The sequence below is a fragment of the Pseudomonas sp. Pseusp9 genome, assembly GCF_059491265.1.
Genome location: NZ_CP168500.1, coordinates 4032603 through 4146165, shown reverse-complemented (window position 1 = coordinate 4146165; position 113563 = coordinate 4032603). Strand labels below are relative to the sequence as shown.

At 61.1% G+C, this 113563-nt stretch carries 96 protein-coding genes and 1 pseudogene (1 of these 97 running past the window's edge); 46 read left to right on the top strand and 51 right to left on the bottom strand.

Going from position 1 to position 113563, the window contains the following annotated elements; translation table 11 throughout:
- The 4 genes from ACEN8E_RS18550 to ACEN8E_RS18535 all read right to left on the bottom strand — a co-directional run.
- Positions 1-1357: the 5' portion of a monovalent cation/H+ antiporter subunit D gene (locus ACEN8E_RS18550; protein WP_495589361.1), read on the bottom strand. The gene continues 329 nt to the left of window position 1, outside the view; only the first 1357 of its 1686 coding nucleotides appear in the window; its start codon is at positions 1355-1357; its stop codon lies off the left edge, out of view.
- The gene (locus tag ACEN8E_RS18545; protein ID WP_008020558.1) at positions 1354-1698 is read right to left on the bottom strand and encodes a Na+/H+ antiporter subunit C; all 345 of its coding nucleotides are present in this window, start codon (positions 1696-1698) and stop codon (positions 1354-1356) included. The genes ACEN8E_RS18550 and ACEN8E_RS18545 overlap by 4 nt, the downstream gene beginning before the upstream one ends.
- Entirely contained in the window at positions 1698-4616 is a 2919-nt protein-coding gene (locus ACEN8E_RS18540) for a monovalent cation/H+ antiporter subunit A (protein WP_495589360.1), read from the bottom strand. Before ACEN8E_RS18540 ends, ACEN8E_RS18545 begins: the two co-directional genes overlap by 1 nt.
- A 1065-nt stretch (positions 4617-5681) precedes the next feature.
- Positions 5682-6617, bottom strand: a complete 936-nt coding sequence (locus tag ACEN8E_RS18535; RefSeq protein WP_495589359.1) for a DMT family transporter — start codon at positions 6615-6617, stop codon at positions 5682-5684.
- A gap of 84 nt (positions 6618-6701) precedes the next feature.
- Here ACEN8E_RS18535 and ACEN8E_RS18530 point away from each other — a divergent pair, with 84 nt between their 5' ends.
- Positions 6702-7265, top strand: a complete 564-nt coding sequence (locus ACEN8E_RS18530; RefSeq protein ID WP_495589358.1) for a helix-turn-helix domain-containing protein — start codon at positions 6702-6704, stop codon at positions 7263-7265.
- Positions 7266-7279: 14 nt separating this feature from the next.
- Positions 7280-8686 (top strand): FAD/NAD(P)-binding protein, encoded by a 1407-nt coding sequence (locus tag ACEN8E_RS18525; RefSeq protein WP_495589357.1) that lies wholly within the window; start codon positions 7280-7282, stop codon positions 8684-8686.
- Positions 8687-9411: 725 nt separating this feature from the next.
- On the opposite strand, the gene ACEN8E_RS18520 is transcribed toward ACEN8E_RS18525, so the two are convergent.
- Together ACEN8E_RS18520 and ACEN8E_RS18515 are read right to left on the bottom strand one after the other, a co-directional pair.
- Positions 9412-11661 (bottom strand): Ig-like domain-containing protein, encoded by a 2250-nt coding sequence (locus tag ACEN8E_RS18520; protein WP_495589356.1) that lies wholly within the window; start codon positions 11659-11661, stop codon positions 9412-9414.
- Between the two features lie 35 nt (positions 11662-11696).
- A complete protein-coding gene (locus tag ACEN8E_RS18515; RefSeq protein WP_495589355.1) occupies positions 11697-13043 on the bottom strand; it encodes a hypothetical protein in 1347 nt (448 codons plus the stop codon).
- Between the two features lie 282 nt (positions 13044-13325).
- Here ACEN8E_RS18515 and ACEN8E_RS18510 point away from each other — a divergent pair, with 282 nt between their 5' ends.
- The 5 genes from ACEN8E_RS18510 to ACEN8E_RS18490 all read left to right on the top strand — a co-directional run bounded on the left by ACEN8E_RS18510 (position 13326) and on the right by ACEN8E_RS18490 (position 21877).
- Positions 13326-14771 (top strand): sensor histidine kinase, encoded by a 1446-nt coding sequence (locus ACEN8E_RS18510; RefSeq protein WP_495589354.1) that lies wholly within the window; start codon positions 13326-13328, stop codon positions 14769-14771.
- A 185-nt stretch (positions 14772-14956) separates the two neighbouring features.
- The gene (locus ACEN8E_RS18505; RefSeq protein WP_495589353.1) at positions 14957-17764 is read left to right on the top strand and encodes a multicopper oxidase domain-containing protein; all 2808 of its coding nucleotides are present in this window, start codon (positions 14957-14959) and stop codon (positions 17762-17764) included.
- Between the two features lie 17 nt (positions 17765-17781).
- On the top strand, positions 17782-18879 hold the full coding sequence (locus tag ACEN8E_RS18500; protein ID WP_495589352.1) for an SCO family protein: 1098 nt from the start codon (positions 17782-17784) through the stop codon (positions 18877-18879).
- 102 nt (positions 18880-18981) lie between these two features.
- Entirely contained in the window at positions 18982-20475 is a 1494-nt protein-coding gene (locus ACEN8E_RS18495; RefSeq protein WP_495589351.1) for a sensor histidine kinase, read from the top strand.
- A complete protein-coding gene (locus ACEN8E_RS18490; RefSeq protein ID WP_495589350.1) occupies positions 20444-21877 on the top strand; it encodes a sigma-54-dependent transcriptional regulator in 1434 nt (477 codons plus the stop codon). The genes ACEN8E_RS18495 and ACEN8E_RS18490 overlap by 32 nt, the downstream gene beginning before the upstream one ends.
- Before the next feature lie 59 nt (positions 21878-21936).
- Here ACEN8E_RS18490 and ACEN8E_RS18485 read toward each other — a convergent pair whose 3' ends face one another.
- Positions 21937-22317, bottom strand: a complete 381-nt coding sequence (locus ACEN8E_RS18485) for a hypothetical protein (protein ID WP_495589349.1) — start codon at positions 22315-22317, stop codon at positions 21937-21939.
- A gap of 171 nt (positions 22318-22488) precedes the next feature.
- Between ACEN8E_RS18485 and ACEN8E_RS18480 the strand changes: the two genes are divergently transcribed.
- Positions 22489-23295, top strand: a complete 807-nt coding sequence (locus ACEN8E_RS18480) for a class I SAM-dependent methyltransferase (RefSeq protein WP_495589348.1) — start codon at positions 22489-22491, stop codon at positions 23293-23295.
- A 639-nt stretch (positions 23296-23934) separates the two neighbouring features.
- Here ACEN8E_RS18480 and ACEN8E_RS18475 read toward each other — a convergent pair.
- Positions 23935-25908: an alkyl/aryl-sulfatase gene (locus ACEN8E_RS18475; RefSeq protein ID WP_495589347.1), complete on the bottom strand. Its 1974-nt coding sequence runs from the start codon at positions 25906-25908 to the stop codon at positions 23935-23937.
- Positions 25909-26044: 136 nt separating this feature from the next.
- Here ACEN8E_RS18475 and ACEN8E_RS18470 point away from each other — a divergent pair, with 136 nt between their 5' ends.
- The 4 genes from ACEN8E_RS18470 (at position 26045) to ACEN8E_RS18455 (ending at position 30963) form a co-directional block, all read left to right on the top strand.
- Positions 26045-26713, top strand: coding sequence for an ABC transporter ATP-binding protein (locus tag ACEN8E_RS18470; RefSeq protein WP_495589346.1), 669 nt, complete (start codon positions 26045-26047; stop codon positions 26711-26713).
- 1 nt (position 26714) lies between these two features.
- On the top strand, positions 26715-29186 hold the full coding sequence (locus ACEN8E_RS18465) for an ABC transporter permease (RefSeq protein WP_495589345.1): 2472 nt from the start codon (positions 26715-26717) through the stop codon (positions 29184-29186).
- Positions 29176-30249 carry a lipocalin-like domain-containing protein gene (locus ACEN8E_RS18460; protein WP_495589344.1) on the top strand — a complete coding sequence of 358 codons (1074 nt, stop codon included), beginning with the start codon at positions 29176-29178 and terminating at the stop codon, positions 30247-30249. Before ACEN8E_RS18465 ends, ACEN8E_RS18460 begins: the two co-directional genes overlap by 11 nt.
- A gap of 135 nt (positions 30250-30384) precedes the next feature.
- Positions 30385-30963 (top strand): hypothetical protein, encoded by a 579-nt coding sequence (locus ACEN8E_RS18455; protein WP_495589343.1) that lies wholly within the window; start codon positions 30385-30387, stop codon positions 30961-30963.
- A gap of 367 nt (positions 30964-31330) precedes the next feature.
- On the opposite strand, the gene hglS is transcribed toward ACEN8E_RS18455, so the two are convergent.
- The 3 genes from hglS to ACEN8E_RS18440 all read right to left on the bottom strand — a co-directional run bounded on the left by hglS (position 31331) and on the right by ACEN8E_RS18440 (position 35302).
- Positions 31331-32737, bottom strand: coding sequence for a 2-oxoadipate dioxygenase/decarboxylase HglS (gene hglS / locus ACEN8E_RS18450; RefSeq protein ID WP_495589342.1), 1407 nt, complete (start codon positions 32735-32737; stop codon positions 31331-31333).
- A 131-nt stretch (positions 32738-32868) separates the two neighbouring features.
- A complete protein-coding gene (locus ACEN8E_RS18445; RefSeq protein ID WP_495593352.1) occupies positions 32869-33825 on the bottom strand; it encodes an alpha/beta fold hydrolase in 957 nt (318 codons plus the stop codon).
- A 22-nt stretch (positions 33826-33847) separates the two neighbouring features.
- A complete protein-coding gene (locus ACEN8E_RS18440; RefSeq protein WP_495589341.1) occupies positions 33848-35302 on the bottom strand; it encodes a flavin-containing monooxygenase in 1455 nt (484 codons plus the stop codon).
- Between the two features lie 199 nt (positions 35303-35501).
- On the opposite strand from ACEN8E_RS18440, the gene ACEN8E_RS18435 reads away from it, so the two are divergent.
- Positions 35502-36575, top strand: coding sequence for a diguanylate cyclase (locus tag ACEN8E_RS18435; protein WP_495589340.1), 1074 nt, complete (start codon positions 35502-35504; stop codon positions 36573-36575).
- 177 nt (positions 36576-36752) lie between these two features.
- Here the strand turns inward: ACEN8E_RS18435 and ACEN8E_RS18430 are convergent, their stop codons facing one another.
- The 4 genes from ACEN8E_RS18430 to ACEN8E_RS18415 all read right to left on the bottom strand — a co-directional run bounded on the left by ACEN8E_RS18430 (position 36753) and on the right by ACEN8E_RS18415 (position 41090).
- Positions 36753-37715, bottom strand: coding sequence for an IS110 family transposase (locus ACEN8E_RS18430; RefSeq protein ID WP_495589339.1), 963 nt, complete (start codon positions 37713-37715; stop codon positions 36753-36755).
- Positions 37716-37971: 256 nt separating this feature from the next.
- Positions 37972-38841, bottom strand: a complete 870-nt coding sequence (locus tag ACEN8E_RS18425) for an isocitrate lyase/PEP mutase family protein (RefSeq protein ID WP_495589338.1) — start codon at positions 38839-38841, stop codon at positions 37972-37974.
- Between the two features lie 142 nt (positions 38842-38983).
- Positions 38984-40018: an arginine N-succinyltransferase gene (gene astA / locus ACEN8E_RS18420; RefSeq protein WP_495589337.1), complete on the bottom strand. Its 1035-nt coding sequence runs from the start codon at positions 40016-40018 to the stop codon at positions 38984-38986.
- A gap of 55 nt (positions 40019-40073) precedes the next feature.
- A complete protein-coding gene (locus ACEN8E_RS18415) occupies positions 40074-41090 on the bottom strand; it encodes an arginine N-succinyltransferase (RefSeq protein WP_495589336.1) in 1017 nt (338 codons plus the stop codon).
- A gap of 557 nt (positions 41091-41647) precedes the next feature.
- Here ACEN8E_RS18415 and ACEN8E_RS18410 point away from each other — a divergent pair.
- Positions 41648-42220: a histidine phosphatase family protein gene (locus ACEN8E_RS18410; RefSeq protein WP_495589335.1), complete on the top strand. Its 573-nt coding sequence runs from the start codon at positions 41648-41650 to the stop codon at positions 42218-42220.
- Complete coding sequence (cobF, locus tag ACEN8E_RS18405; RefSeq protein WP_495589334.1) at positions 42220-42975, top strand: precorrin-6A synthase (deacetylating); 756 nt, start codon at positions 42220-42222, stop codon at positions 42973-42975. Before ACEN8E_RS18410 ends, cobF begins: the two co-directional genes overlap by 1 nt.
- 108 nt (positions 42976-43083) lie before the next feature.
- On the opposite strand, the gene ftrA is transcribed toward cobF, so the two are convergent.
- Complete coding sequence (gene ftrA / locus ACEN8E_RS18400) at positions 43084-44058, bottom strand: transcriptional regulator FtrA (RefSeq protein WP_495589333.1); 975 nt, start codon at positions 44056-44058, stop codon at positions 43084-43086.
- Positions 44059-44159: 101 nt separating this feature from the next.
- Between ftrA and ACEN8E_RS18395 the strand changes: the two genes are divergently transcribed.
- On the top strand, positions 44160-44594 hold the full coding sequence (locus ACEN8E_RS18395; RefSeq protein WP_495589332.1) for a rhodanese-like domain-containing protein: 435 nt from the start codon (positions 44160-44162) through the stop codon (positions 44592-44594).
- 17 nt (positions 44595-44611) lie between these two features.
- Here the strand turns inward: ACEN8E_RS18395 and ACEN8E_RS18390 are convergent, their stop codons facing one another.
- Positions 44612-45253, bottom strand: a complete 642-nt coding sequence (locus ACEN8E_RS18390) for a type 1 glutamine amidotransferase (protein ID WP_495589331.1) — start codon at positions 45251-45253, stop codon at positions 44612-44614.
- 231 nt (positions 45254-45484) lie between these two features.
- On the opposite strand from ACEN8E_RS18390, the gene ACEN8E_RS18385 reads away from it, so the two are divergent.
- The 3 genes from ACEN8E_RS18385 (at position 45485) to ACEN8E_RS18375 (ending at position 48674) form a co-directional block, all read left to right on the top strand.
- Positions 45485-46264 carry an ABC transporter substrate-binding protein gene (locus ACEN8E_RS18385; RefSeq protein WP_495589330.1) on the top strand — a complete coding sequence of 260 codons (780 nt, stop codon included), beginning with the start codon at positions 45485-45487 and terminating at the stop codon, positions 46262-46264.
- 205 nt (positions 46265-46469) lie between these two features.
- Entirely contained in the window at positions 46470-47582 is a 1113-nt protein-coding gene (locus ACEN8E_RS18380) for a succinylglutamate desuccinylase/aspartoacylase family protein (protein ID WP_495589329.1), read from the top strand.
- A gap of 375 nt (positions 47583-47957) precedes the next feature.
- A complete protein-coding gene (locus tag ACEN8E_RS18375) occupies positions 47958-48674 on the top strand; it encodes an alpha/beta hydrolase (protein ID WP_495589328.1) in 717 nt (238 codons plus the stop codon).
- A gap of 3 nt (positions 48675-48677) precedes the next feature.
- Here ACEN8E_RS18375 and ACEN8E_RS18370 read toward each other — a convergent pair whose 3' ends face one another.
- From ACEN8E_RS18370 to ACEN8E_RS18360, 3 genes are all read right to left on the bottom strand, one after another.
- Positions 48678-49247: a DcrB/PsbP domain-containing protein gene (locus ACEN8E_RS18370; RefSeq protein WP_495589327.1), complete on the bottom strand. Its 570-nt coding sequence runs from the start codon at positions 49245-49247 to the stop codon at positions 48678-48680.
- 94 nt (positions 49248-49341) lie between these two features.
- A complete protein-coding gene (locus tag ACEN8E_RS18365; RefSeq protein WP_495589326.1) occupies positions 49342-50013 on the bottom strand; it encodes a glutathione S-transferase family protein in 672 nt (223 codons plus the stop codon).
- Positions 50014-50110: 97 nt separating this feature from the next.
- Positions 50111-50917, bottom strand: a complete 807-nt coding sequence (locus tag ACEN8E_RS18360; RefSeq protein WP_495593351.1) for a hypothetical protein — start codon at positions 50915-50917, stop codon at positions 50111-50113.
- Between the two features lie 168 nt (positions 50918-51085).
- Between ACEN8E_RS18360 and ACEN8E_RS18355 the strand changes: the two genes are divergently transcribed.
- Complete coding sequence (locus ACEN8E_RS18355; RefSeq protein WP_495589325.1) at positions 51086-51616, top strand: chalcone isomerase family protein; 531 nt, start codon at positions 51086-51088, stop codon at positions 51614-51616.
- Between the two features lie 249 nt (positions 51617-51865).
- Here ACEN8E_RS18355 and ACEN8E_RS18350 read toward each other — a convergent pair whose 3' ends face one another.
- The 3 genes from ACEN8E_RS18350 to ACEN8E_RS18340 are packed head-to-tail and all read right to left on the bottom strand — an operon-like array spanning position 51866 to position 54459.
- Positions 51866-53047 carry an acetyl-CoA C-acetyltransferase gene (locus tag ACEN8E_RS18350; protein ID WP_495589324.1) on the bottom strand — a complete coding sequence of 394 codons (1182 nt, stop codon included), beginning with the start codon at positions 53045-53047 and terminating at the stop codon, positions 51866-51868.
- Positions 53048-53058: 11 nt separating this feature from the next.
- Entirely contained in the window at positions 53059-53724 is a 666-nt protein-coding gene (locus ACEN8E_RS18345) for a CoA transferase subunit B (protein ID WP_034150337.1), read from the bottom strand.
- 36 nt (positions 53725-53760) lie between these two features.
- A complete protein-coding gene (locus tag ACEN8E_RS18340; protein WP_046816298.1) occupies positions 53761-54459 on the bottom strand; it encodes a CoA transferase subunit A in 699 nt (232 codons plus the stop codon).
- A gap of 177 nt (positions 54460-54636) precedes the next feature.
- Between ACEN8E_RS18340 and ACEN8E_RS18335 the strand changes: the two genes are divergently transcribed.
- Entirely contained in the window at positions 54637-55533 is an 897-nt protein-coding gene (locus ACEN8E_RS18335) for a LysR family transcriptional regulator (protein WP_495589323.1), read from the top strand.
- Positions 55534-55653: 120 nt separating this feature from the next.
- On the opposite strand, the gene ACEN8E_RS18330 is transcribed toward ACEN8E_RS18335, so the two are convergent.
- Together ACEN8E_RS18330 and ACEN8E_RS18325 are read right to left on the bottom strand one after the other, a co-directional pair.
- Positions 55654-56496, bottom strand: a complete 843-nt coding sequence (locus ACEN8E_RS18330; protein WP_495589322.1) for an NAD-dependent protein deacetylase — start codon at positions 56494-56496, stop codon at positions 55654-55656.
- A 122-nt stretch (positions 56497-56618) separates the two neighbouring features.
- Positions 56619-57665: a class I SAM-dependent methyltransferase gene (locus tag ACEN8E_RS18325; protein ID WP_495589321.1), complete on the bottom strand. Its 1047-nt coding sequence runs from the start codon at positions 57663-57665 to the stop codon at positions 56619-56621.
- 481 nt (positions 57666-58146) lie between these two features.
- Between ACEN8E_RS18325 and ACEN8E_RS18320 the strand changes: the two genes are divergently transcribed.
- The 3 genes from ACEN8E_RS18320 to ACEN8E_RS18310 all read left to right on the top strand — a co-directional run bounded on the left by ACEN8E_RS18320 (position 58147) and on the right by ACEN8E_RS18310 (position 61242).
- Positions 58147-59481: an acetamidase/formamidase family protein gene (locus ACEN8E_RS18320; protein WP_495589320.1), complete on the top strand. Its 1335-nt coding sequence runs from the start codon at positions 58147-58149 to the stop codon at positions 59479-59481.
- 170 nt (positions 59482-59651) lie between these two features.
- Positions 59652-60494 carry an HvfB family MNIO-type RiPP peptide maturase gene (locus tag ACEN8E_RS18315; RefSeq protein ID WP_495589319.1) on the top strand — a complete coding sequence of 281 codons (843 nt, stop codon included), beginning with the start codon at positions 59652-59654 and terminating at the stop codon, positions 60492-60494.
- Positions 60487-61242 (top strand): HvfC family RiPP maturation protein, encoded by a 756-nt coding sequence (locus ACEN8E_RS18310; protein WP_495589318.1) that lies wholly within the window; start codon positions 60487-60489, stop codon positions 61240-61242. The genes ACEN8E_RS18315 and ACEN8E_RS18310 overlap by 8 nt, the downstream gene beginning before the upstream one ends.
- A gap of 879 nt (positions 61243-62121) precedes the next feature.
- Here the strand turns inward: ACEN8E_RS18310 and ACEN8E_RS18305 are convergent.
- From ACEN8E_RS18305 to ACEN8E_RS18255, 11 genes are all read right to left on the bottom strand, one after another.
- The gene (locus ACEN8E_RS18305) at positions 62122-62685 is read right to left on the bottom strand and encodes an NUDIX hydrolase (protein ID WP_495589317.1); all 564 of its coding nucleotides are present in this window, start codon (positions 62683-62685) and stop codon (positions 62122-62124) included.
- A 1-nt stretch (position 62686) separates the two neighbouring features.
- Positions 62687-63439: a GntR family transcriptional regulator gene (locus tag ACEN8E_RS18300; protein ID WP_111288977.1), complete on the bottom strand. Its 753-nt coding sequence runs from the start codon at positions 63437-63439 to the stop codon at positions 62687-62689.
- Positions 63440-63528: 89 nt separating this feature from the next.
- Positions 63529-63918 (bottom strand): carboxymuconolactone decarboxylase family protein, encoded by a 390-nt coding sequence (locus tag ACEN8E_RS18295; protein ID WP_495589316.1) that lies wholly within the window; start codon positions 63916-63918, stop codon positions 63529-63531.
- Between the two features lie 19 nt (positions 63919-63937).
- Positions 63938-65389 carry an NAD-dependent succinate-semialdehyde dehydrogenase gene (locus ACEN8E_RS18290; protein WP_495589315.1) on the bottom strand — a complete coding sequence of 484 codons (1452 nt, stop codon included), beginning with the start codon at positions 65387-65389 and terminating at the stop codon, positions 63938-63940.
- Between the two features lie 141 nt (positions 65390-65530).
- Positions 65531-66016, bottom strand: coding sequence for a flavin reductase family protein (locus ACEN8E_RS18285; RefSeq protein WP_495589314.1), 486 nt, complete (start codon positions 66014-66016; stop codon positions 65531-65533).
- 12 nt (positions 66017-66028) lie between these two features.
- The gene (locus ACEN8E_RS18280) at positions 66029-67510 is read right to left on the bottom strand and encodes an aldehyde dehydrogenase (protein WP_495589313.1); all 1482 of its coding nucleotides are present in this window, start codon (positions 67508-67510) and stop codon (positions 66029-66031) included.
- A complete protein-coding gene (locus ACEN8E_RS18275; RefSeq protein WP_495589312.1) occupies positions 67507-68340 on the bottom strand; it encodes an alpha/beta fold hydrolase in 834 nt (277 codons plus the stop codon). The genes ACEN8E_RS18280 and ACEN8E_RS18275 overlap by 4 nt, the downstream gene beginning before the upstream one ends.
- Positions 68341-68384: 44 nt before the next feature.
- Positions 68385-68975, bottom strand: a complete 591-nt coding sequence (locus ACEN8E_RS18270; RefSeq protein WP_007978708.1) for an amino acid synthesis family protein — start codon at positions 68973-68975, stop codon at positions 68385-68387.
- 211 nt (positions 68976-69186) lie between these two features.
- A complete protein-coding gene (locus ACEN8E_RS18265; RefSeq protein WP_495589311.1) occupies positions 69187-69666 on the bottom strand; it encodes a phage infection protein in 480 nt (159 codons plus the stop codon).
- Between the two features lie 226 nt (positions 69667-69892).
- Positions 69893-70525 carry a response regulator gene (locus ACEN8E_RS18260; RefSeq protein WP_057396633.1) on the bottom strand — a complete coding sequence of 211 codons (633 nt, stop codon included), beginning with the start codon at positions 70523-70525 and terminating at the stop codon, positions 69893-69895.
- 39 nt (positions 70526-70564) lie between these two features.
- Entirely contained in the window at positions 70565-71923 is a 1359-nt protein-coding gene (locus ACEN8E_RS18255; protein WP_495589310.1) for a cache domain-containing protein, read from the bottom strand.
- A gap of 386 nt (positions 71924-72309) precedes the next feature.
- Here ACEN8E_RS18255 and ACEN8E_RS18250 point away from each other — a divergent pair, with 386 nt between their 5' ends.
- The 3 genes from ACEN8E_RS18250 to katG all read left to right on the top strand — a co-directional run bounded on the left by ACEN8E_RS18250 (position 72310) and on the right by katG (position 77139).
- Positions 72310-74367, top strand: a complete 2058-nt coding sequence (locus tag ACEN8E_RS18250; RefSeq protein WP_495589309.1) for a carbon starvation CstA family protein — start codon at positions 72310-72312, stop codon at positions 74365-74367.
- Between the two features lie 14 nt (positions 74368-74381).
- On the top strand, positions 74382-74579 hold the full coding sequence (locus tag ACEN8E_RS18245) for a YbdD/YjiX family protein (RefSeq protein WP_008051268.1): 198 nt from the start codon (positions 74382-74384) through the stop codon (positions 74577-74579).
- Between the two features lie 346 nt (positions 74580-74925).
- Positions 74926-77139, top strand: coding sequence for a catalase/peroxidase HPI (gene katG / locus ACEN8E_RS18240; protein WP_495589308.1), 2214 nt, complete (start codon positions 74926-74928; stop codon positions 77137-77139).
- A gap of 146 nt (positions 77140-77285) precedes the next feature.
- Here the strand turns inward: katG and ACEN8E_RS18235 are convergent, their stop codons facing one another.
- Both ACEN8E_RS18235 and ACEN8E_RS18230 read right to left on the bottom strand, forming a co-directional pair.
- The gene (locus ACEN8E_RS18235) at positions 77286-78368 is read right to left on the bottom strand and encodes a redoxin domain-containing protein (RefSeq protein ID WP_495589307.1); all 1083 of its coding nucleotides are present in this window, start codon (positions 78366-78368) and stop codon (positions 77286-77288) included.
- Positions 78369-78498: 130 nt separating this feature from the next.
- On the bottom strand, positions 78499-79062 hold the full coding sequence (locus ACEN8E_RS18230; protein WP_495589306.1) for a TetR/AcrR family transcriptional regulator: 564 nt from the start codon (positions 79060-79062) through the stop codon (positions 78499-78501).
- Positions 79063-79208: 146 nt separating this feature from the next.
- On the opposite strand from ACEN8E_RS18230, the gene ACEN8E_RS18225 reads away from it, so the two are divergent.
- The 4 genes from ACEN8E_RS18225 to ACEN8E_RS18210 all read left to right on the top strand — a co-directional run bounded on the left by ACEN8E_RS18225 (position 79209) and on the right by ACEN8E_RS18210 (position 85518).
- The gene (locus tag ACEN8E_RS18225; RefSeq protein ID WP_495589305.1) at positions 79209-79502 is read left to right on the top strand and encodes a LysR family transcriptional regulator; all 294 of its coding nucleotides are present in this window, start codon (positions 79209-79211) and stop codon (positions 79500-79502) included.
- Positions 79503-79654: 152 nt separating this feature from the next.
- A complete protein-coding gene (gene mexE / locus ACEN8E_RS18220) occupies positions 79655-80896 on the top strand; it encodes a multidrug efflux RND transporter periplasmic adaptor subunit MexE (RefSeq protein ID WP_495589304.1) in 1242 nt (413 codons plus the stop codon).
- Positions 80897-80908: 12 nt separating this feature from the next.
- Entirely contained in the window at positions 80909-84100 is a 3192-nt protein-coding gene (locus ACEN8E_RS18215) for an efflux RND transporter permease subunit (RefSeq protein ID WP_495589303.1), read from the top strand.
- Entirely contained in the window at positions 84100-85518 is a 1419-nt protein-coding gene (locus ACEN8E_RS18210; RefSeq protein ID WP_495589302.1) for an efflux transporter outer membrane subunit, read from the top strand. Before ACEN8E_RS18215 ends, ACEN8E_RS18210 begins: the two co-directional genes overlap by 1 nt.
- 144 nt (positions 85519-85662) lie before the next feature.
- On the opposite strand, the gene ACEN8E_RS18205 is transcribed toward ACEN8E_RS18210, so the two are convergent.
- Together ACEN8E_RS18205 and ACEN8E_RS18200 are read right to left on the bottom strand one after the other, a co-directional pair.
- A complete protein-coding gene (locus ACEN8E_RS18205) occupies positions 85663-87228 on the bottom strand; it encodes an aldehyde dehydrogenase (NADP(+)) (protein WP_495593350.1) in 1566 nt (521 codons plus the stop codon).
- A complete protein-coding gene (locus ACEN8E_RS18200) occupies positions 87228-87860 on the bottom strand; it encodes a cysteine hydrolase family protein (protein ID WP_495589301.1) in 633 nt (210 codons plus the stop codon). Before ACEN8E_RS18200 ends, ACEN8E_RS18205 begins: the two co-directional genes overlap by 1 nt.
- 98 nt (positions 87861-87958) lie before the next feature.
- On the opposite strand from ACEN8E_RS18200, the gene ACEN8E_RS18195 reads away from it, so the two are divergent.
- Together ACEN8E_RS18195 and ACEN8E_RS18190 are read left to right on the top strand one after the other, a co-directional pair.
- Positions 87959-88486 carry a winged helix-turn-helix transcriptional regulator gene (locus ACEN8E_RS18195; protein ID WP_495589300.1) on the top strand — a complete coding sequence of 176 codons (528 nt, stop codon included), beginning with the start codon at positions 87959-87961 and terminating at the stop codon, positions 88484-88486.
- A gap of 182 nt (positions 88487-88668) precedes the next feature.
- Positions 88669-89118, top strand: coding sequence for a cupin domain-containing protein (locus ACEN8E_RS18190; RefSeq protein ID WP_495589299.1), 450 nt, complete (start codon positions 88669-88671; stop codon positions 89116-89118).
- Positions 89119-89289: 171 nt separating this feature from the next.
- Here ACEN8E_RS18190 and ACEN8E_RS18185 read toward each other — a convergent pair whose 3' ends face one another.
- Positions 89290-89709 (bottom strand): organic hydroperoxide resistance protein, encoded by a 420-nt coding sequence (locus tag ACEN8E_RS18185; RefSeq protein WP_057396648.1) that lies wholly within the window; start codon positions 89707-89709, stop codon positions 89290-89292.
- Between the two features lie 212 nt (positions 89710-89921).
- Entirely contained in the window at positions 89922-90806 is an 885-nt protein-coding gene (locus ACEN8E_RS18180) for a LysR family transcriptional regulator (RefSeq protein ID WP_495589298.1), read from the bottom strand.
- Positions 90807-91022: 216 nt separating this feature from the next.
- Here ACEN8E_RS18180 and ACEN8E_RS18175 point away from each other — a divergent pair, with 216 nt between their 5' ends.
- The 6 genes from ACEN8E_RS18175 (at position 91023) to ACEN8E_RS18150 (ending at position 97971) form a co-directional block, all read left to right on the top strand.
- Positions 91023-92423 carry an MFS transporter gene (locus ACEN8E_RS18175; RefSeq protein WP_495589297.1) on the top strand — a complete coding sequence of 467 codons (1401 nt, stop codon included), beginning with the start codon at positions 91023-91025 and terminating at the stop codon, positions 92421-92423.
- 157 nt (positions 92424-92580) lie between these two features.
- Complete coding sequence (locus tag ACEN8E_RS18170) at positions 92581-94584, top strand: aminotransferase class I/II-fold pyridoxal phosphate-dependent enzyme (protein WP_495589296.1); 2004 nt, start codon at positions 92581-92583, stop codon at positions 94582-94584.
- Positions 94585-94611: 27 nt separating this feature from the next.
- On the top strand, positions 94612-95394 hold the full coding sequence (locus tag ACEN8E_RS18165; RefSeq protein WP_495589295.1) for a transporter substrate-binding domain-containing protein: 783 nt from the start codon (positions 94612-94614) through the stop codon (positions 95392-95394).
- Positions 95395-95536: 142 nt separating this feature from the next.
- Positions 95537-96250, top strand: coding sequence for an ABC transporter permease (locus ACEN8E_RS18160; protein WP_347911931.1), 714 nt, complete (start codon positions 95537-95539; stop codon positions 96248-96250).
- Positions 96251-96268: 18 nt separating this feature from the next.
- Positions 96269-96967, top strand: a complete 699-nt coding sequence (locus ACEN8E_RS18155) for an ABC transporter permease (RefSeq protein ID WP_413704511.1) — start codon at positions 96269-96271, stop codon at positions 96965-96967.
- The gene (locus ACEN8E_RS18150; RefSeq protein ID WP_495589294.1) at positions 96967-97971 is read left to right on the top strand and encodes a DMT family transporter; all 1005 of its coding nucleotides are present in this window, start codon (positions 96967-96969) and stop codon (positions 97969-97971) included. The genes ACEN8E_RS18155 and ACEN8E_RS18150 overlap by 1 nt, the downstream gene beginning before the upstream one ends.
- Here ACEN8E_RS18150 and ACEN8E_RS18145 read toward each other — a convergent pair.
- Positions 97927-98412, bottom strand: a pseudogene (locus ACEN8E_RS18145) (TetR family transcriptional regulator C-terminal domain-containing protein); the annotation flags it as partial. The gene ACEN8E_RS18150 and the pseudogene ACEN8E_RS18145 sit on opposite strands and share 45 nt — an antisense overlap.
- 171 nt (positions 98413-98583) lie before the next feature.
- Between ACEN8E_RS18145 and ACEN8E_RS18140 the strand changes: the two are divergent.
- Positions 98584-99600 (top strand): M14 family metallopeptidase, encoded by a 1017-nt coding sequence (locus ACEN8E_RS18140; protein ID WP_495589293.1) that lies wholly within the window; start codon positions 98584-98586, stop codon positions 99598-99600.
- Between the two features lie 132 nt (positions 99601-99732).
- Here the strand turns inward: ACEN8E_RS18140 and ACEN8E_RS18135 are convergent, their stop codons facing one another.
- The gene (locus ACEN8E_RS18135) at positions 99733-100086 is read right to left on the bottom strand and encodes a DUF6124 family protein (protein ID WP_495589292.1); all 354 of its coding nucleotides are present in this window, start codon (positions 100084-100086) and stop codon (positions 99733-99735) included.
- 584 nt (positions 100087-100670) lie between these two features.
- On the opposite strand from ACEN8E_RS18135, the gene ACEN8E_RS18130 reads away from it, so the two are divergent.
- From ACEN8E_RS18130 to ACEN8E_RS18120, 3 genes are all read left to right on the top strand, one after another.
- On the top strand, positions 100671-101132 hold the full coding sequence (locus ACEN8E_RS18130) for an HvfA family oxazolone/thioamide-modified RiPP metallophore (RefSeq protein WP_495589291.1): 462 nt from the start codon (positions 100671-100673) through the stop codon (positions 101130-101132).
- 268 nt (positions 101133-101400) lie between these two features.
- Positions 101401-101907 (top strand): peptide-methionine (S)-S-oxide reductase MsrA, encoded by a 507-nt coding sequence (gene msrA, locus ACEN8E_RS18125; RefSeq protein ID WP_108215682.1) that lies wholly within the window; start codon positions 101401-101403, stop codon positions 101905-101907.
- 382 nt (positions 101908-102289) lie between these two features.
- Positions 102290-103633 (top strand): TadE/TadG family type IV pilus assembly protein, encoded by a 1344-nt coding sequence (locus tag ACEN8E_RS18120; RefSeq protein ID WP_495589290.1) that lies wholly within the window; start codon positions 102290-102292, stop codon positions 103631-103633.
- 157 nt (positions 103634-103790) lie between these two features.
- On the opposite strand, the gene ACEN8E_RS18115 is transcribed toward ACEN8E_RS18120, so the two are convergent.
- From ACEN8E_RS18115 to ACEN8E_RS18105, 3 genes are all read right to left on the bottom strand, one after another.
- A complete protein-coding gene (locus ACEN8E_RS18115; RefSeq protein WP_495589289.1) occupies positions 103791-105143 on the bottom strand; it encodes an SLC13 family permease in 1353 nt (450 codons plus the stop codon).
- A 168-nt stretch (positions 105144-105311) separates the two neighbouring features.
- Complete coding sequence (gene scpB / locus ACEN8E_RS18110) at positions 105312-106106, bottom strand: methylmalonyl-CoA decarboxylase (protein WP_495589288.1); 795 nt, start codon at positions 106104-106106, stop codon at positions 105312-105314.
- Positions 106103-107332 carry a CaiB/BaiF CoA transferase family protein gene (locus ACEN8E_RS18105; protein WP_495589287.1) on the bottom strand — a complete coding sequence of 410 codons (1230 nt, stop codon included), beginning with the start codon at positions 107330-107332 and terminating at the stop codon, positions 106103-106105. The genes scpB and ACEN8E_RS18105 overlap by 4 nt, the downstream gene beginning before the upstream one ends.
- A gap of 181 nt (positions 107333-107513) precedes the next feature.
- Here ACEN8E_RS18105 and ACEN8E_RS18100 point away from each other — a divergent pair, with 181 nt between their 5' ends.
- Positions 107514-108458, top strand: coding sequence for a LysR substrate-binding domain-containing protein (locus ACEN8E_RS18100; protein WP_495589286.1), 945 nt, complete (start codon positions 107514-107516; stop codon positions 108456-108458).
- A gap of 227 nt (positions 108459-108685) precedes the next feature.
- Here ACEN8E_RS18100 and ACEN8E_RS18095 read toward each other — a convergent pair whose 3' ends face one another.
- Positions 108686-109621 carry a LysR substrate-binding domain-containing protein gene (locus tag ACEN8E_RS18095; protein WP_495589285.1) on the bottom strand — a complete coding sequence of 312 codons (936 nt, stop codon included), beginning with the start codon at positions 109619-109621 and terminating at the stop codon, positions 108686-108688.
- Between the two features lie 90 nt (positions 109622-109711).
- Between ACEN8E_RS18095 and ACEN8E_RS18090 the strand changes: the two genes are divergently transcribed.
- Together ACEN8E_RS18090 and ACEN8E_RS18085 are read left to right on the top strand one after the other, a co-directional pair.
- Complete coding sequence (locus ACEN8E_RS18090; protein WP_495589284.1) at positions 109712-110656, top strand: DMT family transporter; 945 nt, start codon at positions 109712-109714, stop codon at positions 110654-110656.
- 144 nt (positions 110657-110800) lie between these two features.
- A complete protein-coding gene (locus ACEN8E_RS18085; RefSeq protein ID WP_495589283.1) occupies positions 110801-111607 on the top strand; it encodes an NYN domain-containing protein in 807 nt (268 codons plus the stop codon).
- A gap of 323 nt (positions 111608-111930) precedes the next feature.
- Here the strand turns inward: ACEN8E_RS18085 and ACEN8E_RS18080 are convergent, their stop codons facing one another.
- From ACEN8E_RS18080 to ACEN8E_RS18070, 3 genes are all read right to left on the bottom strand, one after another.
- Complete coding sequence (locus tag ACEN8E_RS18080) at positions 111931-112329, bottom strand: hypothetical protein (RefSeq protein ID WP_495589282.1); 399 nt, start codon at positions 112327-112329, stop codon at positions 111931-111933.
- A gap of 115 nt (positions 112330-112444) precedes the next feature.
- Positions 112445-112891: a hypothetical protein gene (locus tag ACEN8E_RS18075; protein WP_495589281.1), complete on the bottom strand. Its 447-nt coding sequence runs from the start codon at positions 112889-112891 to the stop codon at positions 112445-112447.
- 237 nt (positions 112892-113128) lie between these two features.
- On the bottom strand, positions 113129-113320 hold the full coding sequence (locus ACEN8E_RS18070; protein ID WP_495589280.1) for a hypothetical protein: 192 nt from the start codon (positions 113318-113320) through the stop codon (positions 113129-113131).
- Positions 113321-113563: the final 243 nt, after the last annotated feature.

The window sequence follows — 113563 nt, the reverse complement described above, 5'->3', positions numbered from 1 at the left end:
GTGCGTCACCGCTGTTGCCCAGACCCAGCGGATTGAGCAGGGCACCGATCAACCCGAGCTTGCCGATAAACCCGGAGAGCGGCGGCATGCCGATGATCAGCAAGGCGCAGGCGATGAAGCTCAGGCCGAGAAACGCCATGGTCCAGGGAATCACCTGGCCGACCACAGCCTTCTGTTCGTCGTCGAGGTTGGTGCCCTTGGGCGGATGCAGGGATTCCAGTGGGCGGGGCAGCAGTTCGGTTTCATCCTCGAGCAGGACTTCGTTGGCCGAGCGCGAGCGCTCGATCAGTTCGGCCAGCAGGAACAGTGCGCTCAACGCCAGGGTCGAGCTGAACAGATAAAACAGCGCCGCGCCGATCAGGTTTGGCTGGGCGAAACCGATGGTCGACAACAGAATGCCTGCCGACACCAGAATGCTCAGGCTGGCCATGCGCTCCAGGCGTTGCGCGGCGAGGGTCGCGATGGCGGCGCAGACGATGGTCGCCATGCCGCCGTAGATCAGCCACTCACCACCAAAAAACGCCGATGCCCCGGCCTGGGCGGAGAACAGCAGTGTCCACAGGCGCAGCAAGGTGTAGACGCCGACCTTGGTCATGATTGCGAACATCGCCGCCACCGGCGCGCTGGCCGAGGAATAGGCCGGCACTAGCCAGAAGTTCAGTGGCCACATGCCGGCCTTGGCCAGGAACGCGATGGCCAGAATCCCCGCGCCAGCGTGAAGCAATCCGCGATCGGCCTCGGACACCAGCGGGATTTTTACCGCCAGGTCGGCCATGTTCAGCGTGCCGGTGACGCCATAGATCAGCGCCGCGCCAATCAGGAACAGCGACGAGGCCAACAGGTTGATCGAAATGTAATGCAGCCCCGACGACACCCGCGCCCGGCCCGAGCCGTGGAGCATCAAGCCGTAGGACGCGGCCAGCAGCACCTCGAAGAACACGAACAGGTTGAACAGGTCAGCGGTGAGGAACGCGCCGTACAGGCCCATCAACTGGATCTGGAACAGCGCGTGAAAGCTCGAACCGGCGCTGTCCCAGCGGGCCATGGCGAACAGCAGGGCACTGACGCCGATGATGCCGGTCAACACCAGCATCAGCGCCGACAGGCGATCGACCACCAGCACCAGGCCGAACGGCACTTGCCAGTTGCTTGGCAGGTACACGCCGATGGAGCCGGGCACGCCGGTGGTTTGCGTCCATTGCAACAGCGCTACGGCAATGCCCAGCCCGAGCAGGCTGGAGAACAGGTTGATCTTTGCCTTGAGCGGCCGGTGCTTCTCGCCAAGCATCAGCATGATCGCGGCGGTCAGCAGCGGCAGCAGTATGGGCGCGACGATCAGGTGGGTCATCGCCATCATTCCCTGGGCTCCCGGCCATCCACATGGTCGGTGCCGGTCAGGCCCCGGGAAGCCAGCAGCACCACCAGAAACAATGCGGTCATGGCGAAGCTGATGACGATCGCCGTCAGCACCAGTGCCTGCGGCAACGGGTCGGTGTAATGCAACAGATCCTGAGGTATGCCGTCCTTGATGATCGGCTCCTTGCCGATGAACAGGCTGCCCATGCTGAAAATGAACAGGTTGACCCCGTAGGACAGCAGGCACAGGCCCATGACCACCTGGAACGTCCGTGGGCGCAGGATCAGCCAGACGCCGGACGCGGCCAGTACGCCGATGGCGATTGCGATGACTTCTTCCATCAGACGGCTTCCTTGGCGGTAGCGGATTTGGGCTGGGCAGCGGTTTTGTGACCCCGCACCGATTGGTGGGCGAGGGCGGTGAGGATCAGCAGGGTCGAGCCGACCACCACGCCGTACACACCGATGTCGAAGAACAGCGCGCTGGCCAGGTGAATGTCCCCCAGCAGCGGCAACGAGAAATGCCAGGTGTGGGTGGTCAGGAACGGATAGCCGACCACCATGGCCCCCAGGCCGGTGGCCGTGGCGAACAGCAGCCCGGTGCCCATCCAGCGCAGCGGCCGCAGGCTCATTTGCGCCTCGACCCACTGCGTGCCGGCGACCATGTATTGCAGGATGAACGCCACCGACATCACCAGCCCGGCGACAAAGCCGCCGCCCGGTTGATTGTGCCCACGCATGAACAGGTAGAACGACACCACCAGCGCCACCGGCAACAGCAGGCGCACCAGCACCGCCGGCACCATCATGAAGCCGAGCGCGGTGTCGCTGGCGTGACGCGGGTTGACCAGATCGGTGACCACATCCGGTGCGAGCAGGCGTTGCTGGGCCGGCAGTTGCAGGCTTTCCTTCGGCGGGCGGAAGCGGCGCAGCAGGGCGTACACGGTCAGGGCCACGGCCGCCAGCACGGTGATTTCACCGAGGGTGTCGAAACCACGGAAGTCCACCAGCATCACGTTGACCACGTTGCTGCCACCGCCTTCCGGCAGGGCGCGACTCAGGTAGAAGGAGGAAATGTCGTTGGGGGTCTGGCGCGTCAGCATGGCGTAGGCCAGCAGCGCCATGCCGACACCAACCGAGGTCGACAGCAGCAAGTCGCGGATACGCCGCACCCGCGCCCGGCGCAGGCTGCCTGGCAGCGGCGAGACTTCTTCGATCCGTCGTGGCAGCCAGCGCAGGCCCAACAGGATCAGCACCGTGGTCACCACTTCGACCGCCAGTTGGGTCAGGGCCAGGTCCGGTGCCGAAAACCAGACGAAGGTGATACAGGTCATCAGGCCGCAGACGCTGACCATGGTCAGGGCCGCGAGCCGGTGATACTTGGCCTGGTAGGCCGCGCCAAGGGCGCAGGCAATGGCCAGCAACCACAGGGTGACGAAGACGATCGAGCCGGGGATTTTCGGCCGGTCGCCCCAGTGAAGGCTGCTGTGCAGCATGGGAATCAACCCGGCCAGCACGGCGGCGAGCACCACCAGAAACAACTGCATCTGCAGGCGCCGGGTACCGATCCAGGGCTCCAGGCGACGTGCCAGGCGCAGGATGGCGACCAGTGCATATTCAAACAGGTGCTTGCCGTCCAGGCGACCGATGACGGGCGGACGGTTGAAGCGTCCACGCTTGAATTGATTGCGCAGCAGCAGATAGAGCGCGGTGCCGCAGGACAACGCGATCAGGCTCATGATCATCGGCGCGTTCAGGCCGTGCCAGATGGCCAGGCTGTATTCGGGCAGCGTGCCACCAACCACCGGTTGCGCCGCGGCAGCAAGCAGCGGGCCGACCACCTGGGCCGGGAAGATCCCCACCAGCAGGCAGGTGAACACCAGCAGCTCGACCGGCGCGCGCATCCAGCGCGGTGGCTCGTGGGGCGTGTGCGGCAGGTCGGTCGCGGGCGGACCGTAGAACACATCCACGGTGAAACGCAGGGAGTAGGCCACGCTGAAAGTACCGGCAATCGTTGCCACGATCGGCAAGCTCAACTCGACCCAGCGCGTGGCATTGATGAACACGGTTTCGGCGAAGAACATTTCCTTGGACAGGAAACCGTTGAGCAGCGGTACCCCGGCCATCGAGGCGCTGGCGACCATGGCCAGGGTGGCGGTAAACGGCATCAGCTTGTACAGGCCGCTGAGCTTGCGGATGTCGCGGGTGCCGCTTTCGTGGTCGATGATCCCGGCGGCCATGAACAGCGAGGCCTTGAATGTCGCATGGTTGAGGATGTGGAACACCGCTGCCACGGCGGCCAGCGGGCTGTTCAAGCCGAGCAGGAGTGTGATCAGGCCGAGGTGGCTGATGGTCGAGTAGGCCAGCAGCCCTTTGAGGTCGTTCTGGAACATCGCGCAATAAGCCCCGAGTAACAGGGTGCAGGCACCGGCGCCGCTGACGATGTAGAACCATTCTTCACTGCCCGACAGCGAAGGCCATAGCCGCGCGAGCAGAAATACTCCGGCCTTGACCATCGTCGCCGAGTGCAGGTACGCGGACACGGGGGTCGGCGCGGCCATGGCGTGGGGCAGCCAGAAGTGAAAGGGGAATTGCGCACTTTTGCTCAGGGCGCCGATCAGGATCAGGGGCAACAGAATAGGGTAGAGGGCATGGGCGCGAATCAGGTCGCCTGCAGCCAGGACCTTGTCCAGGTCATAGCTGCCGACCACATGGCCAAGCAGCATGACCCCCGCCAGCAGGCACAAACCGCCCGCACCGGTCACCATCAGCGCCATGTAGGCGCCGCGCCGCGCATCGGCACGATGGTGCCAGTAGCCAATCAACAGGAACGAAAAGAGGCTGGTCAGTTCCCAGAAAAACACGATCTGGATCAGGTTGCCGGAGATCACCAGCCCGAGCATGGCGCCCATGAAGGCCAGGAAAAATGCGAAGAATCGCGGCACCGGATCGTTCGGCGACATGTAGTAGCGGGCGTACAGCGAAACCAGAGTGCCAATGCCCAGCACCAGCATGGAGAACAGCCAGGCGAAGCCGTCCATGCGCAGGACGAAGTTCAGGCCCAGGCTGGGCAGCCAGGTAAACTCTTCGCGTATGACGCCTCCGTGGGCGATCTGCGGGTACAGGAACGCGACCTGAAGGGTGCCGATCAGGGCGATCAGGCCAGCCAGCAGGGATTCGGCGTTACGTGCGTTGTGCGGCAACACGGCCGCCAAACAGCTGCCCATGAAAGGCAGAAGCAGTAGAACTATCAGGGACATAGGCTTCTAATCTGCGGAAGTTTGTGAAGCATCATACGTGCCAGCTCCCGGATCACCAAACGCCAAGCTGTCGCAGAATCCTACACGGTAGCCGGAAAAGCCCTGATTCACATTGTTTCGGCTGGGGGGCTGTTTATTTGTTTAGGGTGTACATATCCGTTGCTGCGGCAACGGCGGCTGGCGGTTTCGCCCTTACGGCGAGTTCCTTTTGTCAAACGACACAAAAGGAACCAAAAAGTCTCGCCCCTTACGTACGGCCCCTCGCCAGGGCTCGGGGTTCCTTCGCTCCGGCATTCATCCGGGGGCATTGCCCTCCGGTCGGCTGCGCGCGACCTACATGCAATGAGTTCGACTGCGTCGAACGGCGCTACGCGCCCATCCCCGGATGAACACCTCCACTCAGCCTGCCGAGGGGGCGGGTGGATCAAGATCAAGAGCGGCAGGCGAGCTAACGCTCGGCCTGTTGAGTGGTGAAAAGCGTGGGTGTACGTGGCCCAGCCTTTGCTCTGCTCTTCTGTAGGAGCGAGCCTGCTCGCGATGGTCGTCAACGATGACGCGGGCTGTCTGAATCCCCGCGGTGTCCCGGCGTTTTTCGCGAGCAGGCTCGCTCCTACAGAGGGGAACGCGTTCAATTGCGATCAGGTCGGCCAGTAGGCCGCCTTGCTTTGGCTTTGGCTTTGGCTTTGGCTTTGGCTTTGGCTTTGGCTTTGGCTTTGGCTTTGGCTTTGGCTTTGGCTTTGGCTTTTGATCTTCTTGCCCCCTCGAGAGGCCGAGCGCAGGTTCTGCGCAGTGGGCAACCCGGCATGGATGCCGGGTTAGCCGCGTACGGCCAGGGATGGCCGATCGCGGCGGGCCCACGGAGCAGGACCGGAGCGAGGGGATGCCGAGCCTTGGCGAGGCACCGAACGTCAGGGGCAAGAGCCCTTGGTTACTTGGGGCTTTTCCAAGTAACCCGCCGTAAGGGCGGAACCATAAGTGGCCGTTGCCGCAGCAATGGATATGTACACCCTCAAAAACCCACGCCGCTTGCTCGCGATAGCTATTCAACAAAGCAGAAGCTACGGCTTAACCCTGTGTTTCCTGTTCCAACTCTTCCTCGACCGCAGCCGCCTTACCCTTGGTCTTCAACTCACTGACAATCACCGCCGCCACAATCATCCCGGCACCGACCAGGGCAATCGCCGGCAAGCGTTCCCCGGCGATGCGCCCGACAATCCCGGCCCATACCGGCTCGCCGGCATAGATCAGCGTGGCGCGAGTCGGTGACACGCTTTTCTGTGCCCAGTTCATCGCCACCTGAATCGCCGCACTCATGGCCCCAAGGCCCAGCGCGCTGCACAGCAGCAACCAGGAGAAGTCCGGAATCGCCTCGTTGGTCGGTACCACCATCAGGAACGACAGCACCGAAGTGACTGCCAGTTGCACCGCCGTCACCCGGCGCACATCGACCTGGCCGGCATAGGTGCTGATCAGGATGATCTCGGCCGCAATGGCCACGGCGCTGATCAAGGTGGCGATTTCACCGGGGCTGAAGTTGAACGACGCACCGGACGGCCCGGATAACAGCATCAACCCGGTAAAGGCCAGCATGATGCCGATGCTGGGCATCAACCCCGGACGCCGTCCCAGCACCAGCCATTGCAGTAATGGCACAAACGGGACATACAGCGCGGTAATGAACGCCGATTGGCTGCTGGGAATGCTCTGCAACCCGACCGTCTGCAAGCCGTAGCCGAGCATGATCGCCACGCCAATGAACGACCCGGCCTTGAGTTCGAACAGGGTCAGGTCGCGCAGGTGGCGCCAGGAAAAGAGGGCGACGATGCTCGCGGCGGCGGCAAAGCGCAGGCCGACGAAAAACATCGGGCCGCTGACGGTCATCGCATGCTGTACCAGCAGGAAGGTACCGCCCCAGACCATCGTGATCAGCACCAGCACGCATTCGGCCTTGCTGAGCCTTGTAAAACGGGAGGAAGCCTTTGGGGAGTTCACCGACGTCATGACCTTGCACGCTACTGGAGGGGGACGCACAATGCGCCGAATGTTGCGCAGTATACTGCCCAACCCCACTCAGTGAGCAATATAGTGCACAAAGATTCCAGCCAACGGGCATCGGTCCTCCAGCACGTCAGTCAAAACGTCCGTCGCTTGCGTCATGCCGCCGACCTGAGCCAGACCGCACTGGCCGAAAAGTCCGGTGTCAGCCGTCGAATGCTGGTGGCGATCGAGGCGGGGGAAAAGAACGTCAGCCTGACCACTCTCGACCGGGTGGCCGAAGCCCTCGACGTTGCCTTCAGTGATCTGATCCAGGCTCCCGACGCTCGTGATCCGAGCCGTATCAATGAGCTGGCCTGGACCGGTACGATCCCCGGCAGTAAAGCGGTGTTGCTCTCCAAGGCCCAGGCCAGCCGCGAAGTCGAGCAGTGGGAGTGGTGCCTGCAACCGGGCGAGGTGTATCCGTCGGAGCCGGACGCCGATGGCTGGAGCGAGCAGATTTATGTCTTTGAAGGTTGCCTGACCGTTATGCTTGGCGACCAGCCACAGCATATCGCGACGGGTGAATTCTTCATGTTCGCCAGCAACCAGCCGCACTGTTATCGCAACGACGGAGCGGTGGCGGCGCGGTTTGTACGTAATGTGGTGATCTGAACAGGGAGAGCACGATGGACCAGACCTTGACCAATGACGCCGACATCCTGATTGTCGGCGGTGGCCTCAGTGGCGCGATGCTGGCGGCGCAGTTGATGCGCTTGCCGGGCCGGCGCCGGGTGCTGGTGATCGAGCCCCGGGCCGAGTTGGGGCGGGGCGAAGCCTACAGCGCGGTGGAACCGGGCCATACGCTCAACGGCAACGCGGCGCGGATGAGTGTCGACCCGGACAACGCCGACGACCTGACCCAATGGTTGACCGAGTACATCGAGGCGGGCGGCTGGCCGGAATCGGATCAGCAGCACGTGCCGGTCAGTGAGTTGTTTCCACCAAGGGGCGTTTTCGGCCTGTATGCCCGGCAGCGCCTGGCAGAAGCGCAGGCGCTGGGCGCCTTGAACGGTTCGACGGTCGGGCATGTGCAGGCCGAGGTGGTCGATCTGCAATCCGATGCCGACGCCGTGCGGTTGACCTTGAGCGATGGCCGATCCGTGCAGGGGGCTTTTGCAGTGCTGGCCACCGGGATGTTTCCCGCCGCGCGCACGCCACAAACCCAGTCCAGCGGCTTGAACGCAGCGGCCCTCGATCCGTGGGATGTGGCGGCCATGCAGCAACTCGATCCGCAATCGACGGTCATGATCATCGGCTCGGGCCTGACCATGGTCGACGCCGTGGTATCCCTGGAACAGGCCGGGCACCGTGGGCCGATCGAGGTGTTTTCCCGCCATGGACTGTTGCCCCATGTACGTCGCCAGCCACCGGCCTGGGTGGATTTTCTCGCTGAAGACCCGAGTATCCGCACACCCCGCCAGTTGATGCGCGAACTGCGTCGACACTGCCGGGACGCCATCGCCCAGGGCGTCGATTGGCAGGCGCCACTGGACACGGTGCGGGCACACATTGGCCGCTTGTGGCATCAGGCGACGGATGAGCAGCGTCGGCAGTTCGTGCGGCATGTGCGGCCGTGGTGGGAAAGCCATCATCATCGCTCGCCACCCTTGAGCGCCGACTTGGTGGAGCGCCTGTATAAAGAAGGGCGGTTACGTGTTCACGCAGCCTCATACAAGGGCCTTGAGCCTGCGATGAATGGCGGGGTAAGTATCCGCCTTCGGCGGCGCGGCGAGGCGCAGACCTGTGTGGTCAGCGGTGCCGCCCTGATCAATTCCAGCGGTATCGAATACGACTGGCGCCGGGTCGCGCGACCGTTGCCCCGGCAACTGCTCGCCCGTGGCCTGGTGCGGCCCGGGCCGTTGGCCCTGGGCATTGCGGCAGAGGTTGATGGTGCGGTCCTGAACGCCGAGGGGCAGCCTGCCCGCCGTTTGTTTGCCATGGGCCCGCCGTTGCGTGGCATGTGGTGGGAAAGTACCGCCGTGACCGATGTGGCGAGCCAGGCCAAGGCGTTGGCCGAGCGGTTGGTGCGCTGATCAGGTGCTGGGGCTGAGTGCATATCCGTTGCTGCGGTAACGGCGGCTGGCGGTTTCGCCCTTACGGCGACTCACTTTTTTTACAAGCGCCTTAAAAAAGCAAGCAAAAAAGCGCTCCGGCATTCATCCGGGGGCATTTCCCTCCGGTCGGCTGCGCGCGACCTGCATGCAATGGGTTCGACTGCGTCGAACGGCGCTGCGCGCCATTTCCCGGATGAACACCTCCGCTCAGCCTGCCGAGGGGGCGGTGGATCAAGATCAAGAGCTGCAGGCGAGCTAACGCTCGGCCTGTTGAATGGTGAAAAGCGTGGGTCTACGCAGACCCATTGTAGGAGCGAGCTTGCTCGCGATGGACGTCAATGATGACGCGGGCTGCCTGAATCCCCGCGGTGTCTCGGCGTTTTTCGCGAGCAGGCTCGCTCCTACAGGGGGAACGCGTTCAATAGTGGTCAGGTCGGCTGTCAGGCCGCCTCGCTTTGGCTTTTGATCTTCTTGCCCCATCGAGAGGCCGAACGTCAGGGGCAAGAGCCCTTGGTTACTTGGGGCCGGGCGGCGATCCGCTCTTCCAAGTAACCCGCCGTCAGGGCGGAACCATAAGCCGCCATTACCAAAGAACCGGATATGTACACCTTCAAAACATAAGCTGCCCCCCCCCACCCGAGGTCGCGGTTTTCCATAGGGTTGAAACCGGCCCCATCAGCCAACGTGGCTGATGGGGCGCGGGCTCAGTTGGGGATCACCTGCACCGTGCGCACGGAGCCTTGGGACGAGCTGACCGTGGCCGTCGGGCTCGCCGACGGAACGACCGCGGTGGTGTTGTTCACCGTCAACTTCCAGCGTCCATTCCCCGGTACGGCGGTGGTGCCCAGGGTGACCAGTCCGGTCGGAGTGGTGACCTTGATGGTGATGGTGTTGCCGGTGGTTACCGATGAGGTACCGGCAAAGTTCCAGGTGAAGCGGTTATTGCTACGGGCGCTCACCGTTGCGGTGGTCACTGCGAAGGTTTCCGCAACAGGCCGTGGCGAGACCTGCACCGTGACCGTGGCCGGCGACGTCGACTGGGCGCCGAGGCTGTCCCGGGCGATGTAGGTGAAGGTCGTGGTGAAGGCCGTAGTGAAGTTGGCCGGTGGGGTGTAGGTGAGCACCGTGCCGTTACCGCTGACGATGCCGCGACCGGTCGGTGGTTGAGTGAAGCTGGCGACCGCTAGCGGCAGGTTGCCTTCCGGATCGGTGTCGTTGGCCAGCACGTTGATTGGAATCGCTACGCCCAGTGAGGTGGCGGCATCGGCGACTGCCACCGGAGGCCGGTTAGGCGCCACGGTGATGGTCACGGTTGCCGCTGTCGTCGAGGCCAGGCCTTTGGCGTCCTGGGCCTTGTAAGTGAAGGTCGTGGTCAGCGGCGCGTTGACCACAGCGGGAGGGGTGTAGACCACCGCTGTAGTGCCGCTCAATGCCACGATGCCCTGACCGCCGGCCGGTTGGGTCAGCGCGGTAATGCTCAGCGGCGTATTGCCGTCCGGGTCCCTGTCGTTGGCCAGCAGGTTGAGGGTGATCGGCACACCGAGGCTGGTGCTGCCGGTATCGGCGACGGAGATCGGTGCCTGGTTCGCGCCGGTGTCCGGTGCAGTGCCGACGACTACGACCGGTTCGGTGTCACTGCCGCCGGCGGCGGATTTGACCGTAACGGTTGCAGGGGGCTGGCTCAGGTCAGCCACCGTCAGGCGTTGCAGAGTGCCGGTTTTCGACAGCCGTCCGTAACCTTGGGCGACCATGTCCGGTACCACCACTTCGTCTGTGGAGGTGGCCTCGATCAGCAGGCTGTGATTGCTCCAGTTGTATTGAGCGGTCTGGATTTTCACCACGTCCGAGAGCTTGCTCGACACTGCGGTCGGGCGTGTGGTCCCTGCCGGGTTGGTGGCGGTGACCACAACGACCGGGGGCACGGTTGCGTTGGTCAACAGATGCTGAGCGAAGAACACGCCATTGTTATCGCTCACCATGTTGGTCTGGCAAGGCGAAACAGGCGGGCCGGGCACCAGGGCGATGCTTTCGCGGAAGCACAGGGTCGAACCGTTGGCGGCTTTGGCAAACACTTCGACCTGGGTGTTGTTGCCGCCCGTGCCTGCTGTGCGGCGGTAGGTCGCGCGGCTCATGTCCACTGCGGTTTGTGCACGGTTGTCGAGCACCTTGCCGGACAGGGTGAAGAGGTTGGTCTGGATGGTCCCGGCCGGACCCTGGATGCGCACGAAGTTGGTGTTGTTCGGGCTGCCGGTCACCGCTTCGGTGAGGTTCGGGTCGCCAATGAAGGTTTCGATGGCGCCGGTGTCCGGATTCACCGCGGTATAGGGGGCGTTGACGCTGCGCAGGAACGGCCCGATGGCACCGTTGACGGCGCCGCTGAAATTACCCGGTGCACCGATGCCGACGTCCCTGGTGATGTTGATCGCACGACGGCCGGGGGTGGTGACATTGACCGTTTCCACGCCGTAGGGGTGGGTAATGGTATAGGTCCCGGCAACGGGAATGTTCACCCGCATGCGAATCCGCGCGAAGCTGATCTGGTCGCCGTCGAGCGGGTTGCCGCCAGCAAAGGCAGCCTCGATCCCGGCGACATAAGCGTCCATGCCATAGCCGGCGGTGTTATTGGGGATGCTGGTCTCGGCGAGGAACCAGAAGGCTTCGTCCGGCCAGTTATCCGGGAACACCATCGGCAGGGTGTCGTCGAAAATGCCAGGTGTCGGCAGCAGCGTGCACATATAGGCCGGTGGCACACTGGCTGGTACCCGTGTGCTGACGGCTCGGGACTGGCACAGTTCCATCGACAGCTGATTCTTGTCCTGATACCAGATCGGGAATTTCCCGGTGGCAAAGGTGTAAGGGCCGGGATCGACGGCGGCAAGTTGCGCGAAAGCACTGCCGGACAGCGATACAGTCAGTCCCAGGGCGTTGAGCGCCAGGCGTGGCCATTTGTTCATGATGCCTCCTGATGAGGATCTGGGCATGTGAGCGTTCATTGCACGATGACCACTTCTTCGGTATCGCTGCCGCCATTGGCTGACGTCACGCGAACCTGGGCTGGCGGAACCGGCGTGATGCCGGTGGTCAGGCTTTTCACGGCGCCGTCGCCACTCAGGGCGCCGATGGCGATCCCGGTGCCGGTGGTCGCGGTGAGTACCGGTGGCGATGTTTCATCGCTGGTCGAGGCCGTGATGGTGATTTGCCCGGTGCTCAGGCTGTATTCGGCGCTCGAGATCGTCACCAGGTCGGTCAGCGGCATGGGCAAGGTGGTCGGCGTGCTGCTGGCGATGGCCAGGTGGTTGTCGGCGGTCACCTGCAAGGTGCTCGGCAGCGTCGGATTGTTCGGCGACTGCGCATACCAGTGGCCGGTGGTGTTCGCTTCGGTGAAGTTCAGGACCGGGTTGTTGCTGGCCAGGGTCACGCTGGCCGGTGGCGGCGGGGCCAGCACGAACACATCCTGCTGGGCCACCGGCGCGCTGGCGCCGGCATGCCGCGAGTAGGTGCTGCGCTCGGCGATCACCGGAGTCGGCCGGACCACCGACGACAATTTGCCGGAAACGGCGAAGAGGTCGGTGCGCAAGTCCAGGCCATTGGGGCCTTCGATGCGCACGTAGTTGGTGTTGAACGGGCTGCCGGTGACGGCTTCGTTGAGGTTCGGGTCGCCGACGAACTGTTCGGCCTGGCCCGTGGCCGGGTTGGTCTCGGTATAGGGGCCCTTGACGCTGCGCAGAAACGGCCCGACGTCGCCCTTGAGCGCGCCATCGTAGGTTTTTGGCGCACCGATGCCGATGTCCCGGGTCATGTTGATCGCCCGCCGGCCGGGCGTGTCGACGTTGAACACTTCGACGCCGTAGGGGTGGGTGATGACATAAGTGCCAGCGGTGGGCACGTCGATGCGAATACGGATACGGGCGAAGCTGATCTGGTCGCCCTCCAGTGGATCACCGCCACTGAAAGCTGCTTCGAGCGCCGACACATAGGTCAGGTCGATGCCCCGGGCGGCATCGACGATGGTCGTTTCGCCCGTGGCCCAGAACGCTTCGTCGGGGAAATTGGTCGGGAAGACCAGTGGTTTTGTGTCATCGAAAATTCCGGGATTAGGGATCAACGAGCACATGTAAGTCGGGGCGCCCGGCGCACTGGCAACCCTGGAACTGACAGCCTTTGATAAGCACAGGTCAAGGGTTCGGCCGTGGCTGTCCTGATACCAGGCGGCGAAGTTGCCGTTGGCTGGCAGGTAGGGCCCGGGGTCTACGGCAAACAGCGCTGCCTGGGCGATGCCTTGGGCTAGAGCGGTCACGACCAGGGCGGTCGTGGTTTTGCGCAGTAAAGGGTGCATGAGTATTCCCTCTATCGAAGTACCTGCCCCTTGGGGATGGGTCAGTTGGCTGGGAGGTTGGCAACTTCCATACCAATCAGCGAAAACGCCCGTGAGAGGTCCGAATTACAGGCGTTGGCGCAGTCGCGGGTGACAGGCCGGAAAGCTCGAGATCGGGCGGTTTTCCCCAACATTGGGGGGGATTGGGCGGCGGGGTGAATGGGGAATCGCAGTCCCCAGGTTCGGGCAATCCGCCATGAGTGGGCTATAAACCTAGAGGGGGGTAAACCGGGAACCGTGTCCATGACCACTATCGCCAAAGTGCTTGCGACCGAAAGCGAAGTCCGCTTGAACACGCGAAAGCAGCCGTTTGACCTGCTGCGCTGGTTTTCGCTGGTCAGCATGGCGGTGATCGGGACGGTGGCGGTGGCGCTGGGGGCGGTATCCACGCGGTTCGTGATTACCGAAAGCGTGCAGCGCGATGCGCTATTGACCTCGCAATTCATTCAGGCGATTGCGTGGGCCGAGGTGCACCATGCACCGATTCCCAACATCCGGACCATGGGCGAATTGCTCGACCCACGAAAAGACAAGGACTTTCCAGACGTCGACCCGCTGGCCCGCGCCAGTACCCGTGGCGATTTCCTCGACCATATCGAAAATTTGCCGGACGTGATCCTGGTCAACATCTATGCCCCTGACCGCATGGTGATCTGGTCGACCAACCCGGCCTTGATGGGCACCACGATCCGTGGCGATGAAGACCTCGAGCGGGCGTTCAGCTCGAAGCTTCCCGTGTCGACCAGCTACCACGATGTGGACAAGTCCCGCATGGAACAGAAGTTCGTGGTGCCACCCAAATACCTCTTCATCGAAAACTACATTCCCCTGTTCGATGCCGATGGTCGTAACGTCACGGCGATGGTCGAGGTTTACAAGGAACCGCAGGACCTGATCAGCCGCATGGAGCGCGGCCTGGTGCTGATCTGGTTGGCGACCGCCCTGGGCGGCGGTCTGATTTACCTGGGCCTGTACTGGATCGTGCGGCGGGCGGCGATCCTGCTGGCGATGCAGCAGAAGCAATTGATCACCAACGAAACCTTTGTGGCACTGGGGGAGATGTCCTCGGCGGTCGCCCACAGCCTGCGCAATCCGTTGGCGACCATCCGTTCAAGCGCCGAACTGGCGATAGAGTTCGACAGCGGTCCGGCACACAGGAACATCAACGACATCATTTGTCAGGTCGATCGCATGTCGACATGGGTCCGGGATTTGCTCCAGTCCCTGCGACCGCTCAATGACGAGGCTGAACCAGTGAATCTGGTAGCGGCACTGCATGACAGCCTGATGGCTTACGAACATCAGATCAGCAAGGCCAGGGTCAAGGTGGTGTTCGAGCCGGACCAGACGCCCATGGTCCTGAGCCAGCAGGTGCAACTGACCCAGATCCTCAACAGCCTGCTGTCCAACGCGGTGGAAGCCATGGACAACGGCGGGACGCTGACCATTCAGATCGAGCCGCGCGATGCCCAGAACGTCAGTGTGAGGGTGAGCGATACCGGCAGAGGCATGAACGAAGAGCAGCGCACCATGGCCTTCCGGCCGTTCTTCACCACCAAGCAGGGCGGGCTGGGCGTCGGGCTGGTGCTGGTCAAGCGGATCATGGAGCGTTTTGGCGGTGTGGTGACGCTCGATAGTCGTGAAGGAGCGGGCACCACTGTCCGTCTGTCGTTTAAATTGGCCCCCTGAAAATGGGGATGAACTATCCCCGTTAGCGGGTGTCAATCCCCGGTCACTTTCACAGCCTTAGCATATTTAAGCTTTTAAGTCATTGTTTTTTATGGTGTTAATGCTTATGTATTAAATAGTTACAAGATTGGCGAGGTCCTTGCAAAACCACCATTACCCCCTTCATTACTTCGAGGCGGCTGGTGATGGAAAAGAAAGCGCGGCACAACTTCAAACGCTTGGGAATGTTAACGCCATTGGGCGTCTTGCTGACGATGGCGCTGGGCACAGCGACACTGCGCGCCAGCCCGATCGATGACGAGCGACAGCCAGAGCCTACCGATCCTTCGGCGTATTACGACGAACCCGCGGATGAACCGGCGGCGCTGAATGCCATTTTGAGCATGCCTGAGGCCAACCAGGATGCCTTCGATCTGCCTGGCGGGGTCAAGGGCTCAAAGGCTACCACCCGGGTGGAAAACAGACTTCCGCCTGCACAGGAAACCAGTTTCAACTACCCCACCAATGGCAAGCCCAGCCCACTGTTCGGCGCGCAGCCATTTACTCAGCAAATGATGTTGTTCGAGGAGTTCGGACCGGAAAAGCTCGACCCCACCACACCCTCGGCACCGCTGCCGTTTCCACCGCCAGCCATTGGCCCGTTGCCGCAACAGGACCCCACCAGTGCGGCACGCAGCGCACCCCCCACTGCTGCGCTCGATACCTTCTTGCGCCAACCGGGGCTGACGCCGTTTCCGAGCCAGTATTCCAACGTGGTTGACCGCAACCCGTGGCAGGCACAGATCGAAGCCTTCCTCAACCGCCATATCGGTTCTTCCGCTGAAGGTCGTCCACCAGGAAAGGGCTGGTCCCATCAGCGCTGGAACGAGTTCTACCCGCAAAAAGCCTACAAAACCGTGCAGACCGGTGCGCGGACCAACGGCGGTATTCGCGACAGCCATCAGATGCACGGCTATGCCGTGGGCGAGTTTGGCCCTGGTGGCCTGTATCACAACGTTGCAGGCGTATCGGCAACGGACGGCACCTCCAAGGGCATCGAGGCGCGCTTCCACCCGAACATGCCGGTACAGAACCACAACTCGGTGTGGACCTTCGACGGCACCTTGCCGCCAAAACTGTTGATGGTGCGCTACGGCCAACCGGTAATGATGCGTCATTACAACGGCTTGCCGATCGACCCGGGAGCGAACATGGGGTTCGGCCTGCACACCATCACCACCCACGAACACAACGGTCACGCACCGGCGGAAAGCGACGGCTATGCCAACGCGTTCTTCTTTCCGGGGCAGTATTACGACTATCGCTGGCCGATCCAGTTGGCCGGCTATGACAGCATCAACACCACGGCCCAGGACCCGCGTGCGGCGTTCCCTTGCGCGCCAGGTGAAACCCTGTGGACCAACGACGGCAGCCCGGGCCTGAAAACCTGCGACCACGGCACCATCAAGATCCGTGGCGACTGGCGCGAAACCATGAGCACCCACTGGTTCCACGACCACATGCTCGATTTCACCGCGCAGAACGTCTACAAGGGCAACGCGGCGATGATGAACTACTACAGCGCCCTGGACCGTGGCAACGAATCGGTGAACGATGGCGTCAACCTGCGGTTCCCCAGCGGCAGCGCCTTGCCTTGGGGTAACCGCGACTACGACGTCAACCTGGTGGTGGCCGACAAGGCCTGGGACCAGACCGGCCAGTTGTGGTTCAACCCGTTCAACACCGACGGCTTCCTCGGTGACCAGGTACTGGTCAACTGGCAGTGGAAACCGACCCTGGACGTGCGCGCACGCAGCTACCGGTTCCGCATCCTCAACGGTTCGGTATCGCGCTACTACAAACTGGCCCTCGTGCGTGAAATCAAAGGCAACAGCGGCGAATTCCAGGGCCCCAGCGGTTCCGGTGTGTCCTATGCCCGGGTGCCGTTCCACATGATCGCCAACGACGGCAACATCATGGAACACAGCGTGCCCTTCGACGGCACCATGGACCTGGACGGCGATGGCGATAAACAGAACCACAACGCGATCCTGCCTACCCAGGGCATCGCCGAACGGTTCGACATCATCGTCAACTTTGCGAAAAACGGCATCAAGCCAGGGGACAAGATCTTCTTCGTCAACCTGCTGGTGCATGAGGACGGCAAAGGCCCGAAAGAACCGGTGGCACTGGCGGACGTGCTGTCGGAAAAATACCTGGCGGTGATCAAGCAAGGCAGCAAGGGACCTCAGTGGGACAGGGGTGACCCGGCGGTGGGCAAGATCCTGCAACTCAACGTCAAGGCCTACACCGGGCAGGACCTGGCCATGGACCCGGCGCTGTACGAACCGGCCAAGCCGGGCAAGGCTGAAGGTCTGGTGATGATCCCGCTGAAGATCCATCGCGACAACCCTGCGGACAAGGCCCTGCTGGCCCAGGCCCGCCATCGCACCTTCACCTTCGGCCGCTCCGACGGCACTGATGAGGCGCCCTGGACGGTCAAGACCGATGGTGGCTTCGGCTACCACATGGATCCCCGTCGCCTGAATGCTGCCACTCACTTGGCCAGCGGTCCGACGGATGCAGGGACCACCGGTTTCGGCACCCTGGAGGTCTGGAACATCAGGCTCGGCGGCAGTGGCTGGAGCCATCCGGTGCATGTGCACTTCGAGGAAGGGATCATCCTCAGTCGTGGCGGCAAGGCCCCGCCAGAGTGGGAAAAATGGGCGCGCAAGGACGTGTACCGCATCGGTTCGGAAAAAGACGGCCTGGATAACGTAGAGATGGCGATCAACTTCCGTGAATTCGCCGGGACCTACATGGAGCACTGCCACAACACCCAGCACGAGGACAACTCCATGCTGCTGCGTTGGGACATTGAGCATCCAGGGCAATTCCAGTTGATGCCGACTCCGCTGCCAAGCTGGGACGGGGTGCGCTACGTGAGCTCTGCCGCGCTGCCAACCTTCCTCACTGGCGACGGCTCCGGCCCTAAAGTGGTAGTCAAACCTTGAACAGGGAGGGTGCCGACATGAAGCTGCATACACCACGCTCGCGGGCCTTGGGCATGCACCTGGTGCTGATGCTGGTGACCGGATTGCTGGCCAGCCAGCTGCTGGTGGCCAGCCAGCCAGCGTCGACACCCGCACCTGCTCCGGCATCCACTCCGGTACCCGCTGTCGCTGAATCCGCCACCCCTTGGGGTGGCGACTATTTCCCCAACACGCTGCTGACCGACCAGGACGGTCAGCAGCTGCGTTTTTTCGATGACATGATCAAAGGCAAGGTGGTGGTGATCAACTTCATCTTCACCTCCTGCAGCGACTCCTGCCCCCTGGAAACCGCGCGTCTGCGCCAAGTGCAGAAATTGCTGGGAGATCGCGTCGGCAAGGACATTTTCTTCTACTCCATCAGCATCGACCCCTTGAGCGATACCCCCGAAGTGCTCAAGGCATATGCGCAACGTTTCCAGGTCGGGCCGGGCTGGAAATTCCTCACCGGGGAGTTCGCCGACGTCACCGAGCTGCGCAAGAAACTGGGGCTGTTCATTGAAGGCATCGATAACGGGCGCAGCAAGGACCACAACCTGAGCCTGATCGTCGGCAACCAGGAAACGGGCCGCTGGATGAAAGCCTCGCCGTTTGAAAACCCGTGGATCCTGGCCGACCAACTGGCCAATACCCTGCAGAACTGGAAGCAGCCCAGCGTCGAAGAAAGCTACGCCAATGCTCCGGAAATCCGCCCGCCGAGCAATGGCGAAGAGCTGTTCCGCACCCGCTGCGCGTCTTGCCACAGCCTCGGTCCGCTGGACGGACAAGGTCTCGGCTTGCGCAGCATCGGCCCGGACCTGATCGGCGTGACCCACAAGCGCAATCCGGCCTGGCTCAGCCGCTGGATCCGCGAGCCGGATCGCATGCTCGCGGAAAAGGACCCGATTGCGATGGAGCTGTTCGATAGCTACAACAGGATCCCGATGCCCAACCTGCGGCTGGATGAGCAATCCGCCCGGTCCATCATCGATTTCCTGCATGAAGAGACTGACCGTCAGCATCCGCCAGCGGCCAGTGGTAACGAGGAGCCTGAGCATCATCATTCGGTCGCGCAACCCGAGATGACCCAGGCGCAATAGTGTCAAAAAAACAACATTGGCCAGTCAGTTGCTATCAATGCCACCTACACTGATGCAGAAAGCGGCAGAACAGGCTCGACTTCAAGCATCCAGGACACAGCCATGCAGATACTGGAACAACAAAAAGTAGCTGCGCCGCAGGCCCCGGCAGCACCGCGCAAGGGTTGGCGGCCGCAGTTCAACCTGCTGCGCTGGTTCTCCCTGGCAAGCTTTTTCATCATTGCCGCGGTGGCGTTGGGGCTGGGTTACATCTCCACGCGCTTTGTGGTCGATGAAAGTATCGAGCGCGATTCAATGCTGACCGCGCAGTTCATTCAAGCCATTGGCGAGGCCGAAATCCGTCATGCCGGGATTTTGCCGGGCAAGACCATGGGCGAAATGCTCGACCCGCGCCTGGACCATGCCGATTCCGACATCAAGCCCGAATCCCGGGCTGCCGCGCGCGTCGAGTTTCTCGACCATGTGGAGCATCTGCCGGACATCCTGCTGGCGACGGTGTACGCCCTTGACCGCACCGTGGTCTGGTCGACCAACTCCGAATTGATCGGCGTGCGCATCGAAGACGACAAAGAGCTGGACGAATCCTTCGAAATGAAATCGCCGGTGTCCACCAGCTACCACCAGATCGATGAGGAGCGTCCCGAACAGCGTCTGCTGCGTGAACCGGAATACCTGTTCGTCGAGAACTACATTCCGATGTTCAATGCCGACAGAAGCAAAGTGATTGCCATGGTGGAGATCTACAAGGAACCGGTGGACCTGGTGGAACGCATCCAGCGTGGCTTCAAGGCGATCTGGCTGGCCACCCTGATCGGCGGGGCGGCCATTTACCTGGGGCTGTTCTGGATCGTCCGGCGCGCGGCGATACTGCTGCAGAGCCAGCAAAAACAACTGATCGCCAATGAAACCTTTGTCGCCCTGGGGGAAATGTCCTCGGCGGTGGCCCACAGCCTGCGCAATCCGCTGGCGAACATCCGTTCCAGCGCCGAACTGGCCCAGAACATCGCCAGCCAGACCGCGCAGAAAAACATTGGCGACATCATCAGTCAGGTCGACCGCATGTCGCGCTGGGTGCGTGAATTGCTGGTGTCGTTGCGGCCGATGAATGACGACTTTGAAACGGTCGACCTGGTACTGTCCCTCGAAGATACCTTGAGTGCCTTCGAGTCCTTGATCAAACGATCGAACGTCGACGTGCGTTTTTCTCCTGCCAGCGTGCCACCGGTCGTCAGCCAACAGGTGCTGCTTACGCAAATACTCAATAGCCTGTTTGCCAATGCTCTGGAAGCCATGCCCAAAGGGGGCGTGCTGACGATCGAGATCGACGCCTCGGTGCCCGGCGACGTGAGCATGATCCTGACCGACACCGGCAAGGGGATGTCCAAACAACAACAGCAAATGGTCTTCAAGCCGTTTTTCACCACCAAACAAGGCGGATTGGGTGTTGGCCTGGCTCTGGTCAAAAGAATAATGGAGCGGTTTGACGGCTCAGTCGAACTGACCAGCCGGGAGCAGGAAGGAACCCGCGTTTGTCTCAATTTCAAAGTGGCAACGGGAGGGGTATATGGAGCACAGCATTCTGCTGGTCGAGGATGACGAAATCCTCGCCGAGAATATTCAGACTTACCTGGAGCGCAAGGACTTCGAGGTGACCGTCTGCCACTCGGCGGAAGACGCACTGGAGCAATTGGGTTCTTTCGCTCCTGACGTGGTGCTGACCGACAACTCGTTGCCAGGCATGAGTGGTCACCAGCTGATCCAGAAGCTGCGCATCAGCGCGCCGGATCTGAAAGTGATCATGATGACCGGCTACGGCAACGTCGAAGACGCCGTGGTGGCGATGAAAGAGGGCGCGTTTCACTACGTCACCAAGCCGGTGGCCCTGCCGGAGCTCAAGCTGCTGCTGGACAAGGCCCTGGCTACCGACCGCATGGAGCGCACACTGTCGTTCTACCAGGAGCGCGAGGCTCAGAAGTCGGGAGTACAGGCGCTGATTGGCGAATCGGCACCGATGGTGTACCTCAAGGGCACCATCAGCCAGTTGCTTGACGCTGAACGGCGGATGGCCAACAGCGATCTGCCGCCGGTGCTGGTGGAAGGCGAGACCGGCACCGGCAAGGAACTGGTGGCCCGGGCCTTGCACTTCGATGGCCCGCGCAGCAAAGGCCCGTTCATTGAATTCAACTGTGCTTCGATCCCGTCCAATCTGGTGGAATCGGAACTGTTCGGTCACGAGAAGGGCGCCTTCACCGACGCCAAGGATCGTCGCATGGGGCTGGTGGAAGCGGCCGATGGCGGCACGCTGTTCCTCGATGAAATCGGTGAAATGGACCTGCTGTTGCAAGCCAAGCTGCTGAAACTGCTGGAGGACCGGACCATTCGCCGGGTCGGTTCGGTGAAGGAGCGCAAGGTCGACCTGCGGGTGATCAGTGCCACCAACTGCAATCTCGAACAGATGGTCCAGCAAGGCAAATTCCGCCGCGACCTGTTTTTCCGCCTGCGCATCATTTCGATCAAGGTGCCGCGCCTGTATGCCCGTGGCGCCGATATCCTGCTGTTGGCCCGGCACTTCCTGGCAATGCATGGCAAGCGCTACGGCAAGCCGCACCTGCATTTCAGCGACCAGGCCGAAGAGTTGCTGCTGGGCTACAGCTGGCCGGGTAACGTGCGCGAATTGCGCAACATGCTGGAGCAAACCGTGCTGCTGGCGCAAAGCGACACCATTGCCGCCCATCAGTTGAACGTTTGTCTGAGCCTGGTGGATGAGCCTCCGATGTTTCATCACGAGCCGCAACATTTCAGCGAACAGCGTCCGTCCTACAACGGCAGCGAATCCATGAACCTGCCGGAAGTGGAACGCGACATGGTGCGCAAGATGCTCGACAAGACCGACTGGAACGTCACCAAATCGGCACGCCTGCTGGGGCTCAGCCGCGACATGTTGCGCTACCGGATCGAAAAGCTCGGCCTCGCCCGCCCGGACAAACGCCAGTGGTAGGGGGGGCGCCTACCGCGACAACGCGGTGGGGGAAACCAATTGAGAACGCCCCCTGTTGCTCACTGCAACACCGGGCCCTGCCTCAGGCAGGACAACATGCAATCGGGATTCTCGACTTCCTGGTTCACGTAGACGCCACGCTCCGCATCGTAGGAGCGGATAAACACCCGGACCGTGGCATCGGCCACGGTCGGCAGGCGCGAATCGTAGAACACGTGCTCGCCGGAAATCGGTATGAATTCCCCGGGCGCGGTTGGAATGTACGAACCCGGCGGCACGCTGCTCATGGATGGTGGCACGGGGTGCGCGAAGGGTTGGTCGGCGCCGTAATAGTTGAATTCACTGCTGTAGTCAGTGGTGGCTGGCAAGTCGTAGGCGTGGGCGGCAAAGGGCGCGCTCAGGCAGACGGCGAGCAAAAGCGTCAGGTCGGCTTTTTTCATGACAACACCTGCAGAATCGGTTTAACCCCATATCCCCAAGGTCATTAACTATAGCTGCCGCGGTGGGCGGCTGTCGTTGCTGCGCGGATTACAAGTTCGCAACACCTGCCGGGATGGGCTTGATCTAGACTTCGGCCGGTCAAATCGACGACCCGAACCCTGGAGCGAGCAATGGAACTGCCGACAAAAGAACAAGCCATCGCCAGTAACCGCGAGGCCTGGAATGACTCCGCCCGTCACCACAAGGATTCCTGTGAATGGCAAGCCTTGCTGAGCGATGTGCAGCACGCGGATTTTTCCTGCCTGGATGAGACCCTGACCGCTTTGCTGACCCAGACAGGTGTCGACGGCAAGGAGGTGGTGCAACTGGGCTGCAACAACGGCCGCGAAAGTCTGTCACTGTTCGCCCTGGGCGCGCGCAGCGTGGTGGGTGTCGACCAGTCTGAAGCATTTCTCGAGCAGGCACGGGAGCTGGCATCCCGCTCGCCCCATGCGCCGCAATTCATCGAAGCGGACATTCACCACCTGCCTGCGCAACTGCAGGAGCGCTTTGACCTGGCGCTGATCACCATCGGGGTCTTGAACTGGATGCCGGACATCGGCGAGTTCTTCCGCCATGTGGCGCGCACGCTGAAGCCGGGTGGGGCGCTGGTGGTGTACGAAACCCACCCGTTCCTGGAAATGTTCGACCCCGAGGCAGCCGATCCTCATCACCTGGCCAGTTCATACTTCCGTCGCGAACCGTTCGTGCAACACGAACCGATCGTCTACGAAGGCAGGATCGAACAGCCATCGGCGGCGTCCTACTGGTTTGTCCATACCTTGAGCGACCTCTTCAGCGCCGCCCTTGCGGCAGGGCTGCAGATCCGCCACTTCAAGGAGTACCCGCACTCCAACCGCGAAGAACTCTATGACCGCTATCAGCAGCAGGCAGCGCAGTTGCCGTTGTGTTTTACGTGGGTGGTGGTGAAGAGCTGAGTAGCGGCTGTTGACTGTGTACATATCCGGATTTTGGGTAACGGCGGCTTAGGGTTTCGCCCTTACGGCGACTCACTTTTTTTACAAGCGCCTAAAAAAAGTAAGCAAAAAAACGCTCGCCCCGAACGTCCGGCCCCTCGCCAGGGCTCGGGGTTCCTTCGCTCCGGCATTCATCCGGGGGCATTGCCCTCCGGTCCGCTTCGCTTGACCTACATGCAATGAGTTCGACTGCGTCGAACGGCGCTGCGCGCCAGTCCCCGGATAAACACCTCCACTCAGCCTGCCGAGGGGGCGGGTGGATCAAGATCAAGAGCGGCAGGCGAGCTAACGCTCGGCCCTGTAGGAGCGAGCTTGCTCGCGATGGACGTCAACGATGACGCGGGCTGTCTGAATGCCCGCGGTGTCCTGGCGTTTTTCGCGAGCAAGCTCGCTCCTACAGAGGGGAACGCGTGCAATTGCGATCAGGCCGGCCGGTAGGCCGCCTCGCTTTGGCTTTTGATCTGCTTGCCCCCTCGAGAAGCTTCGTTCCGGGCCCTCAAGGGGCAAAGCGAATACCAGCCGAAAGTCGGTTGAGGGCTTCCCCTCAACCATAGAATCTCCCACAGGTATTGCATTTATCCTGTGGCAGCGAGTCTGGTTTCAGGGCGTAACGATATTGAACTGCGGCGCAAAGGTATCGAGGCTGCTCATCAACTCTCCAAGCTTCTTGCCATTGCCTTGCACTTTGATCAGGCCTTTCTGGATCGCCGTCGGGATATCCAGTTGCTTGAGGCTGATCTGTTCCAGGGTTGCCTTGCTCATGCTCACGCCGGCATCCGCCAGGGGGTTGAGGCCGGTACGGTGGGTCAGCACGCCATTGCGCAGGGTCAGGTTGAAGTCCTTGTTCTGATCCTCGAAGGTCCAGTTCAGGGTCAGGTCATGGCCTACGGCTTTTTCACTGTCCAGGCGAACCGCGAGGAAGTCGAAGAACATCTGCGGGCTCATCGCCCGCACCATGTCCACCGAAACCGAAGTGCCCGCATGGGGTGGCACGCCGTTGCGCAATTCCATGGCACCGGTCAGGTACATGTTGCGCCAGGTGGCGTTTTCACTTTGATAGCCCATTTGCTCCAACGCTTCGGCCTGGGCTTTGCGGGCTGCGCCGTTGTCCGGGTTGGCGAACAGCAACTGATTGCCCAGTTGCGCGGCCCAGCGGTATTCACCCTTGGCCATTGCCGCCTGCATTTTCCCCAGCACAGCCGCGTCGCCGCCCATGGCTTCGACCGAGCGCCTGGCTGTTTCTACCGGTGGCAGTGGATTGAGGTTGGCCGGGTTACCGTCATAGAAACCCATGTAGCGCTGATACACCGCGCGGGTGTTGAAACTCAGCGAGCCGTAGTAGCCACGGGTGTACCACTTCTGGTCCAGGTTGCCGGGCAGTTTCTTGATCGAGTCGGCGATTTCCAGCGGCGTCAGGCCCTGGTTGAGCAGGTGCAAGGTACGGTCATTGAGGAAGGCGTACATGTCGCGCTGGTCGGCGAGGAAGGTGCGGATGCGTTCGCCGCCCCAGGTCGGCCAGTTGTGCTGGGCGAACAACACGTCGCTCTTGTCGCCGTAACGCGCCAGGCTACTGTCCAGGTACTGCGCCCAGGCCTTGGCATCGCGCACTTGCGCACCGCGCGGGGTGAGGATGTTGTGCATCATCTGCGTGGCATTTTCCGCCATGCACAAGGCACGCAATTGCGGCAGGTACAGGTTCATTTCCGCCGGCGCCTCGGTGCCCGGAGTCAGCTGGAATTCCACTTCGAGGCCGGCAATGGTGCGGGTTTCCAGCTCCTTGTCGATCAGGTCTGTGGGCGCGATCAAGGTGACGGTGCCGCCGCTCGGCGTGCTCTTGCCCAGGCCGGCATCGACCTGGCCATTTTCACCTCGGGGCAGCAGGCTGCCGAACTGGAACTGTGCGCGACGGCTCATGGCGTTGCCGGCGTAGACGTTCTCGCTCATCACGTGTTCCATGAACCCGGTGGGGGCGAACACCTTGACCTTGCCGGCCTTGACGTCGGCCTCGTCGATGACCCCGCGCACACCACCGAAGTGGTCGACGTGGGTGTGGCTGTAGATCACCGCCACCACCGGTTTGTGCGGACGGTTCCGGTAGTACAGGTCCAGTGCCGCCCTGGCCGTTTCGGCCATGGTCAGCGGGTCGATGATGATCAGTCCGTCGTCGCCTTCGATGATGGTCATGTTGGCCAGGTCGAGGCCGCGCACTTGATACAGCCGTGGGCTGACTTCGAACAGTCCGGCATGGGCGCTGAGCTGGGCCAGGCGCCAGAGGCTCGGGTTGACCGACTCCGGGGCCTGGTCTTTGGCGAGGAAGTCATAGGCCTGGATATCCCAGATGACCTTGCCCGAGGCGTCCTTGATCTGGCCCTTGAAGGGCGCGATCAAGCCCTTGGTGACCGACTCGTAGTCGGTGCGGTCGGTGAAGGGCAGTTGTTGCAGCACGGCGGTGTTACTGGCCTTGGTTTGCGGGCTGGCCGCGACCGGTTCAGCGGCGGCGACCGCCGAATGCGCAAGACAGGCAGTGATCAGGCAAGCGAGCAGCCCACGAGGGCTCAGGGTGAAACGAGGCATGGCGTCTCCGTTTTTATCGTTATGATCAGACCAGCTTCGAGGGTAGGGCGATGGGCGTGCGGGGCGATGAGCGTCACCGGACAAAAACCATTCAGGGCCGCTATCCTTGGGCCAAGCATATCCAACAGGTTGTCCCATGCTTGAAGTCCACGGCGTTTTCAAAAGCTACGCCACACCGCAAGGGCCGCTGCCGGTGCTGCAAGGTGTCGACCTGACGCTCAGGCCCGGCAGCAGCCTGGCGCTGATGGGCGAGTCAGGCAGTGGCAAAAGCACCTTGCTGCACCTGATCGCCGGGCTGGACAAGGTCGATCGCGGCAGCATCCGCAGTGGCGAGCATCGTCTGGAACAGATGAACGAAGGGCAACTGGCGAGCTGGCGCCGCACGGAAATCGGCCTGGTGTTCCAGCAATTCAACCTGATCGGCAGCCTGCGGGTCGAAGACAACCTGGCGATTCAGGCGCGTCTGGCGGGGCGCCATGACCCACGCTGGCAAGCGCATCTGGTGCGGCGCCTGGGCTTGGGCGAGTTGTTGCGGCGCTACCCGGAGCAACTGTCCGGTGGGCAGCAGCAACGGGTCGCACTGGGCCGGGCGCTGGCGTCGCGCCCGCCGTTGCTGCTGGCCGACGAGCCCACCGGCAGTCTCGATGAAACCACCGGTGCCGAGGTGTTGCAGTTGTTTCTGGAGTTGCTCGACGACAGCCCCACCAGTCTGTTGATGGTCACCCACAGTCCCGGCGTGGCAGCGCGGCTGGGGGAAAAAGCCTTGCTGTGCGGTGGTCGCCTGGCCAGTGCGGGCGAGCGCTGACATGCGCATTTTTGGCGAAACCCTGCGCGCACTGCTCAGCCACTGGCGGCAGCACCCGGTGCAGTTTTTCAGTGTGCTGACCGGGTTGTGGCTGGCCACCAGTCTGTTGACCGGCGTCCAGGCACTCAACAGCCAGGCCCGCGACAGCTATGCCCGCGCCAGTCAGTTGATCGGCGGCGAACCTCAGGCCAGCCTCAGTGCGCCCGGTGGCGGCACCTTCGCGCAGCAATGGTTTATCGATCTGCGCCAGGCGGGTTGGCCCGTGTCGCCGGTGCTGCAAGGGCGGGTCACGCTCAAGGGGCATGAAGAGCAGCGCTTGCAATTGATGGGCATCGAGCCGGTGTCGCTGCCGGCGGGCGCGGCGGTGGCCGGGCAGGCCTTGGCGATTGAACAGGTCGTCGGCTTTTTCAGCCCGCCGGGCAGTACCTGGATATCGTCGCAGACCTTGCAGGCACTGGGTTTGCGCGAAGGCGACCGGCCCTTGAGCCTGGATGGCGCGGCACTACCGCCGATGCATGTGCAGGCCGATATGGCGCCCGGTGTGCTGCTGATGGACATCGGTTTTGCCCAGCAGATTCTGGGGTTGCCGGAGCAACTGTCGCGACTGCTGTTACCGAAGGATTTCACTGCGCCGCTGCCGGACGCGTTAAAGGGACAGTTGCAACTCAACAGCGCCGGTGAAGAAAACAACCTCACGCGCTTGACCGAAAGCTTCCACCTGAACCTCGATGCCCTGGGGGTGCTGTCGTTCGTGGTCGGTCTGTTCATCGTGCATGCCGCCATTGGATTGGCGTTGGAGCAGCGGCGAGGCTTGCTCCGGACCTTGCGTGCCTGCGGTGTGAGTGCGCGGATGCTGATCGCTTGTCTTGCCGTCGAACTGGGCGCACTGGCCCTGATCGGTGGCGTGGCTGGAGTGGTCAGCGGCTACCTGCTGGCCGGCATGCTGTTACCGGATGTCGCCGCCAGCCTGCGCGGCTTGTACGGCGCCGAAGTGGCGGGGCAGTTGAGCCTCAGCCTGTCATGGTGGTTCAGCGGTATCGGCCTGAGTCTGATCGGCGCGATGCTGGCCGGGGTCAACAGCCTGCTGCGGGCAGCACGTTTACCCTTGCTGGCGCTGGCCGACCCGCAGGCCTGGCATCAGGCCCATGCCCGCTGGTTGCGACGCCAGGGCGCGGTGGCGGCATTGGCCGGGGTGATCGCGCTGCTGGCGTTGGTCTTTGGCGACAGCCTGGTCAGTGGTTTCGTATTGATGGCGGCGCTGTTGATCGGCGCTGCACTGGCATTGCCGGTGGTGCTCAGTTCGCTGCTCAATCTCGGCGCGCAGCGCAGTCGCTCGGTGCTTGGCCAATGGTTTGTCGCCGATTGCCGCCAGCAATTGCCGGCCCTGAGCCTGGCATTGATGGCGCTGCTGTTGGCCATGGCGGCGAATATCGGGGCCGGCAGCATGACCGCCGGCTTTCGCCAGACCTTCAGCGACTGGCTCGAACAACGGTTGACGGCCGAGCTTTACCTCAACCCACAGAACCCGGCCCAGGCCCGGGAACTGCACGACTGGCTCAACCAGCAACCGCAACCGGCGGCGGTGCTGCCCAACTGGCAGGTGTCGATCCAGTTGCAGGGCTGGCCGACGGACCTGTCCGGGATCATCGACCACCCGACCTATCGCCAGCACTGGCCGCTGCTCGAAGCCTTGGGCGATGACCCTTGGGAGCGACTGGCCAAGGACGATGCGGTGATGCTCAGCGAACAACTGGCCCGGCGCCTGCGAGTGCAACTGGGCGATCACCTGACGCTGCCGACGCCCATCGGCCCGTGGTCGCCACGGATCGTCGGGATCTACGCCGACTATGGCAATCCCAAGGGCCACATTCTGGTGAACATCCACCACCTGTTGCGCGGTTGGCCGCAATTGACGCCGAATCGCTTCAACCTGCGCATCGATCCGGCGTCGATCCCGGCGTTCGTCACGGCGTTGCAGGCGCGGTTTACCCTGGACGACAGCCGCATCGTCGATCAGGCGCGGCTCAAGGGCTGGTCCACGCAAGTCTTCGAACGCACCTTCGCCGCCACCGCCGCGCTCAACAGCCTGACGTTGTGCGTGGCCGGGGTGGCGCTGTTCATCAGTCTGCTGACCCAAAGCCAGAGTCGTCTCGGGCAACTGGCGCCGCTGTGGGCGCTGGGCGTGACACGTCGGCATTTGATGTTGCTCAACCTCGGGCAAACCTGGTTGCTGGCGCTGCTGACCCTGGTGCTGGCATTGCCGTTGGGCATCGCCCTGGCGTGGTGCCTGGACACGGTGATCAACGTGCAGGCCTTTGGCTGGCGCCTGCCGTTGCGGGTGTTTCCAGGGCAACTGCTGCAGTTGATGGGGCTGGCGCTGGTGGCGACGTTACTGGCCTCGGCCTGGCCGTTGTACCGTTTGTACCGCACGCAACCGGCGGATCTGCTACGGACCTTTGCCCATGAAGATTAAGCTCGGCGTCTTGCTCCTGGCGCTGCTGGCGAGCGGTTGCGATCAACCGGCACCGGTAGAAAAAGGCTTTGCCGGGCTGGGCAACCAGGCCGCTGCGTTCACCCCGGTGGTGCCCGGTCGGGAGTTCAGTTTCCCGGCGGATCACGGCCCGCACGACGGCTTTCGCATCGAATGGTGGTACGTCACGGCCAATCTCAAGGACGACCGGGGCCATGAGTTCGGCGCTCAATGGACGTTGTTCCGCAGTGCCTTGAAGGCCGCCCCCGAGGTGTCGGGTTGGCAGAATCAGACGATCTGGCTCGGTCACGCGGCGGTGACGTCGGCGACGGCGCATCACGCGGCTGAACGTTATGCCCGTGGCGGCGTTGGTCAGGCCGGTGTCAGCGTCGCGCCGTTCAATGCATGGATCGACGACTGGCAATTGCGCAGTCAGGCGACTGCCGACAATCCGTTGGCCGACCTGCTGCTCAGCGCTCGCGACAAGCGCTTCGGCTACCGGTTGCGGTTGACCTCGACAGGTCCGCTGGTGCTGCAAGGAGACCAGGGCTTCAGCCAGAAATCCGAACAGGGCCAGGCCTCCTATTACTACAGCCAGCCGTTTTTCCTGGCCAGCGGGACCCTGGACATCGACGGTCAGACCTTCCAGGTCAGTGGCCCGGCCTGGCTTGACCGTGAATGGAGCAGCCAGCCCCTGACGGCCAACCAGAGCGGTTGGGACTGGTTCTCCCTGCACCTGGACAGCGGCGAGCAGGTGATGCTGTATCGCATGCGGCAAAAGGACGGTGAGCCTTACCTCACCGGCACCTGGATCGATGCCAGGGGTGAGACACAACCGCTGCACGCCAGCGACATCAGTCTCATACCGCAAGACACCGCCCGCGTGACCGGGCGCGAGATGCCCGTTCGCTGGTCGATCAGAATACCCGCCAGGCACCTCGATATTGTCATCACCGCGCTCAATCCCCAGGCCTGGATGGACTTGCGCATTCCTTACTGGGAAGGCCCGGTACGCCTCAGTGGCAGCCATGCAGGGAACGGATATCTGGAAATGACCGGTTATTAGGGGGCGTTCTGTGCCAGGAAATTCAACGGCCCGCGGCGACCACTCGCCGAACAGCGACTATGCTCATCGCACACATGGCGTTGAGCCCGGCTTCAACGCCGTCTGTTGCCATCTATCACAGGGAAAGTTATGCCTATGAAACGCCACGCACTGACCAAAGCCATCACCCTCGCTACTTTGCTGTCGGCCGCCAGTTTTGCCGCAGTTGCCGCCGATATTCCGTTGTCCGAAGTGGTGGTGGCTGACCAGGTCTCCACCAAAGTCGTTTCGGTTGATACAGCGAACCATTCCGTGGTCCTCAAAGGCCCGCAGGGTAACGAGTTCCCGGTGCAATTGACCGACAAGGCGAAAAACCTCGGTAACCTCAAGGTCGGCGATACCGTCGATATCAGGGTCACCAGCGCTGTTGCGGCCTACCTCGACACCGATGTCGACAAAGGCCTGCCAGGCACCGCCGAAGTCAGTGGCGAAGTGCGCGCAGCACCCGGTAGCGCCAAACCGGCTGGTGAAGCTTACCGTCAGGTGAAAGTGCAACTTAAAATCACCCACATTGACCTGAAGAAAAACCAGGTGACTTTCGAAAACCCGGAAGGCAAGTCCAAGACGGTTGATGTCAAACGGCCTGAAGTCCAGGCCAAACTCAAGGAATTGAAAGTCGGGCAAAGCGTGAACGTGGTTTACACCGATATATTGACGGTGACCAGCAAGCACTGATATTGAATATTGGCTCTAAACGGGTTGATTATTTTTGTGCAGATTTTGTATAGGAATAATCAACTCTAATGGTCGAACTGGTGAGTTCGTAGTTTGGTACTGGATTGGATTTAAATCGACATTTTATTAAATATAGTGTCGATAAATTTCATCTTCAGCGCACGGACATATTTAGCCACTTCTACTAAAATACCTTCCGTTCGCCCAGTGCAGGGCTCTTTACCAGTGCATGGATTGCCGAGGCCAGTGCACTGGGCGAACCCTTTGTTTGCTGTATTGAAAGTTTTGGATATAAAAAAACGGGCGACCTGCGGGTCGCCCGTTTTTTTTTGCCGAGTCCTGTTTTTACGCAGTTGTGAAAAGTCGTTCAGTCCTGTTTTTTATTGACTTGAACAACACCGGCCAACGCGGCGAAACACTGTTCGATCGAACGCTGCTGGCTCTGGGCATACAGCCCCAGTTCATCGATCGTCGGCCGCCCCAGGGCTTTTTCGAACGCTTGCTGATTGGAGTGCACGCCGTAACGGGTTTGCGCTGCGTCCCCCAGGTTTGACTGAAAAATCCCCGCCGCGCTGACCGGCAGGAAGTCTTCGTACACCAGCGGTTCAACTCGCAGGTAACCGCTGCCGAGCAGGTCATCCAGGGCGGCGTTTTTCAGGTCGCCCGCCGCCAGGCCTTTTTCCGTCACGAAGTAGCGGAAGTAAGCCAGGTCCTGTTGGCGCATGCCTTCCCAGGTGTCGGGGAACTCGTTGAAATGCTGCACCATCAGGGCGTTGTAGCGCGCGGCGTTGGCTTCGTTGGGGAAGTCCTTGAGTTCGTCCCGTGCGGCATTGAGCAAGCGGTCGTACAGTGCGCGGCCCTTGGGCGTGAGGGCGGCACCGCGCTGTTCGATCTCGCCGAAGCGGGCGCTGTGGCTGCCGCGAGCCTCGTTTTGATCGGTGAAGGCAATCGGCTCGTCGAGGGCCTTGAAACTGGTCTGGCGCAGCAGGATCGGGCACTGTCGGCGGGGTGGGCCTTCGATCACCGCTTTGGGGGTGATGCCATGGGCCGGCATTTGCGCCTGGACGATGTCGATGTCCAGGGTCCGTGGTGTCAGGTGGTTGATGTGCGGTCCCTTGAACGCCACCACATCGGCGATCAGACGATGCTGGGCACTGAGTTGTTGATACTGCTCGGCGGTGACGGTGGCGCTGTGGTGCCAGCGAAAGGTTTCCAGGGCCTGTTCGACGAACTCCAGGGCTTGCGGCTCGGTCAGGCCGCCCCGGGATTCGGCAAGCTCGATGAGCGTGAGGGCCGTGGGGGTGAAGATCGAGCGCTGGTCGAGCATCGATTGGGCAAACGCCCGCAGCTGCAGGTCTTCGATCAATTCCAGGCGCAACAGCGAGGTGAACACCCGGAACGGGCTGACCTGCAACGAGGCTTCGTGCACCGCGCGAAACGCCGTGGAATGCACCGGCACACCGGCCGGTGTCAGGTCGTAGTAACCCACCGGTTGCATGCCCATTACCGCGAACAGGCGGGCGAGGGTTGCCAGTTCATCGGCCGTACCGACGCGGATGGCGCCATGACGCTCCAGGTCCAGACGCTCGATTTCACCGGTGCTCGTGAGCTGCTGCAGGAGTTGCGGATCGCTTTCCAGCACGTGGCGGTTGGTCTGTTCCACCAGTTCCATCAACGCGCCGTACAACGGCACTTCCTCGCGGTACATGTCGGACATCGCTTTGGAGAAGCGTTGGCGGATCAGGTCAGGGCTGACGAAGTTCGGGTGATTCATGAACAGGATTCCTGGCGCGGTGACGTAAAGGATGGACGAAAGATCGCAGCCTTCAGCAACGCGGACAAACGAAGTTTCTGACGAACTTCATTCTGCAAAGGACTGCAAGAGGGCGTTCTCAATTACTTTCCCTAATGCAGTCGTTGATCCTGTGGACTCTCCGAGCGTAGCGATGCCAAAAACTCGCGATACAGGCGCGCCGAGCCAGTGGGCGCTTCCACCATGGGCATGTGCCCGACAGCGTCCCAGATATGCACGCGCAAATCGACGATGCCCTTGCTCCAGACCGCTACGCTACTGACATCGATCAGCCGGTCCTTGCGTCCCCAGAGCAACAGTGCCGGGGCGCTGATATTGGACAGGTGCGGCTCCATCGGCGGGCTGGCACGGAACTCGCGGAAGATTTCTTCCAGCTCCTCGCGGGACTGTTCATAGCGCTGGGCGACGGCATCGAGCACGAGCCTGGGTACCCAGGGTGGCGAAGCCATGGTCATGGCGTAGAAACGCCGGAATTCCTCCCGCGAATGAATCAGAAACGGGTTGTGGCCCTTGGCCAAATGCCGCTCAAGGTCACTGGGCTCGGGCGAGGTGACGCCAGCCGGGTCTATCAGGGCCACGGACACGATGCGCTCCGGGTAGTTGGCCGCGAGCCACGCGGCCATGTAGCCGCCCATGGAGTTGCCGATGACATGCACTTTCTCGACTCCGCACACGTCCAGCAGCTGGATCATGCGCTTGGCCTGAAGGGGGATGTCATAGCCGCCGCCCGCCTTGAAGCCGGTTTCGCCATGGCCGGCGATGTCCGGGATGATCACCCGATGGCTGCCGACAAAGTGCCGGGCGAAACGCAGCCAGAGGTTCTTGTCGGCGCTGAAGCCATGGAGCATCAGCACATTGCTGGTGGCTTCGTACGGCCCGCCTTGCCAGGTCGAGACGGTCATCTCGGGGATGGGCACGACGATTTTGTGCAGCCGGTACAGCTTGGCCTCGGCCGCCATGTTCAGGTCGTAGAGCCAGTAGCCGATGGCCGGGTAGGTCAGCCAGCTCCAGGCGACGAAAACTGCCAGAACGACGAATAACAAAAGCATCATGCGTCTCCCTTCTATCTGCTCAGGACAAAATGTGATCGGCGGGTTTCAGCGCTCGGGTCAAACGATGAAAACTGAAGCTGAACCCCGGAAACATGGCAATCACATGACCGCTCTTGCTTTGGTACCAACTGTGGCAACCTCCGGATTTCCACACGGTACGTTCCATTTCCCGGTGGATCATTTCAGTGTAGGTACGTTCCGCCTCATGGCGAACTTCGATGCTGCGTAAACCTTGAGTCTTCAAGGTGCGAATGCAATCGAGGATGTAGTTCATCTGGGATTCGATAATGAACAGCGCCGAAGTGTGACCGATGCCGGTGTTCGGCCCGGTGACGATGAACAGGTTGGGGAAGTCGGGCAGGGCGGTGCCGAGGTAGGCCCGCGGGTATTGCGCCCAGACCTCCTTGAGACGAGTGCCGTTCTTGCCCGTTACCGGGTAGGAAATCACCCCGTCGGTGGCATCGTAGCCGGTGGACCAGACGATCAGGTCGACGTCGATGTGGTGGCCATCGAGGGTCACGATGCCGGTTTCGTCGATGGACGCGATGCCTTGCTCGCGGCTGTGCAGCGTCACGTTGCGGCGGGCCAGTGCCGGGTACAGCGTGCTGGACAGGATCACCCGTTTGCAGCCAATGGTGTAGTCCGGCGTCAGTTTGCGCCGCAGTTCGGCGTCAGCTACCTGGCGTTTGAGAAAGCGCAGGGCCTGGCGCTGGACCATGTGCACCGCCGGTTTCGAATACTTGAAGGCAATCACCCGGGTTTCGAATTGCCAGTAGATTGCCCAGCGCAGCAGCTTGTAGGCGGGCTTGATCCCCAGCAGCCAGCGCTGCAAGCGACCGAAGTTGCGGTCAGCCCGGGGCAATACCCAGTGAGGCGTGCGCTGGAACACATGCAAGTGCCCGACGTGCGGGGCAATCGCCGGAATGACCTGGGCCGCACTGGCGCCGCTGCCGACGATGGCTACGCGTTGTTGCCGGTAGTCGTAGGTGTGATCCCAGTTGTTGGTGTGGAACGTCTTGCCCTGAAAGCGTTCCTGTCCGTCGAAGTGCGGCTCCACCGGTTGGCTCAGCGGCCCGGTCGCGTTGATCAGGAACTGCGCGCAAAACATGCCTTTGCCGGCGGTGAACACCGTCCAGTGCCTGTTGGCGTCGTCCCATTCGACGCGTTCGACATTGGCGTCCAGTTCCACCTTGTCCCGCAGGCCGAAGTGTTCCACCACATGGCGGGTGTAGCGGTGCAGTTCGGCCTGTCCGGCGAACATTTGCGTCCAGCGATACGGGGCGAAAGACAAGGAGTACAGCGGCGAAGGCACGTCGACTGCCGCGCCGGGGTAGGTGTTCTGGCACCAGGTGCCACCGAAGAAATCCCGTCGTTCCAGCAGGCGGAAATCGTCGATGCCGGCCTTGAGCAGATTGATTGCGGCACATTGGCCCCCAAAACCGCTGCCGATGATCAATACTTGAAAGGTCTGCATGAGCCTCCTCTTGTGGTCATCGTTCTATCCCTTCTTTCATGTATAGCCGTTTCTGGAGACGAGGCTTTTGCTTTTACACGAGCGTGATGGCGCGATGTTCAGCCCGCCAGTCGGTGATGGCTATTTAATCTCGCCCTGATAGACTCCAGCGCAGAAGCACAGGCTGTTATCGCATTTCGTCGAGTGGTACAGAGGCCCTATGGAAAACACGGGAGGAAAGGGATTCTCATTGGCCAGGAGGCTCTATACATCGCGAATCCTGGGCTTGGCCCTGGGATTGGTGTGTGTGAGCGTAGCGATGTATCCACTTGATCCGGCACCTTGGGTCTGGGGTTTCATGTGGTTCAATGGCCTGCTCTGGCCGCACCTGGCCTACCAATGGACGCGCCGGGCCAGGACGCCCTACTATGTCGAACACCGCAACCTGCTGATCGATGCCTTTCTCGGCGGCTTCTGGATTGCCGCGATGCAATTCAACCCACTACCCAGCGCGACCACCATTTCCATGATGGCCATGAACAATGTGGCCATCGGCGGCATGCGTTTCCTGCTGGCCGGGACGGCCGCGCAAGTGCTGGGCGTTGGTGTCGGCCTGCAGATTTTCGCCCCGGCGTTCATCCCTGCCACCAGTCCGGTGCAGCTCTATGCCTGCTTGCCGTTGCTGTGCCTGTATCCGCTGGTGCTGGGCTGGATCTGCTTTCGCCAGGCCCATACCCTGGGCCGTCAAAAGCGCGAGTTGCTGGCACTGAGCCGCACCGACAGCCTGACCGGCCTGCTGAATCATGGCGCCTGGAAGGACCAGCTGGAAGTCGAGTTCCAGCGCTGCAAACGCCAGCAAAAAGGCGGGGCGATTGCCCTGATCGACATCGACCATTTCAAGGCCATCAACGACACCTACGGCCATGTTGCCGGCGATATCGTCTTGCGCCAATTGAGCAAAATGCTCAGGCAGAACCTGCGGGCAACCGATGTGGCCGGGCGCTACGGCGGAGACGAGTTCTGTGTGATCCTTCCGGACCTGCCCCTGAACCGCGCCGCCTCAATCATGGATGCTCTGCGTGATCGCTTCGCCACCTTGGGGTACGAGCAGAGCCCGGCGCTGAAAGTCAGCCTGAGCATTGGCCTGGCTTCATTCAACCCGGCCCATGCCGACGCGACGCTTTGGCTCAACGACGCCGATCATGCGCTATACGAAGCCAAGACCACCGGGCGTAACCGGGTGATCTGTTGCAGTGACGGGAACCCCTATCGCGAACTGCTCGACTCGGCGTGACCGTCCGTTGCATGACATGTGGGAGTGAGCCTGCTCCGGGCGGCGATCCGACGAAGGCGGCGTTTCAGTCGGTAGGGATGTTGGCTGAGATGGCCCCTTCGCGAGCAGGCTCGCTCCCACAATTGATCGCTGGTGGATGCAAATGATGTGCTCACCGCCAATCCACTGTGGGAGATTCTATGTTGCAGGGGAACCCTGTTGCTTTAAATTTGGCTGGTATTCGCTCTGATTTTTCATGAGGGCGAATGCCACCCGACAGAGCTTGCGGGCGAGGATGACCAGAGCCTGAGTTCTGGCCAGGCCTCTTGCCAAGTAAGACTCATAGAGCGGTTTCCAGACGGGAGACCGGCAAGCCGCCATTGCTGCATTGTGCGCAAGACGCCGCAGCTCCCCATCGCCTTTTTTGCTCAAGTGGCGCGGACTGTGCTTCTTTCCTGAGTCCTTCGGCCTCAGGTCCATTCCCAAAAAGGCAATAAACGCATCGGCACTGGCGAATTGACCACGCATAAAAGTGGCTGCCAGACCGGTGGCCGTGAGTTCGCCAATCCCTTCAATCGCTTGACAACGCCTGATGTTTTCGGTGATCCCGGCCTCTTGGCTGGCTTTGCGCAGCAATTTCTGAATAGCCTGATCAGTCTGTTTGAAGTGCTCCAGCTCTTGGGCCAGAAGGTCTTTGAGAAGGGGCTCACTCGACCAACTCAGCATGATGCTAACCCGGGCTTTCATCAGTTCTGCACGTTTGTTGAGGAGGCTTTTCAACACGGTGTAGAGCTTCGGAGGTGGATTCCAGATGCGAAGCCGATCCTGCTCACTGGTCAGGTAACGTGCCAGCAAACGCGCATCACAGGGGTCGGTTTTTGCTCGCTGGCCAATGCTTTCGCGGTAGTGGCTCACCCGATAAGGGTCCACAACGTAAACTCGGTGCCCCATGCCATGGGCCAGTTCAGCGGTATCCAGGTGGTAGAGACTGGTGGCTTCCAAGGCAATCGAGCTTTGCGCCGGCAGGGATTTGAGCCAGCGCCCAATAGCTGTGCGATCGTTGTTGATGAACTGAGTGATTTTCAGATCTTCGCGGTAAACGACGATTTCTGCCTTGGCCACATCGACACCAACCACCGTTGGCGAGGTAAGGATTGTCATGACGAATCCTCGGAGCTAGGGTTTAAGTGCTTGTCGGGGTCTACCGTAGCGCTGGCTTGCCTCTATCGTCGGTATTAACCGATGAATTCCTTATCGGCGCTTTAGGTAGAAAGGGCGGAACGAGAAGTCTCCCACGGTCCGTACTGGCTAGAGTCGGAATCGAGCTTTTAGTCCCGCCCACCCCTTCAAGTCTAAACATACAAGCGAGCCTGCTCGCGAAGGCGATCAGACGAAGACGGTGTGTCGGTTCACACGGTCATTCCTTCACGCTCATGAACTCTTCCGCGAAGCGGATGTATTCCTCCGGTTGCGTGTAGGTGTGCGTCAGCTCGGTCGCGCTCAGGTCCGATGTCTGGGTGAGGATCTGGCGTTGCTCGCGCAGGCTGTCGTAGGTCGCCTTGATCGCGGCGAAGTACGCGCCATGGCCGTCGATGGTGACGCGCACGCCCAGTTCGGCCAGGCGCTTGTCATCGCGTAGCAGCGGGTTGCCGTAGGTCACCAGCATCAGCGGCACGCTCAGGTGCTCGGCGATCTGCTCCAGATGGTCGAAGTCCTTGACGCCCACCATGCAGATCCCGTCTGCCCCGGCGCTCTGGTATTGCCGGGTGCGGCTGATGATTTCCTGCACCGGCAGAATGCCGGCGTGGGTGCGGGCGATGATCGCCATTTCCTTGTCGCAGCGGGCTTCCAGTGCCGCGCGGATCTTGCCGACGCCTTCGGCGACCGTGATCAGGTCGGTGGACTTGCGGCCGAACTGCGCGGGCAGCAGGGTGTCTTCGATGGTCAGCGCGGCGACGCCGGCACGTTCGAGTTCGACGATGGTGCGCATGACGTTGAGCGCGTTGCCGTAACCGTGGTCGGCGTCGGCAATCACCGGCAACTGGGCGACACGGCCGATACGGGTGGCCTGTTCTGCGAACTCGCTGAGGGTGATCAGGGCAAAGTCAGGGGCACCCAGCACTTGCAGCGAGGCGACCGAACCACCAAGGATCCCGACTTCGAAGCCCAGGTCGGCGGCGATACGGGCCGACATCGGGTCGAACACCGAGGCGGTGTGGTAGCAGGTGTCGGAGGCGAGCAATTGGCGAAAATTGCGGCGCAAATCTTGATGGGAAAGCCTGGACATATGAGTTCCACCAATGGAATGGAAAGGCTTGAGCAAAAGTGTCAACGCCGAAGAGATAAAAGGCTATCACGCGCGCCGGGGGAGAATGATGACGAATTTGCTGGGTTGGGCAGATTGACTTCGCAACGATGGACCTGATAGATCACGCCGCCTCGGTCTGTTGCCGCAGGTCAGGCAGCGGCACGGCGCGCACCGAGTCACCGGGTTGCAGCTGCAAGCGCTTGGCGGTCAGGCGATCGACCACCAGGCTGTTGCCCACCTGTCGGGCCGGGGCGCAGGTAATGCGGCAGTTTTCCAGGCGGCGATTGTGGATCAGCCAGGTGGGCGCTTTATCGTCCGGTGAGCCGATGACCAAGGACAGTGGTTGGCTGTCACGCACGGTACGGATCCCGCAAACCGGGGCTTCAATGACCGGTCCGCCGTCGAAGATATCGATATGGCCCTTGTGGGCAAACCCTTCGGCGCTGAGGATTTTCAGGGCCGGCCCGGTATTGGGGTGGGCCTTGCCGATCACCGCCTGAGCCTGTTCGGTGAGCAGGCAGGTGTACAGCGGCTGGCGCGGCATCAGTTCGGCGATGAACGATTTGTTACCCAGCCCGGACAAGTGATCGGCATGGCTGAAATCCATCTTGAAAAAGTGCCGGCCGAGGCTGTCCCAGAACGGTGAGCCACCTCGTTCGTCGGCACTTCCGCGTAATTCGGCGATGAGCCGGTTGCCGAACAGCTGGGTAAATTCGGCCACAAACAACAAACGCCCGAGCGACAGCAGACGACCGTTGCTTCCCCGGCGTTGATCGGGGCGCAGGTACAATGAGCAGACTTCCGATTGCCCGGTCAATTCATTGCTCAGGAACAGGGTCGGGATCTGGCGCTGGATACCCAGGTCCGCGCAAGCACTGACCGTCAGTCCGACCCGGTAGTTGTACCAGGGCTCGCGCAGGCCGACCCCACCCTTCAGGGCGCTGACGCCCACCACTTGCTGCTCGTCGTCCTCGAGCACGAACAGATAATCGGCATCGGCCCGATCGACCTGCCCGGCGAAAGTGCGTTGGGCCCAGCGGATCCGATAGGCCAGGCGCTCTTCGTCGGCCGGCAGGCTGGTAAGCCCCGGAACTGCCTGACGCACCAGTGTGAGCAGGGCGGGCAGGTCGGTGATCTGGACCGGACGGACAATCATGCGGCTGTTCCTTGTTCGCGTGTGCTCGGGCGTTGGCGTTGGCCCTGGTGGGTATTCACAGGGCGATCAGCCTGATCGGGCTGCCCACGCTCACCTTCAGCGCGCTACACATGGCAGCGTCCAGCGTCACGGGTTGACCGGCGATGTAGTCAAGATCGGCAACGATGGCCCGATAATCCTGCAAGGACTCGTTGCTCACCAGAAAACGGCCACGGGCATCGATCACCGGGCCAGGCAGCGTGATACCGCACTGGCTGTGGGCGATGGAGCGAATGCCCGACGTGCGCGCAAAAAGCGTGGGGCCGCCATCGAACAGATCGATGTAGCTGTTGGTTTCGAAACCTTCACGCTGGAGGATATCGAAGGCTTCCTGGCCATCGGGATGGATGCTGCCGATGCAGTCCTGCGCCGCCTGGGGCAGCATGGGCACATAAATCGGATAGTGCGGCATCAGTTCAGCAAGAAAGGTGCGGTTCTGCAGGCCGCAAAGCCGTTCGGCCTCGACGTAGGGCAAGTCGAAGAAGTGCTTGCCCACGGCATCCCAAAATGGCGATTGGCCTTCATTACTGCTGTAGCCGACGATCTCGGTGATCACCGTTTCGGAAAAACGCCGGGCGTGGGCGGCGATGAACAACAGGCGCGCCCGCGACAGCAGTTCGGAGTGCGCGGTGCGTACCAGCGTGGCATCGATATGGAAGCCCCGCAGCAAGGTGTGGCCACTGAGGTCGTGACACAACGACAGGGCCGGTACGCCGTGCTCGATGTTCAGCTCCCTGGAGGCACTGGTGAAGTGCCGGTTGCGCAGGCTGTAGAACGGCTCGCTGTACCCCGCCGTGGCGAGGACTTCCGAACAGCCGACCAGGTGTTGCGTGGTCAGGTCTTCGAGGACGAAAAAATAGTTTTCCGGGCCATGACCCTCGATGTCTTTCTCGAACGAGGCACAGGAATCAAGGATTTTTCCGCGCAACCGTTCGCTATCGTCGGGCAGGGATGAGACGCCCACGAGGCTTTCACGAGCCAGCTTCTGCAACCGGGGCAGGTCGGCTAACTCGACTGGACGCAAGACCAGCATGGAGACACTCCTGTATCAAACGATTCGGCGGCTTGAGCCGAACCTGACTATCACTGTCGGTTTTTCCACACATCAAATCGGAGGTCGTCTGAACGTAGTCAGGCGCCACTGTTTTTCTTGTCAGGTGTTTCTTGGGAGGGACCGTTTTAAACGAGGATCGGGCGGTTTGACCGGATGCGATGCCTGGCCGGGCGCGTTGATCGGGTGTTCGGGAAAGGGTATCCGGGCTCCTGCTGGATGAGTGTGGTTCATGTTTTAACAGTCCGTTGAAAAGAGTATTTAATTATCGCGTACTGGCTGTCTAGTTAATTTTCGCAAGGTCTGGCCGTGCCCGAAAAAGGGGCAAAATGCCTATACCAAGGGACTACAGCGATCTCGTAAAGTCTTGTAGGTGATCGCCTTTATTGCAGTCAGCCATCACAGAAAACCTGGCAGGAAATGACTGAACGAATCCGTTTCATGCAGGAATATTAAACACCCCCAAGGCGTGCTTTCTTGCGGCACAATTGCGCAATGGCGCTCACCTGACGCCGTTCCCATCCCTGGAGTGATTGCCGGTGCAGGCAACCCGTTTAACCCTGATTTGTCACGCTCGAACCGTCGCCCAGAAACTGGCGCGATTTCCATTGGACGAGCCTCTGGAGATGGATTGGCACGCGCTCAGGCTGTCCCGTTGCAATCAGTTCAAGGGTGCTGCGCGCCTTGTCTGCGGCCCGGAATTGCGCACCCGGCAAACCGCTGAACTGTTCGGCAGTGCGCCGCAGATTGTCGAGGCGTTGAAGGACTGCGATTTCGGACGCTGGGGCGGTGAGCGCATCGGCGACCTGCAAAAAAACGATCCGCAGGCGCTCGGGCATTGGCTGGGGGATCCGGCTTCGGCACCCCACGGTGGCGAGTCGCTGGTGCAACTGGGCGAGCGGGTGGGTGCGTGGTTGACAGCGTTGCAGTCGACACCAGGGCACATCGTTGCCATTACCCACCCCTTTGTCATCCGCGCCGCGCTGACGCAGGTATTGCAGGGTGGATCGTCCAGCCTGATCGACGTCGAACCCCTGTCGGCGCTCGAATTGAGATTCCATGGCCGCTGGCGGCTGCGCTTGCCGGGCACCGATGCCGAGGACCTGACGTGATGAAAAAACTCCTGGTCATCGGCATCGGTGCCGGCAATCCCGACTACATCACGATGCAAGCGGTGAAGGCGCTGAACCGGGTCGATGTTTTTTTTCTCATGGACAAAGGCCAGAGCAAAGACAAACTCATCGATCTGCGGCGCGAAATCTGCGAACGCTACATCACCGACCCCGATTACCGTTTTGTCGAAGCCCGCAGCCCCGAGCGCGAGCGCGGTGAGGTGGACTACAGGACCAGTGTCGACGACTTGAACCTGACCAGGCAGCAGACCTTCGAACGGCTGATCAATGAAGAAGTGCCCGACGGCCAGTGTGGCGGCTTTCTGGTGTGGGGCGACCCGGCGTTGTACGACAGCACCATTCGTATTCTGCAGGCGATCCAGGCTTCAGGCGCCTGCGCGTTCGAGTTCGAGGTAATCCCCGGTATTACCAGCGTCCAGGCGTTGGCGGCGCAGCACAAGGTGCCTCTCAACCAGATTGGCCGCTCCGTTGAAATCACCACAGGCCGGCGCCTGGCGGCAGGGCAGGTGAGCGATGCCGACAGCCTGGTGGTGATGCTCGATGCTCAGGATGCTTACCGTCAGGTGGTGGATCAGGACACCGAGATTTACTGGGGGGCTTATCTGGGGACGCCGGATGAAATCCTGATCAGCGGCAAGCTCAAGGATGTGGCGGATGAAATCGAACGGGTGCGCAAGGCGGCGCGGCTGGCCAATGGCTGGATCATGGATACCTATCTGCTGCGAAAACCCTGAGCGGTAAGGTGACCGGGCTGACCTCTTCGCGAGCAGGCTCGCTCCCACAGGGAATTGCATTTCAAATGTGGGAGCGAGCCTGCTCGCGAAGGGGCCCTCGAGAACTCCTCAAAAAGCAGCATTGCCCCCACGCCCAAACCGCTCCCGATACACCGACGGCGGCACGCCAACCACCGTGCGAAACGCCACCCGGAAGCTTTCCACCGAGCGATAACCACAACGTTCGGCAATCTGCTCGGTGTTCTGGTCGCTGCTTTCCAGCAGTTCGCGGGCGCGGCCCAGGCGTTCGTGCTGCAACCAGGTTTTCGGTGACTGCCCACTGGCTTCGCTGAAGCGGCGCAGGAAAGTGCGTTCGCTCATTGCGGCTTCGCTGGCCAGGTCGCGCACCTCCAGCGGTTCGTGCAAACGCTCACGTGCCCATTGCATGACACGGGAAAGATCGCTGCGCGGTGTGGGACTGACAGGCGTCGGAATGAATTGCGCCTGGCCACCGCTGCGTTGCGGCGACATGACCAGGCGCCGGGCCACGGAGTTGGCTACCTGCGTGCCGAAGTCCCGTGCCACCAGATGCAGGCAGGCATCGATGCCTGCCGCGCTGCCGGCGGAGGTGATCAATTGGCCGGAATCGACATACAGCACGTCCGGGTCCACCAGGATGCCGGGAAACCGCTCGGCCAGTTCCGAGGTATAGCGCCAGTGCGTGGTCGCGCCGCGCCCGTCGAGCAACCCGGTGGCGGCCAGGACGAAAACACCGGAGCAGATCGACAGCAACCGCGCCCCCCGCGCGTGGGCCTGGCGCAGGGCGGCGATCAACTGCGCAGGCACTGCGGCGCTGCGGTCGCGCCAGCCGGGAATGATGATGGTGCGGGCATCGGCGAGCAATTCCATGCCGCCATCGGCCAGTACCTGGATGCCGCCCATGGCACGCATCGGGCCTTGATCGACCGCGACGATACGATGTTCGTACCACGGGAAATCGAATTCAGGTCGCGGCAGGCCGAAGATCTCCACAGCAATGCCGAACTCGAACGTGCAGAGGCCGTCGTAGGCCAGAATCGCGACCATTCCAGGGGTAGGGTGCATTTGGCGGAAAGTTCCCGGTGAGTGTCTTGTACGCCACTGTAGCCGCAAGTGACTGGCGGATAAAGTCTCCCCACACCCACCGCTACTTTGGAGTACAGCCCATGACCAGCCTGGTTCGCGAGATTCCCGCCGCCCCATCGGCCATCGCCCTGATGCACTTCAGCAACCGTCTGACGTTCGAAACCGATTGTTCCGACGTCTACGCCAGTCAGCAGAGTGGTGAAGTCGATTTCGTTCTGGTGGATGTTCGTGGCCCGCAGGCGTTCGAACGCGGGCATGTGCCGGGAGCGATCAACATTCCGGGGCGCTTGCTGAGCGCCGAATGCCTGGCGGCTTATCCGAAAAGCAGCCTGTTCGTGGTCTATTGCGCCGGGCCCCATTGCAACGGTGCCAACAAGGCTGCAGTGAAACTGGCGGCCCTGGGTTATCCGGTCAAGGAGATGATCGGCGGCGTCACCGGATGGCTGGATGAAGGGTTTGAGTTGAGTGTCGAGGTGCCGCGGCCGGCGAATGCTGCGATCGGTTGCGAATGCTGATCTTCAACTGCCATTGATCAGTGTGGCTTGGAGGCCGCCCACCACTCATCCAGTGTTGCCTGCAACCACGTCAACACGTCGGCGTAGGCAGCACCGTCCTGCGGCCCTCGTGGCAACGGCGACTCATCGCCAAAATGCGCATTGAGCATGGCCACCGACTCGGCGTTCCACTCCGGATGAAACTGCAACCCCAGCCGCGTCGGCCCGGCGCGGTACATCTGTTGTACGCATTGCGCGCTGCTGGCCAGCAGTTGCGCGGCAGGCGGCAGGTCGATGGCGTCTTCGTGCCACTCCAGTACCTTCAGTGTTTGCCCATCGATAAAGCTCACCGTGGTCCATCCGGTTTCGCTTCGCTCCATCCGCCGTACGTTCCCGCCCAGACTCAACGCCAGCAACTGAGCCCCCAGGCATATGGCGAATACGGCTGCACCCAGATCCAGACGGCCTTTGAGCCATTGCCGTTCGGCCTCCAGCCAGGCCGGACCGGCGTTGGATTCGTAAGGCCCGCCCAACAGGATCACCGGATCGGCGCTGACGGGCGGCAACTGACCGAGGTCGGCGCGAAACACCTTCAGCGTCAACCCCCGGGACTCGGCCCAAAGGGCGATGGCACCCGGACCTTCGGCGGGGTGGTGCTGGATCAGGTTCAACGTGGGCATCGCGCTACTCTCGAGGGGACGCAAAGGGGGCATTTTTGCATCGTCATTGCGCGTTCACCTCAATGCTTCCCTCGTTGCGCCACTTTTCTATAAATATTTGTCGCCTTGGCGTAATTTACCCTCCTGTAGCCGCTCTAGACTGCCGGCCACTTCGGTTCCCGCCCACAAGGCGATGACCGAACGCTGCCAATCGAAGCTGCCAATAAAAGCCTCCGCACACAGGAGTTATAAATGAAGAAGCTAATGATGTTCGGTGCCCTGGCACTGTCGATGTTGTCCCTGACCGCCGTGGCTGAAGACGCCAAGCCGATCCGCATCGGCATCGAAGCCGGCTACCCGCCATTCTCGATGAAAACCCCTGACGGCAAACTCACCGGTTTCGACGTGGACATCGGCGACGCCCTGTGCGAGCAGATGAAAGTGAAGTGCACCTGGGTCGAACAAGAGTTCGACGGCCTGATCCCTGCGCTGAAGGTCAAGAAAATCGACGCCATCCTGTCGTCCATGACCATCACTGACGACCGCAAGAAGAACGTCGATTTCACCATCAAGTACTACCACACCCCGGCGCGCTTCGTGATGAAGGAAGGCACCGACATCAAGGACCCGCTGACCGAGCTCAAGGGCAAGAAAGTCGGCGTGCTGCGCGCCAGTACCCACGACCGCTTCGCCACGGAAGTGCTGGTGCCTGCCGGCATCGAGCTGGTGCGTTACGGCTCGCAACAGGAAGCCAACCTGGACATGGTCTCCGGCCGCATCGACGCGCTGCTGGCCGACTCGGTCAACCTGGACGACGGTTTCCTGAAAACCGACGCCGGTAAAGGTTTTGCTTTCGTCGGCCCTGAGTACAACGATCCGAAATACTTCGGTGGCGGCGCGGGTATTGCCGTGCGCAAGGGTGACAAGGAGCTGGCGGACAAATTCAACACCGCCATCACCGAAGTCCGCGCCAACGGCAAGTACAAGCAAGTGCAGGACAAGTACTTCAAGTTTGACGTTTACGGCGAGTAAGCGAGCAGGCTGAAAAAATGGCAACCGTTGGCGCGGTTGCCATTTTTTTTGTGCAATCATTTTCAGCGTAGAGAGACCTGTGGGAGCGAGCCTGCTCGCGAAGGCGTCGGCACATTGAATATTCACGTTGCCTGACACGGCGCTTTCGCGAGCAGGCTCGCTCCCACAGGTGCTCTCACCGCAAAGACACTCAGGAGTTCCCCACATGCAACGCATCGACCACCCGCTTCCCTGGAGCCACCTGGGCACAGAGCGCACCCTCAGCGTGTTCCGTTATGGTTCCGGCCCACGCAAGGTCTACATCCAGGCCAGCCTGCACGCCGACGAACTGCCGGGCATGCGCACGGCCTGGGAGTTGAAGAAACGCCTGACCGAACTTGAACGACAGGGACGGTTGAACGGTGTGATCGAACTGGTGCCGGTGGCCAATCCCATTGGCCTCGATCAGCACCTGCAAGGCAGCCACATGGGGCGTTTCGAGCTGGGCAGCGGCAAGAACTTCAACCGCTCGTTCGTCGAACTCAGTGCACCGGTGGCCGAGTTGATCGGTGATCGCCTCGGCAGCGATGCCCAGGCCAACATCGTGCTGATTCGCCAGACCATGGGCCAGGTCCTTGACGACTTGCCGGCAGCGACATCGCAGCTCGAAGCGATGCACCGCCTGTTGCTGCGCCATGCCTGCGACGCCGATATCACCCTCGACCTGCATTGCGATTTCGACGCTGCGATTCATATCTACGCCTTGCCGCAGCACTGGCCACAATGGCGATCCCTGGCGGCGCGCTTGAAGGCCGGCGTGGCGTTGTTGTGCGAAGACTCCGGTGGCAGCTCGTTCGATGAATCCTGTTCTTCGCCATGGTTGCGTCTGGCCAGGGCGTTCCCGACGGCGGCGATTCCACCGGCCAACCTGGCGACCACGCTGGAGCTGGGCAGCATGGGTGACACCCGCGTCGATCAGGCCCAGGCCAATTGCGAGGCGATTCTCGGGTTCCTCGCCGAGCAGGGTTTGATCTCCGGCACTTGGCCGGCGGCACCGGCCGAATGCTGTGAAGGCATGCCGTTCGAAGGCACCCAATACCTGTTCGCACCGCACCACGGCGTGGTCAGTTTCCTGCGTGAAGCCGGGGAATGGGTGGAGAAGGGCGATGCGCTGTTCGAGGTGGTCGATCCGTTGAATGACAAGGTCACTACAGTGCGGGCGGGTACCAGCGGTGTGTTGTTTGCCATTGACCGTGGGCGCTATACCCAGCCGGGCACCTGGCAGGCGAAAGTTGCCGGGCGCGAGCCGATTCGGGTGGGGAAGTTGATCAACGACTGATCCGGGGGTTTGGCCTGACAGCTTGTGTTTTTTTTGTTGGTGTACATATCCGTTGCTTCGGTAACGGCCACTTAGGGTTTCGCCCTTGCGGCGACTTACTTTTTTAACAAGCGCCTTAAAAAAGTAAGCAAAAAAGCGCTCGCCCCGAACGTCCGGCCCCTCGCCAGGGCTCGGGGTTCCTTCGCTCCGGCATTCATCCGCTCAGCCTCCCGAGGGGGCGGGTGGATCAAGATCAAGAGCGGCAGGCGAGCTAACGCTCGGCCCTGTAGGAGCGAGCCTGCTCGCGAAGACGGCATCAGCTACGCCTGAGATGTTCCTGCCAGGTTCACAGTGTTAGGCTCTTGCGCGAATCCTGCATTCCGTGAAGGAAGACCCATGTTGAAGATTCTCGCGTTGCTCACGCTGTTGGCATCCACTGCCGTCCACGCCCAAACCCCGCTGCAAACCGACTTGCCGCTCAAGTACCTGGAGCAGGCCAGTGTCGATTCGAACCATCAACCCTTGGTGATTTTCCTCCACGGTTACGGCAGTAACGAGCAGGACCTGTTCGGCATCAAGGATGACTTGCCCGCGTCCTACACCTACCTGTCGGTGCGGGCACCCTTGGTGATGGAGGCGGGCAGTTATCAGTGGTTTCGCAAGAAGGGCGAAGGGGCCTACAACGGGGAGACCGATGATCTGAAGTCCAGCGGCCAGGTGCTGCTGGATTTTGTCGCACAGGCCGTGAAGAAATATCACACCGAAGCCGAGAAAGTGTTCCTGGTCGGCTTCAGCCAGGGTGCGATCATGTCCTACGAAGTGGGGCTGCGGCATCCCGAGGCGCTGGGCGGGATTGCTGCGTTGAGCGGGCGGGTCCTGCCGGTGCTCAAGGCCGAGCTCAAGCCGGATGAGAAGCGCCAGTCGCTGGCGATTTTCATCGGCCATGGCGAGCAGGACAAACGCCTTCCCTACAGTGACGGCACCGAAGCCAACAGCCTGTTGCAGAGCGTGTCACTCGAACCCGAGTTTCACGGCTACCCAGGTGTTGGCCATAACATCAGCGCCGACGAGATACAGGATTTGAGCGCCTGGTTGCAGCGCCTGAACCCCTGAGCCCTATTTTCCGCTGACGATCTGTTTGATCAACGTTTCGTGGGCTGCCATGTCGCCAGGACGGGAGATCACCTGGATCACCGTCATGCGCGTGCCGGATGCCGCCATCAGCGTGGTGGTGAGGGTCATGCCGCCGCCCTGTGTGGCGGTGCCGTCGACCTGGCGCAGGCCCAGTCCGGTTTTGCGGGTCAGGGATTTCTCGCTGAGCTTGTTGTAGTCGGGCAGGGATTTGCGTTGCGCCGAATCGAAGTCGGCCACGGTGCTGTCGAGAAACTGGCCGTCATTGTCCTTGACGTCGATACCTTTGGGCAGGTCGTTTTCAGCGGCGATAACCACGGTCTTGGTCGTCGCGTTGCTGTACAGGGTGCCTGTCGCTCCGTCCGGGCTGGCGGGCAGCGGGCTGGCGAGGAAACCCTTGGGCAGGTTGAAAGTGAACTTGCCGCCGAGCATCGAGACTTGTTGGGCGGGCGCGTTATCGCTGGAAGGCGCCTTGGCGGCCTGCGCATTCAAAGCCCCCAGGCCGGTAGCAGCGGCCAGCAGCAGGACAAGGGCTTTTTTACTCAACAATGACATCGGAATCTCCAGGGATGGGCGCGCGGTGGGGCGCGATCATCCCACGGAGGATGTGATGCATTCCAGTGTGCGCTAACGGGCGGTCGCTTTCTTCCTACGCCTGGTTTTGCGGGAACAGGTTGCGACGGGTTTCTTCGTCGAATTCGGCCTTGAGCACCAGTTTCTCTTTCAGGCCGTGGGCGCGCAGAGCGGCCGGTCGGGCGCTGATTTCAGCGTACAGGCGCTGGACGTTCGGGTACGCCGCCAGACCGTTCTCGCCGAGGATGTAGGGCGCGTAGTTGGCCCAGCCCCACAGGGCCATGTCGGCGATGCTGTAGGTGTCGCCAGCCAGGTACTGATGCTTGGCCAGGCGCTCGTCGAGGATGCGATAGTGGCGTTCGACTTCCTTGAAGTAGCGGTTTTTCGCGTAAGGCAGATCTTCCGGTGCGTGGTGCAGGAAGTGCACCGACTGGCCGGAGAACGGCGACAGACCGGTACCGATGAACATCAACCACGAGAGCATTTCGGCCTGGCCGGCAGCGGATGCCGGCAGGTAGCGCTGATGTTTCTGCGCCAGGTGCAGCAGGATCGCCTGGGAGTCGAACACGCTGGCATCGCCATCAACCAGTGCGGGTACCTTGGCGTTCGGGTTGATCGCCAAAAAGGCAGGCTGGTGTTGCTCGCCCTTGAAGGTGTCGACGCCGATCAATTCGTAGGGCGTTTGCAGCTCTTCGAGCAGCAGGGCAACTTTCATCGGGTTCGGCGAAGGGTGGAAAAAGAATTTCATGGTGTAGGCCTCAGTCGGGTAGGGGTTGGAACTGAGGTTGATGTTGAAGCAAACCTGTTCGAATGACGTGCAGGGTTGTTGTTTCAGTCGTTCGAAACTATCGAACGTGTTTGGGTACTTTGACGGTTCTTTCAGCGTCCGTCGTTGGGCCGGCCGGCCGCGCCAGCAAGCGTTTGGTCACGCCCAGCATGGCCACCGACACCGCGATGCCCAGGCCAAAAGCGTTCATTCCCATCGTCGGCAGCGCCAGCGCCAACACCAGGCAGAAGGCGGCGAACGAGTACATGCCGGTGGCGGTGGCGCGCAACAATGCGGCGGTAAAGGCCGGGCCTCGGGTTTGCTGGGAGAACACCGCCATCACGCTGCCCAATACCGGGAACACTGCCAGCAGGCCGCTCCAGCGGTCGCCCACGGTGCTGGCCAGCAGCGTCACGACCAGCGTGAGCACTGCACCGGCCACCATGCGCAGCAAGAGCTTGTCGGATTTCGGCGCCGGGCCACTGAGCACCGGTTGCACGGTGGGGAACAGGTACGGTGCGGCGAGCAGCGCGGTGGCGGCGGCGCACACCGAAAACACCAGGGATGCCGGGATCAGCGACAGCACGATTGCCACCGCCGCCCAGACCGACAGCGAGACCAGCAACGCCAGCGGCCATCCGGCCCGTTGTGCGACCTGAGCGTAGGTCACGCAAAACGCGATCATCGCGAACATCGCCGACAGCGCAGCGGTGGCCGATTGCGCAGCGAACGCCTGGCCTTGTTCAAGGGCGAGGAACAGCAGAATCGGCCCGACCACCACCGGCAACCCCGACAACCAGCCGGCCACGCTCGGCCCCCAGCGTTTGCCGGCCAGGGAAATCAGCAGCAGGAAGCCTGGAATCACCAGCAGTTTGAGAATCAACACGCGCACGTCTCCGACCTGTGTGAGGTGGCAACGGTAACATTGCGTCGGATAGATTGCTGTATCTGTGTGCGATTTTTGTATACAAAAAATCAGACCCCTTGAAAATTGTACGAAAGGGGTTTTTGCGCATACGTCTTATCCGGGCATCCACAATGAGGCCAACCCGCCATGAACCGTCAACGATCGCTGCTGCGCCATGGCCTGTGGCTGCTTGTATTGCTGAGCTGTCAGGCACTGGCCAATTGGCAGGAGTCGCTGCCGGGTGCGCAAGTCCTCGGCAGTGGCGAGTTTCGCAAGTACGGCTTCGATGTCTACAGCGCGCGGCTCTGGAGTACGTCGCGGCCCTTGGCGAACGATCAGCCGTTCGCCCTGGAGTTGATCTACCAGCGCAGCATTGCCCGTGATGACCTGGTGAACGCCAGCGTCAGGGAAATCAAGCGGCTCGCCGGTGCCGCGATCAGTGACGAGCAACTGGCATCCTGGCAGGCGCAGATGCAACAGTCGTTCGTCGATGTGCAGGCCGGCACGCGGCTGACCGGTGTCTATCTGCCAGGGCAGGGCGCGCGGTTTTTTCTCGGCCAGCAGTTGTTGCGTGAAGTGACGGACCTGCAATTCGCCCAGGCATTTTTTGCCATCTGGCTCGATCCGCGTACCAGCAACCCCGAACTGCGCCAGCAGTTGTTGGGTGTGGCGCGTTGAATGGGTTGATTCTGCGGTTTTTGGGGTGATGGTTCGGGCCTCTTCGCGAGCAGGCTCGCTCCCACAGTTAATCCTCAGTGGACACAAGACCCTGTGGGAGCGAGCCTGCTCGCGAAGAACGATAACGCGGTCTACCTGATAAAAACGCAGGCAAAAAAGAACCCGGTGCAACTTGCGTCACACCGGGTGTTTTTCCAGGCGGCGACGGTTCTTCGTGGGTCCCCGTGCCGTCTGTTGAACGCTGTTGGCTTACGCCCGCTCGAGCGCCAGCGCCACGCCCTGACCACCACCGATACACAGGGTGGCGAGGCCTTTTTTGGCGTCACGCTTGAGCATTTCATGCAGCAGCGTCACCAGCACGCGGCAACCCGAGGCACCGATCGGGTGACCCAGGGCGATGGCGCCGCCGTTGACGTTGACCTTGTTCAAGTCCCATTCCAGGTCCTTGGCCACGGCCAGGGATTGTGCGGCGAAGGCTTCGTTGGCTTCGACCAGATCAAGCTGGTCGATGGACCAGCCTGCCTTGTCCAGGCAACGGCGAGTGGCCGATACCGGGCCGATGCCCATGATCGCCGGATCGACACCCGCATTGGCGTAGGCGGCGATTTTCGCCAGTACCGGCAGGCCAAGGGCCTTGGCTTTGTCGGCGCTCATCAGGATCACGGCGGCGGCACCGTCGTTCAGCGACGAAGCATTGCCGGCGGTCACCGAACCATCTTTCTTGAAGGCCGGCTTGAGCTTGCCCAGGGAGTCGGCCGTGGTGCCGGCCCGTGGTTGCTCGTCGGTGGCGAAGGACAGCGGATCGCCCTTGCGCTGCGGGATCAGGATCGGTGTGATTTCGTCAACGAAACGCCCGGCTTCGATGGCGGCCACGGCTTTCTGCTGCGAGGCGGCGGCGAACGCGTCCTGCTGCTCTCGGCTCAGGCTGTATTTCTCGGCCAGGTTTTCGGCAGTGATGCCCATGTGGTAATCGTTGAACGCATCCCACAGGCCGTCGCTGATCATGGTGTCGACGATTTGCGCGTGGCCCATGCGCAGGCCGGTGCGCGCACCTGGCATGACGTAGTTGGCCAGGCTCATGTTTTCCTGGCCACCGGCGATGATCACTTCGGCATCGCCGCAGCGAATCGCCTGGGCACCCAGGTGCAGGGCCTTGAGACCGGAGCCGCAGACCTTGTTCAGGGTCATCGCCGGCACGGCGAAGGGCAGGCCGGCCTTGATGGCTGCCTGGCGCGCAGGGTTCTGCCCGGCGCCGGCGGTCAGCACCTGGCCCATGATCACTTCATCGACTTGCGCCGGGTCCAGGCCGGTCTGGGCCAGCAGCTGGCGGATCACTGCCGCGCCCAGGTCGACAGCGGAGACATTGGCCAGGGAACCCTGGAAGCTGCCGATCGCGGTGCGCGTGGCGGCAACAATGACGACTTCTTGCATGGAATGATTCCTCACTGGTCTGCGAACTGCATTTCCGGTACGTGGTCCGGGACGATCAGTTTACCAGCGGTTTTGGCGACGATTTCTTCGACGCTGACGCCAGGTGCGCGTTCCTTGAGGACAAATGCGCCATTTTCGATTTCCAGGTAAGCCAGGTCAGTCAGTACGCGCTTGATGCACCCGGCGCCGGTCAGCGGCAGGCTGCATTGGGACAGCAGCTTGGATTCACCGTCCTTGGACGCGTGGGTCATGATGACGATGATGTTGTCGGCGCCGGCCACCAGGTCCATCGCGCCGCCCATGCCCTTGACCAGTTTGCCGGGGATCATCCACGAAGCGATGTTGCCTTGTACGTCCACTTCAAAGGCGCCCAGCACGGTCAGGTCGACATGACCGCCGCGGATCATCGCGAAGGACTCGGCGGAGGAGAAAATCGACGCGCCGGTACGTGCGGTCACGGTTTGCTTGCCGGCGTTGATCATGTCGGCATCGATGGTTTCTTCAGTCGGAAAGGGGCCCATGCCCAGCAGGCCGTTTTCCGACTGCAGCATGACTTCCATGCCTTCGGGGATGTAGTTGGCGACCAGGGTCGGAATGCCGATGCCCAGGTTCACGTAGAAGCCGTCCTGCATTTCGCGGGCGACGCGTTGAGCCATTTGTTCGCGGGAAAGTGCCATTGTTTTTATTCCTTCATTCGGTCCGGGGGCAGGGGATCACTTACGCACGGTGCGCTGTTCGATGCGCTTCTCGAACGTGCCGCAGATGATCCGGTCGACGTAGATGCCAGGGGTGTGGATCTGTGCCGGGTCCAGCTCGCCGGGTTCGACGATTTCTTCGACTTCGACCACGGTGATCTTGCCGGCGGTGGCGGCCAGCGGGTTGAAGTTCTGGGCGGTGTGGCGATAGATCACGTTACCGAAATGGTCGGCTTTCCAGCCTTTGACGATGGCGAAGTCGCCGGTGATGGACTCTTCCATCAGGTACTTGCGGCCATGGAATTCGCGCACTTCCTTGCCTTCGGCAACCGGGGTGCCGACGCCGGTGGCGGTGAAGAAGGCCGGGATGCCGGCACCGCCTGCGCGCATTTTTTCGGCGAGGGTGCCTTGCGGGGTCAGGATGACTTCGATTTCGCCCTTGAGCAGTTGCTCTTCGAACAGCTTGTTTTCGCCGACGTAGGACGCCACAACCTTGCTGATCTGACGGTCGGTCAGCAGTACGCCCAGGCCGAAACCGTCGACGCCGCAGTTGTTGGAGACCACCGTGAGGTCGCGAGTGCCCTTGCGCTTGATCTCGTTGATCAGGTTCTCCGGGATGCCGCACAGGCCGAAGCCGCCAGCGATCACGGTCATGCCGTCTTCAAGACCTGCCAGAGCTTCCTCATAGGAACTCACGCGCTTGTCGAAACCTGCCATATGCACCTCTTTTATTCTTTGTGGGCGGCTGGCTAGCCGAATGGGGTTGAGTGTCGCGCTGGTTGATTCATTTGTTAAGTTGATTTTTAAGGTTGATTGATAGATAAAACTCACCAATAAGCCCTGTAGGAGCGAGCCTGCTCGCGATGGCGATTTCATTACTGGAGCAATTCTCACATGACAGTCAAGCAGATCCGCGCCTTCCTGGCCGTGGCCCAGAGCCTGAGTTTCGCCGTGGCCTGCGAGCGCCTGCACCTGTCGCAGTCGGCCCTGAGCCTGACCATCAAGGCGCTGGAGGAGGGCCTGGGCGGGCGGCTGTTCACCCGCAACACACGTAACGTGGCGCTGACCGCCGAAGGCGAATCCCTGGTGCCATTGGCGCGCCGTCTCATCGCCGACTGGGACAATGCCGAGGACGAGATGCGCCAGCGCTTCACCCTGCAACGCGGCCGTGTGACCCTGGCGGCGATGCCTTCGTTTGCCGGCAACCTGCTGCCGCCGATCCTCAAGACCTTCCGCGCGCGCTATCCGAACGTCAACGTCACGGTCAACGATGTGATCAACGAGCAGGTGCTGGAAATGGTCCGGGATCGGCAGGTGGAACTGGGGGTGGCGTTCGAGCCGACCATGAGTTCGTCGCTGCAATTCACGCCGTTGTACATCGACCGTTTCGTCGCGGTGGTGCCCCTGGACTCGGCGCTGGCCGGGCTGGATGACATCGATTGGCAGACCCTGCTCAAGGAGCCGTTCATCACCTTGCAGCGACCTTCCACCGTGCGGGTAATGCTGGAAGAGCACCTGCAGGCCCGTGGCATGAAGCTGCCGGTGGAGTTTGAAAGCCATCAACTGGCGACGGTCGGGCGCATGGTCGCCAGTGGCCTGGGCGTAAGCGCGGTGCCGGCCTTGTGTGCCGGGCAGATGCGTGAGCTGGGCGCGCGTTGCATCACATTGCGTGACCCGGTCGTGGAGCGGGCGCTTGGGGTGCTGACGTTGCCGGGGGGAGAGCTGTCGGCGGCGGCGCAGGCGATGTTTGATGTGCTGAAAGCGGAAAATTTCAATCATCAACTTTCATGAACAGATCACAATCCACTGTGGGAGCGAGCCTGCTCGCGAAGGCGGTGTGTCTGTTGACATGGATGCTGAATGTGTCGGCCTCTTCGCGAGCAGGCTCGCTCCCACAGTGATTGGGTCACATCAGCTGTTAAGTCGCTGTGCCAGTAGCGGCAAAAGCCGCTCGCACGACCCCTCGATCTTCAAATCCAGCATCTCATCCGCCCGGGTCTTGCCCAGGTTGATCGCAATCAACGGCTTGCCCTGATCCACCACCGCCCGGCACAGGCGAAATGCCGAATAGGCCATCAGCGATGAGCCGATCACCAGCAATCCTGCCGCCTGTTCGACGGCGGCCATCGCCCTGGCCGCCGTGGCCTGCGCGACGTTCTCGCCAAAAAACACCACATCCGGCTTCATCCGTTCCCCGGCGCAATGCGGGCAGTGCGGGACCTGGAAGCGTGCCTCGAAAGCCGGGTCGAGCAAGGTGTCGCCGTCCGGCGCCTGTACTGCGTCGACGCCGGCCAGATACGGGTTTTGCGCTTCCATCAATTGCTGGATCGAATCGCGCTCGCTGCGCCGGCCGCAATCGAGGCACAACACCCGGTGCAAACTGCCGTGGAGTTCGATCACGTCATGGCTGCCGGCCTGGTCGTGCAGGGTATCGACGTTCTGCGTGATCAACCCGCTGATCTGTCGTGTGCCTTGCAGGCTGGCCAGGGTGTCGTGGGCCACGTTCGGCTGCGCCTGACGCACCCGTGGCCAGCCGAGCATCGCCCGCGCCCAATAACGTCGCCGGGATTGCGGTGCAGAGAGAAACTCCTGGTACATCATCGGCTGCCGGCCCCGTCGCACGCCCTGGTTGTCGCGATAATCCGGAATGCCCGAGGGCGTGCTGATGCCAGCCCCGGTCAGGACCGCGAACGGCGCGTCGGCCATGAGCTGATGGAGGCGATCGAGCTGTTCGTGGATCAGGCTATCGAGCATGCCGGGAAACCTGTAGGAGCGAGCCTGCTCGCGATGGTCGTCAACGATAACACTGTAAGCCTGAAACCCCGCGGCGTGATTGCGTTCATCGCGAGCAGGCTCGCTCCTACACCTACAGGGGATTATTTACGCGCCTCCAGAATCAGGTTGAACGGCGTTTCGGTGGCCCGGCGAAAGCGCGTGAAACCAGCCTCTGTAAATACCTTGCGCAACCGCGCCTCACCGGCCTGGGCGCCGAGGCCGAGGCCGACTTCCTGGGACAGCGAGTTCGGTGTGCAAATAAACGTCGAGGCAGCATAGAACAGGCGTCCGACCGGGTTGACGTTGTCGTCGAGCGAGTCGTTGGCGTAGGGCTCGACCAGCAGCACCGTGCCGTCGTCTTTCAACGACTCATAGGCATGCCTGGCCGCACCCACCGGGTCACCCATGTCGTGCAGGCAGTCGAAGTAGCAGATCAGGTCGTAGTCGCTGCCGGGGTAGCTTTTGGCCGTGCCCTGGAAGAACCGGGCCCGACCGGACACACCGCCTTCTTCGGCCCTTTGGGTGGCGACGGTAATGGAGGGCGCGTGGTAGTCGAAGCCGACGAAGCGCGAATCCGCAAACGCCTGGGCCATGATCACCGTCGAGGCACCATGACCGCAGCCGATGTCCGCCACTTTGGCCCCGGCTTCCAGTTTGGCCACCACGCCGTCGAGGGCCGGCAACCATTCGGCGACCAAATGGGCTTTGTAGCCTGGGCGGAAGAAGCGTTCGGTGCCGCTGAACATGCACGGATGGTGTTCTCCCCAAGACAGGGCGCCGTTGCCACGCATGGCGTTGACCAGCTTGTCCTTGTCGTGGAAAAACGACGCGACGACACCGATGCCCCCGGCGATATAGACCGGTGAGTCTTCGATGGCCAGGGCCAGGGCTTGCTCTTCGGGCAGGCGGAACTGGCCGTCGTGGTGTTCCATGTAGCCGGAGGCGGCATGGGCGCTGAGCCATTCGCGCAGCAGGCGGGTGTTGCAGCCGGTTTTCCCGGCAAGGGTTTCGGGAGTGATGGGCTGGCTGTCGGCCATCGCCCGGTACAGGCCGAGCTCTTCGCCGAGGATGACGTTGGCGAGCATGGCCGCGCCGCCCATGTCATTCACCAGTTTGCCCATGAAGTCGTTGAGTCTGGCCTCGTCCATCACGTGTGCTCCTTCTGCAGGATCATGGTCCAGGGGCATTGTCTGGCGGGGCATTCGCCACTGGGCGGTGGTCGTGGGGATGTGCAGGACGCTGAGCCGGTCCTGTGTGCATTAAGTTTAGTTTGCAGCCCTGGCAGCGCGGCGTTGAGCGACGAAAGCTACCTGTCCCCCTGTGGGAGCGAGCCTGCTCGCGATAGCGGTGTGTCAGGCGAAGTTTTTTGACTGAAAAAACGCCATCGCGAGCAGGCTCGCTCCCACAGAGGGCTGATGTATCCCACTGTATCCAACCCGTCTTTCGATACAGTCCCGCGCAACTTCAGGCCCCTGCCGAACACAGTCCCGATACAAACCTGCGATGAACTGTGAAGGCCGTTTTGGCGCCGTTGATCCGTGGTGGCCAAGACGCTTTCCCTGGCCGTCGCAACCGGCGGTCGCACGCTCCTGACTCTGTTCCGCGCCTGATGCGGTCAAGGGGATTTCCATGACAACACTTGTGTCTCAACCTGATTCCGATGTCACACCCGTGGATCGCCTGCGGGTCGATCACTACACCCATGGCATCATCGGCCCAAGCCAGCCGATGCTCGGGCCATTGGCCGACGGCGGCACGCTGATCACCGGTACACCGCCGGGCTGTTGGGGGCCAATGATCACGCCAGCCTTCGAGGGCGGGCATGAAGTGACGCAACCGGTGGCGATCGCCGGGGCGCAAATCGGTGATGCGGTGGCCATCAAGATCAAAAGCATGCGCGTGACGTCGCTGGCGACTTCGTCCGGGGTCATGAGCTTTGTCGAGGGGCGGTACAACGGCGATCCGTTCGTCTCGAAATTCTGCTCCACCTGTGGCACCGATCATCCGGCCAGCCATGTCGCAGGCATCGGCGCCGAGGCCATTCGCTGTAACCACTGTGGTACCGAGGTCAGCGCGTTTCGGTTCAGCCACGGTTATGTGATTGTGTTCGATGCGCAGAACCAGGTCAGCCTGACGGTCAATCAGGACATCGCCAATCGTCTGGCGGGTAAGGCTTCAGAAATGTCGGCACTGCCGGAGTTCGCTGCCCAGCATTCGATCCTGTCCCTGGCCCGTGCCGACATCCCCGGCGTTGCGGCTCACATGCGGCCGTTTCTCGGCAACATCGGCACGTTGCCATCGCGGGACTTGCCCGACTCCCACAACTGCGCCGACTTCGGCCAGTACCTGATCAATGCACCGCACCGTTTCGGCATGACCCGCGAAGAACTGCACGCGGCGAAAACCGACGGCCACATGGACACCAACTCGATCCGCGAAGGCTGCGTGCTGATTTGCCCGGTGAAAGTTCCCGGTGCCGGGGTGTACATGGGGGACATGCATGCCCAGCAGGGCAACGGCGAAATCGCCGGACACGCCACCGATTGCTCCGGGGAAACCGAAGTGGTGGTGGAAGTGGTGAAAAACCTGACCCTGGAAGGGCCGATCCTGTTGCAAAACCTGGATGACTTGCCGCCGATGGCGCGGCCAATGAACGCCGGACAAAGGGCAAAAGTCCGTGAGCTGGGTGAGCGTTGGGGCCAGCACGAGATCGAACAGAGCGGGCCGATCACCTTCATCGGCAGCGGCGAAAACCTCAATCTGGCGGTGGAAAACGGCCTGCAACGCGCCGCTTCCGTCACCGGCCTGCCTTATGACGAAGTCCTCAACCGCGCCACCATCACCGGCTCGATCGACATCAGTCGCCTGCCGGGCACCGTGCGTGTGACGTTCCTGTGCCCGATGGCGGTGCTCGATCGCATGGGCATCGGCCATCTGGTGCGTGAGAAATACGATCTGGCCTGACAGCCAATGGCGGGTCTGTACCACAGTGTGTATGAGGTTGCCGGCGATACAGACACTGGCATTTTCCGGCACAAGTGGACACAGGCCCGATACACCCCTTCGATTAACTGTGTCTGACGGCGAGCATCCAATCGGTGCTCGCACCCCGGACACCGTTCGAGATCGACATCATGCAGACATCCATTCCCCCCGTAGCCAAGGCCAGCGCAGGGCTTGGCCTGCGCCGCGGTTTACTCAAAGACCTCCAGGCGGCACCAACAGGCGATTTCGACTTTCTGGAAGTCGCCCCGGAAAACTGGATCGGCATCGGCGGCGCTCACGGCGCGGCATTGCGGGCCCTGGCCGAGCGCTATCCGTTGTCCTGTCACGGCCTGTCCCTGTCCCTGGGCGGGCCGTCGCCGCTGGACGTCGGGTTCCTGCAGGAAGTCCGGGTTTTTCTCGATCACTACAACGTGCCGCTGTACAGCGAGCATTTGAGCTATTGCAGCGATGACGGTCACCTGTACGACCTGTTGCCGTTGCCCTTCACCGAAGAAGCGGTGCACCACGTCGCCGCGCGGATTCGTCAGGCCCAGGACATCCTGGGTCGGCGTCTGGCGGTGGAGAACGTTTCCTATTATGCCGCTCCCCAACAGGACATGGACGAGGTGACATTCACCAATGCGGTGCTGCGTGAGGCCGATTGCGACCTGTTGCTGGACGTCAACAATGTCTACGTCAATTCGATCAACCACGGTTTCGATCCCCAGGCGTTTCTCGCCGGCATCGATTCCGGTCGGGTGGTGGCCATGCACATTGCCGGGCATTTCGACGAGTCCGATACCTTGAAGATCGACACCCATGGCGCCTCGGTCAAACCGGCGGTGTGGTCGTTGCTGGCCCAGGCGTATGCCCGGTTCGGTGCGCAACCGACCTTGTTGGAGCGCGATTTCAATTTTCCGGCATTCGCCGAGCTGGTGGCGGAATTGCAGACCATTCGCCGCTTGCAACAGGAGGGGGTGAACCGTGGATAAGTCGGGTCTCTTGCATCAACAAACCACCATGGGCCTGTACCTGCGCGACCCTGAACACAACGCGCCACCCACCGGTATGGATCCGGCGCGGGCGCAGGTTTACCGCGATCTGGTGTTCGCGAATCTGTCTTCGCTGCTCAGTGGCACCTTTCCGGTGTTGGTGAAGATTATCGGCAATGAACGCTGGGGTTCGCTGGTGCGGATTTTTTTGCGGGACTACCGCGCCCGTACGCCGAAGTTTGGTGAAATCGCTGAGGAGTTTGTCGAGTTTCTCGCGAGCGGGCCTGAGGCATTGAGCGATGGGGGGTGGCCGCCGTTCATGGTGGAGCTGGCGCATTACGAGTGGGTGGAAATGGTGTTGCAGCAGTCCGATGCGCAGCCCCTGGCTGGCGGTGATGCGGCGTTGTTGCTGGATCGGCCCTTGCAGGTGTCGCCGCTGGCCTGGCCGTTGGCGTACGCCTGGCCGGTGCAGTTGTTGGGGCCCGATTTTCAGCCGGATGCTTTACCTGATCAGCCGACGTTTTTGCTGGTGCGTCGGGCTGAGGATTGGAGTGTGAGGTTTTCCGGGTTGAGTCCGGTGGCGTGGCGGTTGTTGCAGCGGATTGTGGAGTTTGCGGAGTTGACCGGGGTTGCGCAGTTGCAGGGGTTGGCGGTGGAGGTGGGGCAGGTGGGTTCTGCGGCGTTTTTCGAGGGTGGTTTGGGGTTGTTGCGGCAGATGCATGGGGAGGGGGTTGTTGGGGTTGTTTGACCTTGGCGGCCTTTGGGCCGACCAGGTTCTTGGTTGACCGTGTACATATCCGTTTCTTCGGTAACGGTCACTTATGGTTTCGCCCTGACGGCGACTCACTTTTTTTAACAAGCGCCTCAAAAAAAGTAAGCAAAAAAAGCGCTCGCCCCGAACGTCCGGCCCCTCGCCAGGGCTCGGGGTTCCTTCGCTCCGGTATTCATCCGGGGGCATTGCCCTCCGGTCCGCTTCGCTTGACCTACATGCAATGAGTTCGACTGCGTCGAACGGCGCTGCGCGCCATTCCCCGGATGAACACCTCCGCTCAGCCTGCCGAGGGGGCGGGTGGATCAAGATCAAAAGCTGCAGGCGAGCTAACGCTCGGCCTGTTGAGTGGTGAAGAGCGCCTGTGTACGCCGATCTGCTTTTGCTCTTCTGTGGGAGCGGGCTTGCCCGCGATGGTCGTCAACGATGACGCGGGCTATCTGAATGCCCGCGGTGTCCCGGCGTTTTTAGCGAGCAAGCTCGCTCCTACACGGGGAACGCATTCATTTGTGGTCAGGCCGCCTCGCTTTGGCTTTGGCTTTGGCTTTGGCTTTTGATTTTGATTTTCTTGCCCCCTCGAGAGGCCGAGTGGAGGTTCTGCGCGGCGGGCCCACGGAGCAGGACCGGAGCGAGGGCATGCCGAGCCTTGGCGAGGCACCGAACGAAAGGGGCAAGAGCCCTTGGTTACTTGGGGCCGGGCGGCGCTCCGCTTTTCCAAGTAACCCGCTGTAAAAGCGGAACCCTAAGTGGCCGTTACCGCAGCAACGGATATGTACACCGGTAAAAGATACGTCGCCCAACACACTGCCATCGCGAGCAGGCTCGCTCCCACAGGTGGCAGATCAAAAGCCGCGACCATCAGCGAATAAAGTGAATCTTCCCGCTGTCGTCATTGCCCATATAAATGCCATACACCCCAGCCTGCCGCTCCTCGATATAACGCTCAAGAATCTGCCGGATCGCCGGGTAGTAGATGCTGTCCCAAGGAATGTCCTCGGGCGCGAAGAACTTGTAGTCAAGGGTTTCCGGACCGTACTGCCCGGTGATCTCCAGCGCGATGGCGCGGAAGATGATGTACACCTCGCTGATCTGCGGCACGCTGAAAATCGAGTAGGGCGAGACGATTTCCGCGCGCACGCCGCTTTCTTCCCAGACTTCGCGCAAGGCCGCCTGCTCGGTGGTCTCGCCGCTTTCCATGAAACCGGCCGGCAGGGTCCAGGTGCCGGGGCGCGGGGGAATCGCGCGCTGGCACAAGAGGTATTTGCCGTCCTGCTCGATGATGCAGCCGGCAATGATTTTCGGATTGACGTAATGGATGTAGCCGCAGCCGCGGCACATCAGGCGCTCGTGCGTATCGCCCGGCGGCACTTGCTGACCGAGATCAGCGCTGCCGCACCTTGGGCAAAAGCTCGGGCTGAACATCTCAGCGACCTATGCGCGGTTCTTTCAAGGCGATGGGCAGGGTGATCTGCGGCGTGGCGCCGGTTTCTTCCTGCTTGCGCTTGAGGTAGTCCAGGGCCACGGCCGCCGCCGCACGCACGTGGTCGACGCAAGCCTGGTGGGCGGCCAGCGGATCACCGCCCTTGATCGCTTCGACCATGCGTTCCATTTCCTGGTTGCTGGCGCCGCGACGGTTCTCCTGGGACACCGAGGTCGCACGCAGGTAGCTGATGCGTGCCTGCAACTGGCGCAACTGAGTGGCCGCGACATGGTTGCCCGAACCTTCGAGCAACACATCGTAGAATCCCTGCACCGAATCGATGACCTGTTGCAGTTCGCCATCCTTGAGCGCCTTGCGGTTTTCTTCCAGGGCTTTTTCCAGGGCCTTGATGTCCTTGGCCTTGGCGCGCAGGGTGAACAACTGCACGATCAGCCCTTCGAGCACGCAGCGCAGCTCGTAGATGTCCACGGCATCGGCCAGAGTGATGATCGCGACACGCGGGCCCTTGGCATCGGCGAATTCCACCAGGCCTTCGGATTCCAGGTGGCGCAAGGCTTCGCGCACCGAGGTGCGGCTGACGCCCAGGCGATCGCACAGATCGCGTTCGACCAGACGGTCTCCCGGCAGGAGCTGGAAGTTCATGATGGCGCTTCGCAGTTTATCCAGCACGATTTCGCGCAGGGTGACGGGGTTGCGATTGACCTTGAAGCTGTCGTCGAGTGGCAGGCGTTTCATGGGGTCCGCTCTGATTGTGGCTGTCCATGCAAAAAGGAGCACTTCGATTTCGGGAATCTGCGTGCTCGGTCAGATCAAACAGCCAAGGGTTAACTGGAGGTCTCGGCATCGGCTTCGGCGAAGGCTTCACGGGCGAGCCGGAAACTGTCTACGGCAGCGGGGACACCGCAATAAATACCGACCTGAAGCAATATTTCGCGTATTTGCTCACGACTCAGGCCGTTACGCAAGGCGCCGCGCACATGCAGCTTGAGTTCGTGCGGCCGGTTGAGGGCCGAGATCATCGCCAGGTTGATCATGCTGCGCTCCTTGAGCGACAAACCCTCTCGACCCCAGACATGACCCCAACAGTACTCGGTGACCATTTCCTGCAAGGGACGGGTGAAGTCGTCGGCGTTCTCGATGGAACGCTTGACGTAGGTTTCGCCTAAAACCTGGGTGCGGATCTTCAGGCCTTTTTCGTATTTTTCGTTGCTCATTTCATTGGCTCCCGTGGGCTCAGAGGCCGCCCATCAAGGTGTATTTGAGTTCCAGGTAATCCTCGATGCCGTACTTCGACCCTTCGCGGCCAAGCCCCGAGGACTTGATGCCGCCAAACGGCGCGACTTCCGTGGAAATCAGGCCTTCGTTGATCCCGACCATGCCGTACTCCAGCGCCTCGCTCATGCGCCAGGCGCGACCCAGGTCGCGGGTGTAGCAGTAGGCGGCCAGGCCGAACTCGGTGTCGTTGGCCATTGCGACGGCCTGGGCCTCGGAGTCGAAACGGAACACGGCGGCCAGTGGGCCAAAGGTTTCATCGCGGGCGACTTTCATCTGCGTGGTGACGCCTGTGAGCACGGTCGGCTGGAAGAAACCGTTGCCCAGCGCATGGCGTTCGCCGCCGCACAGCAGTTGTGCGCCGTGGGCCAGCGCGTCTTGCACGTGGTCTTCGACCTTGGCCACGGCACGCTCGTTGATCAGCGGCCCCTGGGTGACACCGGCGTCAAAGCCGCTGCCGACCTTGAGCTGCGAGACCCGTTCGGCCAGGCGCTTCACAAAGGCGTCGTGGATGCCGGCCTGCACCAGGAAGCGGTTGACGCAGACGCAGGTCTGCCCGGCATTGCGGAATTTGGCGAGCAGCGCGCCGTCGACGGCACGTTCCAGATCGGCGTCGTCGAAGACAATGAACGGCGCGTTGCCGCCCAGTTCCAGCGAGACTTTTTTCAGGGTCGGTGCGCACTGCGCCATCAGCAGTTTGCCGATGGCGGTGGAACCGGTGAACGACAGTTTGCGCACCAGGCTGCTGCCGGTCAGCTCGCCGCCGATGGCGATGGCGTCGCCGGTGATCACGTTGAAGATACCCGCTGGAATGCCAGCCTGTTCCGCCAGTGCGGCCATGGCCAGTGCCGAGAACGGTGTTTCCGGAGCCGGCTTGACGATGCACGGGCAACCGGCCGCCAGTGCCGGGCCGGCCTTGCGGGTGATCATCGCCGCCGGGAAGTTCCACGGCGTGATGGCCGCGACGACGCCAATCGGCTCCTTGCTGACCACGATGCGCGCATCGCCCTTGTGACTGGGAATGGTATCGCCGTAGATGCGCTTGGCCTCTTCGGCAAACCACTCGATGAAGCTCGCGGCGTAGAGGATTTCACCCTTGGCTTCGGCCAGTGGCTTGCCTTGTTCGAGGGTGAGGATTTCAGCCAGGGCGTCGGCATTCTCCAGCATCAGCGCGTGCCAGCGCTTGAGCAGGTTGCTGCGCTCTTTGGCGGTCAGCGCGCGCCAGGCCGGCCAGGCGTTGTTGGCGGCATCGATGGCCAGGCGCGCGTGCCCGGCACCGAGGTTCGGCACCTGGCCGATCAGTTCACCGGTCGCCGGGTTGAAGATGTCCTGACAGGCGCCATCCGGCGCGTCCAGCCACTGGCCATTGATATAGGCCTGCTGACGGAACAATTGCGAGGCTGCTGGGCTCATGCCGGCTCCTGAAAAAAGAGAGGGTTACCTGTAGGAGCGAGCTTGCTCGCGAAAAACCCGAGAACGCTACGGGGTGTCAGGACGCCAGCGGTATCGTTGACGACCATCGCGAGCAAGCTCGCTCCTACAGGAAGCAATGCATCAAGCCAGCGCGGGCAGTGGCCCCAGCTTGCCTTTGTGGTAGATCATCGGCGTCACCGGTTGCTCGGGCAGGATCAGGTTCTTCACCGCGCCGACGATGATCGCGTGATCGCCGCCGTCGTATTCGCGCCACAGTTCGCACTCGATGATCGCCGTGGCCTTGGCCAGGATCGGGTTGCCCAGTTCGCTCAAGTGCCACTCGATGCCTTTGGCCTTGTCCTTGCCTTTACCGGCGAAGGCATAGGCTTCGGCCGTCTGGTCGGCGGACAGCAGGTGAATCGCGAACTGCTTGCTGTCGCGCAGCACCGGGTAGGTGTCGGAGCCGTAGTTGGGGCAGAACAGCACCAGTGCCGGGTCGATCGACAGCGCACTGAAGGCGCTGGCGGTGATGCCGACGATGCCGCCGGCCGGGTCCAGGGTGGTGACCACCGTGACCCCGGACGGGAACGAACTCATCACGTCTTTGTAAATGCCGGGTTCGATCATTTTCCAGGACTCCTAGCGCATCACGAAGGGATCAGGCATCGGTGCCTGGGACAGGTTGATCCACACCGTTTTCAGCTCGGTGTAGGCCAGCACCGAATCGATGCCGCTTTCGCGTCCATAGCCACTGTTCTTGAAGCCGCCGATCGGCGCCATGGCCGAGACCGCCCGGTAGGTGTTGACCCAGATGATCCCCGAACGCACGTCCCGGGCCAGGCGATGGGCACGGCCGAGGTCGCGGGTCCAGATGCCGGCGGCGAGGCCGAACTGCGAGTCGTTGGCAATCGCCAGCGCTTCGGCTTCGTCCTTGAAACGGATGACCGAAGCCACCGGACCAAAGACTTCTTCCTGCATGATCTTCATCGAATTGCGGTCGCACTCGAACAGCGTCGGTTCGTAGAACCAGCCGTCGCCCAGACCGGCCGGACGCTTGCCGCCCAGGCGCAGGCGCGCACCTTCGGCAATGGCGTCGGCCACCAGGCCTTCGACCACGGCCAATTGCTGCGCGGTGGCCATCGGGCCCATTTCGCTGCTGTCGTCCTGCGGGTTGCCAATGCGAATGCGCTGGGCGCGCTCAACCAGACGCCCGACAAACTCGTCGTAGATTTCGTCCTGCACCAGCAAGCGCGATCCGGAGACGCAGCTCTGCCCGGAAGCGGCATAGATCCCGGCGATGGCGCCGTTGATCGCGCTGTCGAGGTCGGCGTCGGCGAAGATGATGTTCGGCGATTTGCCGCCCAGTTCCAGCGACAGCTTGGCGAAGTTCTCCGCGCTGCTGCGCACCACATGCCGGGCCGTGGCCGCGCCGCCGGTGAAGGCGATCTTGCGCACCAACGGATGGCGGGTGAGGGCGGCACCGGTGCTTGGGCCGTAACCGGTGACCACGTTGACCACCCCCGGCGGGATCCCGGCTTGCAGCGCCAGGCGTGCCAGTTCGAGGATGGTCGCCGAGGCGTGTTCCGACGGCTTGATCACGATGGTGTTGCCCGCGGCAAGCGCCGGGGCCAACTTGATCGCGGTCAGGTACAGCGGGCTGTTCCACGGAATGATCGCGGCCACCACGCCCATGGCTTCGTGCACGGTGTAGGCAAACAGGTCCGGCTTGTCCAGCGGCAGGGTGCCGCCTTCGAGCTTGTCGGCCAGGCCTGCGGTGTAGTGGAAGAACTCCGGCAGATAGCCGACCTGGCCACGGGTTTCGCGGATCAGCTTGCCGTTGTCGCGGCTTTCCAGCTGCGCCAGTTGTTCTTTGTTCTCGGCGATCAGGTCGCCCAGGCGGCGCAGCAATTTGCCGCGAGCGGTGGCCGTCAAACCGCGCCAGGCCGTACCGTCGAAAGCCGTCTGCGCAGCCCGCACGGCGCGCTCGACATCGGCTTCACCGGCATCGGGCAATTCGGCCCAAGGCTCGGCCAGCGCCGGGTTGAGGCTTTCGAAGGTCTTGCCGGACAGGGCATCGACCCATTCACCGCCGATGCACATCTGGAAGCGTGCGAGAGTCATGCAACGATCCCCTTGATCTGGTTTTGTCTGGAGTGCGCGGCCTGCAGAAACTCCAGCAACAGCTGGTTGACCAGGCGCGGCGATTCTACGGGCATCATATGCCGTTGCTCGGCGAGTACGGCAACGGTTGCACCGGGTATGCGATCGGCCAGCTGCCTGGCCATTTCCGGGGTCGAGCCCGGGTCCAGCTCGCCGGTGGCGATCAGCGTCGGCACCTTGATGCCGCCCAGGTCGTCGGCGCGGTACATGTCCTGGGTGGCGAACAGTTCATAGGTGGTCAGGTAACCCTGCGGGTCGTTACCGGCCAGGGTCTGGCGAATCGCGGCGATCTGCGCCGGGTTCGCCGCCTGGTATTCGCGGCTGAACCAGCGCGACAGGGCCGCTTCGGCATTCGCGTCCGGCCCGTGTTCGGCGGCCTGGCTGGTGCGGGCGATGACCCCGGCGCGCTGTTCGGCGCTGCGGTTGAACACACTGTTGAGCACCACCAGGCCTTCCAGGCGTTGCGGGTAGTGCAGGGCAAAGGCCCGCGCCACCAGCCCGCCCATGGAAAAACCGATCACCGTTGCCTTGGGCAATTGCAGGTGGTCGAGCAGCTCCAGCAACTGGTCGGCATAGCCGAGCAACTGCGTGCCGTTCGCCGGTCGCGGACTGGCGCCATGGCCAAGCATGTCGTAGGCGATGACGCGGTATTTCGTGGCCAGGCCAACGATCTGGCCGCCCCACATTTCTTTGTTCAGGCCCACGCCGTGGATCAAGACCACGGGCTGGCCTTGGCCGGTCGCCAGGTAACTGGTGCCAGCCGGGGTGAGTTCAGCGGTGAGCCGAATCATGGAGCGCTCCTGCAATGCCTTCTTGTTGTCGTTCTGCTGGCCGGTTACTGGGCTTTTTCGGCGGCCAGTTCTTCCAGGTCGATGTAGCGGTTGCCGATGCGCGGGTGCAGGCGGCCGCCGTCGGCGCAACCCAGGACCACGACGATTTCGTCGGCACGCGGTGCGTCTTCGATCTGCATTTCCAGGGTGATGTAGTGCGAGCGCAGGCCTTCGTCGTCCTTGTGCATCATCGGGATCTGGATCGAGGTGCCCGGGCCGCCGCGCTTGTTGGTGAAGCTCAGGTAGCTCTTGGCCTTGACCGCTTCGCGGTAATGGTTGCCGAAGCGCAGGGTGTGGATCACCGCCGAAGCGTGTTCGATTTCGCCATCGGCGCCGACCACGGCCGCCTTGCCGTAAGCCTCGATCTTCTCGGCACCGCCGATGATGCCCACCAGGCGCTCGACCATCAGTGCACCGAGGTCGGAGCAGTTGGCGCGGATCTGTGGTTTCAGGTCTTCGACAAAACCGTTGCCCAGCCAGGGGTTTTTCATCACCACGGCCAGACCGACCATGGTCACGGGCTTATCGGTGGCTTTGCCGCCTTCGATGAAGGTTTCTTCGACATAGCTGACGATCTTGCGGATTTCGAAACTCATGAGCTGCTCCGTAGAGGTTTGGGTGTCTGTGCGTCTGATGGTATACCATAATACCGGAAGCACAAGTCCCCCGAACGGAGTTTCTGGCTGGATGGCGATAAAAAGCGTGCGGCGAGACGCTATGCGTGGCGGGAAGGGCTTATGAAAGACGTAAAAAAACCCGGCGGGTGAGGCCGGGTTTTTCGTCGAGTCCTGCGGTAAAGCACTGCATTCAGACAGCGCGGCTTTCGATCAGGTGATCCGAACCGCCTTCAGCGACGCGGTTTTGCAGCAGTTTGTCGGAACCGCCTTCAGCGACGCGGTTTTGCAGCAGTTTGTCGGAACCGCCTTCAGCGACGCGGTTCTGCAGCAGCTTGTCCGAGCCACCTTCAGCGACGCGGTTTTGCAGGAGCTTGTCGGAACCACCTTCGGCAACGCGGTTCTGCAGGAGCTTGTCGGAGCCGCCTTCGGCAACGCGGTTCTGCAGCAGTTTGTCGGAACCGCCTTCGGCCACGCGTTTTTCCAGCAGGCGATCCGAACCACCTTCAGCCACACGATTCTCGATCAGGCGATCGGAACCACCCTCGGCCACACGGCTTTCAATCAGACGATCCGAGCCGCCTTCAGCGACAACAGGTTGAGCGGCGGTAGCGGCGAAAGCGTTAACTGCGAAAACCGAGAAAGCGATGCCGAGAAGGGTTTGGCGTTTCATGATGGTGTGCTCCGGGGTGCTGATGGGTTGGTATGGAGCAGATGTTACGCCGGGGATTTTTTAAGAGAACTTCATTGAATCAATGGTGACTATCGACGCAGTCAATGGATGATTTGGTGATCACTGTGGGAGCGAGCCTGCTCGCGATGGCGGCGTGTCAGTCGCCATCAGTGTTGAATGTGCCGGCCTCTTCGCGAGCAGGCTCGCTCCCACAGGGCTCGTGGTGTTAGCGGGAAATAAGGCCGTGATCGATGGCGTACTTGACCAGTGCCGCCGGCTTGTCGATGTTGAGCTTGCGGCGAATGCTCAAGCGGTGTGTTTCCACCGTGCGCACGCTGATATCCAGTTCCCGGGCCATTTCCTTGTTGTTCAGCCCTTGTGCCATCTTCGACAGCACCTGGCTTTCCCTCGGGGTCAGTTCGTTGTCGGTGTTCCTGTCGGCGATCAGCCGCTGGGCGATTTCGGCGCTGTAGAAGGTGCCGCCGCTGCTGATGGCTTCGATGGCGGCGATGATTTCCCGTGACGGGGCGTTCTTGAGCACGTAGCCGCTGGCGCCGGAGCGCACCGATTCACTGACGTATTCGTAATTGTCGTACATGCTCAGCACCAGCACCTTGAGCGACGGGTACTGGCTGCGTAGCACGCGGGTCAGTTCCAGGCCGTTCATGTCCGGCAGGCTGATGTCGACCAGCAGCAGGTCGGGCTGGCAACGTCCGACCATCTCGATGGCCTCGGCGCCGTTTTCCGCTTCGCCGACCATTTCCAGGGGCGACATCACGGCCAGTAGCGCCTTGATGCCGTCGCGGACCAGGGAGTGATCGTCGACCAGGGCGACGCGGATCGGGGAGGGCAGGTTCATCGCAGCTATTCACTCTTGTCGTTTTGGGCTGGGTCAGCGTTATGCGTCTGGTTTCATTGGCAGCCGTACGTCCAGCTCACTTCTGCCCGGCATCGAGATCAAATCGAAGCGCCCGCCAAAATGTTCGACGCGTTCGCGGATGTTACGCAAGCCAATGCCGGCCTGGCGACGTTCGACCTGGGCAACGTTGAAACCGATGCCGTCATCGACCACCGTCAGCCGCACCGATTGTTCGCAGCCGCGCAGGGTAATGGACACGTTCTTCGCCTGCGCATGGCGTTCGATATTGGTCAGGCCTTCCTGGACGATGCGGAACAAGGCGACGGCGGCACCGTCGACCAGTTGGCAGTCGAATTCATTTTCGTCATAGGTCACGGTCAGCCCGCTGCGCTGTTCGAATTCCGCGGCCAATTGGCCGATGGCCGCCGGCAGGCCGAGGGTGTCGAGCAAGGAAGAGCGCAGGTCGTGAGAGAGGCTGCGGACTTCACCGATGGCATCGCCCAGGCGCTCGGTGGCGTCCTTCAGCGTGTTCAGGCCCTTGTCGTGGGCTTGTCCGCTTTCCAGCAGATGGCTGGCCAGTTCGAACTGAAACTTGATCGAGACCAGCACCTGGCTGATGCCGTCGTGCAACTCGCGGGACACCCGTGATCGTTCTTCTTCCTGCAGGCTGACGATGCGTTGGGTCAGGCGCTGCAGTTTCTTGTCCGCCAGACGATGCTCGCTGACGTTGAGGGTCATGCCCGTGGCGAAGACGAACAGCACCGCGACGAGGGCAACCACGGCAATCGCCATCATGGTCTTGCGGATGCCCATGGCCACTTCGGCGCGGGCCTGTTGGGTGGCGCGTTCGACGTCCTCGAGGTAGATGCCGGTGCCGAGCATCCAGCCCCAGCGGTCGAGCATCACCACGTAGGCGAGCTTGTCGGTGACCTGGCCGGAGGAGGGTTTGTTCCAGGCGTAGCGTTGAAAGCCTTCGCCCGACTGCGCGCTTTTGAGCAGCGCCTGAATCACCGGCAGGCCGTGGGGGTCTTTCATGTCCCACAGGTATTGCCCCACCAGCTCCGACTGCCGTGCATGCATCAGGCTGCGGCCTTCGCGGTCGTAGACGAAGAAATAGCCGTTGATGCCGAAGCTGAGTTTGCGCAGTTCTTCCAGCACTTGTTGCTGGGCATGGGCGTCACCGTGGCCGTCGTCGTACAGCGGCGCGATCAGGCTTTGCGCCATTTCCACGTAGTTTTTCAGTTCCGCGCGCTTGCTCGCCAGAATGCTGTCTTCGATCAGCTGCGCCTGCTGGTCGCCCAATTGGCGGTTGAGGGAAATCACCAGCGCACAGATGACGGCAATGGCCAGCACCAGCGGCAGGATCCCGAGGGCGACGATCTTGTGTTTGAGCTGCATGTTGACTCCTGCCCGCGCGAAGGCTCGGCATCATATGCCAAAGATACGTCGGGCCTGTAGCGTTGCAGGACGGAATGACCTGGCGGGGGCATAGCCTGTGGGAGCGAGCCTGCTCGCGAAGGCGGTCTTTCAGGCGACATCCATGTTGAATGACAGATTGCTTTCGCGAGCAGGCTCGCTCCCACATTTGATCGGGGACGGCCCCGGTTCCGGTGGTCAACCCACAGGAGATCTGCGTCATCTACGTAGAACTACGTAGACGCCACGTACGTAGTAACGCGGATTTATTTGTGGACGGCATGCGCAGATATTGGGCCAGCTCCGCATCGCGGACACAATTATAAAAATTACCGCCGCAGTCACGAGCTGTCGGCAGGAGACCCTCTATGCCCCGTCTGGCTAAACACCTCGCCTGGTTTGCCGTGGCTGTCCTGGGAGCGATTGCGCTGAGTGTCGTGGCCCTGCGCCGCGGTGAAGCGATCAATGCCCTGTGGATCGTAGTCGCAGCTGTCGCCATCTACCTCGTTGCCTACCGCTATTACAGCCTGTTCATCGCCAATAAAGTGATGCAGCTCGACCCCAATCGGGCCACTCCCGCTGTGCTCAACAATGACGGTCTGGACTACGTACCGACCAACAAGCACGTACTCTTCGGTCACCACTTCGCGGCCATCGCCGGTGCGGGGCCGCTGGTCGGCCCGGTGCTGGCGGCGCAGATGGGCTACCTGCCCGGCACGCTGTGGCTGATCGCCGGCGTGGTGCTGGCCGGTGCTGTGCAGGATTTCATGGTCCTGTTCATGTCCACCCGCCGCAACGGCCGCTCCCTGGGCGACATGGTCCGTGAAGAAATGGGCCGCATCCCCGGCACCATCGCGCTGTTCGGCTGCTTCCTGATCATGATCATCATCCTCGCGGTGCTGGCGCTGATCGTCGTCAAGGCCCTGGCCGACAGCCCCTGGGGCATGTTTACGGTGATGGCGACCATTCCGATCGCGATGTTCATGGGCGTCTACATGCGCTACATCCGCCCCGGTCGCATCGGTGAGATCTCGGTGATCGGCGTGGTGTTGCTGCTGGGCTCGATCTGGCTCGGCGGGCAGATTGCCGCCGACCCGGTGTGGGCCAAGGCCTTTACCTTCACCGGTATCCAGATCACCTGGATGCTGATCGGCTACGGTTTCGTCGCTGCCGTTCTGCCGGTATGGCTGATCCTGGCACCGCGTGACTACCTGTCCACCTTCCTGAAAATCGGCACCATCGTCGCCTTGGCCATCGGTATCCTGGTGACCATGCCCGAGCTGAAAATGCCGGCCTTGACCCAATTCATCGATGGCACCGGCCCGGTCTGGAAGGGCGGTCTGTTCCCGTTCCTGTTCATCACCATCGCCTGTGGCGCGGTCTCGGGTTTCCATGCGCTGATCGCCTCCGGCACCACGCCGAAGCTGCTCGCCAGTGAAGGGCATGCCCGCTACATCGGTTACGGCGGCATGCTGATGGAATCGTTCGTGGCGATCATGGCCATGGTCGCCGCTTCGGTGATCGACCCGGGCGTGTACTTCGCCATGAACAGCCCGGCGGCCGTGGTGGGTGCCGATGCGGTTGCCGTTGCGCAAACCGTCAGCAGCTGGGGCTTTGCGATTACCCCGGACGCGTTGCAAGCCGTGGCCCACGACATCGGTGAAACCACCATCCTGGCCCGTGCCGGCGGTGCGCCGACCCTGGCGGTGGGGATCGCGCAGATCCTGCACCACGTGTTGCCGGGCGAGAACACCATGGCGTTCTGGTACCACTTCGCGATCCTGTTCGAAGCGCTGTTCATCCTCACCGCAGTCGACGCCGGTACCCGTGCCGGGCGCTTCATGCTCCAGGACCTGCTCGGCTCGTTCGTGCCGGCCCTGCGCCGCACCGAATCCTGGACCGCCAACCTGATCGCCACCGCCGGTTGCGTGGCCATGTGGGGTTATTTGCTGTATCAGGGCGTGATCGATCCATTGGGCGGCATCAACACCCTGTGGCCGCTGTTCGGTATCTCCAACCAGATGCTGGCCGGGATCGCGCTCATGCTCGGCACCGTGGTACTGATCAAGATGAAGCGCCAGCGTTATGTCTGGGTGACCTTGCTGCCAGCCGTGTGGTTGCTGATCTGCACCACCACTGCGGGCTTCATCAAGCTGTTCGATGCCAACCCGGCGATCGGCTTCCTCGCCCTGGCCAGGAAGTACAGCGATGCCCTGGCCAATGGTCAGGTGCTGGCTCCGGCCAAGAGCATCGACCAGATGCAGCACGTGATCTTCAACGCCTACACCAACGCAACGCTGACCGCGCTGTTCCTGTTCGTGGTGTTCAGCATCCTGTTCTTCGCGCTCAAGGTCGGTATTGCCGCCTGGGGCAGCAAGGAGCGTACGGATAAAGAAGCACCATTCCAGGCCGTGCCGAATGCATAGGCGAGGAGGGCAGCATGTTCAATGACCTGAGTCGCCTCGGTAAATACCTCGGTCAGGCCGCGCGCCTGATGGTCGGCATGCCCGACTACGACAACTACGTCGAGCACATGCAGAGCAAACACCCGGACAAACCGGTGATGGACTACGAGGCGTTCTTCCGCGAGCGCCAGGAGGCCCGTTACGGCAGTAAAGCCGGACCGAAGTGCTGTTGATCGAAACAAAAAAACCGGCCGAATAATGGCCGGTTTTTTATTGCATGCAGGAACGCCCTGAATGATTCAGGCCGCGTGGCGATCCGAGTCGTCACCGCCACTTTTGTCCCGGGTCTTGGAAGCACTGCCAACCTCCATACTGATTTGCGCTGTTTATCAGCTATCTCCCCAGATGAAGCGACAGTTTCCCGGTCCGGTACTTTAATGGATGTTCTGGAGCGATTGATCACGGGACTGTCATAGCCTTAAGGCTATGGATCCCATACCGAAAAGCTATTTCATCAATCGGTGATCCGGATCCACGCTCAAAGGTGGTTAGCTGAAAACAAAATCAAGAGGAGATGCCATGTCAACTGAATCGAAATGCCCGTTCAATCACGCCGCTGGCGGTGGCACGACGAACCGCGACTGGTGGCCGAACCAACTGAACCTGAAGATCCTGAGTCAACACTCGCCCAAGTCTGACCCGTTGGGGGGCGATTTCAACTACGCCAAAGCCTTCAAGAGCCTGGACTTCCAGGCGCTGAAAAAAGACCTGACTGCGCTGATGACCGATTCCCAGGACTGGTGGCCGGCGGACTTCGGTCACTATGGGCCTTTCTTTATCCGCATGTCCTGGCACGCCGCAGGTACCTATCGCACCGGTGACGGCCGGGGCGGCGCCGGCTCCGGCCAGCAACGCTTTGCACCGCTCAACAGCTGGCCGGACAACGTCAGCCTCGACAAGGCCCGTCGGCTGCTCTGGCCGATCAAGCAAAAGTACGGCAACAAAATCTCCTGGGCCGACCTGATCGTCCTCGCCGGCAACGTTGCACTGGAGTCCATGGGCTTCAAGACCTTTGGTTTTTCCGCTGGCCGCCCGGATGTCTGGGAACCGGACGAAGACGTTTACTGGGGCTCGGAAAGCAAGTGGCTGGGTGGCGACGTGCGTTATGGCAAGGATGCCGGGCAAAATCCCGCAGAGCGCACTCTGGAAAGCCCCCTGGCAGCCGTGCAGATGGGCCTGATTTACGTAAACCCGGAGGGCCCTGAAGGCAACTCCGATCCGGTTGCCGCCGGGATAGACATCCGCGAAACCTTTGCCCGCATGGCAATGAACGACGAGGAAACCGTCGCGCTGATCGCGGGCGGTCACGCCTTCGGCAAAACCCACGGTGCAGGTACCGTCGATCATGTCGGACCCGAGCCCGAAGCCGCCGGCCTCGAATTGCAGGGCCTGGGCTGGAAGAGCACGTTCGGTACCGGTAAGGGTGGCGACACCATCTCCAGCGGCCTGGAAGTGACCTGGACGACCACGCCAACCCGGTGGAGCAACAACTACCTGGAGAACCTGTTCGCCTACGAATGGGAACTGACCAAGAGCCCGGCGGGGGCCAACCAGTGGAAGCCGAAAAACGGCGCTGGCGCCGGCACCATTCCGGATGCTCACGATCCGTCAAAACGGCGTGATCCGACCATGCTGACCACGGACCTGTCGCTGCGCTTCGACCCGATCTATGAACCGATTTCCCGGCGCTTCCTGGCCAATCCGGACCAGTTGGCCGACGCCTTCGCCCGTGCCTGGTACAAGCTGATTCACCGTGACATGGGCCCGCTGTCGCGCTACTTCGGCCCGGAAATGCCCAACGAAGAACTGCTGTGGCAAGACCCGATCCCGGCTGTCGATCATCCGCTGGTCAATGACAGCGATGTGGCGGGCCTGAAAAGCAAGGTGCTGGCGTCCGGCCTGTCGGTCTCGCAGCTGGTATCTACAGCTTGGGCGGCGGCCTCCAGCTTCCGTGGCTCCGACAAGCGCGGCGGTGCCAACGGCGGACGTCTGCGCCTGGCACCGCAAAAGTCCTGGGAAGCCAACCAGCCGGTGCAACTGGCCAGTGTGCTGGCCAGACTCGAAGGCATCCAGAAGGAGTTCAATAGCGCGCAAACCGGCGGCAAGAAAATATCCCTGGCCGACCTGATCGTGCTCGCCGGTGGCGCGGGTGTCGAACAGGCTGCGAAAAACGCCGGCCACAGTGTGACGGTGCCGTTCAGCCCGGGACGCATGGACGCCAGCCAGGAACAGACCGATGTCGACTCCTTCGGCTACCTTGAACCGATTGCCGACGGCTTCCGCAATTACCTGAAGCAACAGTACCGTGTGCCGGCCGAAAAATTGCTGATCGACAAGGCACAACTGCTGACGCTCAGCGCCCCGGAAATGACGGTGTTGCTGGGTGGGCTGCGGGTGTTGAACACCAATGTCGGGCAAACCCGGCATGGCGTGTTCACCCAACGGCCGGAGACGCTGACCAACGACTTCTTCACCAACCTGCTGGATATGGGCGTGGAGTGGAAGCCCGTGTCGGATGCCCAGCAAGAGTATGAAGGGCGTGATCGCAAAACCGGTGCAGTGAAGTGGACGGGCACCCGGGTGGACCTGGTCTTCGGTTCGAACGCGCAGTTGCGTGCGCTGGCCGAAGTCTATGCCTGCGCCGATGCGCAGCAGAAGTTCGTCAAGGACTTCGTCGCCGCCTGGACCAAGGTGATGAACCTGGATCGCTTCGACTTGACTCGCAGCGCCTAGAGGAGAGGTTGTCATAACGCTGGCATGACCGGCAAAAAGTGCCTCGGCTTGCCCTCCGGCTTCCACATCAGCGGAGGGCGTCCAGCACTCAAGGCCGCCCGTAATGAGGCCGCCTGTAATGAAAGCTCAATCGTGTCGAGCGCGCGTCAGCTTTCAATAAATGAGCGGTTCTCTTCTCGAATGGCGCGAGCAGCATCATCGTATAGAAACGGCAGAAACATATATCGGCGACCTTGGGTTACCGGAGTGGCTTCGTGCAAAAGTGAACACGAAAACACCACAGCCCCGCCCGTTGGAGCGCTGTAAAGGACCTTTCCATACTCCGGGAAATGCAGAAAACCACCTTCGTACTCTCCCGCATTGAGAAACAGCGAAACGGCAAAACGGCGATGTGCCGTACCCTTCGTGGTGTTATCCCGATGGGGCCGGAAATGCCCGCCTTCCTCGCTGTTGTAGCAGGCCACCAGATAGCGCTCCATTCGAGTGGCATTGAACTGGAACGCTTTATGTAACTCTGGAAGCAGACGGTTGGCGATACGCAATGCACAGGCTTTGGATAGAGCCTCATCTTCAATAGTGCAGTCACGACGTCGCTTGTGGCTATGGTCGGTGATCTGGACGGTTTTACCCGACTGTTCTGTCATGAACCCGGATTCCTCTCCGCCACGTTCGTCGTAATAACTTATCAGTGCCTTACACAGCGAGGGCTCGAATATACGCGGGACCACCAGGACTGGTGCGTGTGGAGTGGCGGGGCGTGACGGAGCCGGTGCAGGCAATCTGTCCAGAAAGCGCATCAACGAGGGGACATGGTTATCAACCGGTGTTTCTATCGGGACGACGGCCAGGACACGCAGCGCAGGATCCAGCACATAGGTGATTGGCCTGATGCTGCCGTCTGTTTGCAACGTACCGTAGAGCTTGCTGACCGACCGATCGAAATCCCAGATGTAGCGCATGCCGGGTATCGAACTTTCCACCCGCTTGAGCTTTTCATCATCCGGATCTACGGAAACACCAAAGAAGCAGACTCGATCATCATCGAACCGTTGGCGATGGGCCCGGATATCTTCCAGGATTTTAGTCGATACAGGATCAGCCGCGGAACCAAAAAAATAGAGCACGACATACCGGCCGGCAATCGTGTCGAAACAAAAGCGTTCTCTTAGTTGAGTGCGGCAATGGAACCACGGGGCTGGTTGACCGACTGAAAATGCTGTGGCGCGCATCACAACTCCTTGCCGGTTGGCGGTGGATCGCTGACAGGAAGAACTCCAGGCACTCGAACTTGCAGGTAAAGCTAGTCCAGTCTTGTTGAAGCTGCCCGGAGCGCTGGTGGCGACTCCTCATCCAGGCCAGTCATGCCTGGGCGTCGGCAGACCAGGCATCGATCACCGATTGCAGGAACTGCTCCGACAGTCGAGGGTTGTCCAGGGCTCTGGCGATCAGTATTGCCCCGGTGATCGATGACAGGATGCGCAAGGCTTGCTGGTGCTTTTGCTCATCGGTTTCGCCGTCGACCAGTGGCATCAGGGTTTCGATCAGGGTCTGCACGCCTTTGGTGAACGAGTGGCTGACGGCACCGCCGTTACGTGCGACATCGGCTCCCAGGGCGGGGATCGGGCAGCCTTCGGTCCAGTTGCTCAGGTGGGCTTGGGTCAGGTAACCCTTGAGCAGTTCGGGGATGGATCTGGCCGCTCGCCAGTCTTCGATGTTGGTTTCGAACGTGCGGCTCACAGCCTCCGACGCCAACTGCTCCTTGCCTCCGGGGAACTGTCCGTAAAAGCCGCCATGGGTCAGGCCCACCGAGCGGGAAAGCTCGCCGATGCCAATGCCGTCGATGCCTTTTTCCCGGTACATCTTCGAGGCCGCGCCGAGGATCGCTTCCTTGTTGGCTGCTGCCTGGTCTTTCGTCACTTTCATGAGTGGGTCCTGTCATCCGATGAGCGCCCTGGCAAATGTTTGCCGGGGGCTGGTAATTATGATGGTCGTCATATAAATTCGCTGCAATGGCATTGCCGGTCCCGAGCCCGTGGCTCAAGTCAAAACACCTCACAAGGTGCTGGCCCATGAAACGTAATGATCTGCGCAGTATCGACCTCAATCTGCTGGTGGTTTTCGAGGTGCTCATTCAGGAGCGCAACGTCAGTCGGGCCGCAGAAAGACTTTGCCTGGGGCAACCGGCGGTCAGTGGCGCATTGGGTCGTCTGCGCACGCTGTTCAACGACCCACTGTTTAAACGTATTGGCCACAAAATGGAACCGACCACCCGAGCCTTGCAGGTCGCGCAAACGCTTGGGCCCGCATTGGACTCCATTTGTTCCGTTGTCAGTCCGACGGTTTCCAATAAAAAAACCTGTTAATTCATAGGCTTGATGTAAGCAATCGTTTTTTTGTGCTTATACATGATAGTCATCATTAATGGTGATAGCCAAGTTCACTCCGTTCAATTCGTCGCTGCCCCCTGTGCGGCCGAGAATTCTCCAACCCCTAAACCGTCAGGCGGACACCCCCCATGGAACAGTCACTCAAACCTTTGCGTTATCCACTTGTTGTCCTGACCCTGGCGGCCATCACGGCCTGCGGTCACGCACCCGATGCCGCCAAGGCGCCTGGTGCGCCATCTGTCACCGTCGCCAAAGTGCTTGAGCAACCCATTACCGAGTGGGACGAAGTCACTGCCCGTCTGGAAGCGCCGGAAACCGTCGTGGTTCGCCCACGGGTTTCGGGGCAGATCGATCGTGTCGCCTTCACGGATGGCGAGTCGGTAAAGAAAGGGGATTTGCTGTTCCAGATCGACCCACGGCCGTTCGAACACGAAGTGCATCGCCTTGAAGCGCAGCTGCAGCAAACTCGCGCCACGCTGGTTCGAACTGGCAACGAAGCACAACGCGGCCAGCGCCTGCTGAGCAGCAATGCCATCTCGGCGGAACTGGCCGACACGCGCAACACCACCGCCCAGGAGGCCAAGGCCGCCGTCGATGCCGTGCAGGCACAACTCGATCTGGCACGCCTGAACCTGAGCTTCACCCGCGTCACCGCGCCGATCAGCGGCCGGGTCAGCCGTGCCGAAATCACCGCCGGCAACATCGTCACCGCCGACACCTCGGCGCTGACCAGCGTGGTCTCCACCGACAAGGTCTACGCCTATTTCGATGCCGACGAGCGTCTGTTCCTCAAGTACGGCCAACTCTCCCGCGAAGGCCGGCGCAGCCAGTCCACGCCGGTGTACATGGGCTTGTCGAACGAAGAAGGCAACAGCCACCTGGGGCAGATGAACTTTGTCGACAACCAGGTCAATCCCAAGACGGGCACCATTCGTGGCCGCGCGGTGTTCGACAACGCCGACGGCCAATACACCCCGGGGCTGTATGCCCGATTGAAGCTGGTGGGCAGCGCGGCCTATGCCGGCCTGTTGATCAAGGACGAGGCCGTGGGCACCGACCTGGGCAAGAAGTTCGTGCTGGTCATCGACCAGGACAACAAGGCTGTGTACCGCAGCGTCGATCTGGGGCCGAAGCTCGAAGGGTTGCGCATTGTGCGCAGCGGTTTGCAAAAAGAAGACCGGATCGTCATCAACGGTCTGCAACGGGTTCGTCCCGGCGCGGTGGTCGCGCCTCAGGACGCGCCAATGGCCGATGCAGAGACCGTTGCCACCCTGGCCCGTCAGCGGCAGGCCATCGAGGCGGGCAATCAGCCCGTCGCTCCGTCACCGGCGCTGGTGAAAGCCGATGCCGCCGTTTCGCCACGCGGATAAAGGTACACAGCCATGAAGTTCTCACAGTTCTTTATCACGCGGCCGATCTTCGCCGCCGTGCTGTCGCTGCTGATCCTGATTGCCGGTGCCATCTCGCTGTTCCAGTTGCCGATCAGCGAATACCCGGAAGTGGTGCCACCGACCGTGGTCGTGCATGCCAACTACCCGGGCGCCAACCCCAAGGTCATCGGCGAAACCGTGGCCGCGCCGCTCGAACAAGCCATCACCGGGGTCGAGAACATGCTGTACATGTCCTCGCAGTCCACGGCAGATGGCCGGCTCACACTGACCGTGACTTTCGCCCTCGGCACCGACCTGGACAACGCCCAGGTGCAGGTGCAGAACCGCGTGACCCGCACCGAACCGAAACTTCCGGAGGAGGTGACGCGCATCGGCATCACGGTGGACAAGGCCTCGCCCGAACTGACGATGGTGGTGCACCTGACCTCGCCGCAAAAGCGCTACGACATGCTCTACCTGTCCAACTACGCGATCCTCAACGTCAAGGACGAACTGACGCGACTGAACGGAATCGGTGACGTGAAGATGTTCGGTATCGGCGACTATTCGCTGCGGATCTGGCTCGACCCGAACAAGACCGCGTCACGTAACCTGACTGCCACCGACGTGGTCAATGCGGTGCGTGAACAAAACCGTCAGGTCGCGGCCGGCCAACTGGGTTCACCACCGGCGCCCAATGCCACCAGCTTCCAGATGTCGATCAACTCCCAGGGCCGCCTGGTCACCGAGGAAGAGTTCGAGAACGTGATTGTCCGCAGTGGTGCCGATGGCGAGATCACCCGCCTCAAGGACATCGCCCGGATTGAACTCGGCTCCAACCAGTACGCCTTGCGCGCCTTGCTCAATAACCAGGAAGCGGTGGCGATGCCGATCTTCCAGCGCCCGGGTTCCAATGCAATCGAGGTGTCCGACCAGGTACGGGCGACGATGGCCAGGTTGAAGCAGAACTTCCCCGAAGGCATGGACTACGAGATCGTCTACGACCCGACCATCTTCGTGCGTAGCTCGATCGAAGCGGTGGTCCATACGCTGTTCGAAGCGTTGGTCCTGGTGGTGCTGGTGGTGATCCTGTTCCTGCAAACCTGGCGCGCCTCGATCATTCCGCTGGTGGCGGTGCCGGTCTCGTTGATCGGTACGTTTGCCGTGATGCACCTGTTCGGCTTTTCGCTCAATGCCTTGTCGCTGTTCGGCCTGGTACTGGCCATCGGCATCGTGGTCGACGATGCGATCGTGGTAGTGGAGAACGTCGAGCGCAACATCGAGACGGGGCTTGACCCGGTCGAAGCGACCAAAAAAGCCATGGGCGAAGTGACCGGCCCGATCATCGCGACGGCGCTGGTGCTGTGTGCGGTGTTCGTGCCGGCGGCGTTCATTTCTGGCCTGACGGGGCAGTTCTACAAACAGTTCGCCCTGACCATCGCCATTTCCACGGTGATCTCCGCGTTCAACTCGCTGACCTTGTCGCCGGCATTGGCGGCGGTCTTGCTCAAGTCTCACAGCGCACCGAAAGACCGCTTCTCGAGGATTCTGGATCGCCTGTTCGGTGGCTGGCTGTTCAAACCCTTCAACCGGCTGTTTGAAAAGGCCGGCCATGGCTATGTGGGGACGGTGTCCAAGGTCATTCGCGGCAGCAGCGTGGCATTGCTGGTTTACGCCGGCCTGATCGCCCTGACCTACATGGGTTTCAGCACCACGCCGACGGGGTTTGTGCCGACCCAGGACAAAAAGTACCTGGTGACCTTTGCGCAACTGCCGGATGCCGCCAGCCTGGATCGCACCGAATCGGTGATCCGGCGCATGAGCACCATCGCCATGAACGAGCCCGGTTTCGACAGTGCCGTGGCCTTCCCGGGCTTGTCGATCAACGGTTTCACCAACAGCCCGAACGCCGGTATTGCGTTCATCGGCTTGAGTTCATTCGATGAACGCAAAAGTCCGAGCCTGTCCGCCGGGGCGATTTCCGCATCGTTGAACGCCAAGTTCGGCGGCATTCAGGACGCCTACATTGCGGTGTTCCCGCCGCCACCGGTTCAAGGCCTGGGCACCATTGGCGGTTTCCGCCTGCAGATCGAAGACCGGGGCAACCTGGGTTACGACGAGCTGTACAAGGAGACCATGAATATCATTACCAAGAGCCGCAGTGTTCCGCAGCTCGCCAACCTGTTCACCAGCTACACGGTGAACGTGCCCCAGGTCGAGGCCGCCATCGACCGGGAAAAAGCCAAGACCCATGGGGTGAAGATCAACGACATCTTCGACACCTTGCAGGTCTATCTCGGATCGCTGTACGCCAACGACTTCAACCGTTTTGGCCGTACCTATCAGGTCAACGTCCAGGCCGAGCAACAGTTCCGCCAGGAGCCGGAACAGATCGGCCAGTTGAAGGTGCGTAACGACCGAGGGGAGATGATTCCACTGGCCACCTTCGTCAAGGTCAGCCCGACTTCCGGGCCTGACCGGGTCTCGCACTACAACGGTTTCGTCACTGCGGAAATCAACGGCAGCGCGGCCCCGGGCTACAGCTCCGGCCAGGCGCAGGCGGCGATTGAAAAGCTGCTCAAGGAAGAGCTGCCCAACGGCATGACCTACGAATGGACCGACCTGACCTACCAGCAGATCCTGTCCGGCAACACCGCGCTGCTGGTGTTCCCGCTCTGCGTGCTGCTGGCGTTCCTGGTGTTGGCGGCTCTGTATGAAAGCTGGAGCCTGCCGCTGGCGGTGATCCTGATCGTACCGATGACCCTGCTGTCGGCGATTGCCGGGGTGATCATCTCAAAGGGCGACAACAACATCTTCACCCAGATCGGCTTGATCGTACTGGTGGGCCTGGCCTGCAAGAACGCGATCCTGATCGTCGAGTTCGCCAAGGACAAACAGGACCAGGGCCTGTCGCCGCTGGACGCCGTGCTGGAGGCCTGCCGCATGCGTCTGCGGCCGATCCTGATGACCTCGTTCGCTTTCATCATGGGGGTGATCCCGTTGGTGACATCCACCGGAGCCGGTTCGGAAATGCGTCGGGCCATGGGGGTTGCCGTGTTCTCCGGGATGCTCGGGGTGACCTTCTTCGGGTTGCTGCTGACACCGGTGTTCTTCGTCCTGATTCGTCGCTACATCGAGCGTAAAGCCGCACGCAAGGCGGGCCACGTTCACTCGCTCAATGTTATTGATCCGGAGGCACACTGATGAGCGCTTTCAAGCTGTTTTTACCGAGTCTGCTGGTCACCGCGTTGGCGGCGTGCACGGTCGGGCCGGACTACAAAACTCCAGACACGGCACCTGCCCATGTCGTCTCGGCACAAGGGGCCAACTACGATCAAACGCGTTTCGAAACGCTGTGGTGGCAGCAATTCGATGACCCCACGCTGAACCAGTTGGTCGGCAAAGCGCTCAATGGCAACCGCGATCTGCGCGTGGCCTTCGCTCGCTGGAAAGCCGCCCGGGCCATCCGCGACGACGTCAGCAACGACAACCTGCCGGTGGTCACCAGCCGGGTCAGCAGCCTGCAGGGCAAGTCGCAGGTGCCGGGGTTGACTGAGCACCGGGTGAACACCGAACGCTACGATCTGGGCCTGGACATGGCCTGGGAGATCGACCTGTTCGGGCGCATCCAGCGCGCACTGGAATCCAGCGATGCCCGTGAAGACGCCTCGGCGGCGGACCTGTACCAGCTGCGGGTGAGCATGATCGCCGAACTGGTGGATGCCTATGGTCAGCTGCGGGGGGCGCAACTGCGGGAAAAAATCGCCCTGGCCAACCTCAAGAACCAGAGTGAATCGCGCACCGTGACGGTGAGCCTGCGTGACGCTGGCGTGGGTAACGAGCTGGACGTGGTACGTGCCGATGCCCGGTTGGCGGCGGTCGAGGCGAGCGTGCCGCAACTGCAAGCGGAGCAGGTGCATCACAAGAATCGCATCGCCACACTGCTGGGCGAACGCCCGGACACGCTGAGCATTGACTTGAGTCCAAAGGACTTGCCGGCCATCGCCAAGGCGCTACCAATCGGCGATCCCGGTGAGCTGTTGCACCGGCGCCCGGACGTGCTGGCGGCAGAGCGCCGGTTGGCGGCTTCCACGGCCGATGTCGGCGTGGCCACCGCCGACCTGTTTCCCCGGGTGAGTCTGAGCGGGTTCCTCGGGTTCACGGCGGGGCGTGGTTCACAAATCGGCTCCAGTGCCGCCCGCGCCTGGAGCCTGGGGCCGAGCATCACCTGGGCGGCGTTTGACCTGGGCAGTGTGCGGGCGCGTATTCGTGGCGCAAACGCCGACGCCGAGGGGGCATTGGCGACCTATGAGCAACAGGTGCTGCTCGCACTGGAAGAATCGGAAAATGCCTTCAGCGACTACGGCAAACGCCAGCAGCGCTTGCTGTCGCTGATCAAGCAAAGTGAGTCGAGTCGTTCGGCGGCCGACCTGGCGGCGACGCAATACAAGGAAGGGGTGGTGGATTATCTGGTGTTGCTGGACGCACAACGTGAGCGGTTGAACGCCGAGGATGCCCAGGCACTGGGTGAAACCGACCAGTACCGGGCCATTGTTGCGATCTACAAATCCCTGGGTGGCGGTTGGGACAGCGGTGAAACCAAGCTTGCCAAACTCGACTGACTGACCGTTGTTGTGGTTGTTGTAGGAGCGAGCTCGCTCGCGATGGACTCAAGAGCGCAGAGTTTAACCAGCAAGCACGCGTTTTCGTTAACGACCATCGCGAGCGAGCTCGCTCCTACAAGTTAACGTAATGACATTTTTCGTCTATTGACCGTCCACAAGGCGCGGTAGCCCCAAGGGATTTCCCTCGCGCAGAGGCTCTGGCAGCAGGGCATCCGGAAAGCCCTGGTAGGTCACCGGGCGCAGGAAGCGTTCGATGGCGGTCATGCCCACTGAGGTAAAACGGCTGTCCGAAGTGGCTGGAAACGGCCCGCCATGCACGGTGGCAAAACACACTTCCTGCGGATGGGCAAAGGCGTTGACCACGATGCGCCCGGTGCGCCGTTCCAGGGTCGGCAGCACGCGACGGGCCAGGGGGAGATCGTCCTGTTCAAGGTGCAGGGTTGCGCTGAGTTGTCCCTTGAATGAACGCGCTACCCGTAACAGTTCTTCCTCGTCCCTGACCTTCACCAGCAGCGCGGACGGGCCGAATACTTCCTGTGAAAGCGCCGGTTCGGCGAGAAAGCGTTGGCCATCGACTTCGAACAGCGCCGAGCGGCCATCGACTTCCGCAGTGGAAGTCGAACCAACGGCGACGAGGCGGGCGCCGGCGTTCTCCAGGTTGCCAAGCCCCTTCAGGTACGCGCCATGGATGCCCGGTGTCAGCATCGTGCGTGCCGGTGCTTCGCTCACGCGTTTGCTCATGGCCTGGCGCAGTGCTGCAAACCCGGCACCGTCGATGGCAATCAGAATCGCCGGCTTGAGGCAGGCTTGGCCGACGTTGACCAGCATGCGTTCGGCAAAACCGTCGCCGATCTGCGCGCCGCGTTCGGCGAGTGCCCGGGGCAGGATGAAGGTCGGGTTGACGCTGGTCATTTCGGCGAAGACCGGGATCGGCTCGGGGCGTTGTTGCGCACGCCGATACAGCGCCATGCCACCCTGTTCGGAACCGGTGAAGGTCACGGCCTTGATCAGCGGATGATCGACCAATGCTTCGCCAATGGCATTGCCGCTGCCACGCACCATCGAGAACACGCCTTCGGGCAGTCCACAGGCCTGCACCGCCTCACGAATGGCGCGGGCCTGAATTTCCGAGGCGCCGGGGTGCGCGTTGTGCGCCTTGAGAATCACGGTCGCGCCGGCTGCCAGCGCCGAAGCGGTATCGCCACCGGCCACCGAATAGGCGATGGGAAAGTTGCTCGCACCGAAGATCGCCACCGGGCCGATGGCGATTTTCTGCAGGCGATGGTCCATGCGCGGGCGTGGCTGGCGCTCGGGTTGTGCCGGGTCGATAGCCAGTTGCAGGAAGCGCCCCTTGCGCACGACATCGGCGAACTGGCGGAACTGGGAAGCCGCCTTGATTGCCTCGCCTTGCAGTTGCGCCTCGGGCAGGCCGGTTTCCAGGGCGGCCCGTGCCGCCAGTGCTTCGCGGACCCTGTCGAGGTTGTCGGCGATGCACTCGAGAAACGCCGCCCGGACGGCGAGCGAGGTATGGCTGTAAACATCGAACGCCTCGTCGGCGAGGATCGCGGCGCGGTCGACGTCGGCCACGCTGCCCAGCGCAAACGCCGGTTCAATCGGTTGGTTGGTCGCGGGATTGAGCGCCTTCAGGGTGCCTTCGCGGGCGCCGACATCGCTGGCGCCGATCAACAGGTTGCCAGTCAACTGCATCACGCACCTGCCTGTGCCAGCGCGGCAACGAGTTCAGCGGTGGTCACGATGGAATGAGCGAAAGTGGGACCGTTCAGCTCATGGGCCGAATGCATCATTTCCGGCTTGAAGGCTGCGGTGGCATCGCGTACCAGGGTGACGTGATAGCCGAGTTCCTGAGCGTAGCGGGCGGTTGCCTCGATGCAGGTATTGGCCAGCAGGCCGACGATGATCACGTGGGTAATCCCCTTTTGCTTGAGGCGAAAATCGAGATCGGTATTGGCAAAACCGCTCGACCCCCAATGCTCCTGTACGACGATGTCGCCTTCCTTCGGTGCGAAGTCGGGGTGCCATTCGCCGCCCCATTCCCCGCGTGCGAAATGATGCATATGCATGATCTTGCACTGGGAGGGGCTTGGGTGATCCCAGTTTTCGTAGTCGCCTTTTTCCCAGCGGTGGTGCGGTACGATGACCACTGGAATGTCGAGCGCGCGTACAGTGCGATCGAGCGTGCGCAGGTTGTCGAGCAGGCCGACCTGCCTGGCGATTGGCTCGATCAGGGGAAAGACCTTGCCGCCATCGGAGAGAAAATCGTTATAGGGATCGACCAGCAGATAGGCAGTCCGGTCAAGAGGGTAGGTAGCGTTGGACATGACGGTGCTCCGCAAAATAATCGGTGGGTGTGAAGTGTAGTTGCTCGGAATTCACGTAGATATGATAATCATAGTAACTAGGAAAGAGGCACTACCGCATGTCGGTGAAAAAAACCGTTTCTGAAACCCTGTGTCCGATTTCCCGGGCCGAATCCGTCGTGGGCGACCGCTGGACGGTGCTGGTGCTGCGTGAATTGTTCATGGGCAGCCATCGTTTTGACGACATCCAGGCGCAGACCGGCGGTACGCCGCAAATGGTCGCGGCGCGTTTGAAGAGCATGGAAGCGGACGGAATCATCACGCGTCGGGCCTACAGCGAACGGCCAAAACGCTACGAATATCACCTCACGGAAAAAGGCGATGCGTTCTACTCGGTGATCCTGGCGCTACGGGCCTGGGGCGAAACCTGGTGCAAGTCGCCCGAGGAAGGGCTGGCGGTGGTGTATACCCACCGCAGCTGCGGCGAGCCGGCCGGGCTCGGGCCGTTGTGTGTGCATTGCGGGCAGCCCTTGCGCCGCGCAGACCTGATCAGTGAACCGAGTGTTGCCTATGTCGCCGAGCGCAGCGCCCGGCGCGAAGCGTTCAAGGGCAGTCGCGGGGCCGATCCGGTAGCGGTGGGGGAGTAGACCCGCAACATACCGGCAGCGGTGGGTTTGTATCCGTAGGTGTCGGCGACGCCCGCCGTTACCCGAGAATACAAAACCGGCGTTTCCCGACACCCGGGCGATACACGCTGGCCTTCAAATGGCACCACCGGCATCGCGCCACTTTCGGCGCGGCCTGGCGTGGTTCAACTGGAGGAAAGACAATGTTGCGTACCCACACCCGTCACACCCTCGGCAAGCTTGGCATGATCCTGGCCGCGACGGGGCTTGCCACCGCAGCAAGCCTCGCTCAAGCCCAGGAAGCACAGCCGGCCCCGGCGATGAAAAGCTGGCAGCAGGGCCTGCATCGCACCGACCTGGTACACCAAGACCTGGGCTCTGCCGATCGCGAAGTCCTTCAAGTACTCGTGGATTTCGATTCCGGCGTGACTTCGCCCAAACATACTCACCCGGGCGTCGAAGTGGCGCACGTGATCAGCGGCACATTCGAGTATCAACTGGAAGGGCGGGCACCGGTGACGCTCAAGGCCGGTGATTCGTTGTACATCCCTGAAGGCGTCGCCCATGTGGCGAAGAACGTGGGTGGGGGCAAGGCCTCGGAACTGGCGACTTACATCGTGAAGAAAGGCGAACCGCTGCTGATCCTGAAGTAATTGTAGGAGCGAGCTTGCTCGCGATGGTCGTTAACGATAACGCGTGCTTACTGGCTAAACGCGGCGCTCTTGAGACCATCGCGAGCGAGCTCGCTCCTACAAGTAATTGCGGTGTTCAGGAAGCCTGGCCTGACCGCTATCAAGACTTCAGGCCAGGCTTTTCTGCATCGGTCAAACCAGATTGATCTCGACGTCGATGTTGCCACGGGTCGCCTTGGAGTACGGGCAAGTCTGATGCGCCAGTTCCACCACCTTGCGTGCGATGGTCGGGTCCAGGCCCGGCAGGCTGACATTCAGACGGGCTTGAAGGAAGAAAGCGTTTTCGGACTTGCCCAGATCGATTTCGGCATCCACTGCAACGTCGCTCGGCAAGGCCACTTTCAGCGCGACGGACGCCTTGCCCATCGCCCCGATGAAACAAGCCGACCAACCCGCCGCCAGCAGTTGCTCGGGATTGGTGCCGGCACCTGAGGAGCCGGGAGGCGAAAGCTTGATGTCCAGGCGTCCATCGGTGCTGCGCGCCTGACCGTCGCGGCCGCCGGTGGTGTGGGTCTTGCCGGTGTACAGCACGGTATCGATTGCATTGATCATGGTGGTTTTTCCTGTCAGTGGGTCGCTGGAATGCTCGGAAAACCTGCGCTTTCCGATGCGCCCCACTTTTTCATTGCCATGTACTGCCTATATGTCCTGAACCTGGCGGATTTGTATCGCTGTGTAATGTGGCCGGGGGAAATACAGTTCGATACAAAGCGCTTGAATGCCTTCGACCGGGGAGGGTGTGGCGGTCAAGCCTGGCGGTAGCGTTATTGACTGCAAACCTCCCACACGCACCCGCGTAGCCAGCGATGCGCCGGGTCGGCGTCCATGCGCGGGTGCCACAGCATCGAAACCGTGATCGGTGGCGTGGGGAACGGCAGGGCAAAGCTATGCATCCCGTGGCACAGGTTGCCGACGTGCCGCTGCGGTACGCTGGCGACCAGGTCCGAAGCCCGCGCCAATGCAATCGCCGACGAGAAACCGGCGACGATGGTGACGATGTCGCGCTTCAGGCCCAGCTCATTCAAGGCATCGTCCATGACGCCTTTATCGTGACCCCGGCGTGAAACCAGAACGTGCCGGGCGTCGGCATAGCGCACTGGTGTCACTTCACCTTGAGCAAGTGGATGCCCTGTGCGCACGACGCCAATGAACCGATCGCGAAACAGCATCCGGGTGCGCACTTCCGGGCTGGTCGATTCGCCGATCACACCGGTTTCCAGGTCCACCGAGCCCTCGCGCAGCAAGGTGCTGTCCTTGTTCAGCTTCTGCACGAAATTCAAGCGCACACCGGGCGCCTCCTGGTGGATGCGTGAGATGAGCTGCGGTCCGAAATTTTCCACGAAACCGTCGCTGGTGCGCAGGGTGAACGTGCGGGTCAGTTGAGCGAGATCGAGCGCCTCGGCGGGGCGCAGTACGGCTTCGGCGTCCTGTACGAGCGCGCCGACGCGCTCACGCAATTCCAGCGCCCGAGGTGTGGGAACCAGCCCGCGCCCGGCCCGCACCAGCAGCGGATCGCCCGTGGTTTCGCGCAATCGCGCCAGCGCCCGGCTCATGGCTGACGGGCTCAGGCGCAAACGCTGTGCGGCCCGCGCGACGCTGCCTTCCTCCAGTAACACGTTCAGGGTGATCAACAGATTCAGGTCGGGCATCGAATCATTTCCTGTGGGAGCGAGCCTGCTCGCGAAAGCGGTGTGTCAGCCAACTTAAATGTTGAAGCTGACGGCCCCTTCGCGAGCAGGCTCGCTCCCACATGGGTTTGTGGGTAGGTGGCGTTGTATGCACGTATAAGCTGCAAATGCTGCGTCTTCCGCCATGTTATGGCCAGGCTTACGCTCGGGACAACCTGTTTGCGGAGTCGCGAGAAAATGAAGTCCATATCGATTCGGGGAGCCTTGGCCAGCCTGTCGTTATCCATGTTGCTGTCGTCCCTGGGCACCAGCAGTGCCAACGTTGCACTACCGGCATTGGCCGAGGCGTTTGCAGCGTCGTTCCAGGCCGTGCAGTGGGTGGTGCTCGCCTACCTGCTGAGCATCACGGTGTTGATCGTCAGCGTTGGCCGGTTCGGCGACCTCATGGGGCGGCGGCGGTTGCTGCTGATCGGCATTGCGCTGTTTACCTTCGCCTCGATCCTCTGCGCACTGGCACCCAGCCTGTGGCTGCTGATTGCTGCCCGGGCCTTACAGGGCGTTGGCGCGGCGACCATGATGGCGTTGTCCATGGCCATGGTGAGCGCGGCGGTGCCCAAGGAAAAAACCGGCAGTGCGATGGGCGTGCTCGGCACGATGTCGGCAGTCGGCACTTCCCTGGGGCCAACGCTTGGCGGCGTGTTGATCGCACAGGTGGGCTGGCAGGGGATTTTTCTGCTCAACGTACCCTTGGGTGTTTTGGCGCTCGGACTCGCCTGGCGCTTTTTGCCAGCGGATCGACACGAAATGACGTCCACCCGGCCAGACTTCGACGCACTCGGCACGCTGGTACTGGTCCTGACCCTGCTGGCCTACACGCTGGCCGTGACCCTGGGGCACGGCAGCTTCGGCCCGCTCAATACGGCGCTGCTGCTGGTCGCGGTGATCGGCTTGATCCTGTTCGTGTTCGTCGAGCAGACGGCCACGTCGCCGCTGGTCAAACTGACGATGTTGCGCAATCCGCTGCTGAGCGCAGGGTTCGCCATGAGCACCCTGGTGACCACGGTCGTCATGGCCACCCTGGTGGTCGGCCCGTTCTATCTGTCGGGTGCACTGGGTCTGAAGGCAACGAGTGTCGGCCTGGTGATGTCGGCCGGCCCGCTGGTGGCGGCATTGGCCGGCGTGCCCTCCGGGCGGCTGGTCGACCGCCTGGGCGCACAGTGTTCGAGCGCACTCGGGCTGATAGCCATGTTGGCCGGCGCTGCCATCCTGCCGGCCATGCCGATGAGCGTCGGCGTGCTCGGCTACCTTGCACCACTGATGGTGCTCACCGCCGGCTATGCGCTGTTCCAGACGGCGAACAATACCGCCGTGCTGTCGGACATTGCGCCGCAGCAACGTGGCGTGATTTCCGGTCTGCTTGGCCTGTCACGCAACCTGGGGTTGATCACCGGCGCTTGCGTGATGGGCGCGGTGTTCGCCTTCGCCACGGCCAGCAGCAACATTGTGCAGGCACCACCGGCAGCGGTTGCGCAGGGGATGCGGGTCACGTTCGCCGTCGCGGCGGCGCTGGTTGTCGTGGCGCTGGTCATCGGCAGGCTCAGTCAATGGGTATCCCGGCGCCTGGCAACCTCGTACTGAAAAACGGCGCGACTGTCGTGAAAACGACCTGTTTGCGCTGAACGCGAAGCCTTGTGAGTTTTCTGTTGAACGAGTGTTCAGTCTCGACTATGTTGGGGACCACCTTCCCCCGGCTGGTTGCGGGCTTGCGTTTCTTCAATTCGAACGAGGCACTGGCATGCGGTTTTCACCCTTTGTTGAGCGGATCAGTGGCCAAGGCGTTGCCGCCTGGGATATTCACTACGCGGCCAATGCGGCGCAGCGCAACGGCGAGGACGTGATCATCCTCAGCGTCGGCGACCCGGATTTCCCCACCCCCGATTTCATTACCGACGCCGCCATCCACGCCCTGCGCGAAGGGGATACCCACTACACCGAAATCGCTGGCCGCCAGGCCCTGCGCGAGGCCATTGCCGGTCGCTACAGCCCGTTGATCGACCGCGAACTGCAGGCGTCCAACGTCATTCTCACGGCCGGTGCGCAGAACGCGTTGTTTGCCACTTCGATGTGCCTGCTCGGCGCCGGCGACGAAGTGATCGCCTTCGACCCGATGTACGTGACTTATGAAGCGACGCTCAAGGCATCCGGCGCCACATTGGTGCGGGTGCCCTGCGCGGCGGACTCGGGTTTCCGTCTCGATGCTGCCGTGTTGGCCAAGGCCATTACCCCGCGTACCCGGGCGATTTTCTTCTCCAACCCGAACAATCCCACCGGCGTAGTACTCAATCGCGAAGAGCTGCAAGCCATCGCCGACCTCGCCATCGCCCATGACCTGTGGGTGGTGGTCGACGAGGTCTACGAAAGCCTTGCCTACGAGCGCGAACACCTCAGCCTGGCGGCGTTGCCGGGCATGGCCGAGCGCTGCGTGGTGATCGGCAGCCTGTCGAAATCCCATGCCATGACCGGTTGGCGCATCGGCTGGGTCGTGGCCAACGAAGCCCTGGTCAACCATGTCGAAACCCTGGTGTTGAGCATGCTGTACGGCCTGCCCGGGTTTGTCATGGAAGCGGCGCTCAAGGCTGTGCAGGCCTTTGATGAAGTCACCCACGGCATGCGCGAGATCTATCGTCGGCGCCGCGATCTGGTGGTGTCCGGCCTGGCCGATTGCCCGGGCATCAGCGTGCTCAACCCCGATGCCGGCATGTTCGTGCTGGTGGACGTGCGGAGCACCGGCCTGTCGTCGCTGGAATTCGCCTGGCGCCTGCTGCGCGAAGCCGGCGTCTCGGTGCTGGATGCGGCGGCCTTCGGTGAACCGGCCCAGGGTTTCGTACGCCTGTCGTTCACCTTGAGTGAAGAGCGACTGGCCCAGGCCTGCCAGCGCATTCGCGACTTTGTCCGGGTGCTCAACGGCGAAGCGCCGAGGCCGGTGATCGGCACCGTGACCAGTACCGCAACCGTCGAACCGACAGCGGGCAAGACCATGATCGAGGTCGATCGCCTGCACAAACGCTTCGGCAATATCGAAGTGCTCAAGGGTGTTTCCCTGACCGCCCGCGAGGGCGAAGTGATCTCCCTGATCGGTGCCAGCGGCTCGGGCAAAAGTACTTTGCTGCGCTGCATCAACATGCTCGAAGTGCCGGATCAGGGACGCATCCTGGTCGATGGCGAAAGCATTCACCTCAACCAGAATCGTCCCGGCGCACCTTTGGTGTCGGACGCCAAGCAGCTGGTGCGCATCAGGTCCAGCCTGGGCATGGTGTTCCAGAACTTCAATCTCTGGCCCCATCGCACGGTGCTGGAAAACCTCATCGAAGCGCCGACCCAGGTCCTGCGTGAAAGCCGTGCGGAGGCCACCGAACGGGCCGAAGCCCTGCTCGAACGCGTGGGGCTTGCGGCCAAGCGCAACGAGTACCCGGCGTTTCTCTCCGGGGGACAGCAACAACGGGTGGCCATCGCCCGGGCCCTGGCCATGCGGCCCAAGGTCATGCTGTTCGATGAACCCACCTCGGCACTCGACCCGGAACTGGTCGGGGAAGTGCTGCGGGTGATCCGCTCCCTCGCCGAAGAAGGCCGGACCATGATCCTGGTGACTCATGAAATGGCGTTCGCACGCGATGTCTCTTCCAAAGTCGCCTTCCTGCATCAAGGGCTGATCGAGGAAACCGGTTCGCCGGACGAAGTGTTCGTACACCCACGCAGCGAGCGTTGCCGACAATTCGTCAACGCTCATCAGACTCGCTAACTCATCATAAAAAGACGGGAAAACAACATGGGAAATCGACGTTTTGCAAACTGGTTGACCGGTGCAGCCTGCTTATTGCTGGCCGGCATGAGTGCCGCTCAAGCGCAACCGATCAGGTTCGCGGTGGCAGCCGAACCCTATCCGCCCTACACCGAGAAGCAGGCCAACGGTGAGTGGAAGGGTTTTGAAGTCGACCTGATCCACAAGCTGTGCAGCGAAATGAAAGCCGATTGCGAGATCAAGGAAGTGGCGTGGGACGGCATCATTCCATCGCTGCTGGCGAAGAAGATCGACGTGATTTTTTCCTCGATGTCAGTGACCGAAGAGCGCGAAAAACAGATCGCCTTCAGCAAGGCCTACTACGACTCGGCGATTGCCGTGGTCGGCCCGAAAGAGTCGTCGGTGAAGAAATACCCGGATGACCTCAAGGGCAAGATCATCGGCGTGCAGAACTCGACCGTGAGCGCCAGTTACCTGAAGACCTACTACGAAAAAATCGCCGACATTAAGTACTACGACACCCAGGACTCGGCCAACGCCGACCTGATTGCCGGCCGCATCGACCTGATGATGGCCGACGGCACCGCCATGGCGTCGTTCGTCAAGACCCCGGATGCCAAGGACCTGGCCTACCTCGGCACCGTGCCTTATGACCCGATCTTCGGCAAAGGCGTGGGGGCCGGCTTGCGCAAGGACGACACCGAACTCAAGGCCAAACTGGACAAGGCCATCCAGGAGCTGCTGGCAAGCAAGGACTACGACGACCTCTCCCAAAGCTACTTCGGCACCAGCGTGAAACCTGCGTTCTGACCCCAGCCCTGAAAGCAAAACCTGTGGGAGCGAGCCTGCTCGCGAAGAGGGCATGACAGCCAACATCCCTGTTGACTGAACCACCGCTTTCGCGAGCAGGCTCGCTCCCACAAGGGATCGCGTGTGCTAACTGGAGGTTGAAATGCCGGCAATGTTCGATCTGATCAATTTCACCGAACAGGGATGGGGCAGTGCGCTGTTGAAGGGGCTCTGGATGACCCTGCAGATTTCCGCCGGGGCCTTTGTGCTCGGGCTGGCCATCGGGCTGGTGGTGGCGTGCCTCAAGCTTGGCGCGCCGAAGCCGATTGCGGCGCTGATGCGCGGCTACACCACGTTGTTCCGGGCGGTTCCGGAGTTGCTGCTGATCCTGTTGCTGTACTACGTCGGCTCCATGCTCCTCAATTCGCTGATGACCGAACTTGGCTACGGCGTGGTGAATGTCAGCGGTCCGCTGGCGGCCATCGTGGTGCTGGGGCTGGTGCAGGGCGCCTATGCCTCGGAGATTTTCCGCGCAGCGATCCAGGCGATTCCCTTCGGCCAGATCGAAGCGGCCAAGGCGTTCGGCCTGAGCGGTTTCGGGCTGTTCCGGCGGGTCACGCTGCCGATCATGGCGCCTTACGCCATGGCCGGGATGGCCAACCTGTGGATCAACCTGATCAAGGACAGTGCGCTGATCAGCGTGGTTGGCACCAACGAGTTGCTGTACACCGCCAAGCAAGGCGCGGGGTCGACGCGCCACTATCTGTTGTTCTACCTCACGGCTGCCGCGTTGTATTACGCGGTGACGCTGGCGTCGAACTATCTTTCGGGACGGTTGGAGCGACGCATTCGTCGCTGGATGCCTCTTGTTGACTGAACCGGCAGAGAGAATGAAATGATTCCAGCGTGGATAGTTGAATACGCGGCACTGTTGGGCCGGGGGCTGCAAACCACCCTCGCGATCCTGTTGGTCTCCAGTGTGTTGGGTTTTGCCCTGGCGATCCTGGTGGCGCTGGCGCGGATCTCGAAAAACAAGGTGATCGCCAAGGTCAGCCTGTTCTACACCAGCGTGACCCGCGGGACACCGTTGCTGATCCAGATCTACATTTTCTACTACGGCCTGGGCAGCCTGTTTGCCCAGTTCCCGCTGATTCGCGGCAGCTTCCTCTGGCCGTACCTGCGCGACGGATACTGGTACATCGTGTTCGCCCTGGTGGTGTCGGTCGGTGCCTATGTCGGCGAAGTGATTCGCGGGGGCCTGCTGGCGGTACCGAAGGGCGAAATGGAAGCGGCCTCGGCGTTTGGCATGACCGCGCGCCAGTCCTTGCTGCGGGTGCGCCTGCCCCGGGCGATGCGCTTGCTGCTGCCGACCCTGGCCGGGGAAACCGTGATGCTGCTCAAGTCCACGGCACTGGCCTCGACCATCGCGGTGATCGACCTGCTCGGCGCCGCCAACGTGGTCCGCGCACAAACCCTGCAGGTGTACGAACCTTTGTTGCTGGTGGCCGGCGTCTATGTCTGCCTGACCTTCCTGATCGAAGCGCTGTTTGCCTTTGCCGAACGGCGCGGAACGCCCGTGCGCAGGTCGGCCTGATGAATTCGTCGAACGTCGACCGCTCGCTGCAGGGCATTGGCCTGTGCACGTTGGGTTACGCATTCCTGTCGCTGCAGGATGCGGCCATCAAGTGGCTGGTGGCCGACTATTCGGTGGTCACCATTCTGTTCTGGCGCGCCGCCGTGGTGGTCGTGGCAGTGTTGCTGGCGGGGCGTTTGCGCGTTATCCAGCGGGCCTGGCGCTCGCCGAGCCGGCGCTTGCTGGTGGTGCGCGGTTTGCTCTCGATTGTCGCCTGGGTGCTGTACTACACGGCGGCCAGGGACCTGACCCTGGCCGAGATGACCACCCTGTATTTTTCCGCGCCGATCATGGTCACGGTGCTGGCGGCGGTGATCCTCAAGGAGCGCGCCAGCGGCTGGCAGTGGTTCAGCCTGATCGTCGGTTTTGTCGGGGTGGTCATTGCCTGTCGCCCCGACAACATGACCGACCCGTTGCCGATCGTCCTGACCCTGCTGGCGGCGATGTGTTGGGCGTTCACCTACATCCAGTTGCGTCAGGTGGACGAGCAGACGTCAGTGCTGGAGCAGATGCTGATCACCAACCTGGTGTTCGTGATTTGCATGACGGTCGCGTTGCCCTGGACCCACACGCCATCGCCGACGCCCGCCTGGCTGGGCATGCTCGGCGCCGGTCTGGTGGGCGGCATCGGCCAGTTCCTGTTGTTCGCCAGTTTCCGCCGTGCCACCGCGACCTTGCTCGCGCCGTTCGAATACACCGGGCTGATCTGGGCGTTTGCGCTGTCGAGCCTGGTCTGGGGCACGCTGATGGATACGTCGCTGATGTTCGGTGCCGGGCTGATCGCCGTCAGCGGCACCCTGGCGATGATCTTCGGCCGGCACTCGTCACAGGACGTCGTCGGTGCTGAATGCTCCGTGACGCAGCCCCTTTATCCAGCAACGGCAGATATGCAGTCCGTTGGCGGCACTGAAGGTCTCGGGGTTGAGGCACCACTCGAGCCAGAGACCGTCGAGCATCGCCGATAAGCCGATGGCCGCGAGGCGGGTGTCGTGGATCACGAAGCCTTCGCTGGTCGCCAGCCCGTCGAGCAACTGGCGGATCAGATCCAGGTAGGCGCGGTAGCTTTTTTCGTGGGACTGGCTGACGTGATCGGAGTGGCGGATCAGGCTCCAGAACACCACCCACACGCCGAGCAGTTTCGGGTCCATGACCCTGGGCGAGAACGAGCCGACCAGGAAGGCATCGATCTTTTGCGCGGGGGTTTCGGCCTGTTCGATTTCCAGCAGCAGGGCAGTGGTCAGTTCGCTCGCGAGCCGCTGGTAGGTTTCCGCGATCAGGGCCTCGATGCTGCCGAAGTGATGGTTGAGCAAACCTACGGACACCCCGGCCTCGGTGGCAATGCGGCGCACGGAGATCCCGGCGTGACCGTCGCGGCCCAGGCAGCGCAGGGTGGCGGCCACCAGCATTTCGCGGCGGTCATCGGGTTCGGCGCGGCGGTTTTTCGGGGCATCGGTTGTCACGAGGCTGTCCTTGGATGAGGTTCCACGTTGCCGAGCTTAGTTGAACGTCTGTTCAATCACCAGCCTCGGCAGTAGCGATACAACGTTTTTCAACGTTCATGACGGGAGGGAAAGCCCATGCCGCAGGATCTTTCATTCAGCGTTCGCAACAACAATGGCGATGCCGTGCAGGTCGGTGCCTGGCGTTATGCAGGCGATGGCAGCGGGCCAAACGTGCACCTTCAGGCCGGCGTACATGCCGATGAAATCGCCGGGATGCTGGTCCTGCACCTGCTGATGCAACGGCTTCAGGTCGCCGAAACCCAAGGCCGGCTCAAAGGCAGCATCACCGTGGTGCCGCAGGCCAATCCGCTGGGCATCGGGCAGTTTCGCCAAGGGCGGATTCTCGGGCGTTTCCATGACGCCACCGGGCATAACTTCAACCGCGCGTTCGACCAGTCGGCGGCCATGGCGCGACCTTCGACCTGCGTCCAGCAATGGCAGAAAAAACTGGTGCAACTGGCCGCCCCGGCCGATGTGATGCTCGACCTGCACACCGATGACGAAGCCTTGCCATACCTCTACGTGCACCGCAGTTTCTGGCCCCGTGGCCGTGAACTGGCGGCGGCGATGAAAATGGACGTGGCGATCATCTGGGATGACGGCGGCGATGGCTCCTTCGAAGAAACCATCATTGCCCCGTGGCTGCGCGAAGGCGTCACCGCGCACCGCATGGCGGCAACCCTGGAGCTGCGCGGGCAGGGCGATGTCAGCGACCGTTTCGCCGAGTCCGATGCCCAAGGGCTGTACAACTGGCTGTGCGGTTGTGGCGTCATCGATGAGTCAGTGGCGCCTGCCGACTGGCCTGTCGAGGCCGTGGAAATGGGCCACATGGAAACCATCATCGCCCCGCAACCGGGCGTGTTGATCTTCGAAAAAGAGCTGGGGGATTTCGTCGAAGAAGGCCAGCGCTTTGCCCGGATTCTAAGAACCCCGGGCGACCCATCTTCCGAAGTGGTACTGCACGCCGAGCAAGCGGGGCGCCTGGTGACGCGCTATCGCGACCGATTGATACCCCAGGGCATGGGCGTGGCGAAATTCACCGGCAGCCGGGTGTCGCGCAACTGGAGTGGCGGGTTGCTCGACCCGAACTAGCGATAGCCCAGCCAACATCAAACACACCATTGAGCGTTGTGATTACGACCTGTAGGAGCCGGCTTGCTGGCGATGCGATGGTGAATGTGCCGGTGCCATCGCTGGCAAGCCAGCGCCTACGATTGACCGTGTTTATTCGGCTGGGCTGATTTGGTCCAGCAGCCGGTTCGCCGTGATCTCCGCCAGCATCACGCTGTTGGAAATTCCCAGCAGGGCATTGCGTGACCCTCCGTCCAGATGATCGACCAACTGGTGCACCATCACATCGATCGAGGCCAGGGTTTCGACCAGATACACCGTCAGGGTTTCGGTATCGGCACTGGGATCGACGGTAAACAGGGTGCCGGGTGTGCGCGGTGTTGCCTTGATGTCAGCGGTCGAAGGGAAGGCGAGCGCGTATTCGACGGCCTCGTTGAGCATTTTTGCATCGGGTTCGTGCGGGGATACCGGATCGGTGTCCGGCGGGTTGGGGGTGACCTTGAACATGGCAACTCTCCGTCTACGAGTTAAAGCTGCACCATTCGGTTCCAAGCGAAGGGTGGCAGCTGCACGCAGGTTGGAACCCGGGGTAAACGGAACCCGGCAGACCCGAAGGTCTCCCACGCACAGCCGCCATAACGGAGTACACGCTCAAAGCATGCAAGCATTGTTATGAAGGGCGCCATGCACCGTTTATTCATCAGGGTTCCAAGCCTGGTCGCTGAATGGGCAACGACGCGGAAACGATAGAGACCAGGGGCAGGGCGCACAAGCCGGCGGATTCTGGCGTAACCGTAGGCAACGACGCAAGGTGTTGTGGCTTTCAGGAAATACCCTACAACCTTTTTAAACACGCGCTCTTGCGGACATGACCAACTGAGTATCGGCTTTCGTGTATCGCTGTGTATCAGGGCACGACATCCGCATACAGCCATACAAAACCCACGCTTCACGGATACAGCCGGGATACACCACGGGGGCCAAATAGACCTGCCAAAGCGAGATGCCCAACGCAGATCGCACAGAGCTTCATCAACCCTTGTGGTACGACCAATAGTGGTCCAGCCACGCCATTGATCCGGAGTATCAACATGTCTCGTATCCAGTCGAACAAAACCCGTATTGGCCTGCTCGCTGTTGCACTGGTCGGCGGTATCAACTTCGCTTCCACCGCGTTCTCCGCTGAAGCCTTGCCTCAAGGCTATCAACTGGCCTCTGCGGAAAAGACCAGCGAAGGCAAATGTGGCGAAGGCAAGTGCGGTGCCAACGAAGCCAGCGCGAAAAAGACCCAGGCCGAGGGCAAGTGCGGTGAAGGCAAGTGCGGCGATGCGTCCTTTGCACGCACCGACGCCGATCATGACGGCCGCGTGTCGCTCAAGGAACTGCTGGCGGTGGCACCCAATGGCACCGAGGAATTCAAGGCGATAGACACCAACGGCGACGGCTTCCTGTCCGAGGCTGAGACGTACAACTACCGCTCCAACCAGTTCATCTCCAACGGCAAGAAAGTACCGACCGAGCTGTACACCAAGTTGAGCCAGGCCAAAGACTGATCGGCCGCAAACAAAAAAAACCTTCCTGCGTTGACGCGCAGGAAGGATTTTTTGCGTGGGCAGTACTGGTTTGGTCGTCAGGCGTGAAATTGCACTGCACTTGACCACCGGTTGCATCGGATTTAACCAACAGGCTTTGTGAGCACGACCGGTTGAATCCACAGCCAAAAGCGATCATTCCAGTACTGTTTGCACGAAACCTTGGAATTGGCCAATACGCCCTCATAACAATGGCTATACCCAACGTCCCCGAAAGGAACGACAGACCATGACCAGACAAACCGAAACTGCCATTCTCGCCGGCGGCTGCTTCTGGGGTATGCAGGATCTGCTGCGGCGCTATCCCGGTGTGCTGCACACGCGGGTCGGTTATACCGGCGGCGATGTGCCGAATGCCACCTATCGCAACCATGGCAACCACGCCGAAGCCATCGAGATCGTGTTCGACCCTGCCGTGATCAGCTACCGGCAGATTCTCGAGTTCTTCTTCCAGATACACGACCCCAGCACGCCCAACCGCCAGGGTAATGATCTTGGCCCCAGCTATCGTTCAGCGATCTACTACCTCAGCGAACAGCAACGCGACATCGCCGAGGACACCGCTGCCGATGTCGATGCTTCACACCTGTGGCCAGGCCGGGTAGTCACCGAAATCGAACCGGCGGGGCCTTTTTGGGAAGCGGAGCCGGAGCACCAGGACTACCTCGAACGCATACCGAATGGCTACACATGCCACTTCATCCGCCCGAACTGGAAGCTTCCCAAGCGCGCCTGACAGTCGCGTTCGGGAGATGCAGAGGTGACCGCTCGCTGCCTTTCGCGACGGACTATCTATATCGGGTCGTTTTCTGTTTCACACGACGGGCAGAAAACGGCCAAGTATTACCTGCAATAAACTCCCAGCACTCGACAAAATAGTCCTAACCGTTCTATTTCATGCGGACTAAGGTTCCCACAGGTAGTGCATCAAGCACTGATCCAGGAACTCCAAGAAACTGAAAGCTGCCAGTGCTGCCAGTGCTGCCTTGCTCCACGCGACCTCTTTGGGCATGGCCGCTAGCGTTACCGTCTCCGAGTCGCAGTCGCAGTCGCCGCAGGAGTTGGAGTGGATCAACGGAAACAGATCAACAAAAATTGGCAGAATTGAGGGCTAGCTAATGAAACCCGGTATCCAACGACCGTTTACCGCATCCCCAAGCCGTCAACGGGGGGCAGTGGCAGTGCTGGTCATGATTACCATGGCTGCCATGCTGCTGATGGGCGCTTTGGTGCTGGACGGCGGTCATATGTTGTTGAACAAGACACGCCTGCAAAATGCAGTGGATGCGGCAGCGCTGAGTGGAGCCAAGAAGCTCATGATGGTATCCGGTTCAGTCGGTGCGGCCACTCTGACGCAAAGTGCTGCGCGCAACACCCTGCTACTGAATGCCAATGCCACGGGCAACCAGGAGTTGAGCACCGCCATCGGCAGCAATATTGCCAGCTTCGTCACTGTGGAGCTGGCCGCGAGCGTCTACGGGCCTTTCTCCTTCCCTGGCCCACCGAATGCGAAGTTTGTGCGGGTATCGGTACCTAACTATGCTCTGGCCGGTTTTTTCTGGGGCATGTTGCAGGCAACGGGTAATGGCGCCGCCCCGGCCAAGGCTGTGGCGGCCATTGCCACCGCCGGGCCTAGCCCGTCCAGTCCTTGTGATCTAGCGCCACTGATGGTCTGCGGCGACACCTCACAAAACGACCCGGCCACTGGCATGTTCTGGGGTTACCGCTTCGGTGATCTACAGCTGTTGAAAACCGCTTCAAACAATAGTGCTTCGATCGGCCCCGGCAACTTCCAACTGCTCGACTTTGGATCCGGTGGCACTGTCGTCAGAGATGGGCTGGCGGGGGGGATCAATCAGTGCAACATTGTCGGCGCGCAAGCCAGTACCAAGCCGGGCAACACTGTAGGGCCTTCCATTCAGGGTCTGAATACTCGCTTCGGTGAGTATTCAGGCAACCTCAGTTCCCAGAATTACCCTTCGGATCTGGTGATCACCGCCAACTCACCAGCGCTGCAATACAACGATAAAGCATCACCGCCCCAGATCGAGTATCAGAGTAAGCCGATCACTTCTGCGAACGGCGATCTGTCTACCACAGCCGGCCCATTATTCGATTACAACGATTGGGTGCAGAGTTCTGCCGCCTGTGTCTCCGGTACTGGCAGCGGCTGCCAGTCCGGCGGTACGTTCGAACGGCGCATGCTGAAGATCGTCATTGGTCAGTGTAGCGGTACCGATGGTGGGCAGAACTCGGTACCAGTGCTCGGCTTCGGCTGCTTCTTCGTGCTGCAGCCAGCGACTCAAAAGGGCAACGAATCGCAGATCTTCGGTCAATTCGTTAAACAGTGTGAAGGCGATAACGTGTCCGGTCCCAACCCTTCGCAGGACGCGGGTCCGCAAATCATTCAGCTCTACAAGACCTATATCAGCGGCATGTCGACGCCGAGCACCGACTCATAGGAGTTCCATCTGTGGGGCGGTGCACGCACAAACTGCAGATGGACATCTGTCTGCACCCTCCCACTAGGCGCCTCAGGCTTTTCATGTTGACCCATCATCCAGGGAGGGGGGCGGAAAAATTGAGTCCATCCGGCTGATCAGGGCCTGACCCGATGGCTCAGAGCACCCCGGGCACCACCAGGGTCAACCAGGCAACACAAGGTCCCACCAGGGCAACCACCGCGCTGTAGATCAGCAGGCTGCGCAACACTTTTTCTCGCTCCTGCGGGGGTGTATTGGCAACCACCAGCGCACCATTGGTGGAGAACGGGCTGGTGTCGACGATGGTGGTGGAAATGGCGATAGCCGCGACCACGCCGACCGCACTGATGTGGCCCTGACTCAAGAATGGCACGGCCAGGGGAATGATCACCCCCAGCAACGCCGTGGACGAAGCGAAGGACGAGATGATTGCGGCAGTGAAGCACAGCAGCAAAGCGACCAGCAGCGGTTCACCCAGGCCGGAGATGCCATGGGCGACATAGTCGATGGTACCGATGGTCTGCATCACTCCGATGTAAGTGATGATCCCGGTGATCAGCAGAACAGTCGACCAACTGACCTTGTCAATGGCCGCCTTCTGCGCCTTGGGCGCGAACATGGCCAGGACTACCGCGACCGTCATGGCCACCAACCCGATATTAAACTTGAACACTAATGCCGAGATCGCCAGGGCCAACAGCCCGACCAGCGTCGACAGCTTGGCCCTGTCCAGGCCGCTGAGGGTATGTAGCGGCGCACCGGCACTCGTCAGGTCAGTACGATGATACGCAGGGGACGCCGGCGTACCGCCGTGGCCAAGAATGGCCAACGATGCACCAGCAGCATGCAACTCGCGACCGGACGGGACCACCACCAATGACAGGCGAGCGCTGCGTAAACCACCGAAGGCCACGAATACCACCATGGCAATCCCCAGGTTGAACAGCAGGCTGGCGATGAACAGAGTGAACGGTGCATAAGGCAGCCCGGAGGACGCAACGATCTGATTGGTTATGCCACCGAAAATACTCACAGGGGAGAAACTGCCGCCTTGAGCGCCGTGAATCACCATCAGTCCCATGAGCACCGGGTTGATGCGGTATTGCACGGCGAAGTTCAGAGCAATAGGCGCGAGGATCGCTGCCACCGCAGGACTCAGCGCACCGAAACCGGTGAGCAGCGCCGCCACCACGAACATCACCCAGGGTATCCAGGCGACATGACCACGCACCATCAACACTGCCCGTTCGATCAGCCAGTCGATGGTGCCGTTGTTCTGGGCGATGCCGAACAAATAGGTGACACCGACCAACGTCAGGAACAGGTCACTGGGAAAGCCGGCGAAGATGGTCGCCGAAGTCATGTCCATTATCACCGAACCGACGATAAAGGCCGCCGCGAACGCCAGTGCACCCATGTTGATGGGCAGCACGCTGGCGATGCCGAAAATGACCACCAGCACTAAAATCGACAGAATTTCATTATTCATTTCTATCTGACTCCCCGCATTCGGACGGTCCCGCAGGTACCGTCCTTGTTGTTATTGTTTCGGGATGATTAGCAATCGACTCACGTCGGGCCGAGCGTGCCGAAACGAGGAAGCGTGGCTGCCTGCGAAGTCGGTCGTACAAACACAGAAGCTTTCAAGTCTGTCGTGCTAATTGCCATTAAATGCTGCTGGCCGGCGCTCGGCAAAGGCTGCCAGTCCTTCGCCAAAGTCGGCACTTTCGCAGGCTTGTCGGCGCAGTTCGGCAATCTGCTCCATCGCCTGCACCGGAATCGGTTGCAGGTCTTCGAGGATACGCAGCTGTTCCTTGACCGCCGCAACGGCTAGCGGCGCTTTGCTGGCGATGCCGTATGCCAGTTCCAGCGCGGTCGCTTCCAGCACATCAGAGTCGACCAGGCGGTTGACCAGACCAAACCGTTCCGCCCGCTGCGCATCGAGCTTTTGTGCAGTGAAAAACATCTCCTTCAACACATGAATCGGCAAATTGTTGAAGAAGCGCAGCAATCCACTGGTGGTGTACGGCAATCCAATGTTCACCGGCGTCATGGCAAAGCTTGCGCTGCGGTCCGCGACAACCATGTCGCAGCTCATTACCAGATCCACCGCGCCGCCCCACACCGAGCCGGATACCAGGGCAATCACCACGCCGGGATAGGCGCGGATGCGCCGCAATACCTGTTCGAGCGGTTTGCCATAGGCAATCGGGTCGCGGTCGTGTTGCAGTTCGCGGATATCGTGGCCGGCACTCCACACGGATTGGCCGACTTCGCTGCCGAGGATCACCACCTGAATGCGTTGTGACGCCAGGGCGATGAGACTTTCGTCGAGCGCCGTCAGCAGTTGCGCGCTGAGTGCATTGCGGTGTGTGGGGTTGCTGAAGACCAGTCGCGCGATGCGTTCATCGACCCGGTTGACGGTCACGGTTGTGGAAGAGGCTGGATTCATTGTGCGACTCCTGTCGATTGCGCGCCGGTCATGTGATCGGAGTTCTGGAACACTACTTTAGCGGCGAGCAGTGCGTTGATTGATGCAGCGTCGAAACCTGCTTCGCGCAACACTTCGACGGTGTGTTCGCCAAGCAGTGGCGGTGGGCGGCTGACAACGCTGTCAGTGGCGCAGAACACCGGGGTCACTACCTGACGCAGTGCACCAAGTGTCGGGTGCGTGAGTGTCTCGGTCAGTTGGCTGTGCAGCACTTGCGGGTCGTCGAAGACCTCATCGAGTGTGTTGATCGGGCCGGCGGGTAATCCTGCGTCGACGAACATCGCGGTCCACTCGCGTTTGCTGCGGGTTTTCAAACGACTTTCCAGAATCTCTCTCAATTCGTCACGACGTTCGACCCTCGCTTCATTGGTGGCGAAGCGCGAATCGTCCGGCAGCCCGGGCAAATCGAGCAGTACGCACAAACGCCCCCACATGGCTGAAGTGATCGGCGCCAGGTTGAGCGGGCCATCCTTTGTCTGGAACACGCCGTAAGGTGCAATCACCGAATGGGCGTTGCCGGTGCGACGCGGCACTTCCCCCAGGCTGAGGTAGCGTTGGCCGTGCACACTCAGCAACCCGACCAGACTGGCCAGCAGCGACGTGCTGACATGTTGGCCGCGCCCGGTGCGCTCGCGCTCGAGCAGCGCGGCCAGCACCGCTGTCACCAACCACATGCCCGAAGTCAAATCGCCGATGGCGGTGCCGGTGCGTGTCGGGTCGCCATCGACGAAACCGGTCAGGCTCATCAGCCCCGAGTAGCCTTGGGCGATCTGGTCGAAGCCCGGCCAACTGCTCATCGGCCCGTCGGCGCCAAAGGCGTTGATGCTGCCCATTACCAGTCGCGGATTGCGGGCGCTGAGCACCTCATAACCGAGGCCCATGCTTTGCAGCGTGCCAGGTTTGAAGTTTTCGATGACGACGTCGGCGTCATCGATCAGCTGCTGGAGGGTGGTCAACCCTTCGGGAGTGCGCAAATCAATGCACATGCCGCGCTTGTTGCGATTACACGATAAATAGTAGGTGCTCACGCCCCGGTCGAAGGGCCCCCAGGTGCGGCTCATATCGCCAGTCGGGCCGGACTCGATCTTGATCACATCGGCACCGAGGTCTGCCAGCACCATGGTGCAGAACGGCCCCGACAGTGCGCGACTCAGGTCGACGATTTTCACGCCTTGCAAAGCTTGCATGGGATTCTCCATTGAAGGGTTGAATACGGGCCATTGCGCCAAGGCCTTTGAAGCGCTGTTCGCCTTTGGCGACCGTCAGCGCTTCGTGTTGTGAGACGAGTCTAGGCGCCGTATCTCATATCCTTCAAATATGATATTCCTCTCAAACCATCGGATAATCATATGGCTTGAGAGGGTACACATGGACCTGCGCCAGTTGCGGTATTTCATCAAAGTGGTCGAGTGCGGCAACATCACCCGCGCCAGTGAAACGCTGCATATCGCGCAGCCGGCCATCAGCCAGCAGATGCGCAATCTGGAACAGGACATGGGCATGCAACTGCTCGAGCGCAGCGTGCATGGCGTTGTTCCCACGGCGGCTGGGCAAACGCTTTATCGGCACGCCATCGAACTGCTGCGCCAGGCCGACGGTACCCACGAACTGCTGCGCCAGGACGCCGAATTCCCGCGAGGCAAAGTCTCGGTCGGCATGCCGTCGAGTACGGCGCGCATGCTGGCAATTCCGCTCGCGCGCACGATTCGCAGCCGTTATCCGGGTATCAAGCTGGAATTGATCGATGCTCCGAGCGCCGAACTCGGACGTCTGATCACGGTAGGGCGAGTGGCACTGGCGGTGAATGTCGATGTGGTCGAAACCCGGGGCATGGCTTTCCGGCGGCTGTTGACCGAAACGCTGTACTTGGTGGCGTGGCCGGAATTTCCATTATCGGATGAACCGGTGTCGATTGAGGCATTGGCGAAGATGCCGCTGGTGCTGCCCTGTGCTCCGAACACCATTCGCAGTCGGGTCGAATTTGCACTGCAGGAGGCTGGCCTGAAATGCGAGGTCGAATTCGAAGCCAATTCCACCGACCTGTTGTTTTCAGCCGTCAAGGCGCAGCTCGGTGTCACGATCCTGCCGTGGGCCGCGGCCAATGTTGAGCTTGTGCAACACAGGCTCAAGCTGGCCAGGATCGATCATCGACTGTTCAAGCGGGATCTTTCGCTGTGCTGGCACGACACGGTTGTAGAGAGCAATGCCGTGCAGAAGGTGAAATCGACCATTTTCGAGCTGTTCGAGGCATTCGAGCGGCAGCCCGGGTGGGCAGATGAACGGGTCAAAGGAAAGAACCTCCAAGACTACTGACGGGCTGCCTTGGGTCGGTTGCTGCCCTTGGTGGCAGGTAGAAATCGGCCATTACAACAGCTCCCTCACCGAGTGGCGGGGCTGGTGTTGATTGCGACATCACTGCGCCCGGACGCGCCTGTGCAACAGCCGCTCAAGCAAGCCGCCGTGGAAACCTCTGCACGAGGGCAGTTTCGTGACTTGAGTTCGGTCTCGATTGCCCGATCGGTGCACCCGCAGGGGGCTATTCAGTCGCCCATTGATCCCAGTAGCCACTGGCGGAAAATCTCGGCAGCGGCAGAACGCTTGCGATGCTTGAGCGACACCAGGAATTCGCCATTGCCCGTCACGCATTCGAAAGGCGTGACCCGCTGCAATTCGCCCTTGGCCAGCGCTTCGTCAGCCATGAACGTCCAGGCCAGGCCGATGCCCATGCCTTGCTGAACGGCCCGATAGGCCAATGTCAGCTGGTTGAAGACCGGGGCTTTGTCCCGCGCAACGTAGTCGATGGCAAAGTGGCCGAACCATTGATGCCAGTCCAGGCACTGCCAGGCGCAAGTGTCGATCTGCACCAGGTTGGCCTGCGCCAATTGTTCCAGTGTCTTGATCCCCGAGACATTCAGTGACGGATGAGCCACGGCATAGACGATTTCCGGCAGCAGGAAATCGCTGTCCAGCGAGGGCCATTCGCCTGAACCATAAAGAATGCCTACGTCGAAATCATTGAGGCTGGCCTCATCGAACTCGTTGATCGCGTGAACGTGCACGGCGATATCGGGATAGGCCTTGTTGAATTCGATCAGCTTCGGGAACAGCCAGAACTGGGCCAGGGCATGGGTCGCCAGCACCGAGACGGCGTTGGACTGATGGACATTGCGAATTCGCGTGACGCTTTGGTACATCGTGGTGAGGAGCACGTTGACCGTCATCAGCAGCTCATCGCCTGCGCTGGTCAACTTGACACCCCTTGGTTTGCGCTCGAAGAGCGGGACGCCCATGCAGTCCTCAAGCTGGCGCATCTGTTTGCTCACGGCGCTCTGGGTCAGGAACAGTTCGCTTGCGGCACCTGTGAAACTGGAGTGCCGTCCCACCGCCTCGAACGTGATCAGGGTTTCCAATGGGGGCAAGGTACGCAGGTAGCGGTTAATGAGTGTTCTCCTGGGCGGGCGATTGCGATGCGACATTCCGCATGGGAATGGGTGGCCAACTTTTTATCGCAGGTGGCGCTTATATACCATGGCTAGAATGCCGCTAAACAGCCTGTCAGAGCCGAGATGATGAACAGTGGGATTGTATTTGCGATGTTGGCGGGTGCCATTTGGGGAGGGGTGATCATCGCCCCTTCATTGCTGCCGGAATTCAATGCCGTACTGATCAGCAGTGTGCGGTTTGCGATGTACGGATTGATCTCGCTGCTTGTGGCGTTGCCCATTGCGTCCCGTCTGATCTCGCAGTTGACGCGCCGTGATGCCTTGATGCTGCTACGGCTTTCATTCACCGGGAACATTCTGAATTACGCGTTGCTGGGCGCGTCCGTACAACTGAGCGGGGTGACTGCCGCCGCCCTTATCAACGGCATGATGCCGGTTGCCATTACCTTCCTGGGGCGTGGTGATGCCGGATCCCTGCCCGTGACAAAGCTCAAGCTGCCCCTGCTTCTGATATTCCTGGGCATCGTATCGGTCAGTCTCGAACACTCAGGCGCGCGGGCAGCGGGTACCACGCTGTCTTCCCAGTTGCTGGGCCTTGCCTGCGGGTTCAGCGGTGTGGTCTGTTGGTCCTGGTACGCCACCCATAACGCCCGTTATCTCAAGCAAAGCCATTTCAACAGCAGCGAATGGTCGACGTTGTTGGGGATCGTGACGGGCGTCGTGGCAGTCGTGTTCGGCATCGCTGCCTTGATCCTGTTCCCGAACCTGGTACCCGCTCAGGTTGAAAACAGCCGCTGGACAGCTTTGCTGTGGGTCTGCCTGTTCCTGGCACTTTGTGGCTCGTGGATTGCCAATGGGCTGTGGAATGCCTGCTCGCGTCGACTGGCCACCTCGTTGAGTGGCCAGATGATCGTGTTCGAAACGCTGTTTGCCTGTGTATACGGTTTTCTGTTCAGCCAGCGGGTGCCTGGCTTGATGGAGTTGGCGTCGATCGTGTTGTTGGTGGGTGGGGTCGTGTGGGCGGCGAAGCGTCACCGAATGGCACCGGTAAAACATGCTGAATCGTAGCCGCTGATGGTCGTTTTCTGCCGGTGCTGATCACCACTCAGTTTAATTTCATGGCGGGTAAGGTTTGCCTGTGGTTCAACTTCCCAACATATCGTAGGGTGTCGGGTAGCGACAAAGAACACCGACCTTTCAAGGATGTTGAAGATGGCCACTCACCCTGCCTCTGGAGATGCGCGCGTTGCCGTGCTCGTAGATTGCGACAATGTTTCACCCGACGTTTTGGAGCACGCTCTTCGGGTTGTCGCGCAGTTCGGTCGGATCGTTCTGCGGCGCGGTTATGGCAACCATGCCACGCTGGCCAATAAATGGCAGGAAGCTCTGGTCCGCCTGGCCTTCACTCCCTGCCTTCAATACCAGTACGCCTCCGGCAAAAACACGTCCGATATCGCCCTTGCGCTCGATGCACTGGAAGCCCTTTTTGACCACAGAGCCGACATGTTCTGCCTGGTTACCAGCGACTCTGACTTCGCCTACCTGTGCCGCAAACTTCGCGAGCGTGGAGCATCTGTATGCATTGTCGGTGAAGCTAAGACGCCTGATGCCTTGCGAAATGCCAGTGATCAGTTTTTCGAGTGGAACCGTCCTGCCCCCGTTGTAGAGCAAATGGCAGCCACTGCCATAATCACTCAATCAGATTGCTCCCCTAAAACGGGTTCGAGCAAGGAGGAGTCTGCAACTCATGTGGTTAAGCGCAGGCCCAAGTTTGTTGTTGAGGCGGTGTCGTTGCTGGCCAGTGGTGCAACTGACGGTAAAGTCACAGCAGGCTTACTGGGCGCCTACCTGAAACGCACCGATCCAGCTTTTTCACCTAGTGTGTACGGGCACTCCGGATTGGTCGACATGATCAAAACCTACGACTTGCTGACGGCGGTGATGGAGCCTGGCGGCCATTGGATGGTCGGGATTGCCACCAAAGAGGGTCAGCCAGAGCTGTCTACCCATGGCAAGTAGTTCATGGCCGTCTGCGTTTGGATGGCCACTGCACAAAGCCACAAATCTCAGTGCAACGAACGCTTTTATGAAGCCTCTTTGGATGGATTAGGCAACGGTCACTGTGTTTTGCCTGGATCAGCTGACGGCGGCGCAACCCAAAGCTGCCGGTCAGCAGCGGCAGAATTCGGCCAATAGCTGCCGGTGCGACCGGTTGAGTCCACAGCCAAAAGCAGCCCTTCACGACCAGTAAATCCATGGTTATAGGGCTGACATGGCTTGCTTAAGGCATAGTGCTGCCACTTTTAATGACTTGATATGCATATACCTTGCGCCGTCAGAAATTACTCTTCCAGATACCCAACATGCTCTTCAAAAGTTCTAAATTTCGATCCGTCAAGGGCAGTCAATCCCTCGTTTGTGTACAGGAATACGTATGATTTATTGCCGGTATAGCCTCCAAAACTATTCTTTGCATTAACCATACATGGAGTCACCCAGCCAAATTGAGGTGCTCTATCCCTGAACTGTCGCGCCCATCCTTTTCTAGTCGCTGTACACTCCAGCTTCAAAGAGTCTGGATCCTTAAGCACACCAACCAGATACCCTCGAATCATAGAGTCAATCTCTTGTGCTGATGGTTTTTGAGGGTAGCGTGCATTTGCCATGTCGGAACTGTTTACGGCGACAGTGCAGCCAGAAACCAACAAAACAACCATAAAACATAAAGCATAAGTTTTCATGAATTATCCAATTAATTATATTTATTTAAAAAAGCGACTTGTAAGTCGGTTGCTTATTGGCTTCCCAGTGAGCGAAGCGAGCAACCTGAATCGCTAGTTAGAGTAATGTGTATGTTTATTTTGATTGCATCTTTAGCTTGAAAGACTTTCGATACAACTCTTGTTTCTCATTTATTTTTTTGCAGTTGGCTGTTGCGTCACTAAGTTCTTTGCCAATATTTGGATCGTTGCGCTCTACTGCAGCATTCCAATGTGCCAGCGCCCCATTATAAATGGAGTCGGCAGTTGATACGATATTTTCACTTTTCCAGCCGGCTTCAACAAGTGCTCCCATGGTAGCAATTCTCCATCCGTTAGCTTTTTGATGCAAATCTTCTGCATTTGCCGGTTGCCCTTGGGCGACCTGAACCCGGCTATAAAATTCAAGCATACCTGCACAAAAACCAAGTTGCTGCGCGTCATCGTAAGCTTGGGATTTATTTATGTCAGCAGCGTGCGCATTAAAAACTAACGCTACAAGGATGATTTTTATCGGCGTTGCGAGTTTGATTTTTATCTTCATTTTTTTGGCTCGACTCTGTATGGGTCTAACTAAAAAAACTCAAGTTACGCACTACTCCCCTTGGACGAGTGTAGTGCATAGTATTCCGGCAGCAATGTGATTTGCGTCCGAGCCTCACCTTCATTGAATCGCTTCATGATCGTCCTCAGCACGATCTTGACGATTAGAAGGTTAGACAATCGCTGGCGTTTTCACACAGCCTGGGTAGATTGCTGCCGCTGCCTCTCTTTGGGGGGGTCAATGAAACTGAGGTGCAGACTCGCCGAGCGCTTTACGCTGATACTCGTTAACAGCAGCGAACAACGCTTCCGCTTCGAGACGCAGTTTCTCTAATTCGTCCGCGGGTCGAGTCTCTTGCGCTTCATGGTATCGGCGCACCGCCTGCACCGCCTGTACCGCCTGTTCCACCAACGCTTCGCCTACCTTCATTTTTCATTCAGGCTCTGGTTTTCTTTGCTATCTCGATCCTTGATCATCGATTTCTCCGCTTCCAATTGTTGTGGAGGTCAGAATAGTCGTCCTCCAGTTCTGTATCCACATCACCAATTCCCCCCGTCTGAAGCTTCCAAAATTGACGGACTGAGTTTGGCCGTTTTCAGCCCTTACGACAGGCAGCTATCGGCCATAAGCAGCCAGTCGCAAATGTCCACGAAACCATGGGCGATTCACTCT

What these genes read in the sequence shown, in the direction of transcription:
- scpB (WP_495589288.1), bottom strand. Translation starts at nt 106,106, where the DNA reads ATGAATCCAGCCTCTTCCACAACCGTGACCGTCAACCGGGTCGATGAA.
- ACEN8E_RS18380 (WP_495589329.1), top strand. Translation starts at nt 46,470, where the DNA reads ATGCAACGCATCGACCACCCGCTTCCCTGGAGCCACCTGGGCACAGAG.
- ACEN8E_RS18350 (WP_495589324.1), bottom strand. Translation starts at nt 53,047, where the DNA reads ATGCAAGAAGTCGTCATTGTTGCCGCCACGCGCACCGCGATCGGCAGC.
- astA (WP_495589337.1), bottom strand. Translation starts at nt 40,018, where the DNA reads ATGATTGTCCGTCCGGTCCAGATCACCGACCTGCCCGCCCTGCTCACA.
- ACEN8E_RS18165 (WP_495589295.1), top strand. Translation starts at nt 94,612, where the DNA reads ATGGGAAATCGACGTTTTGCAAACTGGTTGACCGGTGCAGCCTGCTTA.
- ACEN8E_RS18175 (WP_495589297.1), top strand. Translation starts at nt 91,023, where the DNA reads ATGAAGTCCATATCGATTCGGGGAGCCTTGGCCAGCCTGTCGTTATCC.
- ACEN8E_RS18115 (WP_495589289.1), bottom strand. Translation starts at nt 105,143, where the DNA reads ATGAATAATGAAATTCTGTCGATTTTAGTGCTGGTGGTCATTTTCGGC.
- msrA (WP_108215682.1), top strand. Translation starts at nt 101,401, where the DNA reads ATGACCAGACAAACCGAAACTGCCATTCTCGCCGGCGGCTGCTTCTGG.
- ACEN8E_RS18280 (WP_495589313.1), bottom strand. Translation starts at nt 67,510, where the DNA reads ATGACTCTCGCACGCTTCCAGATGTGCATCGGCGGTGAATGGGTCGAT.
- ACEN8E_RS18475 (WP_495589347.1), bottom strand. Translation starts at nt 25,908, where the DNA reads ATGCCTCGTTTCACCCTGAGCCCTCGTGGGCTGCTCGCTTGCCTGATC.
- ACEN8E_RS18235 (WP_495589307.1), bottom strand. Translation starts at nt 78,368, where the DNA reads ATGCGCGCCACAGCATTTTCAGTCGGTCAACCAGCCCCGTGGTTCCAT.
- ACEN8E_RS18340 (WP_046816298.1), bottom strand. Translation starts at nt 54,459, where the DNA reads ATGGCAGGTTTCGACAAGCGCGTGAGTTCCTATGAGGAAGCTCTGGCA.
- ACEN8E_RS18130 (WP_495589291.1), top strand. Translation starts at nt 100,671, where the DNA reads ATGTCTCGTATCCAGTCGAACAAAACCCGTATTGGCCTGCTCGCTGTT.
- ACEN8E_RS18210 (WP_495589302.1), top strand. Translation starts at nt 84,100, where the DNA reads ATGAGCGCTTTCAAGCTGTTTTTACCGAGTCTGCTGGTCACCGCGTTG.
- ACEN8E_RS18435 (WP_495589340.1), top strand. Translation starts at nt 35,502, where the DNA reads ATGGAAAACACGGGAGGAAAGGGATTCTCATTGGCCAGGAGGCTCTAT.
- ACEN8E_RS18260 (WP_057396633.1), bottom strand. Translation starts at nt 70,525, where the DNA reads ATGAACCTGCCCTCCCCGATCCGCGTCGCCCTGGTCGACGATCACTCC.
- ACEN8E_RS18510 (WP_495589354.1), top strand. Translation starts at nt 13,326, where the DNA reads ATGACCACTATCGCCAAAGTGCTTGCGACCGAAAGCGAAGTCCGCTTG.
- ACEN8E_RS18440 (WP_495589341.1), bottom strand. Translation starts at nt 35,302, where the DNA reads ATGCAGACCTTTCAAGTATTGATCATCGGCAGCGGTTTTGGGGGCCAA.
- ACEN8E_RS18490 (WP_495589350.1), top strand. Translation starts at nt 20,444, where the DNA reads ATGGAGCACAGCATTCTGCTGGTCGAGGATGACGAAATCCTCGCCGAG.
- ACEN8E_RS18445 (WP_495593352.1), bottom strand. Translation starts at nt 33,825, where the DNA reads ATGCTTTTGTTATTCGTCGTTCTGGCAGTTTTCGTCGCCTGGAGCTGG.
- ACEN8E_RS18095 (WP_495589285.1), bottom strand. Translation starts at nt 109,621, where the DNA reads ATGTCGCATCGCAATCGCCCGCCCAGGAGAACACTCATTAACCGCTAC.
- ACEN8E_RS18460 (WP_495589344.1), top strand. Translation starts at nt 29,176, where the DNA reads ATGAAGATTAAGCTCGGCGTCTTGCTCCTGGCGCTGCTGGCGAGCGGT.
- ACEN8E_RS18290 (WP_495589315.1), bottom strand. Translation starts at nt 65,389, where the DNA reads ATGAGCCCAGCAGCCTCGCAATTGTTCCGTCAGCAGGCCTATATCAAT.
- ACEN8E_RS18200 (WP_495589301.1), bottom strand. Translation starts at nt 87,860, where the DNA reads ATGTCCAACGCTACCTACCCTCTTGACCGGACTGCCTATCTGCTGGTC.
- ACEN8E_RS18080 (WP_495589282.1), bottom strand. Translation starts at nt 112,329, where the DNA reads ATGAAAACTTATGCTTTATGTTTTATGGTTGTTTTGTTGGTTTCTGGC.
- ACEN8E_RS18140 (WP_495589293.1), top strand. Translation starts at nt 98,584, where the DNA reads ATGCCGCAGGATCTTTCATTCAGCGTTCGCAACAACAATGGCGATGCC.
- ACEN8E_RS18105 (WP_495589287.1), bottom strand. Translation starts at nt 107,332, where the DNA reads ATGCAAGCTTTGCAAGGCGTGAAAATCGTCGACCTGAGTCGCGCACTG.
- ACEN8E_RS18170 (WP_495589296.1), top strand. Translation starts at nt 92,581, where the DNA reads ATGCGGTTTTCACCCTTTGTTGAGCGGATCAGTGGCCAAGGCGTTGCC.
- ACEN8E_RS18215 (WP_495589303.1), top strand. Translation starts at nt 80,909, where the DNA reads ATGAAGTTCTCACAGTTCTTTATCACGCGGCCGATCTTCGCCGCCGTG.
- ACEN8E_RS18275 (WP_495589312.1), bottom strand. Translation starts at nt 68,340, where the DNA reads ATGATTCGGCTCACCGCTGAACTCACCCCGGCTGGCACCAGTTACCTG.
- ACEN8E_RS18230 (WP_495589306.1), bottom strand. Translation starts at nt 79,062, where the DNA reads ATGAAAGTGACGAAAGACCAGGCAGCAGCCAACAAGGAAGCGATCCTC.
- ACEN8E_RS18485 (WP_495589349.1), bottom strand. Translation starts at nt 22,317, where the DNA reads ATGAAAAAAGCCGACCTGACGCTTTTGCTCGCCGTCTGCCTGAGCGCG.
- ACEN8E_RS18195 (WP_495589300.1), top strand. Translation starts at nt 87,959, where the DNA reads ATGTCGGTGAAAAAAACCGTTTCTGAAACCCTGTGTCCGATTTCCCGG.
- ACEN8E_RS18520 (WP_495589356.1), bottom strand. Translation starts at nt 11,661, where the DNA reads ATGAACAAATGGCCACGCCTGGCGCTCAACGCCCTGGGACTGACTGTA.
- ACEN8E_RS18415 (WP_495589336.1), bottom strand. Translation starts at nt 41,090, where the DNA reads ATGCTGGTCTTGCGTCCAGTCGAGTTAGCCGACCTGCCCCGGTTGCAG.
- ACEN8E_RS18250 (WP_495589309.1), top strand. Translation starts at nt 72,310, where the DNA reads ATGCCCCGTCTGGCTAAACACCTCGCCTGGTTTGCCGTGGCTGTCCTG.
- ACEN8E_RS18150 (WP_495589294.1), top strand. Translation starts at nt 96,967, where the DNA reads ATGAATTCGTCGAACGTCGACCGCTCGCTGCAGGGCATTGGCCTGTGC.
- ACEN8E_RS18535 (WP_495589359.1), bottom strand. Translation starts at nt 6,617, where the DNA reads ATGACGTCGGTGAACTCCCCAAAGGCTTCCTCCCGTTTTACAAGGCTC.
- ACEN8E_RS18540 (WP_495589360.1), bottom strand. Translation starts at nt 4,616, where the DNA reads ATGTCCCTGATAGTTCTACTGCTTCTGCCTTTCATGGGCAGCTGTTTG.
- ACEN8E_RS18270 (WP_007978708.1), bottom strand. Translation starts at nt 68,975, where the DNA reads ATGAGTTTCGAAATCCGCAAGATCGTCAGCTATGTCGAAGAAACCTTC.
- ACEN8E_RS18285 (WP_495589314.1), bottom strand. Translation starts at nt 66,016, where the DNA reads ATGATCGAACCCGGCATTTACAAAGACGTGATGAGTTCGTTCCCGTCC.
- ACEN8E_RS18160 (WP_347911931.1), top strand. Translation starts at nt 95,537, where the DNA reads ATGCCGGCAATGTTCGATCTGATCAATTTCACCGAACAGGGATGGGGC.
- ACEN8E_RS18155 (WP_413704511.1), top strand. Translation starts at nt 96,269, where the DNA reads ATGATTCCAGCGTGGATAGTTGAATACGCGGCACTGTTGGGCCGGGGG.
- ACEN8E_RS18375 (WP_495589328.1), top strand. Translation starts at nt 47,958, where the DNA reads ATGTTGAAGATTCTCGCGTTGCTCACGCTGTTGGCATCCACTGCCGTC.
- ftrA (WP_495589333.1), bottom strand. Translation starts at nt 44,058, where the DNA reads ATGCACCCTACCCCTGGAATGGTCGCGATTCTGGCCTACGACGGCCTC.
- ACEN8E_RS18525 (WP_495589357.1), top strand. Translation starts at nt 7,280, where the DNA reads ATGGACCAGACCTTGACCAATGACGCCGACATCCTGATTGTCGGCGGT.
- ACEN8E_RS18330 (WP_495589322.1), bottom strand. Translation starts at nt 56,496, where the DNA reads ATGCTCGATAGCCTGATCCACGAACAGCTCGATCGCCTCCATCAGCTC.
- ACEN8E_RS18300 (WP_111288977.1), bottom strand. Translation starts at nt 63,439, where the DNA reads ATGAAACGCCTGCCACTCGACGACAGCTTCAAGGTCAATCGCAACCCC.
- ACEN8E_RS18205 (WP_495593350.1), bottom strand. Translation starts at nt 87,228, where the DNA reads ATGCAGTTGACTGGCAACCTGTTGATCGGCGCCAGCGATGTCGGCGCC.
- mexE (WP_495589304.1), top strand. Translation starts at nt 79,655, where the DNA reads ATGGAACAGTCACTCAAACCTTTGCGTTATCCACTTGTTGTCCTGACC.
- ACEN8E_RS18430 (WP_495589339.1), bottom strand. Translation starts at nt 37,715, where the DNA reads ATGACAATCCTTACCTCGCCAACGGTGGTTGGTGTCGATGTGGCCAAG.
- ACEN8E_RS18495 (WP_495589351.1), top strand. Translation starts at nt 18,982, where the DNA reads ATGCAGATACTGGAACAACAAAAAGTAGCTGCGCCGCAGGCCCCGGCA.
- ACEN8E_RS18395 (WP_495589332.1), top strand. Translation starts at nt 44,160, where the DNA reads ATGACCAGCCTGGTTCGCGAGATTCCCGCCGCCCCATCGGCCATCGCC.
- ACEN8E_RS18505 (WP_495589353.1), top strand. Translation starts at nt 14,957, where the DNA reads ATGGAAAAGAAAGCGCGGCACAACTTCAAACGCTTGGGAATGTTAACG.
- ACEN8E_RS18075 (WP_495589281.1), bottom strand. Translation starts at nt 112,891, where the DNA reads ATGAAGATAAAAATCAAACTCGCAACGCCGATAAAAATCATCCTTGTA.
- ACEN8E_RS18070 (WP_495589280.1), bottom strand. Translation starts at nt 113,320, where the DNA reads ATGAAGGTAGGCGAAGCGTTGGTGGAACAGGCGGTACAGGCGGTGCAG.
- ACEN8E_RS18465 (WP_495589345.1), top strand. Translation starts at nt 26,715, where the DNA reads ATGCGCATTTTTGGCGAAACCCTGCGCGCACTGCTCAGCCACTGGCGG.
- ACEN8E_RS18225 (WP_495589305.1), top strand. Translation starts at nt 79,209, where the DNA reads ATGAAACGTAATGATCTGCGCAGTATCGACCTCAATCTGCTGGTGGTT.
- ACEN8E_RS18370 (WP_495589327.1), bottom strand. Translation starts at nt 49,247, where the DNA reads ATGTCATTGTTGAGTAAAAAAGCCCTTGTCCTGCTGCTGGCCGCTGCT.
- ACEN8E_RS18090 (WP_495589284.1), top strand. Translation starts at nt 109,712, where the DNA reads ATGATGAACAGTGGGATTGTATTTGCGATGTTGGCGGGTGCCATTTGG.
- ACEN8E_RS18180 (WP_495589298.1), bottom strand. Translation starts at nt 90,806, where the DNA reads ATGCCCGACCTGAATCTGTTGATCACCCTGAACGTGTTACTGGAGGAA.
- ACEN8E_RS18190 (WP_495589299.1), top strand. Translation starts at nt 88,669, where the DNA reads ATGTTGCGTACCCACACCCGTCACACCCTCGGCAAGCTTGGCATGATC.
- ACEN8E_RS18515 (WP_495589355.1), bottom strand. Translation starts at nt 13,043, where the DNA reads ATGCACCCTTTACTGCGCAAAACCACGACCGCCCTGGTCGTGACCGCT.
- ACEN8E_RS18545 (WP_008020558.1), bottom strand. Translation starts at nt 1,698, where the DNA reads ATGGAAGAAGTCATCGCAATCGCCATCGGCGTACTGGCCGCGTCCGGC.
- ACEN8E_RS18470 (WP_495589346.1), top strand. Translation starts at nt 26,045, where the DNA reads ATGCTTGAAGTCCACGGCGTTTTCAAAAGCTACGCCACACCGCAAGGG.
- ACEN8E_RS18100 (WP_495589286.1), top strand. Translation starts at nt 107,514, where the DNA reads ATGGACCTGCGCCAGTTGCGGTATTTCATCAAAGTGGTCGAGTGCGGC.
- ACEN8E_RS18305 (WP_495589317.1), bottom strand. Translation starts at nt 62,685, where the DNA reads ATGTTCAGCCCGAGCTTTTGCCCAAGGTGCGGCAGCGCTGATCTCGGT.
- ACEN8E_RS18315 (WP_495589319.1), top strand. Translation starts at nt 59,652, where the DNA reads ATGCAGACATCCATTCCCCCCGTAGCCAAGGCCAGCGCAGGGCTTGGC.
- ACEN8E_RS18120 (WP_495589290.1), top strand. Translation starts at nt 102,290, where the DNA reads ATGAAACCCGGTATCCAACGACCGTTTACCGCATCCCCAAGCCGTCAA.
- cobF (WP_495589334.1), top strand. Translation starts at nt 42,220, where the DNA reads ATGAAAAAACTCCTGGTCATCGGCATCGGTGCCGGCAATCCCGACTAC.
- ACEN8E_RS18325 (WP_495589321.1), bottom strand. Translation starts at nt 57,665, where the DNA reads ATGGACGAGGCCAGACTCAACGACTTCATGGGCAAACTGGTGAATGAC.
- ACEN8E_RS18480 (WP_495589348.1), top strand. Translation starts at nt 22,489, where the DNA reads ATGGAACTGCCGACAAAAGAACAAGCCATCGCCAGTAACCGCGAGGCC.
- ACEN8E_RS18265 (WP_495589311.1), bottom strand. Translation starts at nt 69,666, where the DNA reads ATGAAACGCCAAACCCTTCTCGGCATCGCTTTCTCGGTTTTCGCAGTT.
- ACEN8E_RS18345 (WP_034150337.1), bottom strand. Translation starts at nt 53,724, where the DNA reads ATGGCACTTTCCCGCGAACAAATGGCTCAACGCGTCGCCCGCGAAATG.
- ACEN8E_RS18455 (WP_495589343.1), top strand. Translation starts at nt 30,385, where the DNA reads ATGAAACGCCACGCACTGACCAAAGCCATCACCCTCGCTACTTTGCTG.
- ACEN8E_RS18255 (WP_495589310.1), bottom strand. Translation starts at nt 71,923, where the DNA reads ATGCAGCTCAAACACAAGATCGTCGCCCTCGGGATCCTGCCGCTGGTG.
- katG (WP_495589308.1), top strand. Translation starts at nt 74,926, where the DNA reads ATGTCAACTGAATCGAAATGCCCGTTCAATCACGCCGCTGGCGGTGGC.
- hglS (WP_495589342.1), bottom strand. Translation starts at nt 32,737, where the DNA reads ATGAATCACCCGAACTTCGTCAGCCCTGACCTGATCCGCCAACGCTTC.
- ACEN8E_RS18320 (WP_495589320.1), top strand. Translation starts at nt 58,147, where the DNA reads ATGACAACACTTGTGTCTCAACCTGATTCCGATGTCACACCCGTGGAT.
- ACEN8E_RS18335 (WP_495589323.1), top strand. Translation starts at nt 54,637, where the DNA reads ATGACAGTCAAGCAGATCCGCGCCTTCCTGGCCGTGGCCCAGAGCCTG.
- ACEN8E_RS18425 (WP_495589338.1), bottom strand. Translation starts at nt 38,841, where the DNA reads ATGTCCAGGCTTTCCCATCAAGATTTGCGCCGCAATTTTCGCCAATTG.
- ACEN8E_RS18085 (WP_495589283.1), top strand. Translation starts at nt 110,801, where the DNA reads ATGGCCACTCACCCTGCCTCTGGAGATGCGCGCGTTGCCGTGCTCGTA.
- ACEN8E_RS18185 (WP_057396648.1), bottom strand. Translation starts at nt 89,709, where the DNA reads ATGATCAATGCAATCGATACCGTGCTGTACACCGGCAAGACCCACACC.
- ACEN8E_RS18245 (WP_008051268.1), top strand. Translation starts at nt 74,382, where the DNA reads ATGTTCAATGACCTGAGTCGCCTCGGTAAATACCTCGGTCAGGCCGCG.
- ACEN8E_RS18135 (WP_495589292.1), bottom strand. Translation starts at nt 100,086, where the DNA reads ATGTTCAAGGTCACCCCCAACCCGCCGGACACCGATCCGGTATCCCCG.
- ACEN8E_RS18500 (WP_495589352.1), top strand. Translation starts at nt 17,782, where the DNA reads ATGAAGCTGCATACACCACGCTCGCGGGCCTTGGGCATGCACCTGGTG.
- ACEN8E_RS18355 (WP_495589325.1), top strand. Translation starts at nt 51,086, where the DNA reads ATGAACCGTCAACGATCGCTGCTGCGCCATGGCCTGTGGCTGCTTGTA.
- ACEN8E_RS18365 (WP_495589326.1), bottom strand. Translation starts at nt 50,013, where the DNA reads ATGAAATTCTTTTTCCACCCTTCGCCGAACCCGATGAAAGTTGCCCTG.
- ACEN8E_RS18390 (WP_495589331.1), bottom strand. Translation starts at nt 45,253, where the DNA reads ATGCCCACGTTGAACCTGATCCAGCACCACCCCGCCGAAGGTCCGGGT.
- ACEN8E_RS18295 (WP_495589316.1), bottom strand. Translation starts at nt 63,918, where the DNA reads ATGAGCAACGAAAAATACGAAAAAGGCCTGAAGATCCGCACCCAGGTT.
- ACEN8E_RS18385 (WP_495589330.1), top strand. Translation starts at nt 45,485, where the DNA reads ATGAAGAAGCTAATGATGTTCGGTGCCCTGGCACTGTCGATGTTGTCC.